The organism is Pedobacter anseongensis (assembly GCF_037482965.1).
GTDB classification, from domain to species: domain Bacteria; phylum Bacteroidota; class Bacteroidia; order Sphingobacteriales; family Sphingobacteriaceae; genus Pedobacter; species Pedobacter anseongensis.
In genome coordinates, this window is the sequence record NZ_JBBHKB010000005.1 from 1 (window position 1) to 115,343 (window position 115,343).

112 protein-coding genes (1 of these 112 running past the window's edge) are annotated in these 115,343 nt (G+C 37.0%); 56 read left to right on the forward strand and 56 right to left on the reverse strand.

The window, feature by feature from the left end:
- Window positions 1–101 precede the first annotated feature (101 nt).
- The 3 genes from gap to pfkA are packed head-to-tail and all read right to left on the reverse strand — an operon-like array spanning window position 102 to window position 2,937.
- Complete coding sequence (gap, locus tag WG904_RS16860; protein WP_339580514.1) at window positions 102–1,106, reverse strand: type I glyceraldehyde-3-phosphate dehydrogenase; 1,005 nt, start codon at window positions 1,104–1,106, stop codon at window positions 102–104.
- 5 nt (window positions 1,107–1,111) lie between these two features.
- Complete coding sequence (locus tag WG904_RS16865) at window positions 1,112–1,954, reverse strand: hypothetical protein (RefSeq protein WP_339580515.1); 843 nt, start codon at window positions 1,952–1,954, stop codon at window positions 1,112–1,114.
- On the reverse strand, window positions 1,951–2,937 hold the full coding sequence (gene pfkA / locus WG904_RS16870; RefSeq protein WP_339580516.1) for a 6-phosphofructokinase: 987 nt from the start codon (window positions 2,935–2,937) through the stop codon (window positions 1,951–1,953). The genes WG904_RS16865 and pfkA overlap by 4 nt, the downstream gene beginning before the upstream one ends.
- A 186-nt stretch (window positions 2,938–3,123) precedes the next feature.
- Here pfkA and WG904_RS16875 point away from each other — a divergent pair, with 186 nt between their 5' ends.
- The 3 genes from WG904_RS16875 (at window position 3,124) to WG904_RS16885 (ending at window position 7,150) form a co-directional block, all read left to right on the forward strand.
- Window positions 3,124–3,813 (forward strand): NUDIX hydrolase, encoded by a 690-nt coding sequence (locus WG904_RS16875; RefSeq protein WP_339580517.1) that lies wholly within the window; start codon window positions 3,124–3,126, stop codon window positions 3,811–3,813.
- A gap of 353 nt (window positions 3,814–4,166) precedes the next feature.
- On the forward strand, window positions 4,167–5,807 hold the full coding sequence (locus WG904_RS16880) for a TldD/PmbA family protein (protein ID WP_339580518.1): 1,641 nt from the start codon (window positions 4,167–4,169) through the stop codon (window positions 5,805–5,807).
- 5 nt (window positions 5,808–5,812) lie between these two features.
- Window positions 5,813–7,150, forward strand: coding sequence for a TldD/PmbA family protein (locus tag WG904_RS16885; RefSeq protein WP_339580519.1), 1,338 nt, complete (start codon window positions 5,813–5,815; stop codon window positions 7,148–7,150).
- 95 nt (window positions 7,151–7,245) lie between these two features.
- Here the strand turns inward: WG904_RS16885 and WG904_RS16890 are convergent, their stop codons facing one another.
- On the reverse strand, window positions 7,246–8,097 hold the full coding sequence (locus WG904_RS16890; protein ID WP_339580520.1) for an N-acetylglucosamine kinase: 852 nt from the start codon (window positions 8,095–8,097) through the stop codon (window positions 7,246–7,248).
- 553 nt (window positions 8,098–8,650) lie between these two features.
- On the opposite strand from WG904_RS16890, the gene WG904_RS19670 reads away from it, so the two are divergent.
- The 5 genes from WG904_RS19670 to WG904_RS16910 are packed head-to-tail and all read left to right on the forward strand — an operon-like array spanning window position 8,651 to window position 12,580.
- The gene (locus WG904_RS19670) at window positions 8,651–8,872 is read left to right on the forward strand and encodes a GxxExxY protein (protein ID WP_431844435.1); all 222 of its coding nucleotides are present in this window, start codon (window positions 8,651–8,653) and stop codon (window positions 8,870–8,872) included.
- Between the two features lie 38 nt (window positions 8,873–8,910).
- The gene (locus WG904_RS16895) at window positions 8,911–9,969 is read left to right on the forward strand and encodes a threonine aldolase family protein (protein ID WP_339580521.1); all 1,059 of its coding nucleotides are present in this window, start codon (window positions 8,911–8,913) and stop codon (window positions 9,967–9,969) included.
- Window positions 9,970–9,980: 11 nt separating this feature from the next.
- Window positions 9,981–11,513 (forward strand): acetyl-CoA carboxylase biotin carboxylase subunit, encoded by a 1,533-nt coding sequence (gene accC / locus WG904_RS16900; RefSeq protein ID WP_339580522.1) that lies wholly within the window; start codon window positions 9,981–9,983, stop codon window positions 11,511–11,513.
- A gap of 4 nt (window positions 11,514–11,517) precedes the next feature.
- Window positions 11,518–12,108 (forward strand): riboflavin synthase, encoded by a 591-nt coding sequence (locus WG904_RS16905; protein WP_339580523.1) that lies wholly within the window; start codon window positions 11,518–11,520, stop codon window positions 12,106–12,108.
- A 10-nt stretch (window positions 12,109–12,118) separates the two neighbouring features.
- Window positions 12,119–12,580, forward strand: coding sequence for a DUF4268 domain-containing protein (locus tag WG904_RS16910; protein WP_339580524.1), 462 nt, complete (start codon window positions 12,119–12,121; stop codon window positions 12,578–12,580).
- Window positions 12,581–12,609: 29 nt separating this feature from the next.
- Here the strand turns inward: WG904_RS16910 and WG904_RS16915 are convergent, their stop codons facing one another.
- Window positions 12,610–13,782, reverse strand: coding sequence for a tetratricopeptide repeat protein (locus tag WG904_RS16915; RefSeq protein WP_339580525.1), 1,173 nt, complete (start codon window positions 13,780–13,782; stop codon window positions 12,610–12,612).
- Window positions 13,783–13,912: 130 nt separating this feature from the next.
- Here WG904_RS16915 and WG904_RS16920 point away from each other — a divergent pair, with 130 nt between their 5' ends.
- Complete coding sequence (locus WG904_RS16920; RefSeq protein ID WP_339580526.1) at window positions 13,913–14,212, forward strand: hypothetical protein; 300 nt, start codon at window positions 13,913–13,915, stop codon at window positions 14,210–14,212.
- Here WG904_RS16920 and WG904_RS16925 read toward each other — a convergent pair.
- Window positions 14,209–15,975, reverse strand: a complete 1,767-nt coding sequence (locus tag WG904_RS16925; RefSeq protein WP_339580527.1) for a sensor histidine kinase — start codon at window positions 15,973–15,975, stop codon at window positions 14,209–14,211. The two genes, WG904_RS16920 and WG904_RS16925, sit on opposite strands and share 4 nt — an antisense overlap.
- A gap of 121 nt (window positions 15,976–16,096) precedes the next feature.
- Here WG904_RS16925 and WG904_RS16930 point away from each other — a divergent pair, with 121 nt between their 5' ends.
- Together WG904_RS16930 and WG904_RS16935 are read left to right on the forward strand one after the other, a co-directional pair.
- On the forward strand, window positions 16,097–16,693 hold the full coding sequence (locus tag WG904_RS16930) for a porin family protein (RefSeq protein WP_339580528.1): 597 nt from the start codon (window positions 16,097–16,099) through the stop codon (window positions 16,691–16,693).
- A 105-nt stretch (window positions 16,694–16,798) separates the two neighbouring features.
- Window positions 16,799–17,077, forward strand: coding sequence for a hypothetical protein (locus WG904_RS16935; protein WP_339580529.1), 279 nt, complete (start codon window positions 16,799–16,801; stop codon window positions 17,075–17,077).
- A gap of 2 nt (window positions 17,078–17,079) precedes the next feature.
- Here WG904_RS16935 and WG904_RS16940 read toward each other — a convergent pair whose 3' ends face one another.
- The gene (locus WG904_RS16940; protein ID WP_339580530.1) at window positions 17,080–17,994 is read right to left on the reverse strand and encodes a YihY/virulence factor BrkB family protein; all 915 of its coding nucleotides are present in this window, start codon (window positions 17,992–17,994) and stop codon (window positions 17,080–17,082) included.
- A gap of 123 nt (window positions 17,995–18,117) precedes the next feature.
- Between WG904_RS16940 and WG904_RS16945 the strand changes: the two genes are divergently transcribed.
- Window positions 18,118–21,099, forward strand: a complete 2,982-nt coding sequence (locus tag WG904_RS16945; RefSeq protein WP_339580531.1) for a glycoside hydrolase domain-containing protein — start codon at window positions 18,118–18,120, stop codon at window positions 21,097–21,099.
- Window positions 21,100–21,542: 443 nt separating this feature from the next.
- On the opposite strand, the gene hppD is transcribed toward WG904_RS16945, so the two are convergent.
- From hppD to WG904_RS16960, 3 genes are all read right to left on the reverse strand, one after another.
- Window positions 21,543–22,673, reverse strand: coding sequence for a 4-hydroxyphenylpyruvate dioxygenase (hppD, locus tag WG904_RS16950; protein WP_339580532.1), 1,131 nt, complete (start codon window positions 22,671–22,673; stop codon window positions 21,543–21,545).
- 90 nt (window positions 22,674–22,763) lie between these two features.
- On the reverse strand, window positions 22,764–23,930 hold the full coding sequence (locus WG904_RS16955; protein WP_339580533.1) for a homogentisate 1,2-dioxygenase: 1,167 nt from the start codon (window positions 23,928–23,930) through the stop codon (window positions 22,764–22,766).
- 85 nt (window positions 23,931–24,015) lie between these two features.
- Entirely contained in the window at window positions 24,016–24,156 is a 141-nt protein-coding gene (locus WG904_RS16960) for a hypothetical protein (protein WP_339580534.1), read from the reverse strand.
- A 74-nt stretch (window positions 24,157–24,230) separates the two neighbouring features.
- Here WG904_RS16960 and WG904_RS16965 point away from each other — a divergent pair, with 74 nt between their 5' ends.
- The 3 genes from WG904_RS16965 (at window position 24,231) to WG904_RS16975 (ending at window position 26,539) form a co-directional block, all read left to right on the forward strand.
- Entirely contained in the window at window positions 24,231–25,229 is a 999-nt protein-coding gene (locus WG904_RS16965) for a fumarylacetoacetate hydrolase family protein (RefSeq protein WP_339580535.1), read from the forward strand.
- A 112-nt stretch (window positions 25,230–25,341) separates the two neighbouring features.
- Window positions 25,342–25,524, forward strand: coding sequence for a four helix bundle protein (locus WG904_RS16970; protein ID WP_431844436.1), 183 nt, complete (start codon window positions 25,342–25,344; stop codon window positions 25,522–25,524).
- Window positions 25,525–25,651: 127 nt separating this feature from the next.
- Complete coding sequence (locus WG904_RS16975) at window positions 25,652–26,539, forward strand: flavin reductase family protein (RefSeq protein WP_339580536.1); 888 nt, start codon at window positions 25,652–25,654, stop codon at window positions 26,537–26,539.
- Window positions 26,540–26,547: 8 nt separating this feature from the next.
- On the opposite strand, the gene WG904_RS16980 is transcribed toward WG904_RS16975, so the two are convergent.
- The 6 genes from WG904_RS16980 to WG904_RS17005 all read right to left on the reverse strand — a co-directional run bounded on the left by WG904_RS16980 (window position 26,548) and on the right by WG904_RS17005 (window position 32,825).
- Window positions 26,548–27,048 carry a C40 family peptidase gene (locus WG904_RS16980; RefSeq protein ID WP_339580537.1) on the reverse strand — a complete coding sequence of 167 codons (501 nt, stop codon included), beginning with the start codon at window positions 27,046–27,048 and terminating at the stop codon, window positions 26,548–26,550.
- A 140-nt stretch (window positions 27,049–27,188) separates the two neighbouring features.
- Window positions 27,189–27,890, reverse strand: coding sequence for an SDR family NAD(P)-dependent oxidoreductase (locus WG904_RS16985; protein ID WP_339580538.1), 702 nt, complete (start codon window positions 27,888–27,890; stop codon window positions 27,189–27,191).
- A gap of 107 nt (window positions 27,891–27,997) precedes the next feature.
- A complete protein-coding gene (locus tag WG904_RS16990; protein WP_339580539.1) occupies window positions 27,998–29,782 on the reverse strand; it encodes an aromatic amino acid hydroxylase in 1,785 nt (594 codons plus the stop codon).
- Window positions 29,783–29,891: 109 nt separating this feature from the next.
- Window positions 29,892–30,332: a DUF1572 family protein gene (locus WG904_RS16995; protein WP_339580540.1), complete on the reverse strand. Its 441-nt coding sequence runs from the start codon at window positions 30,330–30,332 to the stop codon at window positions 29,892–29,894.
- Between the two features lie 17 nt (window positions 30,333–30,349).
- A complete protein-coding gene (locus tag WG904_RS17000; RefSeq protein WP_339580541.1) occupies window positions 30,350–30,838 on the reverse strand; it encodes a GtrA family protein in 489 nt (162 codons plus the stop codon).
- A 67-nt stretch (window positions 30,839–30,905) separates the two neighbouring features.
- Entirely contained in the window at window positions 30,906–32,825 is a 1,920-nt protein-coding gene (locus tag WG904_RS17005) for an LTA synthase family protein (protein WP_339580542.1), read from the reverse strand.
- Between the two features lie 103 nt (window positions 32,826–32,928).
- On the opposite strand from WG904_RS17005, the gene WG904_RS17010 reads away from it, so the two are divergent.
- Window positions 32,929–34,125: a C40 family peptidase gene (locus tag WG904_RS17010; protein WP_339580543.1), complete on the forward strand. Its 1,197-nt coding sequence runs from the start codon at window positions 32,929–32,931 to the stop codon at window positions 34,123–34,125.
- A gap of 36 nt (window positions 34,126–34,161) precedes the next feature.
- Here the strand turns inward: WG904_RS17010 and WG904_RS17015 are convergent, their stop codons facing one another.
- From WG904_RS17015 to WG904_RS17030, 4 genes are all read right to left on the reverse strand, one after another.
- Window positions 34,162–34,524: a VOC family protein gene (locus WG904_RS17015; protein WP_339580544.1), complete on the reverse strand. Its 363-nt coding sequence runs from the start codon at window positions 34,522–34,524 to the stop codon at window positions 34,162–34,164.
- Between the two features lie 6 nt (window positions 34,525–34,530).
- Entirely contained in the window at window positions 34,531–36,360 is a 1,830-nt protein-coding gene (locus WG904_RS17020) for an alpha-L-fucosidase (RefSeq protein WP_339580545.1), read from the reverse strand.
- A gap of 252 nt (window positions 36,361–36,612) precedes the next feature.
- Window positions 36,613–37,401, reverse strand: coding sequence for a hypothetical protein (locus WG904_RS17025; RefSeq protein WP_339580546.1), 789 nt, complete (start codon window positions 37,399–37,401; stop codon window positions 36,613–36,615).
- 65 nt (window positions 37,402–37,466) lie between these two features.
- On the reverse strand, window positions 37,467–38,948 hold the full coding sequence (locus WG904_RS17030; protein WP_339580547.1) for a glycine--tRNA ligase: 1,482 nt from the start codon (window positions 38,946–38,948) through the stop codon (window positions 37,467–37,469).
- Window positions 38,949–39,105: 157 nt separating this feature from the next.
- Here WG904_RS17030 and WG904_RS17035 point away from each other — a divergent pair, with 157 nt between their 5' ends.
- The 7 genes from WG904_RS17035 to WG904_RS17065 all read left to right on the forward strand — a co-directional run bounded on the left by WG904_RS17035 (window position 39,106) and on the right by WG904_RS17065 (window position 45,357).
- Entirely contained in the window at window positions 39,106–39,816 is a 711-nt protein-coding gene (locus WG904_RS17035; RefSeq protein ID WP_339580548.1) for an ATP-binding cassette domain-containing protein, read from the forward strand.
- A 1-nt stretch (window position 39,817) separates the two neighbouring features.
- On the forward strand, window positions 39,818–40,348 hold the full coding sequence (locus tag WG904_RS17040; RefSeq protein ID WP_339580549.1) for a hypothetical protein: 531 nt from the start codon (window positions 39,818–39,820) through the stop codon (window positions 40,346–40,348).
- A gap of 34 nt (window positions 40,349–40,382) precedes the next feature.
- Complete coding sequence (locus WG904_RS17045) at window positions 40,383–40,925, forward strand: hypothetical protein (protein ID WP_339580550.1); 543 nt, start codon at window positions 40,383–40,385, stop codon at window positions 40,923–40,925.
- A 60-nt stretch (window positions 40,926–40,985) separates the two neighbouring features.
- Window positions 40,986–41,714, forward strand: coding sequence for a gliding motility-associated ABC transporter permease subunit GldF (gldF, locus tag WG904_RS17050; RefSeq protein WP_339580551.1), 729 nt, complete (start codon window positions 40,986–40,988; stop codon window positions 41,712–41,714).
- On the forward strand, window positions 41,708–43,378 hold the full coding sequence (gene gldG / locus WG904_RS17055; RefSeq protein WP_339580552.1) for a gliding motility-associated ABC transporter substrate-binding protein GldG: 1,671 nt from the start codon (window positions 41,708–41,710) through the stop codon (window positions 43,376–43,378). Before gldF ends, gldG begins: the two co-directional genes overlap by 7 nt.
- Before the next feature lie 33 nt (window positions 43,379–43,411).
- Window positions 43,412–44,536: a DNA polymerase III subunit beta gene (dnaN, locus tag WG904_RS17060; RefSeq protein WP_339580553.1), complete on the forward strand. Its 1,125-nt coding sequence runs from the start codon at window positions 43,412–43,414 to the stop codon at window positions 44,534–44,536.
- A gap of 167 nt (window positions 44,537–44,703) precedes the next feature.
- Window positions 44,704–45,357: a VTT domain-containing protein gene (locus tag WG904_RS17065; protein ID WP_339580554.1), complete on the forward strand. Its 654-nt coding sequence runs from the start codon at window positions 44,704–44,706 to the stop codon at window positions 45,355–45,357.
- A 7-nt stretch (window positions 45,358–45,364) separates the two neighbouring features.
- Here the strand turns inward: WG904_RS17065 and WG904_RS17070 are convergent, their stop codons facing one another.
- Genes WG904_RS17070 through mnmC2 form a run of 4 tightly spaced genes read right to left on the reverse strand, consistent with a single transcriptional unit; the run spans window position 45,365 to window position 48,987 of the window.
- Window positions 45,365–46,321: a zinc dependent phospholipase C family protein gene (locus WG904_RS17070; protein WP_339580555.1), complete on the reverse strand. Its 957-nt coding sequence runs from the start codon at window positions 46,319–46,321 to the stop codon at window positions 45,365–45,367.
- 33 nt (window positions 46,322–46,354) lie between these two features.
- On the reverse strand, window positions 46,355–47,161 hold the full coding sequence (gene mazG, locus WG904_RS17075; RefSeq protein ID WP_339580556.1) for a nucleoside triphosphate pyrophosphohydrolase: 807 nt from the start codon (window positions 47,159–47,161) through the stop codon (window positions 46,355–46,357).
- Between the two features lie 13 nt (window positions 47,162–47,174).
- Window positions 47,175–48,287, reverse strand: coding sequence for an AI-2E family transporter (locus WG904_RS17080; RefSeq protein WP_339580557.1), 1,113 nt, complete (start codon window positions 48,285–48,287; stop codon window positions 47,175–47,177).
- A 10-nt stretch (window positions 48,288–48,297) separates the two neighbouring features.
- Window positions 48,298–48,987, reverse strand: a complete 690-nt coding sequence (gene mnmC2 / locus WG904_RS17085) for a tRNA (5-methylaminomethyl-2-thiouridine)(34)-methyltransferase MnmC2 (RefSeq protein ID WP_339580558.1) — start codon at window positions 48,985–48,987, stop codon at window positions 48,298–48,300.
- Between the two features lie 64 nt (window positions 48,988–49,051).
- Between mnmC2 and WG904_RS17090 the strand changes: the two genes are divergently transcribed.
- Window positions 49,052–49,390, forward strand: coding sequence for an MmcQ/YjbR family DNA-binding protein (locus WG904_RS17090; protein ID WP_339580559.1), 339 nt, complete (start codon window positions 49,052–49,054; stop codon window positions 49,388–49,390).
- 37 nt (window positions 49,391–49,427) lie between these two features.
- Here WG904_RS17090 and WG904_RS17095 read toward each other — a convergent pair whose 3' ends face one another.
- On the reverse strand, window positions 49,428–51,461 hold the full coding sequence (locus WG904_RS17095) for a M13 family metallopeptidase (protein ID WP_339580560.1): 2,034 nt from the start codon (window positions 51,459–51,461) through the stop codon (window positions 49,428–49,430).
- Between the two features lie 346 nt (window positions 51,462–51,807).
- Between WG904_RS17095 and WG904_RS17100 the strand changes: the two genes are divergently transcribed.
- A complete protein-coding gene (locus WG904_RS17100) occupies window positions 51,808–54,522 on the forward strand; it encodes a valine--tRNA ligase (protein WP_339580561.1) in 2,715 nt (904 codons plus the stop codon).
- A 2-nt stretch (window positions 54,523–54,524) separates the two neighbouring features.
- Window positions 54,525–55,058: a hypothetical protein gene (locus tag WG904_RS17105; protein ID WP_339580562.1), complete on the forward strand. Its 534-nt coding sequence runs from the start codon at window positions 54,525–54,527 to the stop codon at window positions 55,056–55,058.
- A gap of 118 nt (window positions 55,059–55,176) precedes the next feature.
- Here the strand turns inward: WG904_RS17105 and WG904_RS17110 are convergent, their stop codons facing one another.
- Window positions 55,177–56,664, reverse strand: a complete 1,488-nt coding sequence (locus WG904_RS17110; RefSeq protein WP_339580563.1) for an ankyrin repeat domain-containing protein — start codon at window positions 56,662–56,664, stop codon at window positions 55,177–55,179.
- 160 nt (window positions 56,665–56,824) lie between these two features.
- Between WG904_RS17110 and WG904_RS17115 the strand changes: the two genes are divergently transcribed.
- Together WG904_RS17115 and WG904_RS17120 are read left to right on the forward strand one after the other, a co-directional pair.
- A complete protein-coding gene (locus WG904_RS17115) occupies window positions 56,825–57,313 on the forward strand; it encodes a DUF2271 domain-containing protein (RefSeq protein ID WP_339580564.1) in 489 nt (162 codons plus the stop codon).
- Between the two features lie 10 nt (window positions 57,314–57,323).
- The gene (locus WG904_RS17120; protein ID WP_339580565.1) at window positions 57,324–59,519 is read left to right on the forward strand and encodes a PepSY domain-containing protein; all 2,196 of its coding nucleotides are present in this window, start codon (window positions 57,324–57,326) and stop codon (window positions 59,517–59,519) included.
- Here WG904_RS17120 and WG904_RS17125 read toward each other — a convergent pair.
- Complete coding sequence (locus tag WG904_RS17125) at window positions 59,516–60,499, reverse strand: FAD:protein FMN transferase (protein ID WP_339580566.1); 984 nt, start codon at window positions 60,497–60,499, stop codon at window positions 59,516–59,518. The two genes, WG904_RS17120 and WG904_RS17125, sit on opposite strands and share 4 nt — an antisense overlap.
- 171 nt (window positions 60,500–60,670) lie before the next feature.
- Here WG904_RS17125 and WG904_RS17130 point away from each other — a divergent pair, with 171 nt between their 5' ends.
- The 3 genes from WG904_RS17130 (at window position 60,671) to WG904_RS17140 (ending at window position 64,644) form a co-directional block, all read left to right on the forward strand.
- A complete protein-coding gene (locus WG904_RS17130; protein ID WP_339580567.1) occupies window positions 60,671–62,026 on the forward strand; it encodes a Gfo/Idh/MocA family protein in 1,356 nt (451 codons plus the stop codon).
- 72 nt (window positions 62,027–62,098) lie between these two features.
- Window positions 62,099–63,457, forward strand: a complete 1,359-nt coding sequence (locus WG904_RS17135) for a 3-keto-disaccharide hydrolase (protein WP_339580568.1) — start codon at window positions 62,099–62,101, stop codon at window positions 63,455–63,457.
- Window positions 63,457–64,644, forward strand: coding sequence for a Gfo/Idh/MocA family protein (locus tag WG904_RS17140; protein ID WP_339580569.1), 1,188 nt, complete (start codon window positions 63,457–63,459; stop codon window positions 64,642–64,644). Before WG904_RS17135 ends, WG904_RS17140 begins: the two co-directional genes overlap by 1 nt.
- A gap of 45 nt (window positions 64,645–64,689) precedes the next feature.
- On the opposite strand, the gene WG904_RS17145 is transcribed toward WG904_RS17140, so the two are convergent.
- A complete protein-coding gene (locus WG904_RS17145) occupies window positions 64,690–65,148 on the reverse strand; it encodes a type I restriction enzyme HsdR N-terminal domain-containing protein (protein ID WP_339580570.1) in 459 nt (152 codons plus the stop codon).
- A 160-nt stretch (window positions 65,149–65,308) separates the two neighbouring features.
- On the opposite strand from WG904_RS17145, the gene holA reads away from it, so the two are divergent.
- The 3 genes from holA to ychF all read left to right on the forward strand — a co-directional run bounded on the left by holA (window position 65,309) and on the right by ychF (window position 70,271).
- On the forward strand, window positions 65,309–66,334 hold the full coding sequence (holA, locus tag WG904_RS17150; RefSeq protein ID WP_339580571.1) for a DNA polymerase III subunit delta: 1,026 nt from the start codon (window positions 65,309–65,311) through the stop codon (window positions 66,332–66,334).
- 150 nt (window positions 66,335–66,484) lie between these two features.
- Window positions 66,485–69,034 carry a zinc-dependent metalloprotease gene (locus tag WG904_RS17155; RefSeq protein WP_339580572.1) on the forward strand — a complete coding sequence of 850 codons (2,550 nt, stop codon included), beginning with the start codon at window positions 66,485–66,487 and terminating at the stop codon, window positions 69,032–69,034.
- A 142-nt stretch (window positions 69,035–69,176) separates the two neighbouring features.
- The gene (ychF, locus tag WG904_RS17160; RefSeq protein WP_339580573.1) at window positions 69,177–70,271 is read left to right on the forward strand and encodes a redox-regulated ATPase YchF; all 1,095 of its coding nucleotides are present in this window, start codon (window positions 69,177–69,179) and stop codon (window positions 70,269–70,271) included.
- Window positions 70,272–70,278: 7 nt separating this feature from the next.
- Here the strand turns inward: ychF and hscA are convergent, their stop codons facing one another.
- The 5 genes from hscA to WG904_RS17185 all read right to left on the reverse strand — a co-directional run bounded on the left by hscA (window position 70,279) and on the right by WG904_RS17185 (window position 78,933).
- Window positions 70,279–72,135 (reverse strand): Fe-S protein assembly chaperone HscA, encoded by a 1,857-nt coding sequence (gene hscA, locus WG904_RS17165; RefSeq protein ID WP_339580574.1) that lies wholly within the window; start codon window positions 72,133–72,135, stop codon window positions 70,279–70,281.
- 41 nt (window positions 72,136–72,176) lie between these two features.
- Entirely contained in the window at window positions 72,177–73,586 is a 1,410-nt protein-coding gene (locus tag WG904_RS17170; RefSeq protein ID WP_339580575.1) for a TolC family protein, read from the reverse strand.
- Between the two features lie 239 nt (window positions 73,587–73,825).
- Complete coding sequence (locus WG904_RS17175) at window positions 73,826–76,993, reverse strand: efflux RND transporter permease subunit (RefSeq protein ID WP_339580576.1); 3,168 nt, start codon at window positions 76,991–76,993, stop codon at window positions 73,826–73,828.
- Between the two features lie 6 nt (window positions 76,994–76,999).
- Window positions 77,000–78,193, reverse strand: coding sequence for an efflux RND transporter periplasmic adaptor subunit (locus tag WG904_RS17180; RefSeq protein ID WP_339580577.1), 1,194 nt, complete (start codon window positions 78,191–78,193; stop codon window positions 77,000–77,002).
- Window positions 78,194–78,336: 143 nt separating this feature from the next.
- Window positions 78,337–78,933 carry a TetR/AcrR family transcriptional regulator gene (locus tag WG904_RS17185; protein ID WP_339580578.1) on the reverse strand — a complete coding sequence of 199 codons (597 nt, stop codon included), beginning with the start codon at window positions 78,931–78,933 and terminating at the stop codon, window positions 78,337–78,339.
- 194 nt (window positions 78,934–79,127) lie between these two features.
- Between WG904_RS17185 and WG904_RS17190 the strand changes: the two genes are divergently transcribed.
- A complete protein-coding gene (locus WG904_RS17190) occupies window positions 79,128–79,709 on the forward strand; it encodes a MiaE family protein (protein WP_339580579.1) in 582 nt (193 codons plus the stop codon).
- Window positions 79,710–79,727: 18 nt separating this feature from the next.
- Here the strand turns inward: WG904_RS17190 and WG904_RS17195 are convergent, their stop codons facing one another.
- Both WG904_RS17195 and WG904_RS17200 read right to left on the reverse strand, forming a co-directional pair.
- A complete protein-coding gene (locus tag WG904_RS17195) occupies window positions 79,728–80,819 on the reverse strand; it encodes a DUF3810 domain-containing protein (protein ID WP_339580580.1) in 1,092 nt (363 codons plus the stop codon).
- A 14-nt stretch (window positions 80,820–80,833) separates the two neighbouring features.
- On the reverse strand, window positions 80,834–82,168 hold the full coding sequence (locus WG904_RS17200; protein WP_339580581.1) for a dihydroorotase: 1,335 nt from the start codon (window positions 82,166–82,168) through the stop codon (window positions 80,834–80,836).
- Between the two features lie 112 nt (window positions 82,169–82,280).
- Here WG904_RS17200 and WG904_RS17205 point away from each other — a divergent pair, with 112 nt between their 5' ends.
- The 4 genes from WG904_RS17205 (at window position 82,281) to WG904_RS17220 (ending at window position 84,811) form a co-directional block, all read left to right on the forward strand.
- Complete coding sequence (locus WG904_RS17205) at window positions 82,281–83,624, forward strand: DEAD/DEAH box helicase (RefSeq protein WP_339580582.1); 1,344 nt, start codon at window positions 82,281–82,283, stop codon at window positions 83,622–83,624.
- Complete coding sequence (locus WG904_RS17210) at window positions 83,624–83,896, forward strand: hypothetical protein (protein ID WP_339580583.1); 273 nt, start codon at window positions 83,624–83,626, stop codon at window positions 83,894–83,896. The genes WG904_RS17205 and WG904_RS17210 overlap by 1 nt, the downstream gene beginning before the upstream one ends.
- Before the next feature lie 97 nt (window positions 83,897–83,993).
- Window positions 83,994–84,329, forward strand: coding sequence for a gliding motility protein GldC (gene gldC / locus WG904_RS17215; RefSeq protein ID WP_339580584.1), 336 nt, complete (start codon window positions 83,994–83,996; stop codon window positions 84,327–84,329).
- Window positions 84,330–84,412: 83 nt separating this feature from the next.
- The gene (locus WG904_RS17220; RefSeq protein WP_339580585.1) at window positions 84,413–84,811 is read left to right on the forward strand and encodes a hypothetical protein; all 399 of its coding nucleotides are present in this window, start codon (window positions 84,413–84,415) and stop codon (window positions 84,809–84,811) included.
- On the opposite strand, the gene WG904_RS17225 is transcribed toward WG904_RS17220, so the two are convergent.
- Together WG904_RS17225 and WG904_RS17230 are read right to left on the reverse strand one after the other, a co-directional pair.
- On the reverse strand, window positions 84,800–85,309 hold the full coding sequence (locus WG904_RS17225; protein WP_339580586.1) for a DUF421 domain-containing protein: 510 nt from the start codon (window positions 85,307–85,309) through the stop codon (window positions 84,800–84,802). The two genes, WG904_RS17220 and WG904_RS17225, sit on opposite strands and share 12 nt — an antisense overlap.
- 64 nt (window positions 85,310–85,373) lie before the next feature.
- Entirely contained in the window at window positions 85,374–85,856 is a 483-nt protein-coding gene (locus WG904_RS17230; protein ID WP_339580587.1) for a methylated-DNA--[protein]-cysteine S-methyltransferase, read from the reverse strand.
- Window positions 85,857–85,992: 136 nt separating this feature from the next.
- Between WG904_RS17230 and WG904_RS17235 the strand changes: the two genes are divergently transcribed.
- The 13 genes from WG904_RS17235 to WG904_RS17295 all read left to right on the forward strand — a co-directional run bounded on the left by WG904_RS17235 (window position 85,993) and on the right by WG904_RS17295 (window position 96,348).
- Window positions 85,993–86,658 (forward strand): heme exporter protein CcmB, encoded by a 666-nt coding sequence (locus WG904_RS17235; RefSeq protein ID WP_339580588.1) that lies wholly within the window; start codon window positions 85,993–85,995, stop codon window positions 86,656–86,658.
- A gap of 51 nt (window positions 86,659–86,709) precedes the next feature.
- Window positions 86,710–87,366, forward strand: coding sequence for a cytochrome c biogenesis protein CcsA (gene ccsA / locus WG904_RS17240; RefSeq protein WP_339580589.1), 657 nt, complete (start codon window positions 86,710–86,712; stop codon window positions 87,364–87,366).
- A 2-nt stretch (window positions 87,367–87,368) separates the two neighbouring features.
- Window positions 87,369–87,587 (forward strand): CcmD family protein, encoded by a 219-nt coding sequence (locus WG904_RS17245; RefSeq protein ID WP_339580590.1) that lies wholly within the window; start codon window positions 87,369–87,371, stop codon window positions 87,585–87,587.
- Between the two features lie 146 nt (window positions 87,588–87,733).
- Window positions 87,734–89,155 carry a Glu/Leu/Phe/Val family dehydrogenase gene (locus tag WG904_RS17250; RefSeq protein WP_339580591.1) on the forward strand — a complete coding sequence of 474 codons (1,422 nt, stop codon included), beginning with the start codon at window positions 87,734–87,736 and terminating at the stop codon, window positions 89,153–89,155.
- Window positions 89,156–89,466: 311 nt separating this feature from the next.
- Window positions 89,467–90,117, forward strand: a complete 651-nt coding sequence (msrA, locus tag WG904_RS17255; protein WP_339580592.1) for a peptide-methionine (S)-S-oxide reductase MsrA — start codon at window positions 89,467–89,469, stop codon at window positions 90,115–90,117.
- A 189-nt stretch (window positions 90,118–90,306) separates the two neighbouring features.
- On the forward strand, window positions 90,307–90,723 hold the full coding sequence (locus WG904_RS17260; protein ID WP_339580593.1) for a cytochrome c maturation protein CcmE domain-containing protein: 417 nt from the start codon (window positions 90,307–90,309) through the stop codon (window positions 90,721–90,723).
- Window positions 90,723–93,197, forward strand: coding sequence for a heme lyase CcmF/NrfE family subunit (locus WG904_RS17265; RefSeq protein ID WP_339580594.1), 2,475 nt, complete (start codon window positions 90,723–90,725; stop codon window positions 93,195–93,197). Before WG904_RS17260 ends, WG904_RS17265 begins: the two co-directional genes overlap by 1 nt.
- 3 nt (window positions 93,198–93,200) lie before the next feature.
- On the forward strand, window positions 93,201–93,965 hold the full coding sequence (locus WG904_RS17270; protein ID WP_339580595.1) for a Rossmann-like and DUF2520 domain-containing protein: 765 nt from the start codon (window positions 93,201–93,203) through the stop codon (window positions 93,963–93,965).
- 39 nt (window positions 93,966–94,004) lie between these two features.
- Entirely contained in the window at window positions 94,005–94,337 is a 333-nt protein-coding gene (locus WG904_RS17275; RefSeq protein ID WP_339580596.1) for a 2Fe-2S iron-sulfur cluster-binding protein, read from the forward strand.
- Window positions 94,338–94,380: 43 nt separating this feature from the next.
- Entirely contained in the window at window positions 94,381–94,623 is a 243-nt protein-coding gene (iscX, locus tag WG904_RS17280; protein WP_090992642.1) for a Fe-S cluster assembly protein IscX, read from the forward strand.
- Window positions 94,624–95,148 carry a KdsC family phosphatase gene (locus WG904_RS17285; protein ID WP_339580597.1) on the forward strand — a complete coding sequence of 175 codons (525 nt, stop codon included), beginning with the start codon at window positions 94,624–94,626 and terminating at the stop codon, window positions 95,146–95,148. It abuts the gene before it with no gap.
- Window positions 95,149–95,293: 145 nt separating this feature from the next.
- Entirely contained in the window at window positions 95,294–95,707 is a 414-nt protein-coding gene (locus WG904_RS17290) for a DUF4890 domain-containing protein (RefSeq protein WP_339580598.1), read from the forward strand.
- Window positions 95,708–95,781: 74 nt separating this feature from the next.
- Complete coding sequence (locus WG904_RS17295) at window positions 95,782–96,348, forward strand: Maf family protein (protein WP_339580599.1); 567 nt, start codon at window positions 95,782–95,784, stop codon at window positions 96,346–96,348.
- Between the two features lie 9 nt (window positions 96,349–96,357).
- Here WG904_RS17295 and WG904_RS17300 read toward each other — a convergent pair whose 3' ends face one another.
- Genes WG904_RS17300 through WG904_RS17310 form a run of 3 tightly spaced genes read right to left on the reverse strand, consistent with a single transcriptional unit; the run spans window position 96,358 to window position 99,504 of the window.
- Window positions 96,358–97,257 (reverse strand): Ppx/GppA phosphatase family protein, encoded by a 900-nt coding sequence (locus WG904_RS17300; protein ID WP_339580600.1) that lies wholly within the window; start codon window positions 97,255–97,257, stop codon window positions 96,358–96,360.
- A gap of 5 nt (window positions 97,258–97,262) precedes the next feature.
- A complete protein-coding gene (locus tag WG904_RS17305; protein ID WP_339580601.1) occupies window positions 97,263–98,603 on the reverse strand; it encodes an ABC transporter permease in 1,341 nt (446 codons plus the stop codon).
- Window positions 98,596–99,504 carry an ABC transporter ATP-binding protein gene (locus tag WG904_RS17310; protein ID WP_339580602.1) on the reverse strand — a complete coding sequence of 303 codons (909 nt, stop codon included), beginning with the start codon at window positions 99,502–99,504 and terminating at the stop codon, window positions 98,596–98,598. The genes WG904_RS17305 and WG904_RS17310 overlap by 8 nt, the downstream gene beginning before the upstream one ends.
- Window positions 99,505–99,856: 352 nt before the next feature.
- Here WG904_RS17310 and WG904_RS17315 point away from each other — a divergent pair, with 352 nt between their 5' ends.
- A complete protein-coding gene (locus tag WG904_RS17315) occupies window positions 99,857–100,363 on the forward strand; it encodes a hypothetical protein (protein ID WP_339580603.1) in 507 nt (168 codons plus the stop codon).
- Between the two features lie 52 nt (window positions 100,364–100,415).
- Here the strand turns inward: WG904_RS17315 and dnaJ are convergent, their stop codons facing one another.
- From dnaJ to WG904_RS17340, 5 genes are all read right to left on the reverse strand, one after another.
- Window positions 100,416–101,582: a molecular chaperone DnaJ gene (gene dnaJ, locus WG904_RS17320; RefSeq protein WP_339580604.1), complete on the reverse strand. Its 1,167-nt coding sequence runs from the start codon at window positions 101,580–101,582 to the stop codon at window positions 100,416–100,418.
- Window positions 101,583–101,586: 4 nt separating this feature from the next.
- Window positions 101,587–102,153: a nucleotide exchange factor GrpE gene (locus tag WG904_RS17325; RefSeq protein ID WP_431844437.1), complete on the reverse strand. Its 567-nt coding sequence runs from the start codon at window positions 102,151–102,153 to the stop codon at window positions 101,587–101,589.
- Between the two features lie 129 nt (window positions 102,154–102,282).
- Window positions 102,283–102,966, reverse strand: coding sequence for a cell division ATP-binding protein FtsE (locus tag WG904_RS17330; RefSeq protein WP_339580606.1), 684 nt, complete (start codon window positions 102,964–102,966; stop codon window positions 102,283–102,285).
- 3 nt (window positions 102,967–102,969) lie between these two features.
- Window positions 102,970–103,173 (reverse strand): fructose-6-phosphate aldolase, encoded by a 204-nt coding sequence (locus WG904_RS17335; RefSeq protein ID WP_339580607.1) that lies wholly within the window; start codon window positions 103,171–103,173, stop codon window positions 102,970–102,972.
- A 109-nt stretch (window positions 103,174–103,282) separates the two neighbouring features.
- Window positions 103,283–104,305 carry an acyl-CoA reductase gene (locus WG904_RS17340; protein WP_339580608.1) on the reverse strand — a complete coding sequence of 341 codons (1,023 nt, stop codon included), beginning with the start codon at window positions 104,303–104,305 and terminating at the stop codon, window positions 103,283–103,285.
- A 77-nt stretch (window positions 104,306–104,382) separates the two neighbouring features.
- Here WG904_RS17340 and WG904_RS17345 point away from each other — a divergent pair, with 77 nt between their 5' ends.
- The gene (locus WG904_RS17345) at window positions 104,383–104,733 is read left to right on the forward strand and encodes a 4Fe-4S dicluster domain-containing protein (protein ID WP_339580609.1); all 351 of its coding nucleotides are present in this window, start codon (window positions 104,383–104,385) and stop codon (window positions 104,731–104,733) included.
- 19 nt (window positions 104,734–104,752) lie between these two features.
- Here WG904_RS17345 and WG904_RS17350 read toward each other — a convergent pair whose 3' ends face one another.
- Window positions 104,753–105,196, reverse strand: a complete 444-nt coding sequence (locus WG904_RS17350) for a universal stress protein (protein ID WP_339580610.1) — start codon at window positions 105,194–105,196, stop codon at window positions 104,753–104,755.
- Between the two features lie 89 nt (window positions 105,197–105,285).
- On the opposite strand from WG904_RS17350, the gene WG904_RS17355 reads away from it, so the two are divergent.
- The gene (locus WG904_RS17355) at window positions 105,286–106,065 is read left to right on the forward strand and encodes a C40 family peptidase (RefSeq protein WP_339580611.1); all 780 of its coding nucleotides are present in this window, start codon (window positions 105,286–105,288) and stop codon (window positions 106,063–106,065) included.
- A gap of 1 nt (window position 106,066) precedes the next feature.
- Here the strand turns inward: WG904_RS17355 and WG904_RS17360 are convergent, their stop codons facing one another.
- The 10 genes from WG904_RS17360 to hisG form a co-directional block, all read right to left on the reverse strand.
- Window positions 106,067–106,720 (reverse strand): YceH family protein, encoded by a 654-nt coding sequence (locus tag WG904_RS17360; protein ID WP_339580612.1) that lies wholly within the window; start codon window positions 106,718–106,720, stop codon window positions 106,067–106,069.
- 23 nt (window positions 106,721–106,743) lie between these two features.
- Window positions 106,744–107,640 carry a WD40 repeat domain-containing protein gene (locus WG904_RS17365; RefSeq protein WP_339580613.1) on the reverse strand — a complete coding sequence of 299 codons (897 nt, stop codon included), beginning with the start codon at window positions 107,638–107,640 and terminating at the stop codon, window positions 106,744–106,746.
- Window positions 107,641–107,677: 37 nt separating this feature from the next.
- A complete protein-coding gene (gene hisIE, locus WG904_RS17370) occupies window positions 107,678–108,265 on the reverse strand; it encodes a bifunctional phosphoribosyl-AMP cyclohydrolase/phosphoribosyl-ATP diphosphatase HisIE (protein WP_339580614.1) in 588 nt (195 codons plus the stop codon).
- Window positions 108,266–108,277: 12 nt separating this feature from the next.
- Window positions 108,278–109,033 (reverse strand): imidazole glycerol phosphate synthase subunit HisF, encoded by a 756-nt coding sequence (gene hisF, locus WG904_RS17375; RefSeq protein WP_339580615.1) that lies wholly within the window; start codon window positions 109,031–109,033, stop codon window positions 108,278–108,280.
- A gap of 1 nt (window position 109,034) precedes the next feature.
- Window positions 109,035–109,784: a 1-(5-phosphoribosyl)-5-[(5-phosphoribosylamino)methylideneamino]imidazole-4-carboxamide isomerase gene (gene hisA, locus WG904_RS17380; protein WP_339580616.1), complete on the reverse strand. Its 750-nt coding sequence runs from the start codon at window positions 109,782–109,784 to the stop codon at window positions 109,035–109,037.
- Window position 109,785: 1 nt separating this feature from the next.
- Window positions 109,786–110,379: an imidazole glycerol phosphate synthase subunit HisH gene (gene hisH / locus WG904_RS17385; RefSeq protein ID WP_339580617.1), complete on the reverse strand. Its 594-nt coding sequence runs from the start codon at window positions 110,377–110,379 to the stop codon at window positions 109,786–109,788.
- Between the two features lie 110 nt (window positions 110,380–110,489).
- Window positions 110,490–111,623 (reverse strand): bifunctional histidinol-phosphatase/imidazoleglycerol-phosphate dehydratase HisB, encoded by a 1,134-nt coding sequence (gene hisB / locus WG904_RS17390; protein WP_339580618.1) that lies wholly within the window; start codon window positions 111,621–111,623, stop codon window positions 110,490–110,492.
- Entirely contained in the window at window positions 111,623–112,663 is a 1,041-nt protein-coding gene (gene hisC, locus WG904_RS17395) for a histidinol-phosphate transaminase (protein WP_339580619.1), read from the reverse strand. Before hisC ends, hisB begins: the two co-directional genes overlap by 1 nt.
- A 63-nt stretch (window positions 112,664–112,726) precedes the next feature.
- The gene (gene hisD / locus WG904_RS17400; protein WP_339580620.1) at window positions 112,727–114,016 is read right to left on the reverse strand and encodes a histidinol dehydrogenase; all 1,290 of its coding nucleotides are present in this window, start codon (window positions 114,014–114,016) and stop codon (window positions 112,727–112,729) included.
- A gap of 69 nt (window positions 114,017–114,085) precedes the next feature.
- Window positions 114,086–114,937 carry an ATP phosphoribosyltransferase gene (gene hisG / locus WG904_RS17405; protein WP_339580621.1) on the reverse strand — a complete coding sequence of 284 codons (852 nt, stop codon included), beginning with the start codon at window positions 114,935–114,937 and terminating at the stop codon, window positions 114,086–114,088.
- A 202-nt stretch (window positions 114,938–115,139) separates the two neighbouring features.
- Between hisG and WG904_RS17410 the strand changes: the two genes are divergently transcribed.
- A protein-coding gene (locus tag WG904_RS17410; RefSeq protein WP_339580622.1) for a L,D-transpeptidase family protein crosses the window boundary here: on the forward strand, window positions 115,140–115,343 show its start. Its footprint extends 1,374 nt past the window's final position; 204 of the gene's 1,578 nt are visible here — the first part of the coding sequence; the start codon lies at window positions 115,140–115,142; the stop codon falls past the right edge of the window.

The following is a 115,343-nucleotide window of genomic DNA, read 5'->3' on the forward strand; positions in this document are numbered from 1 at the left end:
ATTTACTCGCGGCTAATCTTTATAACATAATGCTAAGCACCCAGTCTAAATACTAAGTACTAAATACTAAGTACCATATACTAAATACTAAGTACTAAATATTACTTAACCGTTCCATAATATTCTACAAACTTTGCTAATGCCGATGAATATCCCCATTCGTTGTCGTACCAAGATACCACTTTAACAAAGTTATCATTTAGTGAAATACCTGCGCCTGCGTCAAAGATTGAGGCATGATCGTTGCCAATGAAGTCTGTAGATACTACTTCGTCTTCTGTATAGCCTAAAACACCAACCAGGTCGCCCTCTTCAGAAGCTTTTTTCATTACCGCTTTAATTTGCTCGTAAGTAGCTGGTTTCTCCAAACGTGCAGTTAAATCTACCACAGAAACATCAGAAACGGGAACACGGAACGACATACCAGTTAACTTGCCTTTTAATTCTGGAAGAACCATGCCTACTGCTTTTGCAGCACCTGTAGAAGAAGGGATAATGTTAGAGAAGCCCCCACGGCCCCCTCTCCAGTCTTTAACAGAAGGTCCATCTACTGTTTTTTGTGTTGCAGTTACAGCGTGGATGGTACTCATCAAGCCTTCTACAATACCGAAATTATCGTTTAAAACTTTCGCAATAGGTGCTAAGCAGTTTGTAGTACACGATGCATTCGAAACAATAGTTTGATCGGCCGTTAATTTGCGATGGTTAACACCCATTACATAGGTTGGAATATCAGCATCCTTAGCAGGAGCGGAGAATACTACTTTTTTAGCACCCGCTGCAATATGTTTGTCGGCATCGGCACGAGTTAAAAATAATCCGGTCGATTCGATAACGATATCAACACCTACATCGCCCCATTTTAAATTTGCAGGGTCGCGCTCTGCCGTAATGCGAATGGTTTTTCCGTTCACTACCAGTTGTCCGTCTTTTACTTCGATGGTGCCATCGAAACGGCCATGGGTAGAATCATATTTTAACATATAAGCCATGTAATCTGGCTCAATTAAATCGTTGATGGCAACAATATCAAGGCCTCTTTTTAAGGCAGCTCTAAAAACTAGTCTGCCGATACGGCCAAATCCGTTTATTCCTACTTTAGTCATTTTATTTAATTTGAATAATAATTTAGTAAATTATAGATGGGTTCTTTTGTTATTGAAATAATATTAATATCGTGTTTTTGTGCAATGGTGCGTAACCGGTCTTGAAAATTGCCAGCTACGGTTCCCACAAAGTGGACATCCTTATTGGGGTGCTTTACCATAGTGGGGAGGAGGTATATTTTAAAAAAAGCTTCGAAGGCCTGGTCGATGAGTTGAACAATATATTTATGCGTTCTGTTTTCGATATAAAAATCTAAGAAAGAACTTAAATATTGTTGAACACCTGGCTTCTTGTATACCCTTTCTAATATAATTGGTCGGTCTACATTATATTTTTCCTCTAACTTCAACTTCAGGTCATCAGGCATCCTATCTTCAAGGTATTTTTTCAGTAAAATTTTACCTAAATAATTTGCAGAACCTTCATCGCCCAAAATAAAGCCTAAGCCATAGTTATTTTGTTCGTGAGTTTTGCCATCGTAATACGCACAATTCGATCCGCTCCCTAAAATACCTACAATACCGGTTTCGTTATAGCAAGCCGCAATCGAAGCACCCAAAAGATCGTCTTTAACTGTGATTTTGCTGTTCTTGAAAAATAAGCTGAGGGTATCGGCGAGTTCTTTTTGTTTGTTAGGTGCCGATGCTCCCGCTGCAAAAACATAAATCTGCTTAATTTTTTCGGCGTAATTAATTAGCTCAATTTTTTTTCCTAACAGGTAAAGAATATGTTTTGGATCATTAAAACAAGGATTAATACCGGGCATAGTGCACTCTGCAATGGTTTTTCCATTGGTTGCGATCTTCCAGAACGCACTTTTCGAGCCACTGTAAACCACTGCAATCATATCGATAATACGTGTGTCATTTCTAATAAGTCGTCTTCCAATTTATAATGATGTCCGTGGAGAGCCTCCTCTAAGCTAGTTAATTTAATTTCATTTCCTCTTAACCCTACCATTTGCATGGTTGCACCTTTTAGCATTTCATTTACGGCGGCAAATCCTAGACGACTTCCCAAAATACGATCGAAGCCACTAGGGCTACCTCCACGCTGCAAATGCCCTAAAATGGTAACCTTGGTATCGTAAAAAGTAAACTTACGCTTTACCGCCTTCGCAATATCATATGCTCCGCCATATTTATTTCCCTCAGATACAATTACAATGCTCGACGATTTTTTGGTGGTTGCACCTTCTTTTAATTTTATAATTAATTCTTTGAGTGAAGTTTCTTTCTCTGGTAATAAAACCGCTTCAGCACCGCTCGCTATTGCACTTCTTAAGGCAATGCAGCCCGAATCTCTTCCCATTACCTCGATAAAAAACAATCGATCGTGCGAATCTGCTGTGTCCCTAATTTTATCAATAGCTTCGATAATGGTATTTACTGCCGTATCGTAGCCCAATGTAAAATCAGACCCGTATAAATCATTATCAATTGTACCAGGAATGCCAATTACATTTATACCGAATTTGGCGCCAAAGCGCCGTGCCCCGGTAAAGGTACCGTCGCCCCCAATTACAATTAGCCCGTCTATTTCTTTTTCTTGCAAATTTTTGAAGGCTTTTGCCATGCCTTCTTCTTCCTTAAATTCTAAACATCTGGCCGTTTTTAAAACTGTGCCACCCAAGTGTAAAATATTACTTACAGATCGGGAATCCATCGGGTTTATGTGATTATTGATTAATCCTTGATAACCTTGCATTACGCCAAACATGTTTTTTCCATGATAAATCCCTGTTCGAATAACAGCTCGGATGCATGCATTCATACCGGGAGCATCTCCTCCTGAGGTTAGTACAGCAATATTTCTAATATTTGGTTCCATTTTGTTATACGAATATAGTGTGTATTTTTTACACTAAGTAATTTTTTTTCATTATTTTTACGAAATAACACCCTAAGTGTATTTTTTTTGTTCTAAAATTGTAAATATTTAGAGTCTGTTCAAATTTAGTTGATGGAACGAATTATTAAATAAATTTTAGATAGGCCCTCATAAAATGATAATGTTTTGAAAGAAGTATTACCTCAGTTTAACTCTGCAGTTTCGATAGATTGTGTATTATTTGGTTTTGATGGCGGTGAGCTTAAAATCTTGTTGATCGAACGAAATGAAGAACCTTTTAAAGATTGGTGGGCTTTGCCTGGCAATTTGGTTGGCGAAGATGAAAGTGTAGACCAATCGGCCTCTCGTATCTTGCACGAGCTTACAGGGTTGAGCGATGTATATATGGAACAATATTATACATTTGGCGAAGTAACCCGACATCCACAAGGCCGGGTAATTACGGTTGCCTACTATGCCATGTTGCGTTTAGGTGGCGATAAAGCCTTAAAGCCACTAACTACCTATGCTAAAAAAGCGCAGTGGATTAACGTGCGTGAACTTCCAAAACTAGCATTCGACCATCAGCATATTTTTGATAAAGGATTAGAGAAAATTAAACGACGTATTAAGCACTTGCCTATTGCATTCGAGTTGCTGCCAGAAAAGTTTACGTTAACGCAAGTTCAGAATGTGTATGAGCTTATTTTGGGTAAAAAACTGGATAAAAGGAACTTTCGGAAAAAAATCCTAAGTTTCGGTGTGTTAAAGGAACTCGACGAAAAGCAAAAAGGCGTTTCGTTCAGGGCCGCTACCCTTTATAAGTTCGACAAAAGAAAGTACGCTAAGTTATTTGGTAAGGAGATTTCTTTTTAGTGTTGTAAAGTTGTAAGGTTGAAAGCTTGGAGTGTTCATAGCGCCAAACAAGTATGCGTCCAATAGGACGGCCTCGAATCTTAAGGAGGAGAGTAGGTAATTGTGCTCACTTGATTGCTATTTTACTTAAATCAACAAGATGGTAAAGCGAAGCCTTTCAGCGAAGCGACTTCATCTTGTGGTTAAAAAACAATTAATGTATTATCCGAACTTAAAATGAGCCTTGATTTATTCATTAGTACTTATATTTTCGTCGGTATTCATGCTTTCCGCTGTGCTTCAAGATTGTTAAACTTTGTGTCAAAACAAAGTTTAGAAAATCCTATATTTAGCTAACCTTTAAACCGAAATCCTTGAAACGTAGAAATTTTATTTATTTAACTGGCCTCGGAGCTGCTGCGGCAATGCTTCCAGCTATTCCAGTTATGGGTAACGAAATCCCCATTGAGCGATCGCTTGAATATATCGACCCTGCCGTAAAAAAAATAATGGCTGATGTTGCCTTAAATGCGGCACGTACAAAAGGCGCAACCTATACCGATGTTCGTGTTGGTCGCTACCTCAACCAATTTGTAGTTACTCGCGAAGATAAGGTGCAAAACATTGTAAATACCGAGTCTTATGGCATAGGCATCAGAGTAATTGCTAATGGGTGCTGGGGTTTCGCAGCTACCGATAAAATGGATAAGGATAGTATCGCCAAAGCTGCAGAACTAGCGGTAGCTATTGCGAAAGAAAATGCCCGTTTACAATTAGAGCCCGTAAAACTAGCACCTCAAAAAGGCTATGGAGAAGTAAGTTGGAAAGCGCCAATTGAGAAAAACGCATTTGAGGTTCCGATCAAAGAAAAGGTAGATTTATTGCTATCGGTTAATGATGCAGCCATGAAGGGTGGTGCAGATTACGTTAATTCTATCCTGTTTATGGTAAACGAACAAAAGTATTTTGCTTCTACCGATGGATCCTATATCGATCAAGATATTCATCGCATCTGGCCAACATTTTTCATCACCAAAATCGATAAAGCAACCGGAAAATTTGAAACCAGAAATGCATTAAGCGCACCAAGTGGAAAAGGATACGAGTATTTAAACGCCCGGCCCGAAGACAAGATTCAATCACCATCCGGCACCCTATATAAAGGTCGATACGATATGCTCGAAGATGCAAAGCAAGCGGCTAAACAGGTTGCCGAAAAAATGAAAGCCAAATCGGTAGAACCTGGAAAGTACGACTTAGTGTTAGATCCATCACACCTGTGGCTAACCATTCACGAATCGTGTGGCCATCCAACCGAACTCGACCGTGTCTTAGGATATGAAGCAAACTTCGCGGGAACAAGCTTCTTAACCTTAGATAAATGGGAATCGAAGAAATTCAATTATGGCAGTAAGGAAGTAAATATTACGGCTGATAAAACTGAAGAGGGTTCTTTAGGTGCGGTTGGTTATGACGATGAGGGTGTAAAATGTGGAAAATGGGACGTGATTAAGGAAGGTATTTTGGTAAATTATCAAGCCATCAGAGATCAAGCGCACATTGTGGGATTAGACCATTCGCAAGGGTGTTGCTATGCCGATAATTGGAGCAGCGTACAGTTTCAGCGCATGGCAAACATTTCATTGCAACCGGGCAAGCAGCCACTTACAATAGACGATCAGATAAAGAATGTTGAAAAGGGAATTTATATTGTAGGCGATGGTTCTTTCTCTATCGATCAACAACGTTATAATTTTCAATTCGGTGGCCAGCTTTATTATGAGATTAAAGAAGGCAAAATTGTAGGGATGCTAAAGGATGTGGCTTATCAGGCTAACACTCAGGAATTTTGGAATTCATGTGCTGCAGTTTGCGATGAGCGCGATTATCGTTTAGGGGGCTCGTTTTTCGATGGTAAAGGGCAGCCAAGCCAGTCGAGCGCTGTATCTCATGGCTCGGCTACTGCTCGTTTTAATAAAGTGAATGTAATTAACACAGCTAGAAAAATCGGATAGAAATTATGGCAATTTTAACTAAAGAACAAGCTAAAGCGCTTTTAACAAAGGCACTTAGCTTCTCAAAAGCAGAGCAATGCGAAATAAATTTAGGAGGATCTGATAGCGGTAATATTCGTTATGCACGAAATTCAGTTTCTACAAGTGGAGGAATTACTGTTAATAGCATGGTCGTGTCATCCGCATTCGGGAAAAAAATGGGTGTTGCAACCATTAATGAATTTGATGAAGCTTCTTTAGAAAAGGTAGTGCGTAGATCAGAAGAATTGGCCCAATTGGCTCCGGAGAACCCAGAGTTTATGCCGTTTTTAGGTCCACAGGAATATGGACCAGATTCGCCAACTTTTTCAGAATCTACCGCTGCAATGGGCGCAAAAGAAAGAGCTGATGCGGTGCAAGGAAGTTTAACCACTTCAAAAGAAAATAAATTAACAGCTGCAGGTTTTCTGTCTAATAGTGTGGCCTTTTCGGCGATGATGAACAGCAAAGGCTTATTTGCTTATAATAAATCAACCAACGTTGCTTTTAATGTAACCTTGCGTACTGAGGATGGGAAAGGCTCCGGTTACGCTACCAAAGGCTATAATGATTTTAAAAATTTGAATGCCAAAGCCGATACTGCAATTGCCGCAAAAAAGGCTTTGGCTTCGGTAACCGCAAAAGCAATTGAACCAGGTAAATATACGGTTATTCTGGAGCCAACCGCAGTGGCGGTGATGTTAGAAAATCTTTTTTTCGATATGGATGCACGGCAGGCCGACGAGGGTAGAAGCTCGATGAGCAAGCCTGGAGGCAAAACAAAAGTAGGCGAGCAATTGCTTGATGAAAGGGTTAACATCTATTCAGATCCCTGGAATGCTGAACTTCCAACCTCAACATGGTCGGGAGATGGCAGGCCTCAACAAAAGATAAATTGGATTGAAAAAGGGGTAGTGAAGAATTTATACACTTCAAGATATTGGGCGCAAAAAACTGGCATTAAGTCGATCCCATCACCCGATGGAGCCATTATGCTGGGGGGAACAAAAACATTGGAAGAACTAATTAAGGGCACCGAAAAGGGGATATTGGTTACGCGTTTATGGTATATTCGCTCGGTTGATCCGCAAACGTTATTGCTTACGGGACTAACACGTGATGGTACCTTTTACATCGAAAATGGTGAAATTAAGTTTCCGATTAAAAATTTCCGTTTTAATGAAAGTCCGATCATTATGCTAAATAACTTGGAAGAAATTGGTCAATCGGAGCGTACAGTTAGTGCAGAGTCGGATACAAATTATTTGCTGCCGCCTTTAAAAATAAAAGAGTTTACGTTTACATCGCTATCAGATGCTGTTTAACTCATTAACCACATAGATACATAGCACACATAGAAAATTTAAGCTATGTTATCTATGTGCCTATGTGGTAAAATAAAATGCGCTTGTTATTGTGTTTATCTTTTACTTAAATGATACTCTACAAGATCGTCTATTGGTGAGCGGATGATTTTGCCAACACCCATCTCATAACGATCGGCAACAAGGCTTAAAATATCTCTAAAACTGTAGCCAACAGAGCCTACACAATTTAATTCGTAATTTTTATAATTTGGATAATGGATAACTAGGTTTTCGAAAAATGCAGTAAAGCCATAGTCCACTACCGAATTGGTATAATCTTCGTACGTTTCTTTATAATCGTAAATGAATTTACTAAAACTAGCACAGAAACGGTTAGGTAAAGGTTTATTATAAATATGATCGAAAATATCTTCGTTTGTTAGGGCATAATTATCATAAAAGCTTTCTCTTAAGCCTTTAGGCATATACCCTTTCATGTAATCGGCCAGTATTCTTTTACCAAGGTAACTTCCACTTCCTTCGTCACCTAAAAAATAACCTAATGAATCGATATTTAGTGAAATATCGGTGCCGTCATATAAACAGGTGTTTGTTCCTGTGCCCAAAATAGCGGCAAAACCCTCGTTATCACCTAATAAAGCACGGCAAGATGCCAATAAATCGTGTCCGATAATAATCTGAGCATTTAGAAATATTTTTTGCATACCATCTGCTACTACTTTCCTTTTCGCATCGGTAGAACAACCCGCACCATAATAGTAAACCTCTGTTAATCTTTCCGCTTCAAGATGGTCGGGCAATGAAGTTTTCAATGAATTTTCAATATAATCACTATCCACAAAATATGGATTATAGCCCTCAGTGTTAAAATGAATTTTCCGGCCTGCCTCGTTTATGAGGCACCAGTTCGTTTTGGTCGATCCACCATCTGCAATAACAATCATTTTTGGTTTTTTAGGTTTGATATTAAATAAAAAGTCTACCAATATATGTGGGTTTTTTGAAATAAAAAATTAATTTTTAGTTTTTTATTTCTTAATCTTCAATTTACAGTAAACAATATCGTAAAGGCAGAAAAACAGAAATTTTTAGAAAGTGTATTTTATACACCAAGAAGGGTGAAATAAGACCATTTTTGTAATTGGTATGAGGAGAGAAGTAGCGGATAAACTAAATGATAAAAAATGAAGTCTTACCAATAATTTAATCCTTTTATTCTTGAAACATTAAAGGATTAAGAATATTAAGATATTTTTTCCCTTTAAATCTGGTTAATGAATCCCTGTTGTTTTTATTAAAACTATTATCATAATGCAATATGACTAAAAGGGAAGTTACGCAATTATCTTATAAGGTTACAGGATATGTAATTAAAGTACATAAAGCTTTAGGTTCAGGCCTATGAGAAAGTGTTTATGAGAAATGCTTTTATTATGAAATAGCCATGTGCCGAAACGCAAACACAAATGAAGGTACATGGCGTATTCCATATGACAATTGAAAACAACATTATCTACATATGAATTAATTAAAAATGGTTTCTTCGTAAAAAAACAATTGAACGTTCCTGTATTTTATGATAATTTGCAAATAAATACCAAATTGAAGTTAGATTTGTTGGTAAATGATTTAATTGTTGTTGAGTTAAAAACGGTTGATAACATAGTTAAGTCGATGAAGCCACTTGCAAATGTATACTTTAGTATGCTAGAAGACTGAAACTAATAGATTTAATTTCTTAATGTTGAAAAACATAGATGAAGTTAAAAAATGTTGAATATTATACGTTAAAAATGAACAAAATAGATTATAGAAGCGATACTGTTACCAAACCAACACCTGGTATGCTCGATGCCATGATGAGCGCTAAAGTTGGCGACGATGTTTTCGGGGAAGATGAAACTGTAAATGCATTAGAAGAAAAGTTGGCGCAACTATTTAACATGGAAGCCGCAATGTTTTGTCCGTCGGGCACCATGAGCAATCAAATTGCCATAAAGTGCTTTACACAACCGATGGATGAGGTAATTTGCGACCAAACGGCACATGTTTACCGCTATGAAGGGGGTGGTATTGCGTATAATTCTTTAGCTTCAGTGCGCTTATTGTATGGCGAACGAGGTATTTTAACACCAGAATTAATTGAACCTGAAATTAATGCTGATAATGTTCATTATCCAAATTCGAGTTTGGTAGTTTTAGAAAATACGGTAAACAAAGGCGGAGGAAAGTGCTATCGTTTGAGCGATATTGAGCCAATCCATCATCTATGTGCAATAAAGGGCATTAAACTGCATTTGGATGGTGCTCGAATATTTAATGCGTTAGTGACCACGGGCGATAAAGCTTCTGTTTATGGCAAATATTTTGATGGCATTTCAGTATGCTTATCGAAAGGACTTGGCGCTCCGATTGGCTCCGTGTTTTTAGCTTCAAAAGAAACAATTAAAAAAGCACGCAAAATAAGAAAGGTTTTAGGCGGTGGCATGCGCCAGGCCGGTTTTTTAGCCGCGGCAGGAATATATGCCCTCGATCATCATGTAAACAGACTTACAGAAGATCACCAGCATGCAAAGGCACTTGCCGATAGCTTAACTACTGCAAGCTTTGTAAGTTCGGTAATGCCAGTAGAAACCAATATTGTGCTATTTGATGTAAGAAAGGGCATAAGTGCCGATAATGTAGTAAGGCAACTCGAACAAAAAGGCATTTTATGTAACACTACTTCGTCGCAAACCATTAGATTTGTAACACATTTGGATGTTTCATCGAGCATGGTGGACCAAACTATGGAAGCGATTTCGAATTTGTACTAGAATTGAAAAATATGCCAACCAACTCCCAACGCCTAACTCCCAACCCCAGTCTCACATCTACTATTTCAAAACTCCTTGTTGCCAATCGCGGTGAAATTGCCTTGAGAATTATGCGTTCAGCCCGCGAAATGGGAATTAGAACAGTGGCTGTTTATTCTGAAGCAGATCGTACCGCTTTGCATGTGCGTTATGCTGATGAAGCGATTTGCATAGGTCCAGCGGCCTCCAATCAATCGTATTTAGTAGGGAGCAAAATTATTGAAGCGTGCAAACAAACCGGTGCCCAAGCCATTCATCCTGGCTACGGATTTTTATCGGAGAACGCTGCATTTGCACGTGAAGTTAAGGCAGCAGGATTAATCTTAGTTGGCCCAACTCCCGAAGCAATGGAAATTATGGGTAATAAATTATCAGCCAAAGCTGCAGCCCTAAAGTACGATATTCCAATGGTTCCGGGAACCGAAGAAGCAATAACCGATATAGAAGAAGCCAAAAAGAGAGCAGTAGAAGTAGGCTTTCCGATATTGATTAAAGCTGCCGCAGGTGGCGGAGGTAAGGGGATGAGGATTGTAGAAAAAGCAGATGATTTTGAAGAACAAATGCATTTGGCCGTTAGCGAAGCAACCTCGGCCTTTGGCGATGGGGCAGTATTTATAGAGCGTTACGTGACGTCGCCTCGACACATCGAAATACAGGTTTTGGGCGATACACATGGAAATATTGTCCATCTTTTTGAACGTGAATGTTCGGTTCAACGTCGACATCAAAAAGTAGTGGAAGAGGCACCATCGTCGGTATTAACAGAAGAAATTAGAGAAAAAATGGGTAAGTGTGCAGTTGATGTTGCACGGGCAGTAGACTACGTGGGTGCAGGAACTGTAGAGTTTATATTGGACGAAAATCTCGATTTTTTCTTTTTAGAGATGAATACCCGTTTGCAGGTAGAACATCCCGTTACAGAAATGATTACGGGGCTCGACTTGGTAAAAGAGCAACTAAAAATTGCAAGTGGCGAAGTGCTTTCATTCAAGCAAGAAGATTTAAAAATTAGCGGTCACGCCATAGAACTTAGAGTATATGCCGAAGATCCGTTAAATAACTTTTTACCCGATATAGGCATTTTACAAACCTATAAAACCCCAAAGGGAAATGGTATTCGAGTGGATGATGGTTTTGAAGAAGGAATGGAAATACCCATTTATTACGACCCCATGATTGCTAAACTAATCACCTATGGTGCAAATAGGGAGGAAGCCATTGAAAGAATGATTAGGGCGATAGACGAATATGGCATTACCGGAATACAAACCACCTTAAGCTTTGGTAAATTTGTAATGCAGCACAATGCATTTATTTCGGGTAAATTCGATACGCATTTTGTAAATAAATATTTTAATGCCGATAGCTTAAAAAATGAAAATGAAGAAGAAGCACTTCTTGCAGCTATAACCACTGTACTCTTATTGAAAAACCAAAAAGTCGATTCGTCTACCTTTGCAGCAACAACACAAAACAACTGGATTAAAAATAGAAAACAATATTAAATTAATGTTTACAGGAATAATTGAAACACTTGGCGAAGTTAAAAGCATTGAGGTTGAGGAAAGTAATGTGCATTTTACAATTTCATCTGTAATTAGCAAAGAACTAAAAATTGATCAAAGCGTTGCCCATAATGGAGTTTGCTTAACTGTTGTGGGGGTTGATGAGGATAGTCATAAAGTAACAGCCATAGCAGAAACACTGGAAAAAAGTAGCCTAGGACAGTTAAAAGTAGCCGATAAGGTAAATCTAGAGCGTTGTATGCAAATGAATGCACGTTTAGATGGCCACATGGTTCAAGGCCATGTAGATCAAACGGCAATTTGTATAGGAGTAAACGAGCTAAATGGGAGTTGGGAATACCGTTTTAAGTACGATCCGAATGTTGGAAATGTGACGGTAGAAAAGGGGTCGATTTGTGTAAATGGCATTAGTTTAACAGTTGTGAATTCAGCACGTGATGAATTTTCGGTCTTTATTATCCCTTATACGCACGAGCACACGAACCTCCATCAGGTAAAAGCAGGGGATACGGTTAACCTTGAGTTCGATATTATTGGGAAATATGTGGCAAGGCTGATGAGGCCTAGCATGTAATTAGGTAAACATGTACAGCAAAGAAGAAGCATCAAAACTTCGCCATCAATTTTGGATCACCTTTGGCAAGTATATGAAGCCCATCCCTTCAGCAGAAGGTTTGCCAATTAACTGGGTAAACTATAAGACAGGTCTAAAACAAGTGTTTTTTCGCATGGATGTTACGCAAAAAGAGGCAGTAATATCAATAGAAATCACTCATTCTAATTCGGAAATTAGAAAGGTATATTTTGAGCAGTTTTGCGCTTTTAAATTATTGTTTGATAACTCGATAGGCGAGGAATGGGTATGGGAACAAGATTCGATTAATGAGCAGGGTAATTCTTTTAGTCGAATTTCTAAAACGCTAAAGCCAGTGAATATTTTTGATCAAGCGCATTGGCCTACTTTAATTTCTTTTTTGAAACCTCGAATAGTTGCATTAGATCAGTTTTGGGTTGATGTAAAGCCTGCTTTTGAAGCTATTGGTTAACAGTGGTGAAGGCAGCCGGTCTGGAAGATTTATTGGACTTTCGGACTTTCCGACTTTGAACCACCTAATGCTACAATCCGTTGTTTTACATAAGTAATCTCCGCTTTTTCTACAATCGCATCGGGTTTGCTTTTTAGGTAAAGCTTGTAATTAAGTAATGCCGTTTTCTTCTGATTCAATTTCGTATCATACAGTATTCCTAAACGATAATAGATACTGCCATTAGCACCGAATGTTAGTCCTTTTTTATAGGCTGAAATAGCTGTGTTAGGTTGGTTATTAACTTCATAAATACCCCCTAATAGTTGATAATAAATTGGTGTATAAGGCGATATCCCTTCATTTATAGTTTTTTTTGCGTATTCAGCAGCTTGTTTAAAATTTTCAAGATTTCGATAGCTTAGTGAGGTATAATATAAAGTGCTCTCATTTTGAGCTTTCAAGCCCTCTAATTTTTTGAAATATTCGATTGCTTTTTCATAATTCTTAAGGTAATAATAGGCCATACCTACGTCTTTAAGCACATTTTCATCATCTCCCTGTTGTAAAAGTTTCTCGCCTGTTGTGATTACCTCTTTAAACTTCTTAAGTTGAATAGCAATGGGTAACTTCACTTGTTGCAAAGTAAAATTGCCAGTATCGGCTTCGATTGCCAGCGCAAGAATTTCATACGCAGGCTCATATTTTTTTAATCTTCTATAAGCGCTCGATAAGTTAATAGCAACATCTGCTTCGATAGGATTAAGTTTGTTAGCCTTTTGTAAATAAAGCACTTTTTGACTATCCACCTCACCATGGTACAATCCCGCTAGTTGCTTGTAGGCGTTAAAGTTTGAGCTATCCAGGGTTATGATATTTTCTAAATACAGCTTTGCATTTGTATCATTTCCCCTTCTGATGTTAATATTTGCTAAGCTAAAAAGTACAGGAATGGAAGTTGGTTGTTGATTGATGATCTTGAGATAGTTTTTTTCAGCCTCGGGTAATTTTCCTGCCATCATAAAGCAGTACGCAATTTGTTGAAGTACTTTAACATCTTGTATTTCTTCCGGATAAATACCTTGGAGGTATTCTGCGGCATCGGCATACCGCTGTGACTGATAGAATTCGAGAAGTTTTTCTTTGTCGTAATTAATTACGGTTTGAGCATGGGCATGCTGATAAAAAATTGTAAATAGGATGAACGTAATCAAACTCTTCATGTCACATAATTTTAAACTAAATTATTAGTTATTTGTGAATTGTCCAAATGTAAATTCAATTAATTAAAACTTTTAAGGTAACTGTTGGTTCATTATGTGTAAACACTAGCAAATTAAAATTTTATAAAATATGGATACGTTAAAGAAATTTGAGTTAATGGAGAAAATTGTAAGAGAATTGGTCGACTTACAACACTCGCAACAAGCAATTATTCAGAAGATTGGTAAAATAGAGGTCGACAATATAGAGCTTGGCGATAAAAAATTGGACAAAGATTTGCCCGACATGCATCAAAGAGTGGCAGATAACTTGGATACAATAACCGATATATTGGCTTATTTTGCCGATAAAACCCAAAATTTTGGAAACAAGAATAATGTTGACGCCTTAAAAGAGCAGCAGGCTATTGACGAGGTAACTGGCCACTAGGAGGTTCCTACAGGGATAGTTATGCAAAATTTTGCGCCCTTTCCTTCTGTGCTGCTTACCGTAATGTTGCCATCGTTACGCTTCATAAAGTCTTTACACACCAGTAAACCTAATCCAGTCCCTTTTTCGTTTAAAGTGCCTCTGGTGGTAATGTTTTCGTCTTTAAAAAGTTTATTTAGCACACTTTTTGGAATGCCTATGCCGTTATCTTGGATGCAGACTAGAATGTTGTTCTCTTTTTGATAAACGGCCGTAATATGAATTTCACAACCTTCGTTGCAAAATTTAATTGCATTGTTGATGATATTTCGAATTACAATCTGGATCATTAACATATCGGCATAGGCCATCTCACCCGGAAATACATCATGTATAATCACAATTTTCTTGAGATTAGCAGCCGGTAGATGATAATTGATTTCGTTGATAATTAAGTTTCGAAGGTTAAATGGCTCTTTTTTTATGCCATATCCCTTTAACTGACTGCGTGACCAATGAAGAATATTCTCTAAAAGATCGGTGGTATAAATAATATCTTTACTCAAGGTTGGTGAAAGATTTTTAAATTCTTCGCTGCTAATCTGGTCGTTTGCAATCATTTTTAACACCTCCGAAAGATTAACCAGAGGGCCTCTCAAATCGTGTGCAATAATAGAAAATATCCGGTCTTTAAGTTGGTTTAAACGTTCTAGTTCCATTGCCTGTTCTCTTGATCGGATGGCCTCTTTTTTATAGGCAGTTAAATCCTGTAGCTTAATGATGCTAAAATCATTATTTATTTTATTATCATTTAAAAATAAAATATCAGCTTCAAGAAATAAATGCTGGTCCCTGATAAAAACTTCCAATTCTATTTTGCCTGGATTTCGTGTTTTTAACATGGTTAAAAAATTAGGTTGATTAGGAAAAAGCTCGTCTAATCCAATCCCAATTAGTTTCATCTTATCAGTGTAATTGATGTAGGCTTTTATCGACGGATTATAATCGATAATTCTAAAATCTTTATCGAGTACAAAAAAGCCGTCGCTCATTAATTCCAAAACCTTTTCGCGTGCAAGTGGAATAATATCGAATAACTTAAATCGATAAATGCCCATTAAAATTAAAAAGGTGGTAATGATAAATGCGAAAGGTGTAACATCAATGTATCCTAAAGGCCGGATGCCGAGAAGATAGGCAACATTCGCAATCCAAGGTATAGCTGCTGCGATAATTAAACTGTAGTTCTGTTTCCTGAAAATAGGATCTGAGATTCGGAATTTTATGGCCAATAAATAACAACCACAAGCCATTATTAGGTAAAAATAAATGGTAAATATTCGATACCAAATACCAGGAGTAAGATCGATCATGGGAAATGGCGTATTGGTGGCCATCCGGTAACTCGCATAATGTAAATGATGATAAGAATTCGTCCAAACGGCTAAAATGGTAAATACTGGAACAATTAGGATGGCGATCAGATTGAAAGGCTTTTTATACCAACATTCTTTTCCACTAAAATGAAGACAAAATAAGAACCAGTTTAAGGGTACAGTAGCAATGCCAATATACTCGATATTCAACAGCATTTTAATTTGGGAAATATCGCTACTTGCTAATTCGAAACCATAGGCAATAGACCAAATCGCATTCGAGGCCATCATTAAGCTGAACCAACGCACCGCATTACCACCCTTTCTGAAGATAAAGCAAGCTAATGCAATTGTAATCGACCCACAGATTAGTAGAACTATGGCATAAATATTGAACGTAAAATTCATTACAGAGCGGTCATATAGCTAATAGTGTTGATCCAGAATTTCGTCAAGGTCGGCCATAAAACTACATAATTTAGCTTTCAATAAAAAATATACTTATTTTTAGATAAATTAATTAATAGTTATGAAAAAAATTGTATTGTCAATAATGTTCACCTTGTCGAGCTTTTATGTTTTCAGTCAAGGTTTACCTACATTCCAATTAGGGATTAAAGGAGGTATGAATTTAGCCAAATTTAAAACAGAGAATACCTTTGATAGCGACAACAAAGGTGGGTATTATGGTGGTATTTGGGCAAGAATTGGTGGGGCAGGTATATTTTTACAACCAGAATTATACTTATCTGGCAAGAACTCAAATTTGGTTACAGTTACCGGTCAAACCCAAACCAACAGTGTAAAATTTACCAGTTTAGATCTGCCGGTTTTGGTGGGAACTAAAATTGGAGCAGCAGGTTTTGGTGTTCGGTTAAATACAGGTCCTGTGTTTACATTTATGTTAAATGAACAACAAGATTTCCCACAAGCAGCTTCAGCTGCGTTTAAAGGCAAATTTAAAGATGCAACGTTGGCTTGGCAAGCTGGTGTTGGCTTAGATATTGGTAAATTAAATATTGATGGAAGATACGAATACGGATTATCTGAAATTAATTCAGCCGCAGGATACCCTACTACAAAGTTAAATTTATTCACAATAGGAGTAGGGTTTAGAATATTTTAGTTTTTTTGGCTTGAACAGGATCTCGTAGGGTTTTGAAAACCTCCGAGATCTTTTTTTTGGTCTCAAATTTGATGTTCAATTTAAGTATCTTAAAACCTAAGCCTTATGAACATCAAAGAATTACTTTTAAACGGTCAGAGCTTTTTAGCGCTTTTGAAAGAATTTTCAATTGAAGCAAATGATGTAAATATTCAGGACGAAAACGTACTCTTGAATGACCAAAATTTAGCACAGAAGGAAATTTTAAAAGAGAACATTTGTATTGAAGGAAAAGGAAAAAATGGAGTATTCAATTTCTTTGGCGTATTGCATCTTAATAGCTTAAATAAGCTTGCTATTTTTGAAATGCAAGGATTTGAACAAATCGATTTGCGTACTACCTAACTTTATTTTATAACTTCTTTTAACTCATAAAGGAATGCCCCTTTTATGGGTCTTATATGCTTTTTGCCAGTATCGCTAAGTACTTTTACGAAGCATGCACCAAAATAAAAGATGAAAGAAGAATAGAAAACAAAGAGCATAATTAATACGATCGATCCTGAAGCTCCATAAATGGTTCCAATATTGCTTAGCGGAAGCATAACTCGTAAAATATGTTTACCAAGCGTAAATAAAATACCAGTTAATAATCCACCTTTTATAGCTATTTTCCAGTTTGGCCTACCATTGGTTAAAAAGCGGAACAACACGGCAAACCAACTGGTTACGATAGCTATAAAAAGCAATTCGTTTAATATAGATAAAAAAATTTTTCCGAATGTTGGCGCTGCGGGATTAAGATAAATGCCAATAAATGCTTGAATACTATCGGTTATCAAGCCAACAAAAAATAAGAGACCAGCAAGTAAGATGATAATCATCGATCTACCTCTTAATTTTAGATTAAATAAAATGCCCATTTTTTCGTTCATTCCGATACTCCAGATCTGATCGAGCGAATTTTTAATCACCCCGAACAACGTTGTGGCTACGAACATAAAAAACACAAAACTCAAAATTGTTGCCCACCAATTAGAATCGGCACCCCTTATATTCCTTAAAACTTGCCTAATCTGTGTAATGCTACTATCGTCTAAGATTCCCGATAGCCTTTCAAAAAGTCGTGTAGCAAACGTTCGTCGGTCTACGAAAAATCCAAATAAGCGAATTAAAATTAATAAAATGGGGGGGAGGGCAAAATTGGCAAAAAAAGCAGTCGCACCCGCTAAGCGCAAAGGATCGTTTTTTTGAAATAGCTTAAAGGCAATTTTTAAATGTTTGAAAAATGATTTCGTTCTATTTATTACTTTTTCGTACATGTTAGGCATTTAAACTCGACCAAAATTAACAAAATTATCGTATAACCGAATCTTATGATAAACAATGGTTAAACAATAAATAAAAAAATTAAATTTACTGTCCTAATGTATTTAATAAAATCGATGAGGAAACTTCTATTTACAATGGGCTTGCTTTTGCAATTAATGGTTACCGGCTATGCGCAAGAGTTAAAATATGTAGCAAGTAATAATGGCTGGAATGCAGATTCGCTGGGTAATCACCGAGCAGTAATCAGCTTTCTTGGTTCAACAAAATTAGCGAAAGTAAGCATAACCTGGCGTAGAAGCGACCCTTATCCAGAAGACAAGGCAATTATTGTTCAGGATGCTAAAACGGGTAAACTAATGAGTAAAGTTTACCCCTTATCCATTACTAAAGAGGAGGGAGTATTTTGCTTTGAGGCAGAAGGAGGGGCAGGCATGTATTATGCGTATTATGAACCCTATAAAAATGAAGGACGATCTAATTATCCCAAAGGTGTTTATGTAAAACAACAAAAGACAAGCCTTGCGAATGCTAATCGTATCCCAATAAACACAAAAGTGGTAGAAATTCAATCCATAAATGCTTTTAATAGTGTTTATCCAATGGAGGTGATCGCAACTGCTGATGAGGTTAAGAAACTGAAAGCAAAATATGCTGAGCCTGCATATCTGGTTTTTCCGGAAAGCAGAAATTATCCGATCGTGATGCAAAATGATATCCCTCAGAGGTGGATTATAAATGGCGTAAAAAAAACATTTAGCGATAAAGCATTAAGAGGGGAAAACTTCTCATTTCAGCTAGGAATTTATGCGTTAAAGGATTTGGAGCATGTAACCTTGAAGTTTAGTGACTTAAAAGATCAGAGCGGACATAAAATTTCTTCTAATTTAATATCCTGCTTAAATACTAGTGGTATCGCTTACGACGGGAATAGGTTAACTAAAGTGGTAAATGTACCTTCAAATAAAGTTCAAGCCCTTTGGTGCTTGCTCAATGTACCCAATGCAACTTTAGCAGGAAAATATACTGGAACTGTGATGGTTAATGTGGCTAATGCTCCTGCTCAAACTATTAAGCTAAGCATAACGATCGACCCCAAACTGAGCAAGGAAAATGGCATTAATGAGCCTTGGAAACAAACGAGACTAACCTGGCTAAATTCTACCCTAGCTCAAAAAAACACCGTTATTGCGCCCTATACTCCGCTACAAATTCAAGACAACACCATTAGTTTGTTGGGTAGAAAGGTAATATTGGATAAAAATGGCTTCCCTAAACAAATTCAAACATTTTTTAGTCCAGAAATGACAGACTATACCACCACACCAAACAATGTGTTATACGAGAATATTCACTTCCACTTTGTGCGAAAGGCAGATGGTAAAAACACTGTTCTAAAAGATGGCGGAGTTCAATTTATAAAAAAGGAACCTGGAACGGTGCAGTGGATAAGTAAAAATGCAAACGACAGCTTAGTGATGGATGTTACTGGAACCTTAGAATTTGATGGTTTTTTAGTGTACAACGTAAAGGTTACCGCACTAAAGGATGTTGATTTTAAAGATGTAACTATGCACATCCCTTTTAATCCTACTGCCGCTAAGTATATGATGGGTTTTGGATTAAAAGGAGGCGAACGACCTGAAAAGGTAGACTGGAAATGGGATGTAGCTAATAAAAATCAAGATGGTGCATGGTTAGGTAATATAAATGCTGGGCTACAATACAGCTTGCGAGACGAGCATTATGTTAGACCGTTAAATACTAATTTTTACCTCCAAAAACCCTTGGTATTGCCAACATCATGGGGCAATGAAAATAAGGGCGGAGTAACCATCGGAATTAAAGGGAGCTCCATGTTGGTAAATAATTATACCGGCGAACGCAAAATGAACAAAGGTGATGTGCTGTATTATAATTTTACGCTTTTAATCACTCCATTTCATACCATTAATACCGACTTTCAATGGGGAAATCGTTTTTATCATAAATATAATAGCATCGATAGCATCAAAGCAACAGGCGCAACGGTAGTGAATATTCATCATGCAACACCGATAAATCCGTGGATTAATTATCCATTTATCGAGCATGTTAAAATGAAAAACTATATAGACGAGGCGCATAAAAAAGGTTTAAAAGTGAAAATTTATAACACGGTGCGTGAATTGTCTAATCGTGCATACGAGACTTTTCCAATGAGAAGTTTGGGGCATGAAATTTATTCGCCAGGCAAAGGCGGAGGTTTTTCGTGGTTACAGGAGCACATAAAAGAAGATTATATTGCTGCTTGGTTTGTTCCTGAAATTAAGGATGCCGCCATTGTAAATAGTGGAATGAGCCGTTGGCATAATTACTATGTGGAAGGCATGAATTGGCTAACCAAAAATGTAGGTATCGATGGTATTTATCTCGATGATGTAGCATTTGATCGAATAACCATGAAAAGAGTTAAGCGCGTGTTAACACAAAATGGTCGCCCTGGCATTATAGATTTGCACTCTGCAAACCAATATAATAAAAGTGATGGTTTTAATAATAGTGCAAACCTTTATATGGAACATTTCCCTTACCTTAATAGATTATGGTTTGGCGAATATTTCGATTATGAAAAAAGTAAACCAGATTTTTATCTCACTGAGGTAAGTGGCATTCCTTTTGGACTGATGGGCGAAATGCTACAAGATGGAGGTAACCAATGGCGAGGAATGGTATTTGGAATGACAAATCGCCTACCGTGGTCGGGCAATAACGATCCCACTCCACTTTGGAAGATTTGGGACAGCTTTGGCATGAAAGGCACTAAAATGTTTGGATACTGGTCTGAAAACAGTGGAATTAAGACTGGAAATGCCGAAATTTTAGCTACAGTGTATAAAAAACCTGGGGCAGTCTTAGTAGCCATTGCGAGTTGGGCAGATAAAGATGAGTCGATTAAATTAATTATTGATTGGAAAAAACTAGGGATCGACCCAGCAAAGGCAGTGATCACCATACCCCAAATTAAAAATTTTCAAGAGGGGGCGAGCTTAACTTCGCAGCAAGAAATTGGGATTGCTAAAGGTAAAGGCCTACTGGTTATAATTAAGGAGAAGTAATTTTCTCCTCAAATTCATCAGTTAGCTAACAATTTAACGTTTACCAAAGGCTTTTTTGAAACTGCTAAAAATGCGTGGCACATTTTACATTTCATAAACTTTTTACCTTTTTAATGGTTATATCTAAAATCTAAATTTATGAATAGCCATGTTCCAAAACATACAAACGCAAATAAAGGTACATGGCGTATTCCATATGACAATTGAAAACAATATAATCTACATATGAAATAGCCATGTGCCGAAACGCACAAACACAAATGAAGATACATGGCGTATTCCATATGACAATTGAAAACAACATAATCTACATATGAATAATTTTTTCAGAACAATCATTGCTGGCTATAGCGCAAAAAAATTAGGCGGAGGCTGCTTGTCGACCATCGTTATATTTGTTATTATTTACTATGCTTTGGGACATTGTTAGGTGCTATTGTAAATTACAGATTTCCTCGCAATTCTTGCTCTCTTTCGAGCGACTCGAACAGGGCTTTAAAATTTCCCGCTCCAAATGACTGCGCCCCCTTACGTTGAATAATCTCGAAGAATAGCGTTGGTCGATCTTCAACGGGCTTTGTGAATATTTGAAGTAAATAGCCCTCTTCATCGCAGTCTACCAAAATGCCTAAACTTTTTAATAACTCAATTTCTTCATCAATTTCGCCTACACGGCTTGGCATCATTTCGTAGTAGGCTTCTGGTGGTGCACTTAAAAATTCTACACCCCTTGCTTTTAATCCTCTTACCGTTTTTACAATGTCTTTCGTCGCAACCGCAATGTGCTGAACGCCTTCACCTTCATAAAATTCTAAATATTCTTCAATCTGCGATTTCTTTTTCCCCTCAGCAGGTTCGTTGATTGGAAATTTTGAAAAACCATTTCCATTACTCATTACTTTACTCATTAACGCCGAGTACTCTGTATTAATCTGCTTATCGTCGAATGATAAAATGTTTACAAAACCCATTACCTCTTCGTACCATTTAACCGTTTCGTTCATTCTGTTCCAGCCCACATTTCCAACGCAATGGTCGATATAAAGTAACCCGGTATCTTCTGGATTATATTCACTAACCCATTCACGATAACCCGGCATAAAAATTCCAGTGTAATTTTTGCGCTCAATAAACATATGAATGGTTTCGCCATAGGTGTAAATCCCCGACATTTTAACTACTCCTTGATCATCGGTTAAGGTTTGAGGTTCCAAATATGGCTTTGCTCCTCTTTTGGTGGTTTCTTCAAAGGCACTATAGGCATCATCAACCCAAAGTGCTAAAATTTTAACTCCATCACCATGTTTTTTTACATGCTCAGCAATAGGGTGCTCCGATTTTAAGGCGGTGGTTAAAATCAAGCGAATTTTCCCTTGTTTTAATACATAAGAAGCTCGATCGCGAACGCCTGTTTCTGGTCCAGCATACGCTAAAGATTGAAATCCGAACGCTGTTTTGTAATAATGTGCAGCTTGCTTAGCATTACCTACATAAAATTCTATATAGTCGGTTCCGTTTATAGGAAGAAAATCTGGTGCTTCAGCTATTTTTTCTGCGAAAGTTTGTGTACTCATTTTTTGTCTTTTTTAAGGTCGGGAAGTCAAGAAGTCAGAAAGCCGAAGGATAAAATCACGGACTTTCGGACTAAAAACTTTCGGACTAAATTATTCAATATTAATTTGCCAGCTCGTATGATAACTCTCATCCTCAATAGCTACAGCATCATGCGTAAGCATTAAAGGCCTAAAAGGATCTATCATTACCGCTAGTTCCTCAGTTTTTTCTTTGCCAATCGATTTTTCTACCGTACCTGGGTGTGGTCCATGTGGTATACCCCCTGGATGTAAGGTAATTTGGCCTTTTACCACACTTTTACGGCTCATGAAATCGCCATCAACATAATATAAAACCTCATCGCTATCTACATTACTGTGATTATACGGAGCTGGAATAGACAATGGATGATAGTCGTATTTTCGAGGCACAAAAGAACAGATCACAAAATTATGTCCTTCAAAGGTCTGATGAACGGGAGGCGGTTGATGTAAACGACCCGTTATCGGTTCAAAATCGTGAATGGAGAATGCCCAAGGATAATGAAATCCATCCCAACCTACAAAATCAAAAGGATGGGTGCCATACGTGTAAGGATACATGATGCCTTGTTTTTTAATCAATACTTTAAAGTCGCCAAATGCATCAATTGTCTCTAAATCTTGTGGGCGCTTAATGTCTCGCTCACAGTAGGGAGCGTGTTCTTCTAGCTGACCAAAGGAGTTGCGATAACGCTTTGGGGTACGAATTGGACTAAAACTTTCGACAATGAAAAGTCTATTTTTTTCATCGTTAAACTCGAGCTGATAGATGGTGCCGCGAGGGATCACTAAATAATCGCCATACGCAAACTTAATCTTTCCGAATCCCGTTTTTAGCGTTCCAGTGCCTTCGTGTATAAAAATAACTTCGTCGGCTTGACTGTTCTTGTAAAAATAATCAGTCATCGATTTTTTTGGTGCAGCGAGCGAAATGTGCAAATCGCTATTCACTAAAACAGGTTTACGGCTAGTTAAATAATCATCCTCAGGCTGTATGTTAAAACCAATTAAACTGGTATGCCGTAAATGCTTTTCTCTTGCTATTTTTGGCTCAACCGAATAGGGTTCGCCTAATGATTTTACGATAGTGGGAGGGTGGCAATGGTAAACCAAGGAGTATAAACTTGAAAAACCTTCGGTAGAAACCAACTCTTCAGCATATAAATTGCCATCAGGCTTACGAAAAACCGTATGTCTTTTAGGAGGAATGGTTCCTAATGTATGGTATATGGGCATAACGTTAGGTAATTTGGTTAGTGTATAAATTTATAACGAAAAGAACGTAAAAACCTTTTTCTTGGAGCAAATAAAAGATGATTCTTTAAGAATATTGCGCAAAAATGATTTTAGAAAGCATGGCATACCTAAATGCAGCGAGAACTTCGTTTGCATCGTGATTGTGATAGGTTAAATGGCTAATCATTACAGCTGCTAAATTATGTTTTTTTATTGCTATATTCAAAATTAATAATTCAATTCAACCACATTGGTGCTCAAATTATTTTTATAGCTTTGAGCCCATAAACCAAGTTCTGTATGAAGTTAGTATCCTATAAAACCGAAGATAGAGAGCACTTAGGTGTTTTTGTGAATGGACATATCTATAATTTAAACTCTTGCAATAAGCTTATTCCAGACGAAATGAATGCTTTTTTACAGGGTGGAGACGCATTGATGGAGCGTGCAAAGAAGATCAATGAAGATATTTTGAATGGAAAATTAAAGCCAAAAGAGGAAGTTTTTTACGAGGTATTGGCTCCCGTACCCCATCCAACTTCGTGCAGAGATGGGTATGCATTTCGTCAGCATGTAGCTTCAGCAAGGCGAAATAGAAAAGTAGAAATGATTGCCGAATTCGACCAATATCCTATATTCTACTTCACCAATCACAATGCCATTCAAGGGCCGGGAGAGATTGAGTGTATGCCCGATCATTTTCAGAAATTAGATTTTGAGTTAGAGGTTGCAGTGGTAATTGGTAAAAAAGGCAGAAATATTACGGCAGCAGAAGCTGATAATTACATTGCTGGTTACATGATTATGAACGATATGAGTGCGCGAACCTTGCAAATGGAAGAAATGCTACTCAATTTGGGTCCAGCTAAAGGAAAGGATTTTTCGACAGTTATTGGTCCTTGGTTGGTTACCCCCGATGAATTGGAAGCATTTAAAGTAGATGCCAAACCCAACCATGTTGGTAACGCTTATAACTTGAAAATGACCTGTCGTGTAAATGGGAAAGAAGTTTCGGCTGGCAATATGGCTGATATGGATTGGACATTTGCCGAAATTATAGAGCGCTGTGCTTATGGCGTAGATGTTTTACCAGGTGATGTTATCGGCTCGGGAACAGTAGGAACGGGTTGTTTTCTTGAACTTAATGGTACAGGTTTATTAAACAATCCAAATTATACACCACAATGGCTACAGCCTGGCGACGATGTGGAAATGGAAATTACGGGATTGGGGATTTTAACGAATATCATTACAAAAGTGGATACGGATTTTTCGATTTTGGGGCTTAAAAAGTTATAATATTTTAGGTGGTTAGGGCTTATTAAATTGCCTTTTGAACGATTTTGGATTCATAAATTGATAATAGTATTATTGATTTAGGAGCAAAGTAGAGCGTTTTGAAGACTTAGAAATTTGGCGGATAGCAAAAAAAATTGGAATAGAAGCGTATAAAATTTCTGATTTTGAGCCCTTAAAATCTGATTTTGGTTTAAAAGATCAATTTCGAAGAGCTGCAACGTCAATGTCTGATAACATTGCGGAAGGTTTTGAATATAATAATAACCCAGACCTTCTGCTAAAACAAAGCGACTAATTGATTACTTACAAAATTTTGAAAAGAATAAAAAGGCGTTAAAAAAAATATAAATATTTTAAGATCGTTGGCTATATGAATCCAAAACATTACAACTTTAACACATTCCAACATTTCAACAAAAATTATGCTAACCCTTAATACCTCAGAATTATCCCCAAACCAGCTCCAAAACTATCTCCAATATGCCATAGCACCACGGCCAATTTGTTTTGCGTCGACTATAGACAAGGCCGGAAATATTAATTTAAGCCCTTTTAGTTTTTTTAACTTATTTAGCACCAATCCGCCCATATGCGTTTTCTCACCTGCTCGGCGAGTGCGAGATAATACCACTAAACATACGCTAGAAAATGTCCTGGAAGTTAATGAATGTGTTATCAATATTGTTAACTATGCCATGGTTCAGCAAACCAGCTTGGCCAGCACTGAATATGCCAAAGGTGTAAATGAGTTTGAAAAATCTGGCTTCACTATGCTTGCGTCTGAATTAGTTAAACCACCACGTGTTGCGGAGGCGCCCGTTCAGTTGGAATGCATTGTTACGCAAGTTATGCCGTTAGGGGATAGAAATGGTGCGGGTAATTTAATATTGGCTGAAATTAAACGTATTCACATTAAGGAAGAGATTTTAGATGAAGAAGGAAAAATTGATCAAACCAAAATTGACTTGGTGGCACGATTAGGTGGCGATTGGTATTGTAGAATACGTTCAGAAAACTTGTTCAAAGTGGCCAAACCCTTAACAACTTTAGGAATTGGTATAGATGCTTTACCCGTTTCAGTTCGAAATTCGACCGTATTAACTGGAAATGACTTAGGAATGTTGGGTAATCGAGAAAAATTGCCAAGTGTTGAAGAAATCGATGCCATGCTTTCAAATACGAAGGTAAAAGAGATTTTAGATGCTACCATAGGGGATGCTACCACAAGAGCGCGTGAATTGCATGAGTTGGCCCATCAGCTGCTAGCGATTGGAAACGTAGAAGATGCGCTAAAAGTGGTGCTTTTGTAACGTATTTTTTATTCTACTACAGTAACGGCTTTTAAGAAGCGATGCTTGTAAACCCCATCTAAATTAGTGATGGTTACACCCTTTGCTTTTCCGGAAGATGAATGAATAAATTTAATATTGCCATCTTCGTCCTTAGCATAAATGATGCCTACGTGGCCAGCAGTTCTTAATTTGCTATTTGTACCCGTGAAAATAAGAATATCGCCCAATTTAGCTTCTGATAAGGTAATGGTTTTACCTTTTTTAGCAAAATCGGCAGAGGAGCGAGCCCCGCTAAAACCAAATTGCTTATATACATAACTTACAAAACCTGAGCAATCGAATCCTATTTTGGGATTGCTTGATGCATAACGATAACGGGTACCGATGAATGACTTTGCAAAATCTAATAGCTTTCCTCCCATTATTTGCTGGTATTGCTTAGGCAAAGAAGTATTTTCTTTTTCTTGGGCATTGCTAGTTAAAGCGAGACATGCAAACAGACATAAAATAAGGAGTGTTTTGTTCATCATTAATCATATAAAGGTACGAAAAAAGAAATTAATCTCACAATCTAGTGTGATAACTCAGCATTGCAAGGAGATATCTATTCGAATTAATTTCACGTTCTCTCGTCGTTTCACTCGATCGAGATGACGATTTTTAGGGGTTAGGGCGTAGTTACCGCTACCGGCAATATTTTTCCATTGAAAAATTTATGACCAGTTTTAGCAAAATCGGCAATGTATTTTCCCATTTCGAAAGCTAAAACAGGGCTTTCGTACCCTGGAAATGCCGCCTCTAACATTTCAGTTTGTGCTGATCCCAAGGCTAAGCAATTTACTTTAATGCCTGTTTCAGCAAGTTCGAAGGCGAGACACTCGCTTAAGGTATGTAAAGCTGCTTTGCTTGCCGAATAGGCCGAGAGCCCAGCAAATTTTACACTTCCTTGAAAGCCACCCATACTACCAACGTTCACAATATGACTTCCACTTTTTAACAAAGGAAGGGTGTGCTGGATCATTTTAAAATGACTCATCACATTGCTTTCTAACATTTCGGCTAAATCGGCAGAAGTGGTTTCCAAAAATGGCTTGTTTACTAAACTTCCAGCATTATTAATAAGAATATCTACAGTACCTAAGCGCTCGGCTAAGAAATTAACTAAAGCAACATAATCATCATTTACCAAATCGAAAGCAACGGGTAGAAGCGTGCAAGCGGGGTTAATTCCTTTGGCTATTTCTAAAAGCTTACGTAGTTTTTCAGCCGATCGGGCAATACAAACCACTTTATTTTTAGAATCTAGAGCAAATTCGAGCGCCGTTTCGAAGCCAATTCCACTACTTGCACCGGTTATAATGATGTTCATTTGTTTGGTTAATCGTTTATTTAACAGTTTATTTGGTTAACTGATTAATCGTGATTGGGTAATTTGCAAAGTCAATATTCTTAATCTATAAACAGTTAACCAAAAAATCAATCTTCGACCGTTATCAGCTGCGTTACTGGGTTGGCAATTACATGTAACCCATCGTTAATTAATTTGCTATGTTCGGGCTCGTTCGCAGCTTTCATCTCTAAATATATGCGTAATTCCTTTTCAAATGCAGGATTTATTTTTTGATGATATACAATTTCGAGAATTTCGAGCGAACATAACCAATCGGTACGATGGGCAGCCTGTAGCTCGTTAAAAACTGCTTCCAATTCTTCATACCCCTTTTGTTCTTCTCTTACCGTTCGCACTTTTTGATACAAAAGGTGTAATTGTTTAGTCTTTTCGTCGTAGTTAATTTTATGGGTTTGCTCTTTGCTTACAAAAGTGATTTCCTCATAAGCATCTTTATCGGCTGCTCCATTAAACACTGAAACTATTTTCTCGCCAATAGCCATGTCGTACACTCCCCATGAAGGATCGAACAACAAATTGCCATTGCTTTCTTTTACCGTACAGTTTTCGAAAGTGAGAAGAATTAATTTATCGTTTTGAATAGTAATTTCTTTTACCTTACCAAATACCTGTATCCCGCTTTCAAAAGTAATTTCTGTTTCTTTACCAATTAGAATACCTAAGGCTTCAAGCTCAATGAGCGTATGCAATTCGAGTGGTTTCTCTATATTTTTAAGCTTGCCAACGGGCGATGAGAAGCCATCTGCGTGATATGTTTTCCCATGTCCAAGCAATTGTTTTCCGTTAAATGCCAGTGCTGAAGGACCAGTTGTTTTAATAAAAGTAAGCTCATCTGCTTTATCCATTCCTACATCGGTGAAAATGCCCGTTACTTGTAGCCCAGAGCTATAAACAGCTGTACTGGTATTTTTACACTCAATTGCTTTTAAAATACTCTCTGTTCCACCTCTTCTAAAGGCCATGGTTTCTGCAAATGCTTCTAAAACATCAATTAAATTTTGGAAAGTCTCCGTTACAAATAACTGAGGCTGCTGCATGGTAATGTCGTATGGATAGTTGATGGTGTCTAAAGTATACCAAATCTTTTTCACTTCGGGATTCATGCAAGTTGCACTTTCTCCGATAGAAGATAATAATCCGGCTCCATAGATTTTAGGGTTTTCTAAGGTTCCAATTAAGCCATACTCTACCGTCCACCAATGCAAACGCCCGAGTAAAGCCATTTCAGAAGGCTCGCCCATATTATCGCCAATGTGGCGTAGCGATTTTTCGGCAGCCGCAATTTCTTTTTCATCACTATCTACAGCTTCTTTCAATATCGAAAGTTTCCGAATGGCTTCATACAGTTCGAAATCTTTGCTCGAGAACATTGCTTTTGCACCGATAGAACCAAAATAGCTTAAATAATTGTTGTAATCGGTATCTGCTATAATTGGGGCGTGGCCGGCACTCTCGTGGATAATATCTGGCGCAGGTGTGTATTCGATATGATTAATTTGTCGAATATCGGCCGCAATAACTAAAACCCTATAGGCCTGGTATTCCATAAATGCTGCAGGTGGAATAAATCCATCAACTGTAACTGCTCCCCAGCCAATTTTACCAAGGCTATCGTTCATTGTTTGCAAGTTAGGAATGTACTCGATACTAAGGCCTGCACGTTGTAAGCCTTTAATGTAGGGGTAATAGGCAACCGATTTTAAATAACTATAATTCTGACGCATTACATAACGCCAAACCGCTTGGTCTATTGGCGTGTATTTTTCATAATGCTGCTCAACGATAAACTGCCTTAAGTGTTTAGGAAGTTTAGCTACCTGCTCGTTATTAAAATCATTAAAGTCGCTCATTCTATGCTGTACTGATGTGATAATGGCTAAAATAGGGTGTTTTAGCTACTAATCCAAAAAATGAGTATCCTTTTACGCGAATCTGATGGGTATCATTTTTTGATTTGGGCTATTTATCCAATAATCTTCTATGATAATTTATTTGTCCGAGGTGATAATTTAGGTGCGATAATAAGTGTATTAACGTATAGCCCATTTCAGTTGGTTTATCCCAAATCTCAATTGGAAAGTCAGTACTCATTTTACTTTCTGTTAACCCGTTAAGTCCATTTTCTACCATCGTGATGGTATCTTCAATTTGTTTTACAAGTACTGCTCTTTCGACATTTTTGTTGGCAAATTCACGTTCTCGATTTCTAATATAACCAGTTTTTGCAAGTCCTACACCAACATAGGCATTAAGGTTTCCAATAAGATGTAGGCATAAATTTCCCCCAGAGTTTGAAATTTTCTTATCTACAATCCAAATGTTTTTTTCTGAAGTATATGATTCGATCTCGATTTTTAGTTTATTAAGGTCGCGTTTAAACAGGGCTTTTAGGGATTCCATAGCGATTTATATTTATTTTATACTTTATTAACCCTAAACGAAAAATGTTTTTGAGAGAAATAGCTGAAAATGATAAGAATCAAAGTCGTAATTATTTTTGCAACGCTACCGTAAAATCCAAATCCGTCGACCATGATTTTAATCAAAGCGAGATTTAATAAAAAGTTTGTGGCCACTACCGACCCATATCTAAACAGCTGTATTCTTCCCCTTAAATTCGATTGGGTAAATACTAAATATTTATTCAGAAAAAAGCCCACAAAAAAAGTAATAGGGGTTTCGACAATAAGTGCTGCAGTTTCTGCTGTAATTAAATTTGGAAGATGCTTGATGTTTAATGCAACATCATTTTGATGGAAAATATAATTATAAGCGATGTAGAAGACCACAATTCCAGTAGCGGCTGTTGTTCCGCCAGAAGCCATGTACCGAAACGTATGCAAGCTAAACCATCGTTGAAAAGGAGGGTAAAAAAAATCAATAATGGAAAGGAGTTTTTTGCGCATATTAGGTGTTTGGTTTGCTGGTTGTTTGGTTTTTTAGGCGGATGCTACTTTCTAACCATTTAACCAACTATTTAACTGTTAACTGATCTTTTATCATTCGATTATTATATTGTTGGATAAAAGCCTTTAACTTATTCTCCATATTCCTTTGCACCGAATTGTTTTTACCCACGATATTATTTTTAGTTAAACGATCTTCTTTTAAGTTGTATAAGGCGGTAGACTTTTGCCCATCATTCTGCAAGAAATAATCGCCCTCATAAAAGCTAAAGCTACCATCATTATTGTTAACCACAAAATTGTTGTTTTTATTATCGAATGCATCAAAACCAAATGCAAAATAAGGTTTATCGTAATTTAAATAATTTAATACAGTGGGCATAATATCGATTTGTTGAATCAATTTATGTGTTTTTCCTTTCAGATCGCCGCCTGGATAGTAAAATAAGATAGGGATAGAAAAATAACCAGGTAAGGTTTGGTATTCTGGTAAATAAGAAACTGTGGCATGATCGGCACAAATTACAAACAAGGTATTTTTATACCAAGGCATTTTTGAGGCTGTGGTGAAAAATTCACGAATGGCCAAATCGGTATAACCTATTGGTTCTTGCACGGGTAACGGTCCTTTCGGAAATTTACCAACATATTTTTCGGGTACTTTGAAAGGATGGTGTGAGGAAACCGAGAAAAATGCAGAAAAAAATGGTTGCTTAAAGGTATTGATGGTTTTGGCCATATACTGCATAAAAGGCTCATCCCATATTCCCCATATTCCATCAAAATCGGCATCATTTGCATATTCTGTTTTGCCGTAGTAGTGTTTTATTCCAGCAAGATTGGTATAGGCCGAAAATCCCATAGAACCGTTTGGTGCACCATGAAAAAAGGCAGTTTCATAGCCTTCATCGCCCAATAATTTAGCAATGCTGGTCGTTTTATTGCTAGAATAGCTCGACAGTACAAAGGGCTCCTTGATAGATGGAATACCAGAAATAACAGAAGGTAGGGCGTCGATAGATTTTCGTCCATTAGCATAGGTGTGTGTAGAGGTAAAGCTCTGGTAAACCAAACTATCTAAAAAAGGCGTGTAGCCTTTGTAATTGCCATTTAATAGGTCTTTATTTAATGCGCCAATGTGTTCTTTGCCTAGGCTTTCGATAATTAAAAAAATAACATTTAATTTTTTAAAAGGGCCTCTTTTTTGGGGTTGATGAATAGGAGTATAAAGCGATTTCAAGGTTTGATCATCATAATAATGAACAGGTTTAAGAGCCGTCCGCTTTAAGGTTTTCATAAGGGTAAAGGGTGTATTTAGCACCAGGCTCATATCACTTGGCTGCGTTACAAAATCGCCTGCATTGCTAATGGTTATGGGGCGAGTGCTGTGTCGCCAGCCGCCTCGCATGCCAATTACCACTATCCCTGAGATAAGTACTAGTAAAAAAGTATGTGCTAAATAGATTTTCCAGTTAAATTTGGGTGCTTTTTTAATCTCGATAGTTTGGTATATCTTTATAAATAGATAGATAAAAACAATGAAAAGAATAGCCAAAAACCAATAATCGGCCAAAAAATCGAGCAGTAGTTTACCCTTGTTTTGCTCGTTTGCGAACTGCGAAAATACACTGGCGGTGGTGTGTTTTAAGGTATATTTATAGTACACAAAATCGGCAAAATTGGCTAAAAAGCCTAAGCTGTTGGTGGTGATGAATAGCCATTTACAAACGTTCTGATAGCCACTTTTATAGCGGAAAGGAAATGGGATGGTTTGCAGAACAATGTATAGCGAATTGAGATAAAGTAGCGCAACCAAATCGAATTTTATGCCCCCTAAAAAAATATACGCTAATTCTGCAAAGCTTAGGTGGTTGAAAAAAGATTGATTGGAGAAGTAAAATCCTAATCGACACAAGGTGTACAAAACCAGTAACAGTACAAATCTGTACACTAATGCGATATAAATGGATTGCTTTTTTAGGGTCATTTTACTAAGGCTTGCAATTTAAGGAAATATGAGGTGATTAACTAATGGGCTAAGTAGCTAATTTGTAAATTAAGAATGTATCTTAGCCTAACAATTAGGTTTTATGAAGAAATTTTATCTCCTACTTTTTTTAAGTTCCCTTGGCTTTACTTTAAGCGCTCAGGTAGATACTTCTGCTTATCGAACGCTAGCCAATCAAATTCAACGCAGATTTGCGCCAGATAAGCGCGATATTTATTTCAACATTCAAATAAAGGGCGATTCGGTTAAATTGGAAAGCAGTTCAGACCTTGTTTTGCAGGAGTTTGAAAAAGCGAGGCCAAAAGAAGGGCTCATTAGCTATTCATCCACGTTGTTGCCCTCAAAATCTCTTAATGGCTTAGTTTACGGCATTGCGAATATCTCTGTAGCTAATAATCGAAGTAACCCGCTTCATGGCGCTGAACTGATGACTCAAATGCTTCTTGGAACACCGGTACAAGTGCTTAAAAAGCAAGGAGGTTTCTATTTAGTTAAAACGCCCGACCAGTATTTGGCTTGGACCGATGGAGGAGCTTTGGCCTTACTAGATGAACAAAAATTTAAAACATGGCAGTTGGCCGATAAAGTTGTTTTTAGTGCAGATTATGGGCACGCTTTTAGCAAAGCTGATGCGAAGTCGTCTAGGGTTTCTGATTTGGTAAGTGGAAATATCCTGCAATTATTGGGACGAGAAAATAATTTTCTTAAAGTGGCCTTCCCAGATGGGCGCGTTGGTTTTATCGAAAAATCGTTGACTACTTCTTACCAGCAATGGATCAGTAGACCTAATCCGACTGCAAATGAAATCTTATCGAAGGCACTTACTTTAATGGGGGTACCCTACCTTTGGGGTGGTACATCGATAAAGGGGGTGGACTGTAGTGGATTTACCAAAACGGCTTACTTTTTAAATGGTGTAATTATTCCACGTGATGCTTCACAACAGGCATTGGTTGGCGATGCGGTAGATGTGCTCGAAAACGATACCATCAGTGTTAGCAAATGCTTAAAAAACCTTCAAGCGGGCGATTTGTTGTTTTTTTCGGCAGCTAAACGTAGAGGGATTAATGGCGGAAGAGTAAGTCATACCGCTATTTACATGGGTAATGGCGAGTTTATCCAATCGGCCGGAATGGTAAAAGTAAATAGCCTTGTTCCAAAAGCTGGTAATTATGATGGCACACAAAGTAGTACCTTGGTAGGGGCTAGGCGAATTTTAACGGCGATTGGCAAGGCTCAAATTACGAGAATTGATCGTCATAATTGGTATGGGAAATAAAATTACAATTTTAGGTCTCTAGACAAATTTTTAATCTTATTTAAGCCATTCTGGTGAAGAATTAGTTGCTTCGTTAACTTTTAGGAGATTTCCATCAGGGTCTTTGAAAGAAATGCTTTTCATGCCTAAATGCGAAGGCTGAGGGCCATCAAAAGGGATTGAATTTTTGTGCAATTTTTCGATTATTTCTTCAAGGTTATCCGTTAAAAAACTGATGCAGGTTGCTTTTGCAGGTAAATGAGTTGAAATATTATAATCAATTGTATGCGTTTCTAGAGTAAAAACAGTTAAATTTTCCTGGTCTACAGCGGTGTTAAAACCAAAAATAGTTTGATAAAACTGCTTGGTTTTTTCTACATCGGTCGAGCCAAATTCAATTTCTTGAAGTCTAATTTTCATATTATTTTAATTACTTTCTATTGCAGATACTTTTTCTCGATAAAGATCTATTGGGCCATCTAGCAAAACTGCGATAACCGTGATATTTTTATCTAATCGATCTTTCGGAATGTCGATGTACACAATTCCAGGTACTTTGCTCCAATATAATTTGTTATAAATTGAGTGGTCTAGCATTGTGCCTTCTCCAACTACTCTAATTCTGCTGATCTGATTTTTTAGTCCTTTTATGGAGATGGGGCCCGAAGGTTGTCCCTCCACAAATAGGTACAGTGTTTTTAAATCGGCAGCTAAAACCGTATGGCCATCAAAATGTCCTTCTGGAATTCCTTTTTTTGTTTGATAGAGTGCTTCTGCATTTTTGATTAGCCAGTTGCTTATGGTTTGATCAAGTGGTCTAGCAGCAATGATTGGCTCGAAACCATCGAATGTTAGTGGACTATCTTTTAAAGGATTTAATCCAAAATTAACAGCCGAAGCAATTTTCTTAATTTTTAAGTTTGCTTTTTCGCCTTGATCTGAATAGATGTCTTTAAGCGTAATGTTAGGGGTATTTTCCCCACTTAATTTAATAGTTTCGTTGAACTTAATTTTAATAACTGTAACATCTTTGTCGTAAGCAAGTTCTGGAATTTTGATTAAATAGTTTTCTTTATCTAAAATGCTGTAATCGATTTTTCCAGCATAGCCAATAACAGAAAGTCCACTAATTTTAGACGATATATTTTTTAGCAAAATACCGTTTTGGTCTTTGTAGTCTAAGTATAAATAGAGCGTTTTTTTATCTTTCGATAGCGCTGTTTTTCCGTTAAAGTGACCTTTTTCGATGCCTGCTCTGGTACCATAAATGGCTTCTTTATGTTTGCTCGTCCACCTCCCCAAGCCTATCAAAATCTTCTGCTGCTCGAGGGCAATGGTGCCGTCTGGCTTAGGGCCAATGTCTAACAATAAATTACCGCCCATGCTAATGCAATCTACCAAGGTTCGGATAATCATATTTGTCGATTTATATTTTTTATCATAGGGTTGATAGCCCCATGAGTCGTTCATGGTATAACAGAGTTCCCAATAGGAGGCATTTGGCTTTACAATGGGTACACCTTGCTCTGGCGTTTCATAATCGCCATGCGCATCTAAGCGTGAGTTAATAATTAAGTTAGGGTTAAAGCTAAAGAGTGATTTACGCACCTTATCGGTTTGCCACTCGGCTGATGAATGTTCCCAGTCGCCATCAAACCAGAGTAAATCGGGTTTAAACTTAACGGAAAGTTCATTCAGTTGCGTTTGATAATAATTTAGAAAGGTATCCCAACGTTTTGGCTCTTCTTTTAAGTTATAACGTTTTCGATCTCTGGTAAATACATCGTAATCGGGGTAACTCCAGTCGGGTAAAGAAAAGTATAAACCTGTTTTTAGACCTGAGTTTTTTAGCGCACTTACAAATGGGGTGATTAAGTCTCGTTTAGCAGCACTATTTTTTATAGTCGTTGTGGCATTTACCGTTTTCGTGTCCCATAATGCCACGCCATCGTGATGTTTTGTGGTGATCACAGCATATTTAGCGCCACTTTCTTTGATGAGTTGTACCCATTGCTGCGGATTGTACTTCGAAGCATTAAAACCTTGTAGCTGCTTCATGTAGGTATCGTGATTTAAGTAATTATTAAAGAACGACCATGATTCAGAAATCCCATTAACTGAATAAATCCCCCAATGGATGAATATGCCAAGTTTTGCATCACCAAACCATTCCATTTTTTCAGGATTTGAAGCGGGTTGGGCCTTTGCTTTAAAGGCGAGGCATAGGGTTAGAAATAAAAGCGTTCTTTTTAGCATTTAAAACAAAGATAAATTTTTAGAGGATATCTTTTTCGCAGCATTTTAAAACATAATGGTAAAGATTAGCGGTTTATTTTTACTACAAACGAAGATAGTGGGTGGGTGGATTGTGGATGATTTCGATTTCAATGGTTATAATTTTTGCGGTTGCGGCAAAATCGCTTCGATTAAGATGGCTAACAAGTGAAGCCGGAGCGCACCTGCCTGCTTAGCTACTCGCTGAAAACTAATAATTTTTTCATCTTAAAACTATAAATCATAGGTAGAAATAAAGCTCTCGTTATTTTCTTCTTCAGGGTAAAAATAGGATATCAGATAAAATTTAGTTCCTTGAGGGATCATTTTTGTTTTGGGAGGTGTAATGCGTATCGTATTCGTAGCTACTTCAAGATGTTTTTTGCTAAGTTTTGCGTTCTTAAAACTTTTTAAAACTTTAATAGAACTGATAGAAAGATTTTCATTTAAGGTATATTCATAAATGGAAAAGTCTTTATTTTTTCCGGAGAATCCTTTAAGGCTGTCTATTGCATCTTTTGAAATTAAAAAACCTAAATTTGCTTCGTTAGTGTGTTGAATACTATGATTTTTCAGCACTCTTAATACACCAATTTTTAAGGCATTACTTTCTCCAACCCGCTGTTCAAGTGTGGGATATTCAGCAACGTTAAATTTTCTATCCAATTGTATAGCCCCAGAGCATTGGCCAAAAACCAACTCTTTGTCTTTGTTGTAAGTGGCGAAAATTAACCATTTGCTATTTTCTTCAGTAAAAAATGAGCAAGAACTCATTGATGCACTATAAATTTTTAACTTTTTAATTTTTGGGCCTTTATAAAGATTATAAAGTTGTATTTCGATAAAATGATAATTTTCATCTTTTATATCTGGTTTAACGGAGAAAATTTTGGCAGTGGCAATAAAATCACTTATTCCAACCCTTTCGCTCAAATTTATTGGTGCGCAACTGCAAGGATAAAGTGGTATCGAAAAGAGGAAAAATATAAAAGTTATTCCTAATTTTTTAATGAGTTGCTTCATAATTAAATGATGGTTAACTGCATTAAAATACATAAAAAAAACCGCTAATCAAGCGGTTTTAACTTTTAATGAGCTAATAAATTTCTCCAACTTACTTTGCCTTCTATAATTACATGTAAATCTTTAATTTCAATCCGTTGCTGCTCCATCGTATCTCTGTGGCGAATGGTAACCGTATTGTCTTCTAGTGTTTGATGATCAACCGTTAAACAAAAAGGCGTTCCAATGGCATCTTGACGGCGATAACGCTTTCCAATCGCATCTTTTTCTTCGTACACGCAGTTGAAATCAAACTTTAAGCTATCCATAATTTCGCGCGCCTTTTCTGGGAGGCCATCTTTTTTGGTCAATGGGAAAATAGCTACTTTAATTGGCGCCAAAGCAGGATGTAAACGTAGTAAGGTTCTACTATCCTGTTTGTCTGCTGTGCTTAAATCTTCCTCTTCAAAGGCATTAATCATTGTTAATAAGAACATCCGGTCTAAACCGATCGATGTTTCGATAACGTAAGGCACGTAATTGCCATATGGCTTTCCGTTTTCGTCTAAATCGTTATCAAAATATTGCATTTTCTTGCCAGAATATTCCTGATGTTGCGTTAAATCGAAATCGGTTCTACTGTGAATACCTTCCACTTCTTTAAAGCCAAAAGGGAATTCAAATTCGATATCCGTAGCGGCGTTAGCGTAGTGTGCTAACTTCACATGGTCGTGGAAACGGTATTTATCGGCCGAAGTGCCTAGCGCTTTATGCCATTTTAAACGAGCTTCTTTCCAATAGGCGAACCATTTTTTATCCTCACCAGGGCGAACAAAAAATTGCATTTCCATTTGCTCAAACTCGCGCATCCGCATGATGAACTGACGGGCAATTACCTCATTTCTAAAAGCTTTTCCGATTTGTGCAATTCCGAAAGGAATTTTCATTCTTCCCGATTTTTGCACATTTAAAAAGTTCACAAATATGCCTTGAGCGGTTTCTGGGCGAAGATAAACCTCGTCGCTACCCTCGGCCATGGCACCAAATTGGGTGCTAAACATGAGGTTAAATTGACGAACATCGGTCCAGTTTTTCGTTCCGCTTACCGGACAAGCTATTTCATGTTCTTCAATTAATATTTTTAAGCGTGGAAGATCTTCGGCAGTTAATGCGGCATCCATATCGGCCTGTAATTTAGCCGCTTTATCGGTTTTGCCATCTTTTTCGTATCTGGCAATTTTATCTTCTAACAGTTGATCGGCACGGTAACGTTTTTTAGAATCTTTATTATCGATCATGGGATCGTTAAAACCATCAACGTGACCACTTGCTTTCCAGACCTTTGGATGCATAAATATAGCCGAATCGATACCTACAATATTTTCATGCATCTGTACCATGGCTTTCCACCAATAGGTTTTGATGTTGTTTTTAAGCTCGGCACCGAGTTGTCCATAGTCATAAACGGCACTTAAGCCATCATATATTTCGCTGCTTTGAAATACAAAACCGTATTCCTTAGCATGAGAGATCACATTTTTAAATTGTTCGTCGTTCGTTTTAGCCATAATGAGGCAAAGGTAATATTTTATGTGGTAGATGTAAAATGCTATGCGGAGATTGTTTGAGGCTATAATAGTACGTACCACGAACATTTCAACTTGACAACATTTTAACATTACAACTCCTAGAATATTCCAAATTTAACCCTAAATTTGAAACCACATGAGCATAAAGGTAAACGAACTAACCAAACATTTTGGCCAACAAAAAGCAGTAGATGCAATTAGTTTTGAAGCAAGACCTGGCAAGATTTTAGGATTTTTAGGTCCAAATGGAGCTGGGAAATCCACCACCATGCGCATGCTTACAGGCTATTTAAACCCTACATCGGGTACGGTTCAAATAGAAAGTGAGTTAATTACCTCCGCCACTACAACCATTCGTAAGGAAATTGGGTATTTACCCGAAAACACACCTCTTTACACCGATATGTATGTAAAAGAATTTTTAAACTTCGTAGGAGAAACTTACGGACTTAAAAATTTAACTCAAACGATTAATGAGGTGATCAAGCAAGTTGGATTAACACCTGAGCAACATAAGAAAATCGGAATGCTCTCTAAAGGTTATAAGCAAAGAGTGGGGATTGCCCAAGCCATCATCCATAATCCAAAAATTTTAATCCTCGACGAGCCCACATCGGGCTTGGATCCCAATCAATTGACTGATATTAGAACCCTAATAAAGGAATTGGGAAAGGATAAAACCATTATTATTTCTACGCACATTATGCAAGAGGTAGAAGCCATTTGCGACGACATAATCATCATTAATAAAGGTAAAATTGTAGCGAATAGCTCACTTTTATCGTTAAAGGAGAAGTATGCACCACAATCGCTCGAAGAGATTTTCAAAAAACTGACCAATAATTAATATGTACATAAAAAAATTAACTGTTTTCTCATTCCTCTTATTGGTTGTTTTAGGCGCTAAGGCTCAGCATTATAACCTTGTTATCGGTCCCGAACTAAGTTTGCCAACCGGAAACTCCACCACTCAAAGTCCGATTGGGTATGGCGGTTATGTAAAAGGAGAAATTGGCCTTAGTCCAAAGTTTTCCATTACTGGGAGTGGTGGTGTAGTGAGTTTTTTAGGGAAAAAATTCCTTGGCCCCAGAGCCGAAACCCTTTCTTACTTACCCGTAAAAGCGGGATTAAAATACTACACCGACAAGAATTTTTATTTCGAAGGTCAACTAGGGGCTTCAATTCCTGTGAATGAGACCGGTGCAACTCGATTTGCATGGTCGCCCGGTGCAGGAACATTCATTAGAAGCAGAAATAGTAATAACCAGTTCGATTTCGGCCTTCGTTACGAAGGGTGGACGGGGAAAAGCACATTCACCTCCAAAACCACCACCTTTGGTTTTTTTACTTTCAGAGCTGGGTATGCATTTAATCTTTAATTCTTTAATATTGTAAATCTTCAACACACATATAATGAAATATATACTATCACTTTTTTTTATCGCAGGTTTACTTTTATCTGCAAATGCGCAACAACTCGATTCGAAATATAAAGTGAGTTTAGGTGGGGAACTTTTAAGTGCCTTTGGGAGTACGGCCGAATTTTATGGTATGGGTTATGGAGGGTCTCTTCAAGCCGAATATAGCTTGTCGTCAAAATTAAATGTAACATTATCTGGCGGTTATGTGTCGGTTGAAGTGAGTAAACGCTATAAAGATATTTTTACCCCATGGGGCTATGTTCCAAAAAACACCGTTGTCTATCCTGCTAAAGCCGGTTTAAAATACAATTTTTATAAAAAATATTATGCTGCTGCAGAGGGTGGGATGGCTATTTCAAAAGATAAGGGAGTTCGTGGTAATTCGTTTGCCTATGCTGGGGGTGTAGGAACAAACTTTGAAATTTCTAATAAGACGAGTATAGATGTGGGGTTAAGATTTGAAGAATGGGCAGTAAGTTCAACGGATAGATTGTCGTTTGTTGGGTTAAGAGCAGCATACGTTTTTGGGTTTTAGGGAGGAAATAGAAATTAGGGAATAGGAAATGGGCGTATTTGCAATAACACAATAGAAAAGATGTTTCCTGTTTTTAAAAGAGAATTATTCAGCTTATTAAACTCACTAATGGCTTATAGTACCATTGGTGTTTTTTTATTGGCCTGTGCGTTGTTATTATGGTTTTTTCCGGATACTTCGATACTCGATTATGGCTATGCCGAAATGAATAGCTTTTTTAATTTAGTCCCATTTTTGTTCATTTTCCTTATTCCTGCAATTTCAATGCGCTCTTTTGCCGAAGAGCGGAAGGAAGGCACCTATGTGCTTTTAGCAACGCGACCATTGAGCGATTGGCAAATTATTCTAGCAAAGTATTTTGCCTGTGTGGTTTTGGTGCTTTTTGCTCTTTTACCAACATTAGTTTACTATTATAGCATTTATCAACTTGGTATGCCTAAAGGGAATATCGATACTGGAGCTGTAATGGGTTCATATATAGGTTTATTTCTGCTAGGGAGTGCTTTTGTGTCTGTTGGCATATTTGCTTCTTCACTAACTAAAAATCAAGTGGTAGCTTTTTCACTTGCCGTATTGCTATGTTTTTTTGCTTTTAGCGGACTAGAATCGACGAGTAAATTATTCGAATTGAATAGTTTAGGTACGGTATTGGTTAATTTAGGAATTGCCGAACATTATCAATCGATAAGTAGGGGTGTGTTAGACACCCGGGATCTTATTTATTTTATTTCTTTTGTTGCATTATTTTTAGGATTAACGAAATGGGTAATAGGAGGTAGGAAATGGTAGGGAAAAGAGCGCTGTTTTTTATCGTGTTGTTAATTCTTTTGAATGTAGTGTCGCATTACCTGTATTGGCGTTTCGATTTTACCAAAGAAAAACGCTATACGCTAACGCAACGCACCAAAGAAATTCTCAGCGAAGCCAAGAAAGAAATTACTATAACCGTTTTTCTAGATGGTGAAATGCCATCCGCTTTTAAGCGGTTAAAAAGTGCAACGGAAGATTTATTGGTCGACTATAAAAGTTACGCTAAAACAAATGTAAAGTTGATTTACATTGATCCTATATCGGGTTTAGGGGCTGATGAACAAAATAAGGTCTTGAGCGACTTAGATGAGATTGGCATTAAACCCGTTGCGGTGAACATTAAAAGCGATGCTGGATTAACGCAAAAAATTATTTTTCCGATGGCTTTGGTGGAAGTGGATGGGAAACCAATGCCCGTTAATCTTTTACAGAAGTCTGGGGGACCAGCAACGAACTACGAAGAAAATATTACTAATTCTATTCAAAATCTTGAATACACATTTTCTTCCGCTATTCAAACTTTGCTTACTGGGCAAAATCCACGCATAGGCTTTACCGAAGGTATGGGCGAGCCCTCTAATTTAGAACTCTATGATGCCATAACCAGCCTTAGTCAGCGTTTCTATGTGGGAAGGGTAGATTTAAAGTTAATTAACAAGGAAGGCCTAGATAGCTTAAAATTGCTTTTTATTGATAACCCAAAAGAAGCTTTTACCGAAGCCGAAAAATATAAGATCAATTATTTTGTAATGAAAGGTGGTAAAGTGGTTTGGTTGGTAGATCAAGTTCGCGTTAGCTTAGACGATATGCAAAGTGGGAAGCCAAGTTTAGCGGCTAATAGTACACTTAACATAGATGATATGCTTTTCGAATATGGTGTAAGGGTTAACTACAATTTAATTGCTGATGCCAATTCTTCACTTATACCAGTTGCCTCTGGGCCATTAGGCCAAGGTCAGATACAGTTGGTGCCTTGGTTATATTATCCGGTTTTGATGCCCGATAGCGTCCATAACGTAGTGAAGAATATCGACGGCATTCGAACAGAGTTTGCAAGTACAATAGATACCATTGCTGTGCCCAATGTGCATAAAACTGTGATATTACGCACTTCGTCGTATCATAAGGTTTACGAAACGCCTAAAATGATGTCGCTAGAGTTGCTCAATGATCAACCTGATCCCCAAGAATTCTATCATGCGCCAAAGCCTGTTGGAGTTTTGCTCGAAGGTAGTTTTAAATCTGTATTTTTAAATCGGCCCGTACCCGAGGGCATAACTGAAGTATATGATGTGCCTGTAAAAAGTAAGGCCACTAAAATGATTGTAATTGGCGATGGAAATCTATTTACCAATCAGGTAAGTAAGTCGGATAAAATGCCTTTTCCATTGGGATTTGATCGCTATTCTAAGCAGAACTATGGGAATAAAGCCTTGCTTTTAAATATAGCCGATTACTTTACAGACGATCATCATCTTATCGCCCTGCGAAATAAAGAAATTAAAGTAAGACTATTGAATAAGATGTTGTTGAGAAGCGAAAAAACAAAATGGCAAGTATTTAATGCTATTTTTCCGCTCTTTTTGTTAATATTGTTCGCAACTTTTCAACATTATTATCGTAAGCATAAGTATACGAAGTAATTTTTATATTTTTGAGAACAGATAAACCCAACAATGAGATTTATAGTATCAACTTCGACGTTATTAAAACATTTACAAACTGTTAATGGAGCTTCTAGTAGCAGTACTGTTTTGCCCATATTAGAAAATTTTCTGTTCGAAATTAAGGAAGGCAATTTAACCATTTCGGCAACAGATTTGCAAACTAGCATGACTACTTCTTTACCTGTTGAGTCTAAAGAAGGAGGCAAAGTTGCCGTTCCATCTAGGATATTATTAGATACCCTTAAAACCTTACCAGATCAACCTATATCCTTTAATATAGATGATAATTCGTTCTCAATAGAGATTAGTGCTGGCGATGGTAAATACAAATTAAGTGGTGAAAATGGTGATGATTTTCCGAAAATTCCAGTAGTAGAGAATGCGTCGTCTGTAAACTTGCCAGCTTCAGTTTTAACCGAGGCCATCACTAAAACAATATTCGCTGTAAGTAATGATGAGTTACGCCCAGCGATGACAGGTGTATATTGCCAGCTTTCTCCGCAGCATATTACCTTTGTGGCTACTGATGCTCATAAATTGGTGAGATATCGCCGAATGGATAGTAAGGCTGAAAAAGCATCTTCATTTATCTTGCCTAAAAAAGCACTCACCTTATTAAAGGCTGCTTTGCCAAGTACCGATGTAAACGTTTCAGTTGATTATAATGCAACTAGTGCTTTCTTCAAATTCGAAAATATTAACCTGGTTTGTCGCTTAATTGACGAGCGTTATCCAGATTATGAGGCAGTAATACCTGCAAATAATCCAAATAAATTGGTCATCGATAGAGCCTTATTTTTAAATACCCTACGAAGAGTGGTTATTTTTGCAAATAAAACTACCCATCAGGTACGTTTAAAAATTAATGGAAGTGAATTAAATATATCTTCAGAAGACTTAGATTTTGCAAACGAAGCACATGAGCGTTTAAGTTGCCAATACGAAGGCGAAGATTTGGAAATTGGCTTTAATGCCCGTTTCTTAATCGAAATGCTCAGTAACTTAAGTGGAGAAGAAGTTACCTTAGAACTTTCTACACCTAACAGAGCAGGATTGCTTATTCCTCAAACCAACGATGAAAACGAAGACGTGCTGATGTTGGTGATGCCGGTAATGCTTAACAATAGCTATTAATCGCTATCCTGAACTTTTCGAAGGAAACATCTGATTAAACCTTTAATTGGTAGCTAGTCTATATTGGTGCCAAGTAAATTAAAAATTACCTACAATTAACATGAAAATCCTAGAAATAGATAGGCTTATCGAAAGCATATTACTACTTTTGTCGAAAATTAAATATCTTGGAATTACTCGAACAGCTCATAGACTTTATTCTTCACATTGATAAGCATCTTGCCGAAATTGTTAATGAATATCATACGCTAACCTACCTCATTTTATTCTTAATCATCTTTGCCGAAACAGGGTTTGTAATTACTCCTTTTTTACCTGGTGATTCACTATTGTTTGCAACGGGTGCACTTATAGCAGGAGGTAAAACTGATTTAAATATTTGGGTGATGTTCTTTATTTTGGTTGCGGCTGCCATCTTAGGCAATACCTTAAATTATAAGCTCGGAAGTGTGCTCGGTGCAGGTGTTTTTAAAGAAAAAAACAAAATCTTAAAGCTTAAATATTATCATCAATCGCACGAATTTTTCGAAAAACATGGGGGAAAGGCTATTATTTTTAGCCGCTTTTTGCCAATTTTTAGAACAATTGCTCCTTTTGTAGCAGGTATTGCAAAAATGCCATTTGGCAGGTATACTACTTTCAATATTATTGGCGGAATATCATGGATTTTCAGTTTATTGTTTGCAGGATATTTATTAGGGCAAATTCAATGGTTTAAAGATAACTTTGATATTGTTATTGTATTAATTGCGGTAGTTACCTTTTTACCGGCAATTTATGCGGCTATAGCGAGTAGGTTTAAAGTTAGTCCTAAGTCTTAAGTCGAAATCAATTTTCTCGTCCAATAATTTTTCCTTCTGCATATTTTTTTTCTTCTAACTCTATTTGTCTTTTTTCTTCGTTAGTTAAATCAATTTTAATTAAGTTTTTTAGTTTAGGCTGCCCAGCATCCACCCAAGCCGAAAACCAGAAAGAGCCTACGGCTAAGATTGCAGCGCGCATTCTCTTTTCGACCATGTTATTCATTTTATCCTGATAGGCCTTTGAATAAGCTAAAGAATATTGTCTCGTTACTCGATTAGCACGCTTGGTAAAGCTGTATTTTTGGTCGGCCGGAAAGGAAAGATTAAGCTCCTCTTCAAATCTTAATACGGTATCTACCGATTGATGGGATTCTTTTACAATAGACCAGGCCATTTTTAATGGATTTTCTATATATACCGCTTTTCCTGCTAGTAAATTGTAATTTCCGGCGAAAAGTTCGGGTAATCTACTCTCCCAAAAAGCATGTATGCCTGATTGATTCGTTAACTGTCCGTTATGGTTATGTGTAGTATGTAAGGGTACATGAGCATCGCCAACATAGTGACCCAGATCAGATGAGTATTTTAAAATTTTCAACGAATCTCGAGATTTAAATGCTTTCACTAGGCTATAATAACTTCGTTCAATTTGCCAAGGAACAATACCGCTTGCATTTAATTTTCTTAGCCCATATTTTGCCAAGGCAGTGTTCCACTTTTCGGGAATACTATCCATAAACTCTTCAAAATTTTCTACGTCTAAATAATGACGAGGAGCTTCTAACGTGTCGATGTATCGTCGTTTATCGGGGTCTACTGCATGGCTAATGATGTACTTACTCCCTGCTTTGTAGAAATTAATCATTTCTAAAGGTAGGGTAAAAATGGCCAACTGGTTAATGCGTTTGTGCGCAAAAAAGCCCCAAGAAGTACAGAAGAGGAAAGGGATGATTAACAATAGGAGTGTTGTTAATCGTTTCATAGTTAAAGGTATGATTTTTTATCTAAAAATCACCTATAGCTTCTTTGCCTCATTCCAATGCACATCCATTTCAGCTAAGGTCATATCCTGTAATGCCTTGCCATTTTCTTTAGCTTTGTTTTCTAAGAATTGAAATCGTTTAATGAATTTTTTGTTCGTTTTTTCTAGCGCATTTTCGGGGTTGATGTCGATAAATCGAGCATAATTAATTAGAGAGAAAAGTAAATCGCCGAATTCACCCTCGGCTTTTTCTTTATCGATAGTTTCGTTTTTGGCAACGTTAAACTCTGCCTTAAATTCTTGTAATTCTTCTTCAACTTTAGCCCATACTTGTTCTTTCTGCTCCCAATCGAAGCCAACGCCCCTTGCCTTTTCTTGAATGCGACTTGCTTTCACTAAGGCAGGTAGTGAGGTAGGTACACCACCCAATACCGATTTGTTTCCCTCTTTTAATTTAAGCTGCTCCCAGTTCCTTTTTACATCTTCTTCATCATTTACAACTACGTCGCCATAGATATGGGGGTGACGATTGATAAGTTTATCGCAAACTCCATTTAATACATCAGTAATATCGAAATCGTTGGTTTCACTTCCAATGCGTGCGTAAAAAACGAGGTGCATCATAAGATCGCCGAGCTCTTTTTTAATTTCATTACTATCGCCTTCTAAAATTGCATCCGATAGCTCATAGGTTTCCTCAATGGTGAGGTGCCTAAGTGTTTCCATAGTTTGTTTTTTATCCCAAGGACATTGGGTACGAAGGGTATCGAGTACATTTAATAGTCTTAAAAATGCAGTGTCGGGACTAGTGGTTGCTACTGGTGGAATATTTAAAGGCATAGTTTTTATTGATTTATTCGGCTTCTTCTAATTTTATCTTTTTTGTAATTCTATAGGTTCTTCGTTTTCGTGGTTTTTTTTCTTCCTCTCCTAATAATGTGCCCCAGGCCTTTAGCCCATCTACGCGTTCAAAAATAATTTTTAGCATTGCCAAATAAGGGATGCACAAAAACATTCCTGATATTCCCCAAATCATTTCTCCCACAATAATTCCAATAAAGGCAAAGAGGGCATTGATTTTAACTTTAGAGCCAACCACTAAAGGCATCAGTAGATTTCCGTCGATGGTATGAATGCCTATGAATGCAAAGATTACGAAAAGGGCTTTAGCGGCGCCGGCCGTTGCAAAAGTAATGAGTGCGCTGATTAGTAATGCAGTAGAAATCCCCAAATATGGGATAATGTTAAAAATTCCAGTAATTAAACCTAAGAGTATAGCATATTTTACACCTAAAAAAGTGAGGGTTAACGTCATCAAAATGGTAACGATTGCCATTTGGATAAATAAACCTGATACATACTTTCTAATTATTCGTTGAATTTCTTGTACAATATCAGCCACTTTTGTTTTGTGCTCTTCCGCAAAAACGGTTGTCAAAAAGGCAAATAATAATTTTCTGTAATTAAGAATGAAAAAAGTGAAGAGTAAAGTGAAAGCTAAGAATAATAGGCTCGATGAAAGCGTTATTAACGTGCTTCCAATTACAATTGCACTTGTAGATAAAGCTTTTTCGGCTCCATCTGTAAGATAAAGTTGTTGTTTTGTGGTATTAATATGAAAGGTTCTAGAAATCCAATGTTGAATATCATGAAATGCAGTAGTAACCTGTTTTACTAAAAGGGGCCAATCGGCCCATAATTCTGTTAGTTGATTGGCTAAAAAATGAAGCAAAGCATAAATAAGCGCAATTAATACAACTACTGAGGTAATAGAAGAGAGACTTCTTCTAAACTTTAACCTGATTTCCAAGAAGTTTGCAAACGGCAATAAAAGAAAGGCCATCAATAATGAGAAAAGTAATGGTGATAACAGACTTTTACCCAGAATAGCTAAGTAGCCCAGCATAATCAGCGATAATAAAACTAAAGCTAATTTTGCAATGAATGGTAATGTAATCTCTTTCATAAATGGCAATTTATGATAAAGTTAAAATAATATCCGACTTAACAGCTCTCAACATTTCTCGTTTGCCTGGTGCACCGGGTAGCTTCTCAATTTTAAAACCACAATTTTTTAGCGCCCTTTTTAAATTCCCTGTAATTGCGTAGCTCACAAAAATGCCATTTGGCTTTAGGAAACTACAAACATGTGCAATAATTTCATCGGTCCACATTTCGGGTTGGTTGCTAACAGAAAATGCATCGTAATAAATAAGATCAACTTCTAGTTTTTGTTTTACAGCATCTAATTTTTGAGGTAAGATTTCTAAAGAGCAATTTGGTGATAACATTTGCATGCTGTTTAAACAATTTTCATAATGGAGAAGAAATGCCTCCCATACATATGGTGAAACATAATTATTATATGCAGTTTCCTTTAAAATTGATTTAGGAAGAGGAAAAGCTTCGATTCCTGTATAGTTAACTTTTACATAATTTTCTTCGCAATGCGCAAAGCTTAGCAAAAAATTTAAGCCTGTGCCAAAGCCTACCTCTAAAATGCTAATTTCGTTTTCTCTATCTCTACTAAGGGCAAACTCCAATCCGGCCGCAATAAAAACATGTTTGCTCTCTTGCAATGCACCATTCGACGAATGATAATGTTCGCCAATAGTCTCGTTAAATAACGTATTTGAGCCATCTGCTGTTTGGATTAAGATATTCATGAGGTTTCAAAAATAAGTTTTTAAATTAGCAATCCAATCAACTAACCAATCAGCAAGCCAAAAAATGGACATCGAAAGTTTTAGAGAATATTGTCTTAGTTTACCGGGTACTACCGAAGGGATGAAATGGGAACATTTATGCTTTATGATCGAAGAAAAAATCTTTGTCATTATTGCAATAGAGGAAGGAAATAGTTTTTCTACAAAATGTGACCCCGAAGAATTTGATGAGTTAACTTCTCGTGATGGAATTAAACAAGCTTATCACATGGCGAAACGCCAATGGATTCAAATAGATAACCTAGAAGTTTTAAATGATGCGGAATTAAAGAAAAGAGTTGAAACTTCTCGCGCATTAGTGTTGGCAAAATTACCCAAGAAAATTCAAGAAAAATATAATTAGCTAATTAGTAGATGTGCTAATTAGCTAATTAATTAGGCTACCACAACCGAATCCGATCTTCTGGCTTTTTATACAATTTATCTCCAGGCTTCACATCAAACGCATTGTACCAGGCATCCATATTTACAGGTGCACCAATTGTACGATACGGACCAGGTGAATGCGAATCAGTTTTAATCAGCTGTGCTGCAGCTTCTGGTAAAATATTCCCTCTCCAAACTTGTGCCCACGACAAGAAGAAACGCTGATCTGGCGTAAAACCATCTATTTTAACATTGCCTTGTCCTTGTTTAGTCATTTTGAATGCTGTATAAGCAGCATTTAGTCCACCCAGGTCGCCAATATTTTCGCCCATCGTTAATTTCCCTAAAACATGAATGGTATCTACAACAGTATAGGTGCTGAACTGTTCGCCTAATGCTTTTGTTTTATCGTTAAATTTAGCACGGTCTTCATCTGTCCACCAGTTTTTAAGGTTTCCATCTTTATCGTATTGGCTTCCGGTATCATCAAAACCATGGCTCATTTCGTGACCAATTACTGCTCCAATACCTCCATAGTTTACAGCATCATCAGCATTTGGGTCAAAAAATGGAAACTGCAAAATCCCAGCTGGGAAAACTATTTCGTTCATCGTAGGACTATACGATGCATTTACCGTTGGAGGTGTCATTCCAAAACGTGTACGGTCTACAGGTTTACCTAACTGCTTAATGTTTTCATTATATCCCCAAACGCCAACATTGCGCAAATTTTGAAAATAAGTTGATCTGTTAATTACTAATCCATCATAGGTCTTCCATTTTGTAGTATATCCAACCTTTGGTGTAAAGGCGTGCAACTTCTCTAATGCTTTTTTCTTGGTCACATCGCTCATCCACGCTAAGCCATTAATTCTAATTTCGAATGCTTTACGAAGGTTTACGATCATCTCATCCATTCTAACTTTTGCGTCTGGTTTAAAATATTTCGCTACGTAAAGCTGCCCTAATAATTCGCCAATTGTGCCATCGGTTAACGACGACATGCGTTGCCATCTTGGTGTTTGAACTTTCTGTCCGGTTTGTGCTTGAGTAAAAGCAAAACTTGCTTTAACAAACGGAGAACTTAAATTATTTGCCGAACCTTTAAGAATGTTCCAAGATAAATAGGTTTTCCAATCTTCTAAAGCAACACTGTTTAACATTTCATTTAAACTCTTAAAGAAACCCAACGAATTTACCAATACCGTATCTTGCCCAGTAATTTTAAACTTAGGCATTAAGGTTGTCCAATTGATATTTGGTGTAACTTTATTAAATTCAGCAACGGTAAGTTTATTATAGGTTTTATATTGATCGCGCATTTCGATACGACTCATTTGTGCCGTAGCTAATGCTTTTTCTAAATTAAAAACAGTTATTGCTTTTTGTTTTGCTTCGGCATCAGTGCTTCCTGTAAGCGTAAATAGTTGAACCATATACGTATTGTATGCGTTGCGGATTCGAACGCTTTGTGGATCATCTTTTAAATAATAATCACGATCGCCCAAGCTTGTTCCACCTTGTGAGATGTTCACCACATATTTGGTTACATTTTTTCGATCCTGTCCAACCCCAAAACCGAACATTGGACTGCCAATCCCAGAAGTACGCATGTACGCAATCTGATCTAAAATACCTGGCACATCTTTAATTTGTTTAATTTTTTCCAAATCGGCCTTTATAGGCGTATAGCCTAGTTTTTCGATGGTTATGCTATCCATAGCGGCAGCATAGAAATCGCCCACTCGCTTTGTAACCGAACCGGGTAAAGCCGTTTTATCTTTTGCTGCATTTTCTAGCAAACCTCTAACTGCTTGAGCGTTGAATTCACGAAGTTCGTTAAAAGAACCCCATCTGGTTTCTTTGGCTGGAACAGGATTTTTCTTAATCCAGGTGCCACTGGCATATTGGTAAAAGTCGTCTCCAGGCTTTACGCTTAAATCCATATTCGCCGGATCTATATATTTTTTAGGGGCAGTTTGCGCAAAAACAGAAAAACTGCTCGCCATAATGCCAAAAATTGCACAATAATTTTTGAGTTGCTTCATATCCTTTAAGAAATTAAAAACGAAAATTAAGCATTCGCAGCCTAATTCGAACAAGATAATAGAAATATTACTTGTTAAACCAATTATAGATTTTATTCAATCCAAATTTGCGGAAAAAATGGTAGTTAAATATCGACAACCTAAATGATTTCATCAGTTTATGATTTTGTTTTTAATTATCAGATGTTCCTTGCCATAATTAATTATGGACGGTTCACAATTGATAAATTATATAGCTATAACAGCAGTATCGAATTTTTATTGTGTTTGCACATGAAAATTGTACGGATGGAATGGACCATCTGGCTTTCGGACTTTCCGAGTTTTTTAACTATTTTTGTAATTCATGAGCACATCTACAAAATACAATCCAACCGAGACCGAAGATAAATGGTATAGCTACTGGCTTGCCAAAAAATTTTTTCATTCTGAACCCGACGAAAGAGAGCCGTATACCATTGTTATTCCACCCCCAAACGTAACTGGAGTGCTGCATATGGGCCATATGCTGAACAATACCATTCAGGACGTGCTGATTCGCAAAGCCCGTATGCAAGGTAAAAATGCGTGTTGGGTGCCGGGTACAGATCATGCTTCGATTGCTACAGAAGCTAAAGTTGTTGCCATGCTTAAGGAACGCGGAATTAGCAAAAAAGATCTTACTCGCGAGGAATTTTTAGCTTATGCTTGGGAATGGAAAGAAAAATACGGGGGTATAATTTTAGAGCAATTAAAAAAACTGGGTGCAAGCTGCGATTGGGATAGAACACGCTTTACCATGGAAGAAGATTTATCAGATGCCGTAATCGATAGCTTTATTCACTTATACAAGAAGGGAAATATTTATCGGGGCATTCGTATGGTAAATTGGGACCCCTCTGCTAAATCGGCAGTTTCTGATGAGGAAGTTATCCGCAAAGAGGTAAATTCGAAACTTTACTATATTAAGTATGCCATTAAGAACACTGAGCAAGGATTAGGTGGCGCCCAGCCTCAAAACTCGCAACTCACCACTCATAATTCATTAACAATAGCTACCACTCGGCCCGAAACCATCATGGCCGATAGTGCGATATGCATTAACCCAAATGATGAACGCTACTTTCATTTGCATGGTAAGCAAGTTTATGTGCCTTTAATTCACCGTGCAATTCCAATAATATTGGATGATTACGTAACGATGGATTTTGGTACGGGTTGTTTAAAGGTTACGCCAGCTCACGATTTAAACGATTATGAACTAGGTTTAAAACATCAATTGCCTGTAATCGATATTTTAAATGACGATGGTACTTTAAATGACAAAGCTGAAATTTTAATAGGGGAAGATCGATTTATAGCCAGAAAGAAAATTGCCAAAATGCTCGAAGAAAGCGGTAATTTAGATAAAGTTGAAGACTATAAATCTCAAGTGGGTTATTCTGAACGTACGGATGCAGTAATTGAACCTAAGCTCTCTTTGCAATGGTTTAGTAAAATGGACGAATTGGCTAAGCCAGCATTGGCCGATGTATTAAATGGTGAGATAAAGTTAATACCAGAGAAATTTGTGAATACCTATCGCCATTGGATGGAGAATGTAAAGGATTGGTGCATTAGTAGGCAATTGTGGTGGGGACAACGTATTCCAGCTTGGTATTTTCAACACGAAATTCCAGTAGTTGCAAAAACTAAGGAAGAAGCGATAGAAGAATTAATTAATCGCTCGTCAGAACGCAGTGCGTTTTCTGAGCAAGAAAAACAAGGTTTTAGAGCACAAGCAAGCGAATTTATTACACAGGATGAAGATGTAATGGATACGTGGTTCTCTTCGTGGTTGTGGCCTATTTCTGTTTTTGACGGGTTTAAAAATCCCGATAATAAAGATATTAACTATTACTATCCTACCAATGATTTGGTAACGGCTCCCGAAATTTTATTTTTCTGGGTGGCAAGGATGATTATGGCCGGGCATGAATTTAGAGGTCAAAAACCTTTTACAAATGTATATTTAACGGGTATCGTACGTGATAAGTTGGGCCGAAAGATGTCTAAATCTTTAGGCAATTCTCCAGATCCGATTGGGTTAATTGAAAAATATGGTGCAGACGGGGTAAGGGTAGGCATGTTGATGTCGTCGCCTGCCGGAAATGATTTAATGTTCGACGAAACCTATTGCGAACAAGGAAGAAATTTTGCGAATAAGATATGGAATGCCTTCCGTTTAGTTAAAGGGTGGGAGGTTAACGAAAATTTAGAAAACCCCAACCAGCAAGCTATTTCTTGGTTCGAAAATCGATTAAACGAAGCTTTGGGAGAAATTGAAGCCAATTTTAAACAATACCGATTGTCGGAAGCCTTAATGACGACTTATAAATTGGTATGGGACGATTTCTGTGCGTGGTACCTAGAAATGGTTAAGCCGGCATATCAACAACCTATCGATGCCGAAACAAAACAGATTAGTATCGGGTATTTTGAGCAAATTCTTAAAGTATTGCATCCTTTTATGCCTTTTATTACGGAAGAACTTTATCACGATGAGTTATTTGGTGAAAGAGAAGAAATGGATTGCTGTATTGTTGCCGATTTTCCGAAAATTGGCAATATCAACGAAACTTTACTTAAAGAAGGAGAGCTAGTTAAAGAGCTGATCTCTGAAATTAGAAACGTAAGAAATATCCGTCAAATTTCTCCAAAAGATGCATTGCATTTGTGCATTAAAATAAATTCAAGTGTAGCTTACGAAAAATGGACCAATATCATTTTTAAATTAGCCAATATTGGAGAAATTGAATTGGTGAACGAAAAAATTGCAGGTGCCGCTAGCTTTATGATTGGTAAAGATGAATTCTTTATCATTTTAAATGAAAATATAGATTTAGAGGCAGAAAAGGAACGATTAACCAAAGAACTAGTGTATTTGCAAGGTTTTTTAAAGTCGGTGGATGCAAAATTAAATAACGAACGCTTTGTGCAGAATGCAAAACCCGAGATCATTGCCAACGAGCGTAATAAAAAGGCAGATGCAGAGTCTAAAATTAATATTATTACCGAAAGTTTAGCCGTTTTAGAAGGATAATTATGAGAAAACTACTATTTCTATGTGCATTGGCTGTACTAGCTTCTTGCTCAACTAAAAAAACTGAATCAGAAAAATCAACAATTTTTATTGAACAAAATGTAAGTGAGTTTATTGAAAATAATCCAGATTGGGCAAAAAATGAAACCATTGAAGGTGAAACCACCGAAAAATTTAAGCACAAGTTAATTAACTTAAGTAATGATACTAGTTTCTTGAAAGGTATGCCTTTACAGCTAAAGGAAATAAAAGACACTTCAATTAACGAGATTCGTACTAAAATAGCTAGATTTGAAGCTTATAATGATACCAGTAGGAATGCTGGGTCTTTATTAAATTACATTCAAATTCGAATTTTAGGAATCGTTAACGACAATCAAGTCAATGATTTAGCTATCGATAAAAAATACACCTTAACCGGAACCTTGCATACACAAGGCAAAAGAAAAGATGTTAAATTTATTCATGTTGCCGATTTTAAAGGGTACCATCTCGGACAATATACTTTTGTAATTACAGGGTTTAAGGCCCTTTAATCTTAATTTTTTTTGCAAAATAATCGTCATTTCGAGCGACTGCAGGAGCGAAGAGATATCTATAAGAATGCTCTAGATCTCTCCTCGTTCCTCGGTCGAGATTACGATTCTTTGTTTATTACTTTAAAAACTCTATCGAAACTTTATTCTTAGAAAGAAATTCATTTTCTTTTGCCAAATCAAACGCAGTTTCTTTGAATTCGGTAACCACATCTTTTTTTGCGCCGATGGCAAGTAAATATTTCATCATGCTATCGTCTTTAGCCGTCATTGCTGCTTTATGCAATGCAGTTATTCCTTCTTTGTTTTTCGCATTCACATCTACATTGAAAATTTCTATGCGTTTAAGTAATGCGAAATCATTTTTAGCCAAAGCTAAATGATATAACGTATTTCCATTTTTTTGAGGGGCTGTAATCGCGAGGCCCTTATCTTGTAATAATTTTAATTTAGCTTCAAATGCGGTTAAGCGTTGCGGACTATAGGTGTCAATTAAATAGGCAGCCAAATTATTGCCGTTTGCATCCACTACATTTACATCTGCACCTTTCGAAAGCAATAGATTAACTACGGCAGGCGTATTGCCACGTATAGCTAACGTTAATGCAGAATTACCTTTTTTGTTTACTAGATTAATGTTTTTAACTGATGAGCTTAACAAAGTAATCAATTCAAGATCTGAATTTGACGCAGCGGCATTCATAAATGGTGTGGTTCCATCATTATCTGCTTTATTCAAGTCTACCCCTTTAGCAATGAAATAATTGATAATTTCTGCTTGATTTGGTTTTCTCGCAAGCGCATGAAGTACATTTTCTCCATTTGGGCCAATAACTGCAGGATTTATTTTAAGGCTTTCTAAGTATTTGAAAAGATCAAGCGTATTTGCGCTACCTCTTCCACCTTGTGCAGCCATTAACATGGCATTGTCGTTATACTTAACTCCTTTTGCTACAAGTGCTTTTAATATTTCTATATTTCCAGTCCTTGCGGCATAATTAAAAGCAGTATTTCCTTTCGCATCTGTGCTTTTTAGGTCAAGCCCCTTCGAAATAAAATAATCTGTTAATTTAAAATCTTTAGCAGTAGCCATGGTTAATAAAAGTGCATTAGCCCCTTCACCATTTACGCCTTTTTTCAAGTCATAGCCATTGCTAATTAATAAATCATATACTTTTGTATGTTGTTGCCCACCAGAAGCTGCGAAATTTAATACGGTAGCGCCATGACTATCAATTACATCTACTTTTGCACCCTTGCTTAACAAGTATTCCATAATTTCTACATTGCCTCGAGAAGCTGCCCAAAAGATATATGTTCTGCCATCATGGGTTAATTTATTGGCGTCGTTGCCAGGTTGCGAAAGCAAAAATTTAATGGATTCGTTAGGTGCTCCTGCATTTATAGCCATCACCACAGCATCAAAACTGTTACTGCTCAGTTCAGATGGGCTATTTCCCTTTTCCATTTCACTGCTAATCTGAACCGCAGTAGGATTCGTTTTCCAATACCCTTGATCTAAAAAAATGTTCTTTTGCCCCATTACAGAAGCAGAAACTAAGGTTAAAATCGCAATAGCGAGCGGTCTGATTTTTGAATATAACATAATTGATAAAGAATATATAGGGTTGACTAATTCAACTTTCGGGTGTAAAGCTAATAAGAATCAGTCTAAATAAAAATTAAATCGCTTCTTATTTAGATTAATTCTTATTAAGTTTGTGGCGTAAATGCTAAATTAACTTAAAGCATAATTTAAAAAAGACATGAATATTTCGAAAACCCTATTATCAATTGCCTTAATCATTACCTTACCTTTTATGTTATCCGCTCAGAAACCTGGTTTCACGAAATATAAATGTATGGTGCAAATGACCAATTATGTTGGCGAATCTTCGTATGTTGTGGTATCGCTTATCAATCCAAAGGGTACCTATGAAAGAACATTATATGTAATGGGGCCTGATAAAAAATGGTATAATAGCCTTAAGGAATGGCACAAATTCAATTCAAAAAGGCCCATCAACCTCAGTGCAATTACTGGTGCATCTGTTGCGGGTGGCGATCGCAGTGTAACCACTTTTGAAATTGAAAATGCTAAGTTAAATGCAGGTTACAAGTTAAGGTTCGAGACCGCCGTAGAGGATAAAGAATATCATACCAAGGACATCGAAATCCCATTAACTACTGAAAGCTTATCAGGAAAAACAGAAGGTACAAATTACATCCGTTACGTGAGATTTAGCGCAAATTAGGGTTTAGCATATGACTATTTCAGTTTGGAGATATAGCCACTTAGCGCTGGCTTTATCTTCTTTCCTATTTATTGCACTTGCCGCTATTACTGGAATTATCCTTGCATTTGAACCGATTTCGTTGAAAATGCTTCCCTACAAAGTGGATGAATTTAACAAAATAACCTTAGCGGAATCTATTCCTGCAATTAAAAATAATTTTGAAGAGATCACCAGCTTAACCGTTGATGCGAATCAGTTCGTAATTGTAAAAGGTATTAATTTAGAAGGTGATTATGTAACGGTGTATGTTGATCCAAGAACTGGGAAAACCATGGGAATTCCTGAGAAAGAAAGTGAATTTTTTCAATGGGTTACGTCTTTACACCGGTCGCTTTTTTTACATAATTTGGGTAGATTCTTTGTAGGGCTTACCACTTTTATTTTGCTTTTAATCACACTTTCGGGCCTAGCGCTTATTATACAGCGTCAGCGAGGAATAAAAAGATTTTTCACTGAAATAGTAAGAACGAATTTTGCGCAGTATTATCACGTTACTTTAGGCCGTTTGCTACTTATCCCACTGTTACTTATCACCCTCAGCGGAACATATTTATCACTAACACGTTTTAAAATAATTCCGGAGTATAAAGTTTCGGAGAAAGTTGATTTCGACTCGATAAAATCGACTCCACAAAAGAAAATACAAGAACTCTCCATTTTTAAAAACACAAAGTTAGCTGAAGTGAATAGCATCGAATTTCCATTTTCGGAAGATGTTGAAGATTATTTTACCTTTAAATTAAAAGATAGGGAACTTACAGTTAATCAAGTTACAGGCGATATCTTAACAGAGGCTATTTATCCCACGCGGGTGTTGTTAAATGAGCGAAGTCTTGATTTGCATACTGGTAGAACACATATCATTTGGGCCATTGTTTTGGCACTAGCTTCGGTAAATATTCTATTCTTTATCTATTCAGGTTTTGCAATTTCGCTAAAACGTATGGCTGGACGAATCAAGAATACATACAAAAAAGAAGAGTGTAAATACATTATTTTAGTTGGTTCTGAGAACGGAAGTACCTTTCATTTCGCTAGAGCGGTACATCAACAACTCATTAAAAGGGGAGAAAAATGCTTTTTAACCGAACTCAATAATTTTACCATTTTTCCAAAAGCGGAGCACATTCTTGTATTTACCGCAACATACGGACTAGGTAACCCGCCAGCAAATTCGAACAGGTTTATCGAGTTATTGAGGAAAAATAAACAGCCTTTAAAAGTTGATTTCTCGGTAGTGGGTTTTGGCTCAAAAGCCTATCCAGATTTTTGTAAATTTGCTTTTGAAGTAAATAATACACTTTCTCTTCAAGAATGGGCCACTTCTTTACTCGAAATTCATACCGTAAATGAATGCTCACCGGAAGAATTTGGCCAATGGGCATCGTTATGGTCTCAAAAAACCGAAATTCAGCTTAACATTTCGCCAAAGTTATTCGCTACAAAATCTAAACGTTTACAAAAGTTAGTCGTAACCAAAAAAACAGGCTTAACCCACGAAGAAGGTTCTTTCTTGATTCATTTGAAACCAAAACGAAGTAGTCGTTTTAAATCTGGTGATTTGCTTGCCATTTATCCTGCAAATGATCACCGCGAAAGATTATATTCCATCGGTAGAGTCAATAAAAATGTACAGTTAAGTGTTAAATTACATCAAAGCGGATTAGGCTCTGGCTTTTTGTATCAGCTGGAACCCGGACAAACCATTAGTGCAAGTATTGATAGAAATCCTCATTTTCATTTTCCAAAAAGGGCATCTACGGTGATAATGATTTCTAATGGAACCGGAATTGCACCATTTTTGGGGATGATAAGCGATAATCGCAAAAAAGTGACTGCGCATTTATATGCTGGTTTTCGAGGAGCCTCTTCCTTTGAACTTTACCAAAAGGCGATGGATGTAAATCTAAAAGAACAAAAGCTAAGTAGTTTGCATTTGTCTTATTCTCGAGAAGGGGAAAAGCAATATGTTAGCGATCTTTTGAAAAGAGATCAAGAATTAATTGCCAACGCCATGAAAAATGATGGAGTAATTATGATTTGTGGCGCTCTAGCTATGCAAAAGGATGTAATCGAAGTACTGGATTTTATTTTTAAAGAAAAAAACAATCAAGGATTAAGTTATTATCAATCGCACAATAGGATTTTAATGGATTGTTATTAGTTAAATTTCGAAAGCTTAAGACCTGGCGACGAGTAGATCCGATTCTTATCAGAAATCAAAATATAACTCATTTCAGGATAACTCTTTAATAACTTCAATCCTGCCTTTTTACCAAGCACCATAATCGATGTACTTAATCCATTCGCCATTTCGGCACTTGGCCCAAAAATAGTTACACTAGAAAGTCCGGTAGCAGGATAACCTGTTTTAGGGTTAATAATATGTGCATACCGTTTGCCATTGAAGACGACAAATTTTTCATAACTTCCCGATGTAACCACAGCCCCATGAGCTAATGGTACTACTGCCAACAGTGCCGTAGGGTTTTTAGGGTCAGTTATGCCAATATTCCACGCACTTCCATCCGGTTGTTTACCCCAGGTATTCATGTCGCCAGAGCCATTTACAATGCCCGCTTCAATTCCTTTTTTCAGCATTAATTCCTTACATCTATCAGCTGCATATCCTTCGCCAAGAGCGCCAAAGCCAATTTTCATGCCTTTAAATTTTAAGAAAATAGTACTATTCGCTTTATCGAGTACAATGTTTTTATAGCCAACTTTCTCGACCGATTTTTTTATGGCTTCAGGCGATGGCATCTCGGTCATCGACCCATCGAACTTCCAAATTCGATCCATTGCTGCAAAGCTAATGTCGAAAAACCCGTCCGTAATTTCTGAAAGATGGATGGCACGTTCGGTAAGTGCAAAAACTTCTGAATCAACTTTTACAGGTTTAATGCCCGCATTGCTGTTTACTTGCCCAATTTGAGTTGTGGAACGCCAGTCTGATATTAAATTTTCAATCCGACTTACCTCGGCAATCACCAAATCGATGTTTGCTTCTGCTGATGCTGAATCTGCCGCAACAATTGTAATGTCGAAACGGCTTCCCATCAGGGTGGTCGACCGCTTTCTCAATAGTTGAGCAGAACTCTGAAATGCACCAAAAAATACAGAAAAGAATAACAAGTATTTCATGCTCCAAAAGTACCTATTATTTAGATTATTTCTAAATAATAAAAATCCTTATTAATATGTACTACATAATATATTTAAATTGTTACTATTGTGATTATTAATTTTTGATTTTTAATGCTTATTATTACAATAGATTAAAAAACAATCGAACCAATATAAATCTTCATTCAAATGGATAATTCAAGAAGAACATTTGTTAAACAATCTGCCCTCCTTGCTGCGGCTGCTTATTCTGGAACTTTTAGTGCGAGTGCGAAAAGTTATAACCGTATAATAGGTGCTAACGATAGGGTAAGGGTAGGTATTGCTGCTTTTTCCGACCGTTTTAAGGATACACTTTTCCCCTGCTTTTTAAATCACCACAAAGAACTGAACTTCGATATTGTTGGCCTTTCTGATTTATGGAGCTACCGCAGAGATCTAGGTCTTGCTCATATTAAGGAGAAAATTGGTCACGATATCCAAGGATGTAGAAATAACGATGAGTTGTATTCCATGAAAGATTTGGATGCGGTTATTATCAGTACAGCCGATTTTCAGCACGCACTGCATACCGTTGAAGCGGTAAAAGCAGGTTGTGATGCTTATGTCGAGAAACCATTTGCCGAAACCATGGCCGATGCCAAACTAGCTTTAAAGGCCGTAAAAGAGTCGAATAAAATTGTACAAATTGGTTCTCAGCGAAGGAGTGGTGAAAATTATAAAAACGCAGCCAATTTTATTCAAGAAGGAAAATTTGGCGCCATTACGGCCGTAGATTTAGTTTGGAATGTAAATCAGCCTGGTCGCTGGCGCCGTCCGGCTTTGGTTGCCAAACTAAAGCAAGAAGATATCGACTGGAAACGTTTTATCTTAAATCGTCCTGCCGACACCTGGGATCCAAGAAAATATTTAGAATATCGTCTGTTCTGGCCTTATTCTTCTGGAATGCCCGGTCAATGGATGTCGCATCAAATCGATACCGTTCATTGGTTTACCAATTTAAAACACCCACGTAGCGTAGTGGCTAATGGTGGTATTTACACTTGGAAAGATGGTCGTAAAAATTGGGATTCGATGGTTGCAGTATTTGATTATGGCCAACCCAACTCGAGCGATGGTTTTCAAGTTACATTTACCTCTAGAATGCAAAATAGCGTTGGCGATGTTGGCGAGGTGTATTATGCCAATGGTGGCGAGTTAAACCTAATTACCAACAAGGTTTCGCCAAAAGGCGGATTAGGGGAGAGAGAAGCTGCCGCCATGGGAATGAAAGCAAATTTGCTTGCACCGTTCGATTTATCAAAGGCAGAAGTTAAGGTTGCAACCGGATCAAATACAGGTGGAGATTCGTTAACATCAGCACACATGCGTAATTGGATGGAATGTGTAAGAAGCCGAAAAACACCAAATGCACCTGTAGAAGCGGGTTATTCTCACTCTATTGCAAATATTATGACAAATGCTGCTGTTCATACGGGCAACAAAGCCACTTTTGACGAAAAATTGCAAGAGGTAATGGCGGGTGGCAAAATATTTAAATATTAATCAATAACAAAAACATAAATAATTTATAAATTGTAATGCTGAGCCTGTCGACGCACATAAAATAAAATTCAAATGTTAAAAAAATACAGCCTACTAGTCCTCTCCTTAACGTTTCTCTTAACCACAACTTATGCTCAGAAAAAACCCTTGTTCGACGGAAAAACGCTGAATGGGTGGAAAGCGCTTACAGGTAAAGCGCCTTATGAAATAAAAGATGGGATGATTATTGGAACAATGACATCAGGTTCTCCAAATTCGTTTTTGGCTACAACCAAAGAATATGGAGATTTTATCTTAGAACTGGATGTGAAATTGGAAGGCTTGGAGACGAATTCTGGCGTGCAAACCCGTAGTCATTTTAATCCTGAAGGAAATAAGGGTGCTGGGCAAGTTTATGGGCGACAGGTAGAGATTGATCCAACGCCTAGAGCATGGTCTGGAGGGGTTTATGACGAAGCTAGACGACTTTGGTTGTATCCTGTAGAACTTAATCCTACCGCAAAAACAGCATATAAGCCAGAAGCATTTAATCACTATAAAATAGAATGTATAGGCAACGGAATTAAAACCTGGGTAAATGGAATTCCAGTATCCTATGTAATCGATACTTTAGATAAAACAGGCTTTATTGCGTTGCAAGTTCATAGTATCAGCAAAAAGGAATTGGAGGGCAAAAAAGTTTATTTTAAAAATATTCTTATTCAAACCGAAAATTTGAAGCCCCAAGCCTTTCCGAAATCGAATTATGTGGTTAATTTAACACCAAATGCATTATCAAACCAAGAAAAAGCAAACGGCTATAAACTGCTTTTCGATGGAAAAACCAATACTGGATGGGTTGGCGCAAAAACAGGTGCATTTCCTTCTAAAGGATGGGACATTTCGAATGGATTAATCAGCGTTTTACCAGCTGATGGGGCTGAATCTACTAATGGAGGAGATATTGTAACCAAAGAACAATTCTCTGCCTTCGATTTATCGTTTGAGTTTAAATTAACTGAAGGTGCAAATAGTGGAGTTAAATATTTTGTAACCTTGGCAGAAAAGACCTCTGGGTCTGCTATCGGATTAGAGTATCAGATTTTAGACGATGGAAAACATCCCGATGCAAAACTTGGACGCGACGGAAATAGAACATTAGCATCCTTATATGATTTAATTAAAGCCGATAAAAAATTAGGGAGTCCACGCCCAATAGGTACTTGGAATAGAGGAAGAGTAATTGTCTATCCAAATAACAAAGTAGAACATTATCTAAATGGCATTAAAGTGTTGGAATACACAAGAGGTAGCGAAGAATACAAGAAATTGGTTGCCATTAGTAAATACAAAGATTGGCCAAACTTTGGCGAAGCTCCTAAAGGCAGGATCTTGCTTCAAGACCATGGAAATAACGTGAGTTTTAGAACCATAAAAATCAAAACCTTATAATGCATCGCCGTTCTTTTGTTAAAAAATCTGCTTTATTAAGTTCAAGTTTATTATTTGCTAATCAGTTGCATGCAAGTTTAGCTTTAGCGCCTATAAATATTGCCATGATTGGTTGTGGCGATAGAGGAAAAGGGGTACTTTCTGTAATTAAAAAAATGAGTGATAAGTTTAACATTGTGGCCTATTGTGATGTGTTAGATTTTAGATTAGAAGAAACAAAAAGATACGTCGTTCCTTCGTCGAAAGCGGTTAGGGATTATAGAAAAGTTCTCGATGATAAAAGTATTTCAGCGGTTTTCATTGCCACACCGCTAAGCGAACATTTTAAGATTGCAGCCGATGCCATTCGTGCCGGTAAGCATGTGTATGTAGAAAAAACAATGACCTATACTACTGCACAAGCCTTAGAATTAAGAAAATTAGTCGCAGCTTATCCAAAGCAGGCTTTTCAGGTTGGTTATCAATACCGCTACTCGCCTTTATACTTTAAGGTGAAAGACATGATTAAAACAGGCTATTTGGGTAAAGTGTCACAAATCGATTGCCGATGGGACCGTAATGGAAATTGGCGTAGACCTGTGCCCGATCCGAGTTTAGAAAGGCAAATCAACTGGCGGATGTATAAAGAATATTCTGGCGGACTAGCGGCCGAACTTTTGTCGCATCAAATCGATTTTATTAATTGGGCTTTCGAAACACAACCTGATGAGATTACGGGTACTGGTGGAATCGATATTTTTAAAGACGGGAGAGAAACTTACGATAATATTCAAGCCACCTTGCGCTACAACGAGGCAGGTATGATCGGTAATTTCGGGGCAACATGCGGTAATGCGCACGATGGTTATTTGTTTAAAATTAAAGGCACTAAAGGTGCGGTTTCATTATACCCCGATACTGGTATTTTTTATCCTGAAAGTGAAACGAAAAAAGAACTTGGAATTGTAGATGGTGTAACAAGTGCTACAAAAATTGTGATCAATAAAGATGGGGGGATCCCAATTTTAGATAAACCTACAAAAGACGGCACCATATACGCCTTAGAGGAGTTTTATGCTGCGATTGTAGAAAATAAAATGCCCGTTTCGAACATTAAAACCGGAACACAAGCTGCCATTTGTGTAGCGATGTGCAATGAGGCGATCTATTCTGGAAAAACGCAGTTCTGGAAAAAAGAGTATTTTTAGATTGGTTTTTAGCTTTGGGCCCTGACTAATTTTCTATCTACAAATTCACAAATCCTGATAAAAGGGCAATTCCTCCACAAAAACAAAAGCCCCTACGCCATGATCGATCTTGGCAAAATAATGTTCCAACCCATTCGTAACGGCTAACCACCTGGCTTTATAAACCGAATTGTACCGGGCTGCTTGATCAAATGTAGCCTGTGTAATCGCTACAGATGGCGCTTTACATTCAATTACCATTATTTTTTCGCCCAAATTATTATAAACCAAAATATCACTCCGTTTTCTGGTCTGATTTAAATTCAATCCGCCCTCAATTTGAAGCAAAGTTGAAGGAAATCCCCTTTCATTAATCAAATACCGTAAAAAATGCTGCCTAACCCATTCCTCAGACGTTAAAACCAAATGCTTTTTCCGAATCTCATCGAAAATGTAGTATAAATCTCCTCTTTGAGTAATTTTAAAAGGATGAGTTGGAAGGTTTAAGGGAGTGGGGCTGAACATTGTTTGGGTATAACTAATGAGTGTTGCGTATTGAGATTGGAGCTGCAATTTAACCAAAAAGATGCTCCCCACAAAACTATGCCTCGATACTAAATAAAACTATGTCTCAATACGCAATACTCGTATCTCAATACTAAATAAAATCGTAATTTTACAAGCAATGAGCGCGGTAGAAATAATCAGAGATTTAAAGGCAAGAAAATTTAAGCCCCTTTATTTATTACAAGGCGAAGAACCTTATTACATCGACCAAGTTGTTGAGTATATGGAGCATCATGTATTAAGTGATGGTGAAAAAGGATTTAATCAAACCGTTTTGTATGGTAAAGATACCGACATGGCTACCATTTTAAATGCAGCTAAACGTTACCCAATGATGGCCGAATTTCAGCTCATTATTGTAAAAGAAGCGCAAGATTTAAAATGGGCCAAAGAAACCGAAGGGAGTGGAAAAGAAACAGAAGTTGTACTGAATTACTTCGAGAAACCTTTGCCTAGCACTATATTAGTTTTAGCATATAAGTATGCAAATTTCGATAAACGAAAAAAAATTTATAAGGCTATTTCTAAGAATGGCATCATTTTTCAATCTGATCCTGTACGCGATTATAAATTAATGCCTTGGATCGAAGAACATATCAAAGAAAAGGGCTATAAAATTGCTCCTCAAGCTGCGGCTTTAATGGCCGAATATTTAGGTACAGATTTATCAAAAATTGCAAATGAAGTAGAAAAACTTTGCTTAAATATTAATAAAGAAACCACCATTCAAACCGACCATATCCAAAAAAACATTGGTATAAGTAAAGAATATAATGTTTTCGAATTGCAAAAAGCCTTAGCAACAAGAAATGTCTTCAAATGCAATCAAATCATCAACTATTTTGCCGACAACCCAAAAGCAAACCCAATGGTGATGATTATGGCAAATTTAATTGGGTATTTTACCAAAATATTGAAGTATCATTACTTGCCCAATAAGAACGATGCAGCCAAAGAGTTAGGTGTAAGCCCTTACTTTATAAAGGATTATGAAAATGCTGCCCGCACTTTTAGTCACGCCAAAACATTCGATATCATTAGCTTACTCCGAGAATATGATTTAAAAAGCAAAGGTCTCGATAGCAGTGGAAATACAAGCGACGGTGAATTGCTGAAGGAACTCCTTTTTAAAATGATTCATTAATTAGCCCATCTACCAACTAGCTAATTTGTAAATCGTCAATATATTTGATATGTCAATTATTTTTTGAGTGTAACTATAAAGTTATATCTGAATGTAAACTTATAGTGCATTGTCTTCTATATTTGCTTATCCATTAACTTATTATAACGAATGAAAACAAAATTACTAACCATTTTATTGGCAGTTGGTACTATTGCCATTGCTAGTGCTCAGAATAGACCAGGTGGGGCAGGAGGCGCGGTTCAAGATTCATCGCGTAGAGCTGGCGTGTTGCCGAGCTCAAGGGCACAACCTAAACCGTATGCTAGTGTAATTACCGATAAGGCACTTACCCGTAAAGGGATGATTACCACGCACAAATTAGACGACAAGTTCTTTTTTGAAATTGCAGATACTACCTTGGGTAGAGACATTTTGGTAGTTAGCCGAATCTCTAAATCGGGTGCTGAAGTAAGAGACGCTCAAGGTTATGCAGGTGATCAGATAGGGAGCACGGTTATCCGCTTCGAAAAAGGCCCAAATAATCGTATTTTTCTACGTAAAGTGAGTTTTAGCACCTACAGTCCAGATAGTACAGCCTCGATGTATCAATCGCTAAAAAATTCAAGTATCCAAGCTATTGCAGCTGCATTTAACATTGCTGCTTATACGCCAGATAAAAATGGAAGTGTAATTGATATGACCGATTATATTAACAGCGATAACGATATTTTCTATTTCAGCTCTCCTGCATCTAAAACTCGTTTCAGACTGGGCAATCAGTTAGCAGATAGGAGTTACATCATAAATGTCCGCAGTTTCCCGACAAATGTTGAGATTACAGCCGTTAAAACGTATGCAAAAACAGCTGCAACGACTGGTGGGGGTGGTGGTTTTGGTGGAGGCGCTGCTTCAGGTTCTTCAACTATCGAGTTAAATGCTTCTTTGGTAATTTTACCTAAAGTGCCAATGAAAGCACGTTATTTCGATCCAAGGGTTGGTTATTTTGCAGTAGGCTACACCGATTTCGACCTCAATCCTCAAGGTGTAAAAGAAATTGAACTGGTTAAAAGATGGAGATTAGAGCCAAAGGCTGAAGACATGGCAAAATATAAACGTGGAGAATTAGTTGAGCCTAAAAAACCAATTGTTTTCTATATCGACCCAGCTACACCTAAAAAATGGGTTCCCTATCTAATTGCTGGTGTTAACGATTGGGCTAAAGCTTTCGAAAAAGCAGGATTTAAGAATGCGGTAATGGGCAAAATGGCTCCTACATTTGCACAAGATTCTACCTGGAGTATCGATGATGCACGCAACTCTGCAATCGTTTATAAACCATCAGAAATTGCAAATGCAAGTGGACCAAGTATCTCAGATCCAAGGAGCGGTGAGATTATGGAAAGTCACGTAAACTGGTTCCATAACGTTCAAAAATTGGTGCACGATTGGTACATGATCCAAACAGCAGCAGTTGATCCGAGATCTCGTAAAATGACGTTCAGTGATGAATTAATGGGCGATCTAATCCGTTTTGTATCATCACACGAAGTTGGACATACGTTAGGCCTTCGTCACAACTATGGTTCAAGTTCGACCGTACCTACCGAGCTATTACGAAATAAAAAATGGGTTGAAGCAAATGGTCACACCCCTTCGATCATGGATTATGCACGTTTTAACTACGTAGCACAACCAGAAGATAATATCACTTCTAAGGGACTATACCCTCGTATTGGCGATTATGATAATTGGGCAATAGAATGGGGATATAAATACTTCCCTGATAGCAAAACTGTAGCTTCTGATATGGCTATTTTAGATAAAATGACTACCGAGTCGGCTAAAAATAGACGTTTATGGTTCGGTACTGAAACAAATCCAGACGATCCACACTCACAAAATGAAGATTTGAGTGATAACGCAATGAAAGCAAGTGATTACGGGATTAAAAACCTTAAGGTAATCTTGGCTGGCTTGCCTGAGTGGACAAAAGTAAAAGGCGAAGGATATGAAAACTTAACGAACATGTACGGTCAATTAACTACCCAATTTGGTCGTTACATGGGTCATGTTGCTAAAAACATTGGTGGTATTTACGAAAATCCAAAAACAGTAGATCAAGCTGGCCCTGTTTACGAACGTACACCTGCAGCTACGCAAAGAGAAGCAATGGAATTCTTGAACAGAAACTTGTTTACCACGCCGAAATGGTTGTTAAATCAGCCTATTTTAGATAATATTGAAGGAAATCCTTTAGAAATTATCTCGAGGTTGCAAGCTCCTACCTTAGCTCGTTTAACCAGCAATAGCACATTAAGTAAATTGGTTGCAGCCGAAGCAATTGATGGCCCAACAGCATACAAAATCTCTGATTTATTTACAGATTTAAATGGTGCAATTTTCACCGAATTAAAATCGAATGCTGCTATTGATGTGTATCGTCGTAACTTACAAAAAGCGTATATTGAAAAATTAATTGCTATCGCTAAACCTGCTCCAACTCCCACAGTTGTTGGCGCAATCCCAGGTGGTGGCGGTGGCCGAGGTGGTGTTCCATCTGGATTAACTGCTGCACAAAGTGACGTGCTTTCGGTAGTAAAAGGACAATTACGTGAACTGCAAAGCGCAATCAAGGCGGCTAGTCCAACTGATTCGTTAAGCAAATATCACTTAGCTGATCTGAACGACCGTATCGAAACTGCTTTGTCTAAAGACTAAGTAAAAAGCTAAAAAGTACCCTAAAGCCTCGGATATTTTTCTGGGGCTTTTTTTATTAGCTAAGGTGCCTATTCAGAAATTAACTAATCCGCACATTCGCTAATTCACAAATTAACCATATCTTTGCGCAAAATCTAAAAACATGGCATTACAATGTGGTATAGTTGGCTTACCTAATGTTGGTAAATCTACCTTATTTAACTGTTTATCGAACGCAAAAGCGCAAGCTGCAAATTTTCCATTCTGTACTATAGAACCTAATGTTGGTGTAATTACGGTACCAGATGATCGCTTAACTAAATTAGCCGATTTGGTAAAGCCAAATAAAGTTCAGCCAAACACCATCGAAATTGTAGACATTGCTGGTTTAGTAAAAGGTGCATCGAAAGGAGAGGGCTTAGGCAACCAATTTTTAGGAAATATTAGAGCAACCAATGCAATTATCCACGTTTTACGTTGTTTCGACGATGGAAATGTAATCCATGTAGACGGTTCGGTAGACCCCATCCGCGATAAGGAGATTATTGATACCGAATTGCAATTGAAAGATTTAGATACGGTTGATAAAAGAATTCAAAAAGTAGAGAAATTAGCAAAAACCGATAAAGAAGCAAAGAGGACTTTCGAAATTTTGAGTGTGGTAAAAGCACATTTAGAAAGTGGTAAATCAGTTCGCTCGGCTGCTTTAGAGGCTGAGGATTTTGATTTTATTGAAGGTTTAGGGCTGCTAACGCAAAAACCAGTAATGTACGTGTGTAATGTAGACGAAAATTCTGTATTAACAGGAAATGCTTATACGGCGAAAGTACAAGATGCAGTTAAAGACGAAAACGCCGAAGTATTAATTATTTCTGCTAAAATCGAATCTGAAATCGCAGAGCTCGATTCATATGAAGAAAGACAAGAATTTTTAGCCGATTTAGGGTTAACTGAATCTGGTGTAAATAAATTAATCAGGGCAGCTTATCGATTACTAGATTTATATACCTACTTTACTGCAGGGGTGCAAGAAGTAAGAGCATGGACCATTACCAAAGGATTTACGGCACCACAAGCAGCAGGGGTAATCCACACCGACTTCGAAAAAGGCTTTATCCGTGCGGAAGTAATTAAATATAACGATTTTATAACCCTAGGATCAGAACTTGCCTGTAAAGATGCAGGGAAACTAGGCGTAGAGGGTAAAGCCTATGTTGTAGAAGATGGTGATATTATGCATTTTAGGTTTAACGTTTAATGAATTTTTAATCAATCTTCTTCCCTTTCATTGCCTGCCCAACGGCCATATCCATTAAACGCTCTGCAAATGGACGTGTAAATTCGTTCAATTCATCTGCTTTTTTAAGGATACGGTCTTTGTCTCCACTGTCTAACGCATCTTTAAGTTCTGCGATTATTACAATGGTTAAGGTTAATTCTTGCTCGTTTAAGATGTTTCCATTTTTCTTGATGAAACGTTCTGCAGTATAGACCAATTGCTCGCCCTCACTTTTCGCTTCAATAAGCATACGCTGTTCTACATCACTTTTGGCATTTTCAATGCTGTCGATGAGCATTTGTTCGACTTTATCGTCGCTCAAGCCATAACTTGGTACAATGTCTATCTCTTGTTTAACGCCCGAGCGGAGTTCGATGGCCTGAACCGTTAAAATGCCATCCGCATTAAGCAAAAAATTAATATCAACTTTAGGCAAGCCGGCAGGCATAGCCGGAATGCCTTTTAAATCAAATTCGGCCAATTTTCTGTTTTCCTTTACTAAATCGCGCTCGCCTTGATAAACAGAAATTTTCATATTTACCTGTCCATCGAGAGAAGTCGTGTATTGTCGACCAGCCTTCGTAGGTACTTTGCTATTCCGAGCGATAATAACATCCATTAACCCCCCCATCGTTTCGATTCCCAGCGAAAGGGGAGTAACATCTAATAATAAAATATCTGATCGGTTACCGGCTAATATATCAGCCTGGATGGCTGCCCCAAGCGCCACTACCTCATCAGGATTAATTTGATCGTGTGGCTGTCTGTTAAAAAATGCACTCACCTCCTGCTTTACATAAGGCGTGCGTGTAGATCCACCAACCAAAACCACTTCATCAATAGCATCAATTGATAAATTTGCATCTGCCAAGGCTTGCTTACAACAGGTTATGGTTTCCGCAACCTTATCAGCAATTAACTCCTCAAATGTTTGTTTAGCCAACGTACACCAAATCTCGCCAACTTGCTCGTTATATAAATTCTGGGTTGATAACGCTTTTTTTGCCAATTCTGCCTGTAAACGTAAAGTTTGCATTAAAATAGTGTCTGCGGAAACCTTCTTAAGATCTAGTTTATTCTTTTCTATCCAATAATTTAAAATGGCACGGTCAAAATCATCACCACCTAAAAAGGTATTTCCATTGGTTGATAACACTTCGAAAATGCCATTCTGAATTTGAAGAATCGACACATCGAACGTACCTCCGCCTAAATCGTATACGGCAATTGTTTTTTGTTGCGTTGGGTCTAATCCTAATCCATAGGCTAAACTTGCTGCGGTAGGTTCGTTTACAATGCGCAATACATCTAGTCCAGCGAACTTTCCTGCATCGCGAGTAGCTTGTCGTTGACTATCGTTAAAATAAGCCGGAACGGTGATAACTGCTCTATTAACCGGGGTTTTTAAGGCATGTTCTGCTCTAGCTTTTAATTCTTTTAAAATTTCAGCAGAAAGCTCTATCGGTGTGTAAAATTTATCCCCAGCCTTAATTTTAACCAACGAATCGCTATCGTCGTCTATTATTTTATAACTAAAAATGGCTGCATGGCTAGCCACGTCTTTATACGAACGGCCTAATAAACGTTTTACCGAAAATATGGTGTTTGTAGGGTCTGTAGTTAAAAACACTTTCGCTTCGTTTCCCACCTCAGCTTCACCCTGTGCGTTAAAATGAACTACTGAAGGAACCAATACGCCTTTCCCAGTATCGTTTATTACCTGTGGATTTTTATCGGGATTGATAAAAGCGACTAAACTGTTGGTCGTCCCTAAATCGATGCCAACAATAATTTCTTCTTTCTGAAAAGAACCCGTAGCGAGGTTAATGGATATTTTTGCCATAAGACTGCAAATTTACGGATTTCTTAGTTAATAGAGAGTCATTATTGCCACCCTCCTCCAAGCGCTCTGTATAAACCTACACTTGCTGTTAACTGAGCTGTTTTCAGACTAGTTAGATCTAATTCGCCTTGCAATAGGTTCCCTTGTGCTGTAATTACCTCTAAATAATTAGCCATACCACTCTTGAAAAGCAAATCAGAATTTTTAACTGCAAGTTGTAGGGTTTTAACTCTTTGTTGGGCAATACTGTATTCATTTTTTAAGTTTACCAATTTTGCTTGTTCATTAGAAACCTCAACAACTGCTGCAATTACAACTTGCCTGAATCGTAAAACTGATTGCTCTCGTTCTATTTTGGCTAGTTCAAACTGCGTTTTTAAGGCTCCACGCTGAAAAATTGGCTGAGTAATGCCACCTCCAACAACTCCAAATAGCGATGCTGGGATGTTAAGCCAACTGCTCGCTTTAAAAGCATTTAAACCACCACTTGCCGAAATAATTAAGCTGGGATATAATCTTGCATTTGCAATACCCACCTTAGCATTGGCGATGGTTAAACCAAGTTCAACATCTTTAACATCGGGTCTGATGCTTAGCATGGCGGCTGGGACACCTGTGGCTAGTTGCTCTGGAATAGTTAATTGTTCGAATGTAATAGACCGTTCTATGGCAGTAGGAAATGTACCTGTTAATGCGCTTATTGCATTTTCTTGGATCGTTATTTCTTGATTAAGTTGTGGAATGAATTGAGTTGCTTTTAGTAATTGTGCCTCTGCTTGTTGGATGGCCAAAGAAGTAACCTGACCTGCATCGAACTGCATTTTAATCATTTCTAGCGTGTTTTTAGTTAACGCCACATTTTTTTGAGCCACCTGAAGCTGTGCATCGAGCATTAACAGTCTGTAAAAACCACTGGCAAGTGCGCTTACAATATGCGTTTGAACAGCTTTTTTAGCCTCTGCAGATTGAAGATAACCTGCATAAGCAACATCTTTTTGTCGGCTTATTTTACCCCAAATATCTGCTTCCCAGCTCAAAGCTAGATTCGTGTTAAAATCTTCGATATGTTTCGTTTGCAAGAACTGGGATGCACTTAATCCATTCAAACTATTATCAGAAGGGCGATTGGAAGTTGCAGTAACTTGTAAAGTTAGTTCGGGTAAATTACCCAGTTTCGACCTTTTCAAAATTAATGATGAGGCATCGATATTTTTTAGGGCAATTTGTATGTCGAGATTTCTTACTAAAGCACTATCAATTAAATTGTGAAGCGCAGTGGTGCCAAAAAATTCATTTACAGGTAATTTACCTATGCTAGAGCTATCCCCATCTAGAATATTTCTAAATTGTTTGGGAATGTCTTTTGTTGGCGGTAAGATGTTTTTTGTAAGGCTGCAACTGCTTAAAATGAGCAGCAGGAAAGCCAAGGAATAATTTATATGTGTTTTCATCTGTTTATAATTTTGTTTTTAGCTGTCAGATGTTCCTTACCATGATTAAATAATCATACCCCTGTGTGTTTAATGATTCTTTAATCATGGTCGGTTCATGTTTTAAAATTTTATTAGCCACAGATTCGCAGATTTAAATTTAATACGGTTAAAATCTGCGCATCTGCGGAAAACCATTTGATACTTAATTAAACCATTTTCGCAACAATGCGGCAATAAATGGTGCAAACTCATTTTGGTTAGTGTTCATGATGTTCAATATTTTGCTCGGCGTGCAGAGCCGCTAGTGGCGCGCCTGTGATTTTCTCCTGTAAGAATTGGAAGATGATAAAGAGTACAGGAATAATAAATACGCCCAACACCACGCCAAAGATCATTCCTCCAGCCGCTGCAATACTGATAGAATGGTTTCCTAAAGCTGAAGGACCAACTGCTCTCATCATAGGGATCATACCTACAATAAATGCTAAGGAAGTCATAATAATTGGGCGTAACCTTAATTTTGCTGCTTCTAACGAGGCTGATAGGAGGGATTTACCTGCTCTTCGTCGCTGGATGGCAAACTCAACAATTAAAATTGCATTTTTAGCCAACAGACCTATAAGCATAACCAATGCAACCTGTACATATATATTATTTGATATTCCAGTTAAACCAATTGCCGCAAATACACCAAATATTCCAGTTGGGATTGATAAAATAACCGCCCAAGGCAAGATATAACTTTCATATTGCGCTGATAATAAGAAGTAAACGAACAATAAGCAAAGAATAAAGATAATGGCCGATTGTCCGCCAGAAGAAAGCTCTTCTTTCGTCATACCCGAGAATTCATAGCCATATCCACCAGGTAAGTGTTTAGCGGCCACTTCTTCTACTGCCCTAATGGCATCGCCAGAGCTAAATCCGGGTTTTTCCATCGCATTAAGGCCGATAGAATTAAACAAGTTATAGCGCGATGCCGTTTCAGGCCCATATACACGCACTAACTTCACTAAGGTGTTAATCGGTACCATTTCACCATTTTTGTTTTTTACAAATACCCCATCCATAGCTGCTGAGTTTGCACGATCATCTTTATCGGCCTGAACCACAACTCTGTAATATTTACCAAAACGATTAAAATCGGATGCTTGTGCGCTACCAAAATAGGCTTGCATGGTTTGAAGAATATCTTTCACACTGACACCTAATTGGGCAGCTTTAACTTCATCTAATTTCATTTCCAGTTGAGGATAATCTGATTTAAATGAGCTAAAAGCAAATTCGATTTCTGGTCTTTTCATAAGTTCTGCAATAAAATTATTAGAAACAGCACTGAACTTATCTAAGGAGCCTCCTGTTTTATCTTGTAAAACCATATCCAGTCCGTCGATATTGCTGAAACCTGGCACAGTAGGGAAGGTGAACACGAAGAAATTAGCACCTTTAATAGCAGCCAACTTGCCTCTTACCTCGTTCATAATTCCGTCGATGTCTTTTATTTTCCCTCTTTGATCTGTTAATTTTAAAAGCACGAATAATACACCAGACGAAGGGCTAGACGATTGGGTTAGCATATTAAAACCTGAAAGCCCCATCAAGGTTTGCTTCGATTCTATGGTGCCTAGCAAACTTTCTGCTTGCTTAATTACGGTTGTGGTGCGATCTAATGATGCACCTGCTGGCATTGCGAGCGAAATAGCTATGAAGCCTTGATCTTCTGATGGAATAAAGCCTGATGGAGTACGTTTAATCATCACACCTGTTGCAATAATTACTGCCACTAAACCCACCAAAGTAGCCCAACGAAAACGGACTAAAAATTTTAAAGCAGAGGTATATTGATTAGTTATTTTCTCAAAGCCTGAGTTAAATCCAGCAAAAAATTTTTGCTTAAACGTTTTCTTTTCCGCACCTGCGTGAGGAATTTCCTTTAAAAATAAGGCGGCTAGAGCTGGACTTAATGTTAATGCATTTGCTGCTGAAATTACAATTGCAATGGCTAAAGTAAAAGCGAATTGTCTGTAGAATAATCCAGTAGATCCTTCCATAAAGCCAACGGGCAAGAAAACGGCCGACATAACCAAGGTAATTGAAATAATTGCCCCAGTAATTTCACTCATCGCCGCTGCAGTGGCCACTTTTGGCACCAAATGGCGATGTTCCATTTTTGCATGCACGGCCTCAACCACCACAATGGCATCATCTACCACAATACCAATAGCTAAAACCAATGCGAAAAGGGTTAATAGGTTGATAGAAAAACCAAAAATCCACATAAAGAAAAAGGTGCCTACAATGGCTACAGGTACTGCAATGGCCGGAATTAAGGTAGAACGGAAGTCCTGCAAGAAAATAAATACCACAATGAATACCAGTATAAACGCCTCGATTAAGGTATGGATAACTTGGCTAATAGATTGATCTAATGAGTTTTTAGTGTTGTATAGAATTAAATGCTTTACACCTTTTGGGAAATTTTTGGCCGATTTTTCCATCAATTTCGCAATAGCGATTTGGATTTCGTTAGAATTAGAACCTGCCAGCTGAACTACACCTATATTTACCCCAGGTTTCCCATTTACACGGGTAAAGTTGGTGTATGAGTAGGCTCCAAATTCAATTCTAGCTAAATCTTTCAATCTTAAAACCGAACCATCAGGATTTGCTTTGATCACCATTTCTCCATATTGCTCGGGTTTATTTAATTTTCCTTTATAGGTAATTACGTATTCGAAAGATTCTTTGCTGCTTTCTCCAAATTTGCCTGGTGCGGCCTCTAAATTCTTATCTTGAATAACAGCCATCACTTCTTTTGGCGTAAGGCCATGGGTAGCCATTTTCGAAGGATTTAACCAAACCCTCATCGAATAATCTTTGTTGCCACCAAAAATGCTGGCTGAACCAACGCCTGGAATTCTTTTAATATCAGGAATGATATTTATTTGGGCATAATTGGCTAGGAAAGTTTGGTCGTAGTTTTTTTCATCGTCAGTGAAGAGATCGACCACCATGATCAAGCTATTCTGCTGTTTAGCAGTAGTAATGCCCGCTTGTACCACTTCGGTGGGGAGTTGACTAGTGGCTTGCGAAACGCGATTTTGAACATTTACAGCTGCTTGATCGGGGTTGGTGCCTAGTTTAAAGTAAACTGAAATCATCAAAGAACCATCATTGCTTGCCGTAGAACTCATGTAGCTCATGTTTTCTACGCCATTAATAGCTTCTTCTAACGATGGTGCAACCGAACGCAATACCGTTTCGGCGTTAGCACCTGGATAAAATGCAATTACTTGAACAGCAGGTGGTGCAATATCTGGAAACTGTTGTAGGGGGAGTTTAATTAATCCTAAAACACCTAGGATAACTAAAAGGATAGAAATAACCGTTGCGAGTACCGGTCTATTTAGAAATATTTTGAACATTTTAAATTAGTTAGGTGAGGCGTTAAATGCTGTTACTGTTTTTGCTTTTTCAGGTTGAATAGAATCTCCTTCTTTTAAGCTTTCGAAGCCTTTAGATACAATTTGGTCGCCTGATTTTAAACCGTCTTCTACAAGATAATTTGTGCCGCTTGTACCTAAAACTTTAATGGGTAGTTTACTTATTTTGTTATCTTTATTTACTGCAAATACAAAGACCTTATCTTGGATTTCAATGGTCGATGATTGTGGAACTAACAGAATATTGTTGTGTTCTAGACTTAAGCGGATTTTGCCCGTATTACCCGATCTTAATAGACCTTCTGTATTTGCAAAACTCGCTCTTAACGTAATTGCTCCAGTTGTTTTGTTAAACTGTCCATCAATCATATCAATTTTACCTTTAGCAGGATAAATGGATTGATCGGCCAATACCAAAGTTACTTGAGGTAAGTGTTTAATGCGATCAGCAACAGATTTACCTTCGTATTTGGTATTAAAGTTGATGAAATCTGTTTCGGCTAGTGAAAAATACACATGTACTTCATGAACATCAGAAAGACCAGTTAGGGCCTCAGAGTCTGCTTGACTTACTAAGCTGCCTTGTTTTTTTGGCAGTCGGCCGATGTAACCACTTATTGGCGCTTTGATCTGTGTATAATTTAAGTTTATTTGAGCGCTGTTTACGCTCGATTTTGCTTGCTCTACATTTGCTAATGCAATTTGATAGGCGGTTTTTGCGGTTTGCAATTGAAAGGATGATACAACTTTTGCCTGTACCAACGGAGTTAATTTATCGATTTCCAATTGGGCATTCAAGACCGCCGCTTTTGCTGCATTTAGTGCCGCAATTGCATTATTTAACTGTGCTCTAAAAGGAAGTTCAGAAATTTTAAACAGCAATTGGCCTTTGTTTACCAATTGCCCTTCGTTTACGTAGATTTTATCTATTGTGCCCGAAATCTGTGGTCTAATCTCTAAGTCTGTAGCCCCTTGTATAGCTGCAGGATAGTCTACATACGTTTGTTGAGAGCTTTCGCTAACCGTTATTACAGGTAAGGTTAATATCGGTGCCGACATTTGCATTGGCTTACTTGTACAGCTTGCTAGGAATAAAGCAATGGTGATGAATAATAAAATTATCCATTCGTTAAATAATTTAACATTGTTAGATAATGACGTGTGTGTGGAGATATGATTCATAATAATTGTGTTTTATAATTTGTATTTTACGTTAATAAATTATTTAACAGCGTTAAGTTATAGGCGAATTTTTTTTAGAAAAATAATTGATTTCTAACTCTTATAATCTATTTAACACCGTTAGGTTTTTGGGTAAAAATTTTTTAGTCGTTTATCGTTTTAATAATTGCCTTAATTGCACTTCTCAAAATTTGCTGATTAATTTCATCATTAGCTCCTTTTTGAACAAGATTGATAGATACCAATCCGTGTATTAATGACCAAAAAGTATAATATTTTAAACAAGAGGTATCTTCTGCAATCGGTAGGGTAAGTAATTTTTCAATGGCATCATAAAACAAATCAGTCGTATATTCTGCTTCGGGCATTTTAGTATAGAGTTCGCAACAATTTACTTGCACACCATACATTAATTGATAAAACTCTTTTTCTTCAAATGCGAAATCCCAATAGGCAAGCCACATTGCTTCTAATTGGTCTTCGGCATCTTCTTTACTATCTCTGGCAGCTTTTACTTTAACACCTAAGTGCATATAGCCTTGTCTTGTTAGTTCAAACAAGATCCCTTCTTTGTTCGCAAAGTATTCATAAATAATAGGAGCAGTATACTCAATCACATCCGCAATTTTTCGCATGCTCAAAGCAGACCAACCTTCTTGTTTTACAATCTGTAAAGCAGCAGCTAAGATACTTTTACGAGTATCATCCTTTTGTCGCTGTATTCTTTCTTTACTTCCCATATTAAGGTTTAGTGGTATAAAATAATCTAACACCGTTAAGCAAATGTATAAAGTGTTTTTAATTTACATATCATTTATTTGTCAGATTAGCTGAAAAGTGCTTTTTGAGATGAATTTACGCTTTTCGCGCTCAGACTTTGCGGACTTCCAGACTAGAAACTTCCACACTTGATACTATTTTATTAATTTTGAATATGCTTGGATTAAAATTATTAACCGACCCTCGTTGGGCAAATATTGCTGAATCTAATTTGGAAGAGATTTTAACCGATCATGCTTGGTGCGAGCAAAAAGCAGCGACCAATGCAATTACTTTAATCGCTAATAATTCAGAGCATCACGATTTAGTAGAAGAACTTACGGCTATTGCTATCGAAGAGATGGAACATTTTCAACAAGTGGTTGGCATCATTAAGCGACGTGGATACACACTTGGAAGAGAGCGAAAAGACGATTACGTTGGCCAGTTGGTAAAGTTTAGCAAAAAGGATGGAAGTAGAAACACCGCATTTATCGACCGACTTTTGTTTGCTGCAATGATCGAAGCTCGAAGCTGTGAGCGATTTCGTGTTCTTTCTTTACACATTAAGGATCAAGATCTGGCGAAATTCTATCATGATTTGATGATTTCTGAAGCGGGCCATTATACCACTTTTTTAAATTTTGCACGTAAATATACCATCGATGTGGATATAGATAAACGTTGGAAAGAATGGCTCGACTTCGAAGGAAAATTGATTCAAAGCTTTGGGAATAAAGAAGCCATACATGGTTAAGCACAAATAGACTTGAGACTACCGACTCAAGACTTCCGACTTATGCACGTTCCACAGCCAAATCACTATATTTTGGTAACTTTTAATCCCTTTTTTTTGGTTGTTTAGTTTAAGGAACTTATCAAAAGCAACATTCATGTAGCCCGACATCTCACTGTTATATTTTTGCCAAAACTCACTTTCTGCTTTAAAATTAGCTAAAACACCAGGCGTTATTTTCTTATATAGAGCTTCATAGTCTTCGGGCGATTTTATTCGGACTTCCAACAAAAGATAACGTAACATATTATAATTCGCCGAGTATTGGAAGTTTACATCATCACTATTTACTGCAGTTAAATAACCCACCAAATTAGCTTCATCTTCTCTTGCAACCCCCAACTGATGTGAAATTTCGTGGCAGGCTACAAATGGTAAAACCCACGAAGGTAAAAGCATATTTAAGTTTGCTTCACCAGTTAAAGGATTGTAATACCCCTCGATACCTATTGTACTCGTTGCCCAACCGCTCAATGAAGGTTTAAAAGAGGGTACGTGGTAGGTAAAAAAGGATTGCTTTTGCTGCATCTTGCGATACGCTAAAACAGATTTATCTTTAATTTCTTTTAAGGTATAGGTTTGTTTAGGATTGATCTTTGGTTGAAGTCCATTTAATCTATCGATAAAAAAATTGCTTAATGAGATCAATTCTTTAACGCTGTATTTGTTGTCATGGATTGATAATTGACTGCTAATGCTCGGTCTTGAATAATTTAATCCCCAGAGTAATTTAAAACTAATATAAAGAACGAATAAAATATTTAATGTCTTAAGCGGTATGATAAATCGATCATTTTTAGTTAAAGATTTTCTGTTCTTAAACAACAAAAAAAATTGGATAAAGGCAAAAATGAGGAGACAGAAATATAGCATATCGCCTAAGGCAAACGGGAAGATAGACGAAAACCATCTTAAACAAATTGAAATTACAGGATAAATTCCTGTAGAATAATAATTAAATACTAAAGTGGGGCTTAAGCCAAAGAGAAAAATTAATAACGAAATTGAAAATAAGATAGTTGAAGTTAGGAGAAGCTTGCGAGGGTAAGGCATTTTATTTCTAATGGCCATTTAAGATATTTGATTTACCGATTAAAATTTAATCTCTTCCCAATCTCATTCGTAGTAAACTTTCCATTTTGGTAAGCTAAATTTCCTGAAACGAAAGTGTGTGTAACACTTGCCCTAAAGGTTTCACCATCAAAAGGAGACCACCCACACTTATAAAATACATTGAGTGGAGTAACCTTAAACGGATCATTCAAATTTACCAACACTAAATCGGCCCAATACCCCTCTCTTATATAACCGCGTTTATCAATATCAAAACAAATGGCCAAATTATGCGCTGTTTTTTCAACAATTCGCTCTAAAGGAATCTTTCCTTGAAGATGCATCTCCAATAAGGCAGGCAAAGCATGTTGAACTAGCGGTCCACCAGAAGGCGCTTGAGCATACTTCTGCTGTTTTTCTGCAAGTGTATGCGGTGCATGATCGGTTGCAATTACATCGATATTATTCGCCAATACCCCTTGTAATATGCCAGCCTGATCAGCTGCAGTTTTTACCGCAGGATTCCATTTAATAAAATTACCTTTTTCAGCATAATCCTCATCATTAAACCAAAGATGATGAACACAGGCTTCTGCGGTTATTTTTTTATCTTTTAATGGAGTTAAATTATCAAATAAAGCAATTTCTTTTGCCGTGGAGATATGTAAAATATGCAAGCGGGTTTGGTAACGCTTAGCCAATTCTACTGCTAAAGAAGAAGATTTATAGCACGCTTCGGCACTACGAATTAGCGGATGCATTTCTATAGTTAATTCTTCCCCGTATTTTGCTTTAAAAGCAACTAAATTTTCGCGAATGGTTTGTTCATCTTCGCAATGCGTTGCCACCAATATCGGTGCTTTACTAAAAATATTTTCCAGGGTTTGTTCATTATCAACCAGCATATTCCCGGTAGATGAACCCATAAAAACTTTAATTCCGCAAACATTTTTAGGGTCGGTCTTTAAAACTTCCTCTAAATTATCATTGCTCGCACCCATGTAAAAAGAGTAGTTAGCCAACGAAGTTTGGGCAGCAATTGCATATTTATCGGCCAATAAACCTTGAGTTAACGTATTCGGAACAGTATTTGGCATCTCCATAAAAGAGGTTATTCCTCCGGCTACAGCTGCCATACTCTCGGTAAAAATATCGGCCTTATGCGTTAGACCCGGTTCACGAAAATGCACTTGATCATCAATCATGCCTGGTAAAAGGTAAAGTCCTTCTGCATTAATCTGTTGTGCTTCTAGGGCTGATAAATTATTGCCAATTTTTTCAATGAATCCATTTTTAATTAAAACATCAGCAACAATTTGCTGCCCTTCGTTTACCAATGTGGCGCCTTTTATGAGGTATGTGTTCATAGTTTCAAAGGTAGTTCATTTAGTCTTGAGTCCAAAGTCTTTAGTCGTAAGACCATGAAGACTCCAGACTTAGCACTAACGACTCCAGACTAAAATCGTATCTTTGCGTCTTATGGCAAAATCATTCGAAGAATTTAACCTAAATAGGCAGCTATTAAATGCTGTAGCCGACGCAGGATATACTGTTGCCACGCCTATTCAAGAAAAAGCCATTGCCCCGGTATTATCTGGTCAGGATATTTGTGGAATTGCAGAAACAGGAACAGGAAAAACGGCAGCGTATGTATTGCCAATGTTAATGAAGCTAAAATATGCACAAGGTGATGCTGCAAGAGCCTTGATTTTAGCTCCGACACGAGAATTGGCTATGCAAATTGCCGAGGAAGTGAAACGATTTAGCATCTATACCGATTTACGTTCGGTTGTGATTTTTGGCGGAATTGGTCCGAAGACCCAAAAAGAACAGATAAAAGCTGGAGTTGATATTATTATCGCTACTCCAGGCCGATTTTTAGATATTTATTTAACAGGTGATCTTAATACAAAATATTTACAGTTTTTAGTGCTAGACGAGGCTGATAAAATGATGGATATGGGATTCATTGGGTCTATTCATAGAATTCTTGAAGTTGTGCCTCGCAAACGTCAAAACCTGCTTTTTTCAGCAACCATGAGCAATTTGGTACAGAAAATTGCTGGCGATTTCTTAAAACATCCCACTATAATCGAAGCTTCTGAACAAGCCACACCAGCGCAAACAGTAACTCAGATCTTGTACGAAGTGCCAAACTTTAAAACCAAAATTAACTTACTACAACATTTATTAAAAGATGATGAGGTTTTTAATCGCCTCATTATTTTTTGCAAAACGAAGGCAGTTGCCGACAATATTTTTAGCTTCGTAGTGCGTCGTTTTGGTGAAGAAACGGTGAGGGTAATTCATGCAAATAAAGGTCAGAATACCCGTATTAACTCCATAAATAGTTTTAAAGAGGGAAATATTAGAGTGCTCGTTGCCACCGATGTGGCATCGAGAGGGATTGATGTGAGTGAAGTTAGTCATGTAATTAACTTCGATGTGCCCATTATTATCGAAGATTATGTGCATCGGATTGGTCGTACAGGCCGTGCATTTGCTAAGGGCGATGCCATTACTTTTTGTACCGAGGCCGAGAAATATTACATCCGTAAAATAGAAAAATTAATCAGGCAAACCATCCCAGTAGTAGAAATTCCGACAGAAGTTTTTATCGAAGAAACACCTTACAATGAACGTCAATATATTGCCAAGGAAATTGATCTACAAAAACGTAAAGACGACCCAGATTTTAAAGGTGCTTTTCATGAAAAGAAAAATGCTAAAGTGATCGAACAACGAGAAAGGGATAAAGCGAGAGCTACTGCTCACAAGCAAAAAGTATTTAAAAACAAAAAACGTTTTGATAAGAAGAAGTGATGAAGAAGTTAAGAATAACCCCTTTAAATGTTGTGACCTCATTGGGCTTGGTGTTCTTGGCGCTCAGCTTTTTTAGTTACAATTCGGGAGGTTTGCTCATTAAAGTAGGTATGGAGCCATTATATAGAATTATCTTAGGCTGCTTAATTTTAGTTTCTATCGTTACCGATCTAATTTTCAGATTTGTTTTTAAAGATTTAAAAAGAGTTTGGTTTGTAGAACTAAGTTTTATTTCGTTAACCATCATTATTTTTTTATTATTACAAAAGTAAAACGATAAGAATTTAAAAATCATTTGTAAAATCACATCTTTGTATCGCTATTTGGCCAACTTAAATCCATATAATCTAATAATCCTATAGTCCTAGTATGAGGAAAGCAGAAATAAAAATTACCGTCGAACTAGACGATCAAAATATGCCCGAAAATATACTTTGGGAAAGTACAGATGCAGAAAGCAAAGATCAAGTACCCGTAAAATCGATGATATTGGCTCTTTGGGATCATAATTATAAAAATTCAATGCGAATTGATCTTTGGACAAAAGATATGCCGGTAGACGAAATGAAACGTTTTTTTTATGAGACCTTGCAAACGATGGGCGATAGTTTTTTAAAAGCCACAGGCGAAGAAAATATTGTAGAAGACCTTCGTGATTATTGCGCACACTTTGCCGAAAAAATGGGAATTGATACAAGGAAATAGTCCAGAGTCTCGAGTCATTAGTCTTGAGTCAATTCACTTACAACTTACCACTTAAAACTCACACCTCCAAACTCCAAATTATCATGCTCATCGTTAATAAAATAAATGCTTATATCGGTCTCCTATTAACCGTAATTGCAATCACAGTTTGCCCTATGATTAAAGTGCCATTTAAAGGAAATTGGGTGTTATATCAAACCGATCAAAGCTTATTTATAATCAGCTTTGCCATAATTGGGATTGCTGGACTTTGCTTGTTTGTTAGAAAGTTGGGTGCATTTAGATTAATGTCGTTCGTACTTTTTATTTGGAGCTTATTAATGGCAGCTGCGGTATATTTCAAATCAAATCATTATTTTGAATCTAAGTTTTTTGATAAATTATTAGCAAAAACCATTCACTACCAATGGGGGTGGATTGTGCTTTTAGTAGGGGTGTTATTATTGCTAACAAGCGTTAAAAAAGAAAGATTAAAATTTTAATACTTTATGTTGCTTCCTTCTTTTATAGTGGGTTTGCTTTAATTCTTTATTGCCGCTAATGATGCTGATATTGCCATCAACTTCAAAAATGGCCAATTTTACATCCTTATAATGTTCAATGCCATGTTCACGCATGGCTTCCTTTAATTCATCATCGCTAATGCCTAACTGACTTAGTTTTTTAAAATTAAGTTTTCCGCCGTGTATCAGTATTTCGGGATGTTGAGAAATAAGTTCCCTAACCCAACTGCTTTTAAACATTGCTCTTTTAAGTAGATAGTTTAATATAAAAAGTACCGCTGCTGCTGCCAACCCGCCTAGTAAACTAGTGTTATTGCCCACCATTGCATTTTGTACGGCATTGCTGATTAATAAAATTAATACAACATCAATAGTGTTTAACTGAGAAAATTCTTTTTTTCCAGTTAACCGAATAGCAATAAGCATAAATGCATAAACAGCTAAACTTCTAAGTGCAATATCAAGATAAGGGTTCATCGGGTTTCTTGTTTTCTTAATCGGTTAGATGGAGCCTTTGATAATTCATTATGTCGGGTTCATGCTAAAATTTTAACTCTGTCTGGCCTTTTTGAGCCACTTCTCGCTCGTGCTGTAAAAGCCATTTTTTGCGCCATAACTCGCCAGCATAACCCACTAATTTTCCATCGCTCCCAATTACCCGGTGACAAGGAACTACAATTGCCAAATTATTTTTTCCATTTGCTGCAGCGATAGCACGGATAGCCAGAGGTTTATTTGCTGAGAATTTAGCATACGAGACCGTTTCTGCATACGGTATTTTTAATAAATTTCTCCACACTTCTTGCTGGAATTCCGTTCCGCTTTGTTCCATTGGAAATGTAAAATCTTTTAATTTACCCTCAAAATAAGCTTCTAGCTGCCTTGCCGCTAAACGGCTGATGGAATTTTCTTTCAAACCCTCCGTGTTTTTTTCTCCAAACGAAATAACAATTACCACTTCATCAGTAGCAATAATAGTAATATCTCCTATCGGACTTTTTAAAATGCTGCGGAATTTTTTCATGGAAAGGCAATTTACTTCTTTTTTTTGAAAGACGGAAAGTCAGAAAGGCGGGAAGACCCATAGATTAGGCAATCAATCTTGCTCTTCACAGACTTTCGAACTAAAAACTTTCCATCTCTTTGTTTATCTTTGCCGAATGCGCTTAGCAAATCAAGTTCAACAACTCGTAAAAAAAGAAATGCGTTTAGAATGGCGATCAAAATACGCCCTCAATGGCGTTTTATTATACGTGGTTTCTACAGTCTTTGTTTGTTATATGTCTTTCATTTCCATGCCCGAAAAATTAACATGGAACGCCTTGTTTTGGATTATCATGCTGTTTGCATCGATTAATGCAGTGGCCAAAAGTTTTTTGCAAGAAAGTAGGGGCCGACATTTATATATGTATACACTTGTAAGTCCGATTGCCCTGATCATTGCTAAAACTATCTACAATAGTTTATTGATGATAGGTGTAACACTGGTCGCCTTGCTATTTTATTGTTTAGTTTTCGATCCTCCAAAAGACATAGATTTTTTAATGTATTTCTTGGCTGTTATTTTAGGAAGCTTAAGTTTTGCAACCATATTTACCATGGTTTCGGCAATTGCCTCCAAAGCTGGTAACGGGGGGATGTTAATGGCCATTTTAAGTTTTCCCATTATTATACCTGTGCTAATTGTGTTGATTAAATTGGCAAAAAATGCAATTGATGGATTAGATCGAAGCGTAAGTTTAGATGATATTGGACTTTTAGTAGTGATAAATGTAATGGTTATGGCCGCATCTTTAATATTATTCCCATATTTGTGGCGCGATTAAATTAGTTAATTAGCTAATTAGCAAATCAGCTAATTGGCACATTTGAAAAGTATGAAAAGTAATTGGTGGAAAATTTTTGGTGCTATTTTAGTAATTTATTCAACCATTGCGGGTTTGCTGATGAGCGTTCCACGGTTGCCTATTCTGCACGAATCGATACGAAATCTTTATTTTCATGTTCCGATGTGGTTCTCCATGATTGTGTTATTTTCCAATTCGATTTATTTTAGCGTTAAATCATTATTAACCCAAAGTGAAGAAGACGACCTAAAAGCCGTAGAAAGTGTAAATGTGGGTGTGTTTTTTGGTATTTTAGGTTTACTTACTGGTATGGTTTGGGCAAAATTTGCTTGGGGAGAATTTTGGAGCTTCGATCCGAAACAAAATTTCTCGGCAATTTCACTTTTACTTTATTTTGCTTACTTAATTCTAAGAAATGCGATAGATGAAGAGCAAAAAAGAGCTAAAATATCTGCTATTTACAATATTTTTGCCTTTCCAATGATGATTGTGCTCATTTTTGTTTTGCCACGATTAAAAGATTCACTCCACCCCGGAAATGGCGGTAATCCAGGTTTTAACATGTACGACTTAGATAGTAGAATGCGAATGGTTTTCTATCCAGCTTGCTTAGGGTGGATTTTAATTGGTTATTGGATATATACCATCCGTTTTAGAATAAGTTCATTAGCGTATAAACAACAATAAATATGAAGAAGATATTGATGTTAGCTTTGTTAGTGCTAACTACCCTAAATTTGTTTGCTCAAAATAACGATGTGGAAATGGCCGATGCGCTACGTAGCAGTGGAAAAATTTACATAGTTGTGATTTGTATTTTGATCATTTTGCTTGGATTATTAACCTATCTCTTCGTAATCGACAAAAGATTAAAAATGTTAGAAAAAAAATCTGCTAACAAAAACTAATTTTAAACATCATCAGCCTAATCTTTTAGCCATTTTGCTAAGGTGTTTATCTTACACTAAGCAAAATTTTACTTGCAATAGTGGTTTATTTTAATGCAATTTTGCACCCGTAAAAGAGATAACTACAATTTATAAAACAATAAAAAATGGCTAATACAGCAAACGAGACAAGTTTCTTCCAAGATGTTTGTAAGAACTTTGATAGTGCCGCACAATTTACCAATCATCCCGAAGGTTTATTGGCTCAAATAAAAGCATGTAACAGTGTATATCGTTTTCAATTTCCTATTCGTAGGGGAAATGGTTTCGAGGTAATTGATGCTTGGCGTGTAGAACATTCGCATCACATGAGTCCAACAAAAGGTGGTATTCGGTACAGTGAAATGGTTAACGAAGACGAGGTAATGGCTTTAGCGGCGTTAATGACCTATAAATGTGCCATTGTAAATGTTCCATTTGGGGGTGCTAAAGGCGGAATTTGTATCAATCCGAAAAATTATTCAATTGCCGAATTAGAGACCATTACACGCCGTTACACTACAGAATTAATTAAAAAGAATTTTATTGGTCCTGGTATCGACGTTCCTGCTCCTGATTATGGGTCTGGTGAGCGCGAAATGAGTTGGATTGCCGATACGTATATGACAATGAATCCGGGCTCTTTAGATGCTTTAGGCTGTGTTACGGGTAAACCAATTGCTTTACATGGTATTCGTGGTAGAAAAGAAGCTACAGGTAGAGGTGTAGCTTATGCAGTACGTGAATGTGTTTCATTTGCAGAAGATATGGCTAGGGTTGGCTTAACTGCTGGTTTAGATGGTAAGCGCGTAATTGTTCAAGGTTTAGGTAACGTAGGTTACCATTCGGCTAAATTTTTAGCTGAATTTGGCGCTACCATAGTTGGAATTTGCGAATTCGAAGGTGCAATTTATAATGCTGATGGCGTAAATATTGACGAGGTTTTCGCTCATCGTAAAAATACAGGTTCGATTTTAGGTTTTCCTGGGGCTACAGATTTCAAGAACTCTATGGAAGGTTTAGAGCAAGATTGCGATATCCTAGTTCCTGCTGCTTTAGAAAATCAAATTACAGTAACCAACATTCGCAATATTAAAGCAAAAATTATAGCTGAAGGTGCAAATGGACCTTGTACGCCAGAAGCAGAAGAGATTTTCACAGAAATGGGAGGTATGATTATCCCCGATATGTATTGTAACGCAGGCGGGGTTACCGTTTCTTATTTTGAATGGCTAAAAAACCTTTCTCACGTAGCTTTTGGTCGTATGGAAAGTCGCTATGCCGAGAACTCAAATGCAAATTTGATTAACACGTTAGAAAGCCTAACCGGTAAACAAATTCCAGCAGAAAATCGCTTAATGATTGTTAAGGGTGCATCTGAAATGGAATTGGTAAATTCAGGTTTGGAAGACACCATGATTCATTCTTATCGAGAAATTAGAGAAACTTGGATCAATAAACCTCAAGTTAAAACGTTAAGAACTGCTGCTTTTGTAAATTCGATTGATAAAATAGCTGTTTCTTATATGAACTTGGGTATTTGGCCGTAATTAATTAAACTCTTGATGAAAAGCTCAGATTTATCTGGGCTTTTTTGTTTGCTTAATTTTTTTATTATTTAATGCATTTGCCTCATTATTTTCACCACCCTATACGCCCGAGAGAACCTAAGGCTAAGGTGTGCTAAGGTTTCTATGGGGGTAAAATAACCAGATAGTTTCTATGTGTTGAAAAAACAAACACTACCTAACTTATATGTATCTTATATATTCCTTATATGGTTAATAAGCTGAGTTGGTAAGAAAATTTAAAAAAACAAACTTGTTTCCACCTTTCAACGTATATTGTATAAAATAACATCATGAAACCACTACGATTACTCTTAACTTCATTACCATTGCTCTTCATCCTAGGTTGTGGTAATTCTCCGCAAGAAAAGTTGAAAGCTAAATTAACCGTGCCTAAGGGAACAGAAAAAATTGCTGTTTTCGCTGGTGGATGTTTCTGGGGAATGCAAGAAGGATTCTCAGAATTGAAAGGCGTTAGCAAAGCCACAAGTGGTTACGCCGGTGGAAGCACTAAGAATCCTACGTATGAGGAAGTGAATACAGAAACAACTGGCCATGCAGAGGCGGTGCAAGTGATTTACGACCCATCAGTAATCTCTTTTAAGCAATTATTGGCCGTTTTCTTTGTGGTACACGATGGTACGCAATTAAATAGACAAGGGCCTGATATTGGGACAAGTTATCGCTCAATCGCTTTTTACAGTGATGAGGAGGAAAAAAAACAGATCGAGCAGGCAATTATTGAAAGCAATAATTCACAATTACATGCCGGGCAAATTGTAACCGAAGTTAGGCCAATGGCAACATTCTATCCCGCCGAAAAATATCATCAAAATTATGTTAAGCTTAATCCCAATCAACCGTATGTTGAAGCGGTATGTGGACCAAAGATCGATAAACTTAGGGCAGCGTTTCCAGAATTGCTAAAGGAGGAGTTTAAATAGTTCACTAGTCATTAGTTCATTTGTGGAGGTCGCTTAACCCAATGAACTATTGAACCAATTAACCATTGAACTAGTAAAGCAACCAATATATCAACCAAATGTCATGATATACAATACCAACTAGGCAAAATGCTTCAGCTAAGTATGTTTTTTTATCTTTGTAGTCAGAGATTTAAAACTAAAACTTAAATGAGGAAAAGTGCAATCATTGGTTTAATCACTATTGCCATCTGTATTGGCTTTTTAGTGAGCTTAAATGCGGATTCTGATACCTATTCTAATTTTACCGAAGCCGCTACATCAAATAAAGAAGAACATGTGATGGGCTATTGGGAAAAAAGTAAAGGGATGCACTACGATGCAGCTAAAGACCCTAATCATTTTGCTTTTTTTATGAAAGACGATAAAGGGAAAGTAAAACAGGTAGTTTTAAACGGTACAAAACCTCAAGATTTTGAGCGTTCTGAGAAAATTGTATTAATAGGTAAAATGGAAAATGATACCTTTTATGCCTCTAAGATATTAATGAAGTGCCCTTCTAAGTATAACGATAACCTGGTCGAAGTTCAAAAAGACGGCCAAGTAAAACCCTACAATAAATCTTAATGGATTCCTCAAATTTTATTGGAGAAAACCTCCTTCCTGGTCAAATAGGTCAGCTTTTTATTGTGCTTGCCTTTGTAGGTTCGCTACTTTCTACCCTTGCTTATTTTTTCGCAGTAAAGAATAAAAACGAACTTGATCTTTCGTGGACAAAAATCGGTCGCGCTGGTTTTTTGCTTAATTTAATTAGCATCATTGGAATCGGAGTTACCTTATTCTATTTAATCCTAAATCATAATAACGAATATTATTACGTTTATAGCCATTCTTCTAAAGAATTACCAGTTTATTACATTGTTTCGGCTTTTTGGGAAGGACAGGAGGGGAGTTTCTGGTTGTGGGCTTTTTGGCAATCGCTTTTAGGTGTCATTTTAATCTGGAAAGCCAAAACGTGGGAAAATGGGGTGATGACTGTTATTGCATTCTCTCAAGTGTTTTTAACCTCTATGCTGTTAGGTGTCGAAATTTTTGGCGAGCGTATCGGTAGTTCACCATTTATTCTCTTAAGAGAAGCCCGAAGTATTAAGGATATGGCTCCTATGGTCTTTAACAACCCCGAGAATTTAAAGAATTACTTAAAATTTATTACCGATGGTAAAGGCTTAAATCCATTATTACAAAACTATTGGATGGTTATACACCCCCCAACATTATTTTTAGGATTTGCAAGCATGGTTGTTCCTTTTGCTTATGGAATTGCAGCATTATGGCAAAGAAGATATAAAGAGTGGATTAAGCCTGTGATGCCTTGGGCTTTATTTGCAGTAATGATCTTGGGTACTGGAATTATCATGGGTTCTTTTTGGGCCTACGAGGCGCTTAATTTTGGAGGTTTTTGGGCTTGGGATCCAGTAGAAAATGCATCTATTATTCCATGGTTAACACTTATTGCTGGTGTTCACGTGATGATTGCTTTTAAAAATACAGGTCACGCATACTTTACTGCCATTGCCTTAATCTTTATTAGCTTTATTTTGGTACTTTATGCTTCTTTCTTAACGCGGAGTGGTATTTTGGGCGAAACTTCAGTTCACTCGTTTACCGATATGGGCATGTTTGGTCATTTGATCCTATACAATGTTGTATTTTTGGGTATTGCGGTCTATTTTGTGGCTACACGATGGAAAGAATTGCCAATTACGCACAAAGATGAAGAAACCTATTCGAGAGAATTCTGGATGTTTATTGGTGCACTGGTTTTAACGGTAGCGTGTTTGCAAGTTATATTTACAACTTCTGTTCCAGTATTTAACAAAGCTTTTGGTACCAATTTTACACCACCAATCAATGCTATTCAATATTATAATAAATGGCAAGTCCCATTTGCTGTTTTGGTTACTTTAGTTTCTGGCTTTTCTCAGTTTTTGAAGTATAAAAGAACCGATCCCCGTAAATTTTATAGCAGTTTAGTGTCGTCGATAGTATTTTCATTGGTAATAACTGCCGGTTTTGCCTATTTAACGGGTATTTATACCAATTTGATGTACATTATCTTAACCTTTAGCTGTTTATTTGCAATTTTATCCAATGCACGTTTGTTAACAGGAGGTATTAGTGGGAAAATCAATAAGTTAGCTGGATCGGCAGTTGCCCATATTGGTTTTGCCCTTTTGCTGTTGGGTGCACTAGTTGCAGCGGCAACAAGTAACACGATTTCTATAAATAAAACCAGGGATATTCCCGTAGCGGGTTTCGAGAAGGCGGCAAATCCCGGAGAAAATATCATGCTATATAAGAATGAACCTAAAAAAATGGGTAAGTACACAGTCACTTATATTAGTGATACAGCTGTAGCACCAAATACATTCTATACGCTAAATTTTAAAGAAATTGATGAAAAAACGGGTAAGATTAAAGAAGATTTTGATTTAACTCCCCGTGTTCAAGAAAATGAAGCAATGGGCGGCATAATTGCTTCGCCAGATACGAAACATTTTTTAACTTCTGATATTTATACTCACATAACAAGCGTTCCTGATAAAAAAGAGGAGCACGGAGATCATGAAGGACATTCTGAAGATGAAAATTATATGGCCCCACGCATTCTAACCTTGTCTGTTGGCGATACCATTCACACCAGTAGTGGAATTTTAACGGTTAAGCCAATGAATACTTCGCCTGTAGTTAAAGATTTAAAATTGGCTCCTGGCGATTTAGCTGTGGGTTTACCGTTGGAAGTAGATGTAAGTGGTAGAATATTCGCTGCCGAACCTCTGTTTTTAGTAAAAGGCAACAATACTTTTGATTTTGCAAGAAATATTAAAGAATTGGGACTAAGGGTACGGTTTACAAAAATTATTCCTGCGCAAAACAAAGTAGAGTTGCAAGTATATGAAAAACCAAAAGCAACAAAAGATTGGGTAACTTTTAAATCTATCGAGTTTCCTTATATCAATTTATATTGGGCTGGAACGATAGTAATGGTAATTGGCTTCATCATGTCTATATGGAGAAGGAAAAAGGAAGTGAGCGCCTAATAAATGAAAGCTGTACTTGTTGGTTCTGGAAATGTAGCCACCCACCTTGCTTTAGCACTTAAAGCTGCTGAAATTGAAGTTGTGCAAATCTGGAGTAAACATGTTGAAAACTCAAAACAATTAGCTGAGCAAATTGGCTCAACTGTTATTGCTCATTTATCAGAAATAGATCAAAATGCCCATTTTTGTATTGTTTCGATAAAGGATGATGCTATACCGAGCATCCTTAATGAGCTGAAAGGTTTTAAAGGGGTGATTTTACACACTTCGGGTACGGTTAATTTAGGTGTTTTTGGAGACGACTTTAATAAATATGGCGTTTTATATCCTTTGCAAACTTTTTCTAAACAAAAACATGTCAATTTTAGAACAATTCCTGTTTGCATTGAGGCAAATGGTCTAGAAACCTTAAAATTAATCAGACAATTGGCTGAAAAGCTAAGCGATACTGTAGTTGAAGTAGTTAGCGAAAAGCGTAAAATTTTACACGTTGCTGCCGTTTTTGCATGTAACTTCACCAATCATTTGTATGCTTTAGCGGAAGATTTGGTAACTGAATATAATTTAGATTTCAAATTGTTAAGGCCCTTAATTTTGGAAACAGCGGCTAAGGTGGAATTTTCATCCCCAAAAGACGTACAAACAGGGCCGGCGATTAGGGGCGACGAGCAAACCATAAGAAAACATGAAGAATTGCTGTTAAAGCAACCGCAATTACTAACGATATATCAAACATTAAGTGAGAGCATTAAAAAAACAAAGAAATAATACGATTTCGGTTTAGGCTGCTTACTTTTGCATATAATTATGAGTATTTTTAAATTAAAGATAAATTTTGAAGAGTGGGGAAGAGAGTCGATCGAACTTCCAATTGCTGCTGGTGAAGATGTTCTAGATATCGTTTTAGATAATGGGATAGATTTACAGCACAACTGTGGAGGAGTATGTGGATGTAGTACATGTCATATTTACGTGAATAAGGGAATGGATAACATTCAGGAGATTTCCGATAAAGAAGAAGATTTTATTGATCGTGCGGTTCGTCCAAAGATCACCTCTAGATTAGCCTGCCAGTGTATTGTATTAGATGGCGATATTGAGGTCACCATTCCTGATCAATCAGCGTTCCTCGGGCATTAATATCCCAAAAACTAAACAACCAACGAATTAACAAACTAAAGCAATGAACAACGATAAATTTGCATTACCCATATACTGGAACGACCATGAAGATATTGCGCAGGAGCTTTATGAAAAGTTCGGCGACGAATTTAACGAGGCCAAAATATACCGTATCCGCTTTACAGAGTTAATAGAGTGGGTACTTAGCCTGCCAAATTTTAAAGGAACAAGAGAAGAAAGTAACGAAGGTCATTTAGAGCAAATACAATCGGCTTGGGTATACGAGTGGAGAGATAATCAATAGATGCTAGAAAATCTTAAAAATATTACCACTTTCATCTTTGATGTAGACGGAGTTTTAACCGATGGAACGGCTATTGCTTCTGAATCTGGCGATTTATTGCGCACATTTAGTATAAAAGATGGGTATGCCTTGCAATTAGCGCTAAAAAAGGGATATAATATTTGCATTATTTCAGGAAGTGGTGGTCCGGCTACCACAAAACGTTTTGAAAACTTAGGATTGCCAGATGTGTATTTAAGAGTTGGGGATAAAGTTCCAGTTTTTGAAAGTTACCTAAAAGAAAAAAATATTTCTTCATCGCAAGTCCTATATATGGGCGATGATATGCCTGATTATGAAGTGATGAAATTGGTTGGGATTGCTACTTGTCCCATCGATGCTGTAGACGAGATAAAACAGATCGCACATTATATTTCGCCGCGTAAAGGAGGGGATACTGCGGTGCGCGATGTAATCGAAAAGGTATTAAAAGTGCAACATAACTGGTTCGATTTAAATCCAAATGCTTCTGATTCAGCTAAATAAATCTAATAGCTGATTTGCAACAATTAAGTTACGCAGAGCGATTAAACTTAATTCTATTTTTAGCTTCTAACAACCGTAAATCACAAAACCAAAACGAGGTACTGAATTAAATTAGCGCTTCAAAGCATTAAAAAAAACAAAAAACATGAAAAAATTATTAATTATTTGCGCATTCGTATTCGGCGTAGCAACATTCGCTAGTGCACAAGGACAAGGCGGTGGCCGTATGGGGGGTACTCCAGAAGAACGTATTAAAAGACAAACTGATCAGTTGGTTGAGAAATTAAAATTAACTGATGATCAAAAAACAAAAGCAACTGCAATTTTTACCGCACAGATTGCTGCTCAAACCAAAATGCGTGAGGAAATGCAAGCAGGTGGTGGTGATAGAGCTGCAATGATGGAAAAAATGCAAAAAGCTAATGCTGAAGTTCAAGCTAAAATCACTGAGATTTTAAATGATGATCAGAAAAAAGCCTACAAAACTATGATAGAAGAGCAAAAAGCTGCAAGAGAGAAGATGCAAAAAGAAAGAGCAGCTGGTGGTGGAGGTAAATAGTTAAGTCCATCAATATATTTACAACAAAAGCGATCTTCGGGTCGCTTTTGTTGTTTATTTACTATTTTTGTGTCATGTACAAACAGAAATTTCCCATTATTTTAGCTTCTAAATCCCCTCGTAGACATGAATTATTAAAATTGATGGGGTTAGACTTTACCATTGAATTTAAAGAGGTAGACGAAAGCTATCCAGATGGTTTAAATCCTCCTGAAATTGCAGTGTATGTTGCTGAGCAAAAGGCAAAGGCTTTTGGAAATGTTCCAGGTAAAATTGTAATTACTTCTGATACAATAGTGGCCTTAAATGGAGAAATTTTAGGAAAGCCTAATGATCGAGCACACGCAAAAGAAATGTTAAAATCGCTTTCAGGAAATAAGCATGAAGTTTATACTGGAGTAGTACTGGTTAAAGAAGATAAGATGCGTTCTTTTTTTGATAGAACTGAAGTGTTTTGCAGGGAAGTAAATGACGAAGAAATCGATTTTTACATCGACAATTTTAAACCTTTCGATAAGGCTGGAAGTTATGGTATACAAGATTATTGGGGAGTAGGAGTAGTTCAACGCATTAATGGCTCATACACCAATGTGATGGGTTTGCCGACAGAAAGATTATTTGAAGAGTTGAAAAGATTTTAAAATTCGTCATTACGCTTTACACTCCAAACTCAATACCCCCATTTTTAAATCGTATGTTGAAAGCGTTATTTTCTTAATATAAAGTTTTTCCAACACAAAATTGATCAATAAAGTAGCCATCACAATCATGTCTACCCGCAATGGAATTAATCCCTTCATTTGTGCCCTTTCTTCATGGTTAGCATTCATTAAAGTTAAAGACAAGATTTTATAGGCTTCATAATCTAGATTGGCAGTCGTAATGGCCAATTCTTTATTAATCATCGCATCGAAAGTTTCGAAAGCGCCAGCAGATCCGATTAAAACTTGAGGTTGGTGAATTCTACAAATCGCTATTAAATCTTTCAATTGCTCATTTAAATGATTTGTAATCATCAATTGGTCGGCCTCATTTATGGGGTCTGATTTGAAAAAGGCTTGCATGAGCCTTGCTGCACCAATATTATAACTTTTTTTCCAAATGAGTTGCTTTGGATTGCAAAGAATAAATTCGGTACTACCACCCCCAATATCCATTATTAATGAGGTTTCGGTTATTGCACCGCTCCATTTTACACCTTCGTAAATGTAGTTTGCTTCTTCATCGCCATCAATAATATCTATTGTAATCGCCGCTAGTTCTTTTGCCGAATTTACAAAATCCTCTCCGTTTTTTGCACTTCGAACACCAGAAGTAGCTACTGCTTTTATCTTATATACACCATATTGAGTAATTGTTTTCCTAAATTCCTGCAAGCAAGTTATCCCTCTTTCAAATGCAATTGGTATAATGCGATTTCCTTTTGTTATATCCTCACCTAATCGAACAGGTATATTGGTTTTATAAAGAATCTTAGGTTCTTTACCATTAATTTCAGCAATCAAGAGATGAAAGGTATTCGTGCCTAAATCGATTATTGCAACTTTCATTTGTCCTAGGCCTTATACCTAAACCACTTAAACATTTCTTTGAACGTAGTTTTTTTGCCATACATTAAAATTCCTACACGATAAATTCGCCCAGCTACCCAAACCGTTCCGATAAAGCCGGCTACTAAAATAACCATAGATAGGGCTAATTCCCAATTGGGGACACCATAGGGCAAACGCACTACCATGGCAATTGGTGAAGTAAATGGAATCATCGATAACCAAAATGCAATTGGTCCGTACGGATCGTTCGTTACAACACTTAATGAAAGCGCATAACCCAGTAGCAGCGGCATCATTACCGGCATCATAAATTGCTGGGTTTCGGTTTCACTATCAACCGCCGAGCCGATAGCTGCATACAAGGCGCTGTAAAATAAATATCCTCCTAAGAAGAAAAATATAAATACAGTTACGATTTTTCCAATATCTAAACCTGCTAGGCTTTTTTGTATATCTGCCATCGGTCCTTGTTGCATGGAAACGGCCGAAGTACCCTGAGATAGTTGAGCGGCACCCTGACCAGCTTGCGAAACGGCTATTGATTTTTTAACATCTTCTTTGTTAACGAAAAAACTCACTGCTACAGTAGAAATCGTTAACGTAAGCACAATCCATAATATGAATTGTGTTAAGCCAACCATAGCTATGCCAATAATTTTACCCATCATCAGTTGAAAAGGTTTAACTGAAGAAATCATTACTTCGATAATGCGACTTGTTTTTTCTTCAATTACACCACGCATTACTTGAATGCCGTAAAGCATAATAAACATAAACATCAATATGCCAGCTATGAAGGCAATAATAGTGCTTGCACCAGCGCTCGAATCTTGCTCTTGACCAGTTTCAGCTATTTTTTTGGTCGAGATATCAACTGAAGTTTTTAATTGATCAAGATCGCTTTGCGCAATTCCCGACTCTTTTAACTTTTGGTTACGAATTAATTCCTCAATATCATTAGAAATTCTTCTATTTAATGATAATCCTGCTTGTTTTGCACCATAAAGCTGAATATTATTTGGCGCTTGTAAGGTAAAGTTTGGCAAATAGAGCACATAGTCAAAATCACTTTTATGGAGTGATTTTTTCATTTCTTCTAAAGATTGAGTTACATATTCGTATTGGATGTTCTTATCGGATACTAATTTTTCTTTTAGCACAGTATTTTTGCTTACTACTGCAATTTTATCATGCGTATCCTTAATTCCTTTATAGGTAAAATAACCAATTAAGCCATAAATTCCAGCAATTAATAGCGGAGTTAAAAATGTCATGATGATGAACGATTTTTTCTTAACTCTCGATAAATATTCTCTGCGTATAATGAGTAAGATTTTATTCATGATTTTGTCCTTTAACTTTGTCTATAAAAATATCGTTCATTGTTGGAATTACTTCATCTAATCTACTTATTGAAACGTATGGTAAAAGTGACGATAATGCTTCGTTAACAGTTTTCTCGGGTTTAATTTGCACCTTGATTAAGGTTTTTCCCTTAACTTCTTCCGTTTGCACTACATCGAAAATCGCATTAGTAGTTGGTTGGTAGTCGCCCTCGAATTCAATCCAATAGGTATTATTACGATAAGTACCTTTAATTTCATCCACACTTCCATCTAAAATCTTTTTCGAGTGATGGATTAATGCAATATGATCACAAAGTTCTTCAACACTTTCCATACGGTGGGTAGAAAAGATAAAAGTTGCACCTTGCTTGTTGAGTTCGAGGATTTCGTTTTTAATAGTATCGGCGTTTACTGGGTCGAAACCTGAAAAGGGCTCGTCTAAGATAATTAATTCAGGTTGATGTAATACAGTGGCCACAAATTGCACTTTTTGTTGCATTCCCTTACTTAGATCTTCCACTTTTTTGCTCCACCAATCTTTCATTTCGAGCTTTTCGAACCAGAATTTGATGCGTTTGGTAGCGTCGTCCGTGCTTAGCCCTTTTAGTTTTGAAAGATATAAGATTTGCTCACCAATTTCCATTTTCTTATACAAACCACGTTCTTCGGGCAAATAACCAATTTGAGAAATATGATTGGAATTTAACCGCTCTCCATTAAAAATTACTTCACCACTGTCTGGAGCGGTAATTTGTGTAATGATACGGATGAGTGAAGTTTTACCTGCGCCATTTGGACCTAAGAGTCCAAATATTTTCCCTCTTTCTACTTCCAGACTTACGTGGTCTAAGGCGCGATGAGATGCATATTGTTTAACTATATTTTTTACACTTAACATAAATTTCTTGTTTTCATTAGCAAAGATAAGATGTTGGACGAGGAAATTTGTTACATGAAGTGATTATGTGGAATTATCTATATACTCCTTGTCACATTTCATCCGCAAGTAACGTATTCGTTCAAGCAATGATTTGATATCGAAAAGATTAACAGTTATCGAAATGAAACCATCATGATTTTTCAAAACTCACAGGGAAATGAATAAACGGCTTAGCCCACTTCCACGCCATTGAAGATATAGTGTCGTTGAAAAATCATGATAGCTTCATCACCATTGAAAACAAACTGAGTTTACGAGTTCATTAATACAAATGAAAATCAGTAAGCCAAGTATTAATAATTTTTTACAGATGAAAAAAACCATTATTATTTTATTAGCCTTGTTTACCGTCAATTTAGCGTGTAAAAAAGAAGATATTGGCGGAGGTGGCCTGTGCGCTTGTAGTTACATTTCTTATATGGGCTTAAATTTATCGATTAAAGATGCAGCTAATCAGGATTTATTAAACCCCGCGACTTCTAATTCATTCACGGCCAATCAAATTCAATTATATAAAAAAGCTGCTAATGGGGATAAGATTGCTATAAGTTTTACCATAAGACCACCATTTAATTATCAAAATGGGAAATTCGAATATTTTCAAATCTTCTCTGATGAAATTGGAAGAATTACAAATTCAATTCATGATACCTACTATTTGAAGCTTGGCGACCACGAACCATACGTTTTAAATTTGGGAATTAACACTACGAATAAAAAAACTGATCGTTTATTGATTGATAGTAAGGAGGCACAAAAAGAGAACAACTTACCAAGCGAGTATCCGTTTAATATTTTCTACTTGATTAGACCTTAACAGATATAAAAAAACCATCCTAGGATGGCTTTTTTATCAAATTTTAATTTATTTACTCAAAGTATTCTTTCATCTTATCGAAGAAACTCTTATCATGTTTACCAGGTTGCGGCTTAAAGTTAGGCGACTCTCTTAACTTTTCTAGGATTGCTCTTTCTTCGCTATTTAATACCTTTGGTGTCCATATATTTACATGGATAATTTCATCACCACGGTGATATGAATTCACTTCTGGAATACCTTTACCTTTTAAGCGTAATAATTTTCCGCTTTGTGTACCCGGATCGATTTTAATTTTTGCCTTTCCATCTATCGTTGGTACTTCTGCACTATAGCCTAAAGCTGCATCGACTATACTTACATGTAAATCGTAAACGATGTTATTGCCTTCACGCTTTAACGTTTCGTGTGGTAATTCCTCAATCAATATAATTAAATCTCCTGGTATACCACCATTTGGAGCAGCATTTCCTTTGCCTGCCATGCTTAATTGCATACCATCACTTACACCCGCAGGAATATTAATCGTAATGGTTTCTTCGCCACGTACGCTACCCTCGCCATGGCAAGATGTACATTTTGCAGTAATTTGCTGACCGCTACCGTGACACGTTGGACAGGTTGCTGTAGTTTGCATTTGCCCTAAAATGGTATTCGTAACTCTACGAACGGCACCACTGCCTCCACAGGTGTTACAGGTGCTTACGGATGACCTATCTTTAGCGCCACTACCATCACAAGTTTTACATGTAATTTGCTTATTTACTTTAATTTTTTTCTCAGCACCATTCGCAATTTCTTCTAAGGTTAATTTTACCTTAATACGAAGATTTGAACCTTTAGTAACTCTTCTTCCACTACTGCGAGATTGCTGACCGCCAAAAAAACTGTCGAAAGGACTTCCGCCGCCACCACCAAAGATATCGCCAAATTGACTGAAAATATCTTCCATGTTCATGCCGCCGCCGCCGTAACCTCCCCCTCCACCTGCTCCGCCAACACCTGCGTGACCGTATTGATCGTACCGTTGTTTTTTCTCTGGACTGCTTAATACTTCGTAAGCTTCGGCAGCTTCCTTGAATTTATCTTCAGATGCTTTATCGCCTGGGTTTTTATCGGGGTGATATTTAATCGCTAATTTACGGTATGCTTTCTTAATCTCTTCTGCCGATGCATTTTTGGCTATGCCAAGGATGTCGTAAAAATCTCTTTTGCTCATTATATTATGCTCCAACAACTACTTTCGCAAAACGAATGACTTTATCATTTAAAGTATATCCTTTTTCGAGTTCATCAACTACTTTTCCTTTTAAATCATCGGTAGGTGCGGGTATTTTGGTGATTGCTTCGTGTATATCGGTATCAAAAGGAGTATGTAAACTTTCCATTTCTTTTAATCCTTTTTGCGTTAAAATGCTTTTTAACTTCGTTTGAACAAGCATAATCCCTTCGCGAATAGCATTTACCTCAGTTGCGTTTTCTGTGGCCTTTAGGGCACGATCAAAATCATCCAAAACCGGTAATAACGAAACCACCACGTCTTTGCCAGCAGTTTGCAACAATTCGATACGTTCTTTTTGAGTACGTCGTTTATAGTTATCGAATTCAGCAAATAAACGTAAATATTTATCGTTTAAGGTGCTGTTTTCAAGCTGTAATTTTTCTTCCGCCGATAATTCTATAGCGGGTTCGGCTATACTATTTTCGTCAGTTTGTTGATCAACTGTGTCTTGTCCTTCTAATTGCTCATCCATAATGGGCTCTTCGCTCTTTTTCTTCTTATTAAACATGTTGTATACTCGTGTTTTTCTGTTTAAACTCAAAAGTTTTGCCAATACTAAAAAATCAGCCATGCTGTCAGTTTTGAATAGAAAAAGCTGAACAGATTGACTGATTTATTGTTTTTTGTCAGAATTGACTTACACTATTTGTACATCTTCGTGCATTACACCACCTTCACATTTGATGATTCGAGAAGGGAAGGTTCTGATGATATGATAATCGTGTGTAGCCATTAAAACTGCTGTTCCGTTTTGACTAATTTGCTTAAGTAATAAAACAATTTCTTCTGAGGTTTCAGGATCTAAGTTTCCGGTAGGCTCATCAGCCAAGATTATCTCAGGATTATTTAAAAGCGCTCTTGCAATTACAACGCGTTGCTGCTCACCCCCTGAAATTTCGTGTGGCATTTTTTTAATCTTCGAACGTAACCCTACTTTATCTAAAACGTCTTTAATTCGCTCATTAATCAAATTTTGATCCGTCCAACCAGTAGCTTTTAATACAAATTCTAAGTTTTTTTCAATAGTTCTATCGCTCAATAGCTGAAAATCTTGAAAAACAATCCCCAATTTACGTCTTAAATAAGGGATTTCTTTGTCTGTTAAGTTTTTAAGGTCAAAACCAGCAACTTGCCCATTTCCATTCCCAATGTGTAAATCGCCATAAATAATTTTAAGCAAGCTACTTTTTCCCGATCCAGTTTGCCCAATTAGGAAAACAAACTCTCCCTTTAAGATATTCAAATTTACATTTGATAAAACAAGATGCTTTTGCTGAAAAACATCTACTTTTTGCAAGTTTATTACTGAGTGTTCTGCCATGTTTTAAAGATCAATTTTAGCAATTTGCCCAAAAGGCAAATCATTTATGAAATTCATAATATAGTCTTGTTTATCACCAAAACCTAATTTTTCTAAAGATTTATCAGGGCGATCTACCCTAAAATAAGCTAATAATGTAAATTTTTCATCCCTTAGCTGAACATAATCGGGTATTTTGGCAATGCCTTTAACTTTTATGATATACATTAGGTTCAAAAATAGCATTTCTAGGTGATATTTTAACATAAATAACAGTCCTTTACGTTTCTTAATGGCTTAATGTTAGTCAACTGAACTGGTAAGCAAGCAATTCTTACTACTCAATACTCATTAAAAAAGCAATCGTATTTACATCGTCAGCATAATCCCAAAGCTTGGGGTGTTGGCTTTGACCAAAACTTATTTTACCCTTTTTTAGCTTTAAATCGAGCTTGGAAACGATACATTGGATGTTTTCGCTCTCTTTTTCAATTAACTCCTCCACTTCTGCAATCAATTGGTATTCTTCATAGAACAATACCGCTAAAGGAGAGGTGAATAATGCATCTTCCTTAACCAATAAGAAACCATTATCTAAATGATTAACAGCATTAACCAAATAAATCGATTTATTATAATCATAATTGTTATTGTATTTGAAATGATTGATAATAGGTCGATATTTTTCTAAAGGCTCGAAAAAATTCTTCATCTCATAACCCTTAGGAACGTAGATTTTAGAAACGTTTCTACAACCTAGGCCAAAATAATCGAAGATATCATGTCCGAGGTTTTCAATTTCAATCGCCGTTTCATCACCACCTAATACTGCAATACTATTTCTATTTTTTCGAATGATATTGGGTACTTTTCCGAAATAATAATCGAAATATCGTGAAGAATTATTGCTTCCAGTGGCAATAATGGCATCGAATTCTTTTAATCGTTCTACATACTCAATATAATCGGTTATTGAGGGTTCAATAGTTATCAATTGTTTTATTACAGCGGGTAACAGTTTATCGTCTGATGATGACATTTTAATCATAGCAATATTGCCAGTGGCCAACACACAGATTACATCGTGAAAACCGACTAAAGGAATGTTTCCAGCCAGAATTAACCCAATTCTTTTTGGCGAGTTAGTCATCGTAATCTTGCTAAACCAATGAGTTAAATCTTCGTGGTTTAACATTTCTCCAAAAGACAATAGTGATTTTTTAACCTCTTCTGGCGTAAACCAAGCATTATGATGCTGAGCAACTTCTATAATAGCAGTTAGATCTTGGCTCGGTGTGGTCAATAATTTACCTAGCCTTTTTAAGGCATTTATTAACTTATTAGGAGTAAGTGATGACATATTTAGAACTATTATAAATGTTTTAGTGTTATATTTGCAGTGCAAAGTTAAACTTAGCAATAGATATAGACGAACACATGGCAATTAAAATAACAGACGAGTGTATTAATTGTGGAGCATGCGAACCAGAATGCCCAAATAATGCAATATATGACGCAGGTACTGCTTGGAGATTTTCTGATGGTACAAATTTAGATGGTATCATCGATTTTGGAGGAGCACAAATAGATGCAGGTGCTGCTCAAGATGCAGTTTCTGATGAGGTTTATTATATTGTTTCAGATAAATGTACTGAATGTAAAGGTTTTCACGACGAACCACAGTGTGCTGCGGTTTGTCCGGTAGATTGTTGTATTGATGATGAAGATGTTCGTGAAACTGAAGAAGAATTATTAGCTAAAAAAGCTTGGTTACATCAAGAAGGGTAGCCTAGACTCAAGTATTTAATTAATCTTTATTTGGTACAATTAGAACTGGACAAGCCGATTTTCTAGCGACGTGTTCTGCAACACTGCCCATTAAAAAATGATATAGGCCACCCCTTCCATGTGTTCCGATAACAATTAAGCCTGCTTCCCATTCTTCGGCTTGATGTACGATACCGTGACTAGCAGTGTCAATTATGGACAAATACGTTGTATGAATCCCATTACCATATTTATTTTCAATCTCTTTTAATAATAAATGGCTGTTTTCTTCACTATTATCATAGGCTTCTAAAAAAACGGGAGCTAACGTAAAATCTGGATTAACAGTTGCAGGAGTAGGTTCAATAATATTAATCAATGCCACTTCGGCATTAAATTTCGAAGCCATTTCAAAACCTACCTTAGCTGCTTTTTCGGCGCAGATACTGTTATCTACCGCAATTAAAATTTTTTTAAAGTTCATGAAACTGAGTGGTTAAGTAAATACTTAATAAAAATAACAAATTTTAAGCACAAATGTTTAGTTATAGCGGTTAATCGTTATTTTTGACTATGGATATTTATCATTTATGTAGGGTTGCTGTAGCACCGTTAAGAAAAGACCCTTCAGATCGAAGCGAAATAGTTTCTCAACTTTTATTTGGTGAACGTGTTAAACTTTTAGAGAATAAAGAAAAATGGTGTAAAGTAATTACGTTGCATGATGATTATGAGGGTTGGATGGATTATAAGCAACTTAAATTAATTACTGAGACCCAATTTTTTGATGAGCAATCCTATGTGAATTTAACTCCATTACAATTAGATAACACCCTAATCGCAAGTAATGGAACAAAGTATTATCTAACTCCAGGAAGCACTTTGCCAAATTTTAAAGATGGCTTTTGTTCTGTTGGTGATGAAAAATTCGAAGTAGTTTCTACACCTTTTATTCCAAATAAAGAAAATTTCAAAGAAAATGTTGAAAAAGCAGCAAAATTTTTTGAAAATACATCCTATTTATGGGGTGGAAGGACACTTTTTGGTATCGATTGCTCTGGATTTGTACAAACGGTGTATAAGCTAAATGGAATTCAACTTCGGCGAGATGCTTCACAACAAGCAGAACAAGGTGAGACAGTTGATTTCTTAGAAGCCGCCATTTTAGGAGATCTGGCATTTTTTGATAATGAAGAAGGGAAAATTACACATGTTGGATTGATGCTAAACAATCACGAAATTATTCACTCTGCAGGTAAGGTTCACATTGATCCCATTGATGGTCAGGGCATTTATAGTGTAGAATTAGGACGTTATACCCATAAATTGAGGATAATAAAACGGTTTTTATAAGTTAACCCATCAACTCTTTCATCAATTTATCGAAGTTTGCTTTTAATTCGGTAAGTTCCTCTTCCACTTTCGTTAAACGTTCTTCGAGTTCATTATTTGCTTTTGATGAAGGGTCGGCTAAGTAGTCTTCTTCAAATGCTTCATTATCACCTGCAAATAAATGCATGTAACGCACTTCTTTTTGCCCGGGTTTACGAGGGAGTTGCTTTACATAAGCAGGAGATTCGTTCGCTAATTTTTCTAGCGTTTGCTGTACTTCTTCTAGCGTTTCAAATTCGTATAATCTACCCGAATTGGTATTTATTTCGCCTGGGGTTTGCGGCCCACGTAAAAATAACAAACACATAATGGCTACCTCTGCAGGAATAACTGGAAATACAATGGCAAAATTATGTTTGTATTTGGTAGCTCGGATAGACCCACCCGTTGCAGTAGAAATTAATCCAGCGATTTTTAATGAATTTAAGGCCGACATAATCGTCGATTCATCGTAGTTTACAACAGGTTTTCGAGATGTTTTTTGGTTGCAGGCTGCAGCTAAGCCATTTAAGGTCATAGGGTAATAATCTGGAGTGGTTTTACATTTCTCCATTAATGCGCCTAAAACTCTAAGTTGCGCTGCATCTAAGATTGGTAAGGGTTTTGGTGTGTCCATGGGCTAAATATAATGGAATTATCTTAATCTAATGCCCAAATCATCACTTTCCGATCATCGCCAGTAGAAATCAAATATTTTCCATTAGCAGACCATACCATTTTATTAATGGAGTGCGTGTGCCCGATACCAGTTTTCTCCAAGCTTAGAATTTTATATAATTTAAAATTTTCAGCATCCCAAAGTTTAATGCTTTTATCTTGACTGCTTGTTGCAAAATAGGGCAGAGAGGGGTGAAAAAGAATACTGTATATGGTAAATAAATGTGCAGGTATGGTTTGCCTGAATTCATAAGTTGGCAGATTCCATATTTTTAACTGGGCATCCCTGCTGCCAGAGAGTAGATATTTTCCATTTGGATGATAAGCCAACGAAGTTACCGGAAAGGTATGTCCTTCTAATGATTGCGTTAAACTATAATCTGCCAAATTATAGATGCGAATAAGATGATCTTTACATCCAAAAGCAACAGTTGTTTCGTCCGGAGAAATTGCAATCGCCCTAACCGTATCGTAAGCTACTTGGAACCGGTATATTTCTTTAAAGTCTACCAACGACCAAACCGCAACTGTTCCATCTTCACCTGTGGTTAAAAATTCATTCTTAGACTTAATTATTTTAATGTCAAAAATAGGTTTCGAGTGTGCAGCAATGTGGATAATTATTTTTTGTTTCTTTAAATCATAAACACTAAAACTGCCGCTTCTTTCACCTACAAAAAGAAGATTTTGATAAGTCGCTAAGCAATAAACAGAAGTTTGGACAGGCATTTTAACTTTCACGAAAGCCATGTCATGGAGTGACCATTCGACTACACCTTTATCATTTCCTGCGCTGAAAAATAATCCTTCTTCATCCGAATTGGCTAAGGCATAAACGGGGTTTTGGTGACCAGAAAGGGTTTTTATGTGGGTTAACATTTTGCTATAACGTATTGAGGTTGTGGATGTCTCAAATCTATTTGTGTCTACTTTCCAGTTTAGTAGCGATATCCTTGATAGAAAGCCCTTTTTCTTTGAGTAAAAATAGCAAATGGAAGACTAAGTCTGCAGCTTCACCAATCAAATCTTCTTGTGTTTCGGCCAGTGCAGCAATCACAGTCTCAACGCCTTCTTCACCAACTTTTTGGGCAATTTTATTAAGCCCCTTATTGCGCATCTTATTAATATATGAGCCTTCAATAGGATTTTCGTATCTGTTGGTGATGATTTTCTCCAGCTCAAATAAGAAATTCTGATTAAAATCGGTATTAAAACAACTCCTACTACCGGTGTGACAGGTAGGTCCGACAGGATTTGCTTTAATTAAAACCGTGTCTTTATCGCAATCGATATGAATGGAATTAACCGACAAAAAATTGCCACTTTCTTCACCTTTTGTCCACAAGCGATTTTTTGACCGTGAAAAGAAAGTAACTTTCCCTTCTTTTTGAGTTTTTTCGAATGCTTCGGCATTCATATAACCTAACATCAAAACCTCTAAGGTTTGGCTGTCTTGTACTACAACAGGAACTAAACCATCACTTTTATCAAAATCTATCTTCATTTTATTTTTATCTTACATTCTTACCGGAATTCCATTCCTTCTCAACTCTTGTTTCAACTCAGGTATCAAAATCTCTCCGTAATGAAAAACCGAAGCCGCCAAGGCTGCATCTACTCCAGCAGTTTGAAAAATATCGGTAAAGTGTTCTATTTTTCCCGCTCCGCCTGATGCGATGAGAGGGATATTGATTATTTTATTGATTTTGGCTAATAAATTACAGTCGAAGCCCTGTTTGGTACCATCATGATCCATCGAAGTTAATAAGATTTCGCCCGCACCTAAATTTTCTGCTTTTTTAATCCAACTTTCAGTTTCCAATTCGGTTATTAGCCTTCCGCCATTTAGGTGTACGATATTTTTTCCATTAATGTACTTGGTATCAACAGCTAAAACTACAAACTGAACTCCAAATGTTTTGGCTAAATCTTCAATGAGTTGTGGGTTTTTTACTGCTGCCGAGTTAATACTGATTTTATCTGCACCCGCACTTAATAAGGCATCAGCATCAGCGATTTCAGTTATGCCGCCGCCGATAGTAAAGGGGATATTTAACTGGCGAGCAACCGCTTTAACCATTTCAATCATCGTTTTACGTCGCTCGTGTGTGGCAGTGATGTCTAAAAAAACAAGTTCATCAGCACCTTGCGCAGCATATTGGGCAGCTAGTTCAACCGGATCACCTGCATCACGCAAATCGACAAAGTTTACACCTTTTACGGTACGTCCGTCTTTTACATCAAGACAAGGTATTATTCGTTTAGAAAGCATACTATAGGCTGGTCATTGCCTTTAAATTCCACTCTTTAATCTCTTCGATAGATATTAAATTTTCATAAATAGCTTTGCCCACAACAACACTTCTAATATCTAGTTTAGCAAGATCCTTAATATCTTTCATTGAGCTTACCCCTCCAGAAGCAATAAGTTTAATAAAAGGAGAATGATCTAATAATTTTTTATAAAGATCAATTGCAGCGCCTTCTAGCTTGCCATCTTTGTTAATATCCGTACATAAAAAGCGGAAAAAACCCAATTGCAAACAGCGGTCTACATAATCCATTAATTTAATTGGCGAACTTTCCATCCAGCCCGAATATTTAATAACCTCATCAAGGACGTCGATTGCAATTACAATTCTATTGGCATAATCGTCTTTTTTTACAAAAGCCTTACTCAAGGAAGGCAAAAAATCAGGATTGCTAATGGCTTGAGTGCCTACAATCACCCGGTGAATGCCCGAATCAAGTAAATTTGTGACTTGTTCAATTGTTCTAATGCCACCGCCATATTGCACGCGCATCTCCGTTTTTTTGATAATACTGAACAACGTTTTTTGGTTACTAAAATCTCCTTTTGCGCCGTTCAAATCAATAATGTGAATAAAATCAGTACCGTTAGATTGGTAGCGTTCGATCATTTCTTCGATCGACACATCATATTCAGTTTTTTGGTTATAGTCGCCCTCACGTAAACGAACTACTTTACCATCTAAAATATCAATTGCAGGAATTATGTACATTTTATAAACTTAGGTTTGAAAAATTTTTCAATAAACGCTCTCCCGCTTCGCCAGATTTCTCTGGGTGAAACTGAACGCCATAGAAGTTATCTTTTTGTATGGCAGCAGAAAACCTGTTTCCATAATTAACAGCTGCAATATCAAAAATAGGGTTATATTCAATAAAATAAGAATGCACAAAGTAAAATTGTGTTCCTTGAGCAACACCCTCAAACAATGAATTGTTTTTAAAATCGATCGTATTCCATCCTATATGAGGAATTTTAATGGATAAATCCTTTTTGAAGAGCTTGGTTTTTAGTGGAAAAATAGTTAAAAGATTGGCATTTCCCTCTTCAGAATGTTCGGTTAGCAATTGCATGCCCACGCAAATCCCCAAAACCGGTTTTTTTAAAGCTTTTATAGCATTTACCAAGCCCGTTTCTCGTAGTTTTTGCATCGCTGCACCGGCATGGCCAACTCCTGGAATAATAATATGACTATATAATTCCAAATCAGCCTCAGTATTTACCATTCCAAAGCTAATGTTTTGCCTTTCTAAAGCCGCAGTTAACGAAAAAATATTTCCAGCACCGTAATTGATGATTCCTATCATAATTTCTTTTTTAGTCGCATGGTTTAATGTTGAAAAGCTGTAACGTTTTGGATTCATAACCGGTGTTCCCTAAACATCCAGAACATTCCAACCTTAAACATTTCAACCTCTTATAAAACCCCTTTTGTACTCGGTAAAACTAATTTTTCGGCGTCTCGTTTAACCGCCATTTTGATTGCTTTTGCAAATGCTTTGAAAATAGCTTCTATTTTATGATGTTCATTTTCCCCTTCTGCTTTGATGTTAAGGTTGCACTTGGCGGCATCGCTAAACGATTTAAAGAAGTGATAAAACATTTCTGTTGGCATATCGCCCACTTTTTCGCGCTTAAATTCAGCTTCCCAAACGATCCAATTTCGACCTCCAAAATCTATGGCAACTTGTGCCAAACAATCGTCCATTGGTAAACAAAAACCATATCTTTCGATACCTAATTTGTTACCTAAAGCCTTTGCAAAGGTTTCTCCTAAGGCAATTCCTGTATCTTCAATGGTATGATGTTCATCAATATGTAAATCTCCATTTGCCAATAGGTTTAAATTCATGCTTCCATGTCTGGCAATTTGATCTAACATATGATCGAAGAAGTTTATACCTGTTTTTATAGTTGCCTGGCCAGTTCCATCTAAATCGAGATTAATCGTAATATCCGTTTCGTTTGTTTTACGTTGGTGATATACTTGTCGTGCCCCAGCACGTAAAAACGTATAAATATCTTCCCAATTTCTGGTTTCTAGAGCGATTACATCGGCTAAGGCTTCAACTTTGCCCATACCTTCGTTAGCGCCTAAAGCATCGTTCTGGCGTAAGAAAATTGCCTTTGCGCCTAAATTTTTCGCTAAAAGCACATCGTTTAACCGATCGCCAATTACAAAAGAATTAGCAAGATCATATCCTTCGCCAAGGTATTTGGTTAATAAACCTGTGTTTGGTTTGCGTGTAGGGGCATTATCTTTCGCAAAGGTTCGATCAATCACAATTTCGCTAAATATAACCCCTTCATTGGCAAAAGTATCAACCATGAAATTGTGAACGGGCCAAAAATTTTCTTCGGGGTTAGCTGCTGTTCCTAAACCATCTTGATTCGTTACCATTACCAACTCGAAATCGAGTTCTTTCGCTATTTTAGAAAGATAATACAGCGATCGTGGATAAAATGTAAGCTTAGCAAAACTATCTACTTGTTCATCATCGGGTTCGATGTTTAAGGTGCCATCTCGATCTATAAAAAGAACGGTCTTCATTATAGTTGGTTTAAAATAGTTATCAATTGGTTATTTTCTTCGATAGTACCTATCGTTATACGTAAACATCCCTCACAAAGTGCAACTTTTGAACGATCTCGAACGATAATGCCCTTCTCTACTAAAGTATTATATGTGCCCAAAGCATCGCTTACTTCTACTAATATAAAATTAGCATCTGATGGGTAAACTTTTTTAACTATGGCGAGATTTGCCAATTTATTGCTTAATCGTTCTCTTTCAGTAACAATTGTTTTAATCCATTCATTTACTTGTTTAATGTTTGCCAAGGCAGCTAAAGCCAAATCTTGTGTGGCTTGATTAATGTTATAAGGAGGCTTTACCTTATTTAGTATATCAATTACGGGAACAGACGAGAAAGCCATACCTAAACGGAGTGCAGCTAATCCCCAAGCCTTTGAGAAGGTTTGAAGCACCACCAAATTTGCATATTCAGTTAACTCCTGAATAAATGTCTTTTGTTTAGCGAAATTGATATAGGCCTCATCGATCACTACCAGGCCTTTAAAGTTGGCTAATATAGTTTCTATATCTGTTCTGTTAATTGAATTGCCTGTAGGGTTGTTTGGCGAACAAATGAAAATCATTTTGGTATGTGCATCAATAGTTTCGGCAATTTTTTCTAAATCCAATTGAAAATTAGGTAGTAAATCTACCTTTCTAATTTCGATATCATTAATGTTTGCTGAAACTTCGTACATTCCATAGGTGGGAGGTAAGATAATTACATTGTCTTTGCCCGGATTACAGAATGCCCGAAACAGGAGGTCGATCGCCTCATCGCTTCCATTGCCTAAGAAGGTGTTTTCGATGGGTACACCTTTAATTTTGCTAATCGCATCCTTCAAGTCTAATTGTAGCGGGTCGGGATAACGGTTGTAATTGGCGGGAAGTGGCGAACCGAAATTATTCTCGTTTGCATCTAAAAAAACGCTCGCTTGCCCTTTAAACTCATCTCTTGCGGTAGAGTAGGGCTTTAATGTTTTTATGTTTTCTCGTTGTAAGGCTTTAATGTCCATTGCTGGTTTTTTGGTTTTTTCGATGTTTGGTTTTTTTGGGGGTGTACCCCATTGTCAAATTCACTAATCAGCTAATTTCCTAATTCTTATGCTAACTGCATTTCTATGCGCTTCTAACCCTTCCGCACTAGCCAGTACCTCAACCGTAGGGCCAATGTTTTTTAAGCCAGTAGCTGATAAATATTGAAAAGTAATCTTCTTTAAAAATGTATCTACCGATACGCCTGAAAAAGCTTTCGCAAAACCACTTGTTGGTAGGGTATGATTGGTGCCAGAGGCATAATCGCCAACACTTTCTGGAGTTAAATTCCCTAGAAACACAGATCCAGCATTAATTATAGTAGAAATTAAAGGCTCGAAATTGTCGGTAGCTAAAATTAAATGTTCAGGTGCGTAACGATTACTAAAATCCATTGCTTCTGATAAGGATTCTGCAAAAACCACATAAGAATTATCGATTGCTTTTGATGCAATTTCTTTACGAGGTAATTTGTTTAACTGTTGTTCAATTTCCTTTAAAGTTTCCGAAATTATTTTTTTATCATTACTTACAAGTATAGCTTGGCTATCGGATCCATGCTCGGCTTGTGCCAACAGATCGGCAGCTACAAAAGCTGGGTTAGCGGTTTGGTCGGCGATAATTAAAACCTCTGAAGGGCCGGCGGGCATGTCGATCGCAACGGTATTTTGAACTTGCTTTTTTGCTTCGGTAACATAGCGGTTTCCGGGGCCAAATATCTTATCTACTTTTGGAATGCTTTCGGTTCCATAAGCCATCGCGCCCACGGCTTGCGCGCCACCGGTAAGGTAAATTTTTTTGATGTTCAGCAAGGTAGCGACATACGCAATATAGCAGTTTATTTTACCATCACCTTGTGGAGGAGAACAGACAATAATTTCTTTACATCCGGCAATTTTTGCAGGAATGCCAAGCATCAAAAAAGTGCTTGGTAAAACTGCCGTTCCGCCAGGAATATATAACCCAACTTTTTCGATTGCCCTTGCTTCTCGCCAACAAGTTACACCTGCCATGGTCTCTATTTTTGCTTCGGTTCTTAATTGTGCTTCGTGAAATTTGTAAATATTTTGATAGGCAATATCAATGGCACTTTTTACTTCTTTTGGAATTTGATTGGCCAACTCTACCAACTGTTCATGACCAATAAATAAAGAGGTTAATTTAACATTATCAAATTGTGCTGCGTAGGAGAGAAGTGCAGAATCGCCTTCACTTTTTACCTTAAAAAGGATGGTTTCTACCCTCGAAAAAATCAAACTATCATCTTCCGCTTTGCGTGAACACAAGAGGTTAATTTTTTCTTTACTTAAATCTTTTAAATTATAGATTTTCAATTTATTATGTTTTTGATTTAACTATTAGTTAATGTATATTTTAATGATTTATTGGCGCTTTCAGTTAAATTAAGTGATGATTTTTTCAATTGGCATTACTACAATACCTTGTGCACCAGCTGCTTTTAGACTGTTTATTTTTTCCCAGAAATCTTGCTCTGCAATAACCGAATGAACGGCTACCCAACCCTCTTCAAACAAAGGTACTATGGTAGGACTTTTTACGCCTGGTAATAAATCGACCACTGCTTGAAGCTTGCTTTTTTCTACATTAAGTACAACATATTTGGTGGCTTTAGCGCGAAGTACAGATTGTATCCTTTGCATCAATTCTAAGATTTCCGGATTGCTTTCCATGCCTTTGCTGCAGATTAACACAGCCTCCGAATCCATCACATTTTTAAATGGTTTTAGGCCATTACTTTTTAGGGTTCCACCTGTAGAAACGATGTCGAAAATAGCATCACTTAACCCTAAACCTGGGCCAATTTCTACCGAGCCAGAGATATTTCTAATCTGTGCATCAACATTGTTTTCGGATAAATATTTTTGTAAAATTACAGGGTAGGAAGTAGCAATTGCTTTGCCATTTAATTCAGCTAATTTGGTAATTGTACTGTTAGTTTGAACCGCAATTTTTAGGGTGCATTTTCCAAATCCTAAAGGCTGCAAATACGACACGTCGGCGCCCGCTTCGATGATTACATTTTCGCCGACTATACCTAAATCGGCAATGCCATCTTGAACATATTCTGGAATATCATCGTCTCTCAGGAATAGGATTTCTAAGGGGAAATTAGTAACCGTTGATATTAATGAGCTTTTGTAGTTCTCGAATGATAAGCCACAATTTTTTAGAATTTCTACTGATTTTTCGTTTAACCTACCCGATTTCTGGATAGCGATTTTAAGTGTTTTCACTTGTTATAAAATTAGGAATAAGAATATTGAGTCTGTTTTAAAAATCGTTTTGCGTACAAAACATTATCTATCTATCGCCACAATGGCGATGATGTAAATGTACGTTATGATTTAAAACTTGGGTCATATATTGCTTTACTTTCCGTAATTTTGTGGAGAATAGATTGCAAATATAGCTTTGTTATTGTAAAAATCAAAAAAAATGAAGAAAACGTTGCTTTTTCTATTAGTATGTGTGTTCTTTAGTTCTTGCGAGTGGTTTAAACCTAAGCCAGAAATCGGAGTTGTTTTAGCTACACATTTTAAAAATAAATTATATAAAGAATTTGATACAGCTGTTTACAAAATAATTTTTTTGAACAAGCTTAAAGATCTAAAGAGCAGGTTATCTAATCCGAAAGTTACT

Bases quoted from the DNA above. Each gene is read 5' to 3' on its own strand.
- gap (WP_339580514.1), bottom strand. From the start codon at position 1,106: ATGACTAAAGTAGGAATAAACGGATTTGGCCGTATCGGCAGACTAGTT.
- WG904_RS16865 (WP_339580515.1), bottom strand. From the start codon at position 1,954: ATGATTGCAGTGGTTTACAGTGGCTCGAAAAGTGCGTTCTGGAAGATC.
- pfkA (WP_339580516.1), bottom strand. From the start codon at position 2,937: ATGGAACCAAATATTAGAAATATTGCTGTACTAACCTCAGGAGGAGAT.
- WG904_RS16885 (WP_339580519.1), top strand. From the start codon at position 5,813: ATGGCAATTTTAACTAAAGAACAAGCTAAAGCGCTTTTAACAAAGGCA.
- WG904_RS16890 (WP_339580520.1), bottom strand. From the start codon at position 8,097: ATGATTGTTATTGCAGATGGTGGATCGACCAAAACGAACTGGTGCCTC.
- WG904_RS16895 (WP_339580521.1), top strand. From the start codon at position 8,911: ATGAAGTTAAAAAATGTTGAATATTATACGTTAAAAATGAACAAAATA.
- accC (WP_339580522.1), top strand. From the start codon at position 9,981: ATGCCAACCAACTCCCAACGCCTAACTCCCAACCCCAGTCTCACATCT.
- WG904_RS16905 (WP_339580523.1), top strand. From the start codon at position 11,518: ATGTTTACAGGAATAATTGAAACACTTGGCGAAGTTAAAAGCATTGAG.
- WG904_RS16910 (WP_339580524.1), top strand. From the start codon at position 12,119: ATGTACAGCAAAGAAGAAGCATCAAAACTTCGCCATCAATTTTGGATC.
- WG904_RS16915 (WP_339580525.1), bottom strand. From the start codon at position 13,782: ATGAAGAGTTTGATTACGTTCATCCTATTTACAATTTTTTATCAGCAT.
- WG904_RS16920 (WP_339580526.1), top strand. From the start codon at position 13,913: ATGGATACGTTAAAGAAATTTGAGTTAATGGAGAAAATTGTAAGAGAA.
- WG904_RS16925 (WP_339580527.1), bottom strand. From the start codon at position 15,975: ATGAATTTTACGTTCAATATTTATGCCATAGTTCTACTAATCTGTGGG.
- WG904_RS16930 (WP_339580528.1), top strand. From the start codon at position 16,097: ATGAAAAAAATTGTATTGTCAATAATGTTCACCTTGTCGAGCTTTTAT.
- WG904_RS16935 (WP_339580529.1), top strand. From the start codon at position 16,799: ATGAACATCAAAGAATTACTTTTAAACGGTCAGAGCTTTTTAGCGCTT.
- WG904_RS16940 (WP_339580530.1), bottom strand. From the start codon at position 17,994: ATGTACGAAAAAGTAATAAATAGAACGAAATCATTTTTCAAACATTTA.
- WG904_RS16945 (WP_339580531.1), top strand. From the start codon at position 18,118: ATGAGGAAACTTCTATTTACAATGGGCTTGCTTTTGCAATTAATGGTT.
- hppD (WP_339580532.1), bottom strand. From the start codon at position 22,673: ATGAGTACACAAACTTTCGCAGAAAAAATAGCTGAAGCACCAGATTTT.
- WG904_RS16955 (WP_339580533.1), bottom strand. From the start codon at position 23,930: ATGCCCATATACCATACATTAGGAACCATTCCTCCTAAAAGACATACG.
- WG904_RS16965 (WP_339580535.1), top strand. From the start codon at position 24,231: ATGAAGTTAGTATCCTATAAAACCGAAGATAGAGAGCACTTAGGTGTT.
- WG904_RS16975 (WP_339580536.1), top strand. From the start codon at position 25,652: ATGCTAACCCTTAATACCTCAGAATTATCCCCAAACCAGCTCCAAAAC.
- WG904_RS16980 (WP_339580537.1), bottom strand. From the start codon at position 27,048: ATGAACAAAACACTCCTTATTTTATGTCTGTTTGCATGTCTCGCTTTA.
- WG904_RS16985 (WP_339580538.1), bottom strand. From the start codon at position 27,890: ATGAACATCATTATAACCGGTGCAAGTAGTGGAATTGGCTTCGAAACG.
- WG904_RS16990 (WP_339580539.1), bottom strand. From the start codon at position 29,782: ATGAGCGACTTTAATGATTTTAATAACGAGCAGGTAGCTAAACTTCCT.
- WG904_RS16995 (WP_339580540.1), bottom strand. From the start codon at position 30,332: ATGGAATCCCTAAAAGCCCTGTTTAAACGCGACCTTAATAAACTAAAA.
- WG904_RS17000 (WP_339580541.1), bottom strand. From the start codon at position 30,838: ATGCGCAAAAAACTCCTTTCCATTATTGATTTTTTTTACCCTCCTTTT.
- WG904_RS17005 (WP_339580542.1), bottom strand. From the start codon at position 32,825: ATGACCCTAAAAAAGCAATCCATTTATATCGCATTAGTGTACAGATTT.
- WG904_RS17010 (WP_339580543.1), top strand. From the start codon at position 32,929: ATGAAGAAATTTTATCTCCTACTTTTTTTAAGTTCCCTTGGCTTTACT.
- WG904_RS17015 (WP_339580544.1), bottom strand. From the start codon at position 34,524: ATGAAAATTAGACTTCAAGAAATTGAATTTGGCTCGACCGATGTAGAA.
- WG904_RS17020 (WP_339580545.1), bottom strand. From the start codon at position 36,360: ATGCTAAAAAGAACGCTTTTATTTCTAACCCTATGCCTCGCCTTTAAA.
- WG904_RS17025 (WP_339580546.1), bottom strand. From the start codon at position 37,401: ATGAAGCAACTCATTAAAAAATTAGGAATAACTTTTATATTTTTCCTC.
- WG904_RS17030 (WP_339580547.1), bottom strand. From the start codon at position 38,948: ATGGCTAAAACGAACGACGAACAATTTAAAAATGTGATCTCTCATGCT.
- WG904_RS17035 (WP_339580548.1), top strand. From the start codon at position 39,106: ATGAGCATAAAGGTAAACGAACTAACCAAACATTTTGGCCAACAAAAA.
- WG904_RS17040 (WP_339580549.1), top strand. From the start codon at position 39,818: ATGTACATAAAAAAATTAACTGTTTTCTCATTCCTCTTATTGGTTGTT.
- WG904_RS17045 (WP_339580550.1), top strand. From the start codon at position 40,383: ATGAAATATATACTATCACTTTTTTTTATCGCAGGTTTACTTTTATCT.
- gldF (WP_339580551.1), top strand. From the start codon at position 40,986: ATGTTTCCTGTTTTTAAAAGAGAATTATTCAGCTTATTAAACTCACTA.
- gldG (WP_339580552.1), top strand. From the start codon at position 41,708: ATGGTAGGGAAAAGAGCGCTGTTTTTTATCGTGTTGTTAATTCTTTTG.
- dnaN (WP_339580553.1), top strand. From the start codon at position 43,412: ATGAGATTTATAGTATCAACTTCGACGTTATTAAAACATTTACAAACT.
- WG904_RS17070 (WP_339580555.1), bottom strand. From the start codon at position 46,321: ATGAAACGATTAACAACACTCCTATTGTTAATCATCCCTTTCCTCTTC.
- mazG (WP_339580556.1), bottom strand. From the start codon at position 47,161: ATGCCTTTAAATATTCCACCAGTAGCAACCACTAGTCCCGACACTGCA.
- WG904_RS17080 (WP_339580557.1), bottom strand. From the start codon at position 48,287: ATGAAAGAGATTACATTACCATTCATTGCAAAATTAGCTTTAGTTTTA.
- mnmC2 (WP_339580558.1), bottom strand. From the start codon at position 48,987: ATGAATATCTTAATCCAAACAGCAGATGGCTCAAATACGTTATTTAAC.
- WG904_RS17090 (WP_339580559.1), top strand. From the start codon at position 49,052: ATGGACATCGAAAGTTTTAGAGAATATTGTCTTAGTTTACCGGGTACT.
- WG904_RS17095 (WP_339580560.1), bottom strand. From the start codon at position 51,461: ATGAAGCAACTCAAAAATTATTGTGCAATTTTTGGCATTATGGCGAGC.
- WG904_RS17100 (WP_339580561.1), top strand. From the start codon at position 51,808: ATGAGCACATCTACAAAATACAATCCAACCGAGACCGAAGATAAATGG.
- WG904_RS17105 (WP_339580562.1), top strand. From the start codon at position 54,525: ATGAGAAAACTACTATTTCTATGTGCATTGGCTGTACTAGCTTCTTGC.
- WG904_RS17110 (WP_339580563.1), bottom strand. From the start codon at position 56,664: ATGTTATATTCAAAAATCAGACCGCTCGCTATTGCGATTTTAACCTTA.
- WG904_RS17115 (WP_339580564.1), top strand. From the start codon at position 56,825: ATGAATATTTCGAAAACCCTATTATCAATTGCCTTAATCATTACCTTA.
- WG904_RS17120 (WP_339580565.1), top strand. From the start codon at position 57,324: ATGACTATTTCAGTTTGGAGATATAGCCACTTAGCGCTGGCTTTATCT.
- WG904_RS17125 (WP_339580566.1), bottom strand. From the start codon at position 60,499: ATGAAATACTTGTTATTCTTTTCTGTATTTTTTGGTGCATTTCAGAGT.
- WG904_RS17130 (WP_339580567.1), top strand. From the start codon at position 60,671: ATGGATAATTCAAGAAGAACATTTGTTAAACAATCTGCCCTCCTTGCT.
- WG904_RS17135 (WP_339580568.1), top strand. From the start codon at position 62,099: ATGTTAAAAAAATACAGCCTACTAGTCCTCTCCTTAACGTTTCTCTTA.
- WG904_RS17140 (WP_339580569.1), top strand. From the start codon at position 63,457: ATGCATCGCCGTTCTTTTGTTAAAAAATCTGCTTTATTAAGTTCAAGT.
- WG904_RS17145 (WP_339580570.1), bottom strand. From the start codon at position 65,148: ATGTTCAGCCCCACTCCCTTAAACCTTCCAACTCATCCTTTTAAAATT.
- holA (WP_339580571.1), top strand. From the start codon at position 65,309: ATGAGCGCGGTAGAAATAATCAGAGATTTAAAGGCAAGAAAATTTAAG.
- WG904_RS17155 (WP_339580572.1), top strand. From the start codon at position 66,485: ATGAAAACAAAATTACTAACCATTTTATTGGCAGTTGGTACTATTGCC.
- ychF (WP_339580573.1), top strand. From the start codon at position 69,177: ATGGCATTACAATGTGGTATAGTTGGCTTACCTAATGTTGGTAAATCT.
- hscA (WP_339580574.1), bottom strand. From the start codon at position 72,135: ATGGCAAAAATATCCATTAACCTCGCTACGGGTTCTTTTCAGAAAGAA.
- WG904_RS17170 (WP_339580575.1), bottom strand. From the start codon at position 73,586: ATGAAAACACATATAAATTATTCCTTGGCTTTCCTGCTGCTCATTTTA.
- WG904_RS17175 (WP_339580576.1), bottom strand. From the start codon at position 76,993: ATGTTCAAAATATTTCTAAATAGACCGGTACTCGCAACGGTTATTTCT.
- WG904_RS17180 (WP_339580577.1), bottom strand. From the start codon at position 78,193: ATGAATCATATCTCCACACACACGTCATTATCTAACAATGTTAAATTA.
- WG904_RS17185 (WP_339580578.1), bottom strand. From the start codon at position 78,933: ATGGGAAGTAAAGAAAGAATACAGCGACAAAAGGATGATACTCGTAAA.
- WG904_RS17190 (WP_339580579.1), top strand. From the start codon at position 79,128: ATGCTTGGATTAAAATTATTAACCGACCCTCGTTGGGCAAATATTGCT.
- WG904_RS17195 (WP_339580580.1), bottom strand. From the start codon at position 80,819: ATGGCCATTAGAAATAAAATGCCTTACCCTCGCAAGCTTCTCCTAACT.
- WG904_RS17200 (WP_339580581.1), bottom strand. From the start codon at position 82,168: ATGAACACATACCTCATAAAAGGCGCCACATTGGTAAACGAAGGGCAG.
- WG904_RS17205 (WP_339580582.1), top strand. From the start codon at position 82,281: ATGGCAAAATCATTCGAAGAATTTAACCTAAATAGGCAGCTATTAAAT.
- WG904_RS17210 (WP_339580583.1), top strand. From the start codon at position 83,624: ATGAAGAAGTTAAGAATAACCCCTTTAAATGTTGTGACCTCATTGGGC.
- gldC (WP_339580584.1), top strand. From the start codon at position 83,994: ATGAGGAAAGCAGAAATAAAAATTACCGTCGAACTAGACGATCAAAAT.
- WG904_RS17220 (WP_339580585.1), top strand. From the start codon at position 84,413: ATGCTCATCGTTAATAAAATAAATGCTTATATCGGTCTCCTATTAACC.
- WG904_RS17225 (WP_339580586.1), bottom strand. From the start codon at position 85,309: ATGAACCCTTATCTTGATATTGCACTTAGAAGTTTAGCTGTTTATGCA.
- WG904_RS17230 (WP_339580587.1), bottom strand. From the start codon at position 85,856: ATGAAAAAATTCCGCAGCATTTTAAAAAGTCCGATAGGAGATATTACT.
- WG904_RS17235 (WP_339580588.1), top strand. From the start codon at position 85,993: ATGCGCTTAGCAAATCAAGTTCAACAACTCGTAAAAAAAGAAATGCGT.
- ccsA (WP_339580589.1), top strand. From the start codon at position 86,710: ATGAAAAGTAATTGGTGGAAAATTTTTGGTGCTATTTTAGTAATTTAT.
- WG904_RS17245 (WP_339580590.1), top strand. From the start codon at position 87,369: ATGAAGAAGATATTGATGTTAGCTTTGTTAGTGCTAACTACCCTAAAT.
- WG904_RS17250 (WP_339580591.1), top strand. From the start codon at position 87,734: ATGGCTAATACAGCAAACGAGACAAGTTTCTTCCAAGATGTTTGTAAG.
- msrA (WP_339580592.1), top strand. From the start codon at position 89,467: ATGAAACCACTACGATTACTCTTAACTTCATTACCATTGCTCTTCATC.
- WG904_RS17260 (WP_339580593.1), top strand. From the start codon at position 90,307: ATGAGGAAAAGTGCAATCATTGGTTTAATCACTATTGCCATCTGTATT.
- WG904_RS17265 (WP_339580594.1), top strand. From the start codon at position 90,723: ATGGATTCCTCAAATTTTATTGGAGAAAACCTCCTTCCTGGTCAAATA.
- WG904_RS17270 (WP_339580595.1), top strand. From the start codon at position 93,201: ATGAAAGCTGTACTTGTTGGTTCTGGAAATGTAGCCACCCACCTTGCT.
- WG904_RS17275 (WP_339580596.1), top strand. From the start codon at position 94,005: ATGAGTATTTTTAAATTAAAGATAAATTTTGAAGAGTGGGGAAGAGAG.
- iscX (WP_090992642.1), top strand. From the start codon at position 94,381: ATGAACAACGATAAATTTGCATTACCCATATACTGGAACGACCATGAA.
- WG904_RS17285 (WP_339580597.1), top strand. From the start codon at position 94,624: ATGCTAGAAAATCTTAAAAATATTACCACTTTCATCTTTGATGTAGAC.
- WG904_RS17290 (WP_339580598.1), top strand. From the start codon at position 95,294: ATGAAAAAATTATTAATTATTTGCGCATTCGTATTCGGCGTAGCAACA.
- WG904_RS17295 (WP_339580599.1), top strand. From the start codon at position 95,782: ATGTACAAACAGAAATTTCCCATTATTTTAGCTTCTAAATCCCCTCGT.
- WG904_RS17300 (WP_339580600.1), bottom strand. From the start codon at position 97,257: ATGAAAGTTGCAATAATCGATTTAGGCACGAATACCTTTCATCTCTTG.
- WG904_RS17305 (WP_339580601.1), bottom strand. From the start codon at position 98,603: ATGAATAAAATCTTACTCATTATACGCAGAGAATATTTATCGAGAGTT.
- WG904_RS17310 (WP_339580602.1), bottom strand. From the start codon at position 99,504: ATGTTAAGTGTAAAAAATATAGTTAAACAATATGCATCTCATCGCGCC.
- WG904_RS17315 (WP_339580603.1), top strand. From the start codon at position 99,857: ATGAAAAAAACCATTATTATTTTATTAGCCTTGTTTACCGTCAATTTA.
- dnaJ (WP_339580604.1), bottom strand. From the start codon at position 101,582: ATGAGCAAAAGAGATTTTTACGACATCCTTGGCATAGCCAAAAATGCA.
- WG904_RS17325 (WP_431844437.1), bottom strand. From the start codon at position 102,153: ATGTTTAATAAGAAGAAAAAGAGCGAAGAGCCCATTATGGATGAGCAA.
- WG904_RS17330 (WP_339580606.1), bottom strand. From the start codon at position 102,966: ATGGCAGAACACTCAGTAATAAACTTGCAAAAAGTAGATGTTTTTCAG.
- WG904_RS17335 (WP_339580607.1), bottom strand. From the start codon at position 103,173: ATGTATATCATAAAAGTTAAAGGCATTGCCAAAATACCCGATTATGTT.
- WG904_RS17340 (WP_339580608.1), bottom strand. From the start codon at position 104,305: ATGTCATCACTTACTCCTAATAAGTTAATAAATGCCTTAAAAAGGCTA.
- WG904_RS17345 (WP_339580609.1), top strand. From the start codon at position 104,383: ATGGCAATTAAAATAACAGACGAGTGTATTAATTGTGGAGCATGCGAA.
- WG904_RS17350 (WP_339580610.1), bottom strand. From the start codon at position 105,196: ATGAACTTTAAAAAAATTTTAATTGCGGTAGATAACAGTATCTGCGCC.
- WG904_RS17355 (WP_339580611.1), top strand. From the start codon at position 105,286: ATGGATATTTATCATTTATGTAGGGTTGCTGTAGCACCGTTAAGAAAA.
- WG904_RS17360 (WP_339580612.1), bottom strand. From the start codon at position 106,720: ATGGACACACCAAAACCCTTACCAATCTTAGATGCAGCGCAACTTAGA.
- WG904_RS17365 (WP_339580613.1), bottom strand. From the start codon at position 107,640: ATGTTAACCCACATAAAAACCCTTTCTGGTCACCAAAACCCCGTTTAT.
- hisIE (WP_339580614.1), bottom strand. From the start codon at position 108,265: ATGAAGATAGATTTTGATAAAAGTGATGGTTTAGTTCCTGTTGTAGTA.
- hisF (WP_339580615.1), bottom strand. From the start codon at position 109,033: ATGCTTTCTAAACGAATAATACCTTGTCTTGATGTAAAAGACGGACGT.
- hisA (WP_339580616.1), bottom strand. From the start codon at position 109,784: ATGTACATAATTCCTGCAATTGATATTTTAGATGGTAAAGTAGTTCGT.
- hisH (WP_339580617.1), bottom strand. From the start codon at position 110,379: ATGATAGGAATCATCAATTACGGTGCTGGAAATATTTTTTCGTTAACT.
- hisB (WP_339580618.1), bottom strand. From the start codon at position 111,623: ATGAAGACCGTTCTTTTTATAGATCGAGATGGCACCTTAAACATCGAA.
- hisC (WP_339580619.1), bottom strand. From the start codon at position 112,663: ATGGACATTAAAGCCTTACAACGAGAAAACATAAAAACATTAAAGCCC.